The organism is Bradyrhizobium sp. WCU1 (genome assembly GCF_053474805.1).
The window spans coordinates 112,817-225,341 of record NZ_CM130280.1; the positions used below are offsets into that span (position 1 = coordinate 112,817).

General features: G+C 65.5%; 115 protein-coding genes (2 of these 115 cut by a window edge). 56 read left to right on the top strand and 59 right to left on the bottom strand.

The window, feature by feature from the left end; translation table 11 throughout:
* Both ACTUWL_RS00595 and ppx read left to right on the top strand, forming a co-directional pair.
* Positions 1–401, top strand: the 3' portion of a protein-coding gene (locus tag ACTUWL_RS00595; protein WP_021079872.1) for an RNA degradosome polyphosphate kinase. 1,804 nt of this gene lie to the left of the window's left edge; 401 of the gene's 2,205 nt are visible here — the last part of the coding sequence; the start codon falls outside the window, past its left edge; it ends in the stop codon at positions 399–401.
* Positions 402–413: 12 nt separating this feature from the next.
* Positions 414–1,916, top strand: a complete 1,503-nt coding sequence (gene ppx / locus ACTUWL_RS00600; RefSeq protein ID WP_021079871.1) for an exopolyphosphatase — start codon at positions 414–416, stop codon at positions 1,914–1,916.
* Between the two features lie 107 nt (positions 1,917–2,023).
* On the opposite strand, the gene ACTUWL_RS00605 is transcribed toward ppx, so the two are convergent.
* Positions 2,024–2,863: a TerC family protein gene (locus tag ACTUWL_RS00605; RefSeq protein WP_021079870.1), complete on the bottom strand. Its 840-nt coding sequence runs from the start codon at positions 2,861–2,863 to the stop codon at positions 2,024–2,026.
* Between the two features lie 94 nt (positions 2,864–2,957).
* The gene (gene ndk, locus ACTUWL_RS00610; RefSeq protein WP_021079869.1) at positions 2,958–3,380 is read right to left on the bottom strand and encodes a nucleoside-diphosphate kinase; all 423 of its coding nucleotides are present in this window, start codon (positions 3,378–3,380) and stop codon (positions 2,958–2,960) included.
* Between the two features lie 346 nt (positions 3,381–3,726).
* Here ndk and ACTUWL_RS00615 point away from each other — a divergent pair, with 346 nt between their 5' ends.
* From ACTUWL_RS00615 to ACTUWL_RS00625, 3 genes are all read left to right on the top strand, one after another.
* The gene (locus ACTUWL_RS00615) at positions 3,727–3,993 is read left to right on the top strand and encodes a hypothetical protein (protein WP_021079868.1); all 267 of its coding nucleotides are present in this window, start codon (positions 3,727–3,729) and stop codon (positions 3,991–3,993) included.
* Between the two features lie 246 nt (positions 3,994–4,239).
* Positions 4,240–4,410: a hypothetical protein gene (locus tag ACTUWL_RS00620; protein WP_291733004.1), complete on the top strand. Its 171-nt coding sequence runs from the start codon at positions 4,240–4,242 to the stop codon at positions 4,408–4,410.
* Positions 4,411–4,518: 108 nt separating this feature from the next.
* Positions 4,519–6,384 carry an ABC-F family ATP-binding cassette domain-containing protein gene (locus ACTUWL_RS00625; RefSeq protein ID WP_021079866.1) on the top strand — a complete coding sequence of 622 codons (1,866 nt, stop codon included), beginning with the start codon at positions 4,519–4,521 and terminating at the stop codon, positions 6,382–6,384.
* 19 nt (positions 6,385–6,403) lie between these two features.
* On the opposite strand, the gene ACTUWL_RS00630 is transcribed toward ACTUWL_RS00625, so the two are convergent.
* From ACTUWL_RS00630 to ACTUWL_RS00640, 3 genes are all read right to left on the bottom strand, one after another.
* On the bottom strand, positions 6,404–6,970 hold the full coding sequence (locus ACTUWL_RS00630; RefSeq protein ID WP_106939941.1) for a hypothetical protein: 567 nt from the start codon (positions 6,968–6,970) through the stop codon (positions 6,404–6,406).
* 103 nt (positions 6,971–7,073) lie between these two features.
* A complete protein-coding gene (locus ACTUWL_RS00635; protein ID WP_021079864.1) occupies positions 7,074–7,526 on the bottom strand; it encodes a DNA polymerase III subunit chi in 453 nt (150 codons plus the stop codon).
* Between the two features lie 18 nt (positions 7,527–7,544).
* Positions 7,545–9,047 (bottom strand): leucyl aminopeptidase, encoded by a 1,503-nt coding sequence (locus ACTUWL_RS00640; protein WP_021079863.1) that lies wholly within the window; start codon positions 9,045–9,047, stop codon positions 7,545–7,547.
* 370 nt (positions 9,048–9,417) lie between these two features.
* Between ACTUWL_RS00640 and lptF the strand changes: the two genes are divergently transcribed.
* From lptF to ACTUWL_RS00680, 8 genes are all read left to right on the top strand, one after another.
* Positions 9,418–10,584, top strand: a complete 1,167-nt coding sequence (gene lptF, locus ACTUWL_RS00645; protein WP_021079862.1) for an LPS export ABC transporter permease LptF — start codon at positions 9,418–9,420, stop codon at positions 10,582–10,584.
* The gene (lptG, locus tag ACTUWL_RS00650; RefSeq protein ID WP_021079861.1) at positions 10,581–11,678 is read left to right on the top strand and encodes an LPS export ABC transporter permease LptG; all 1,098 of its coding nucleotides are present in this window, start codon (positions 10,581–10,583) and stop codon (positions 11,676–11,678) included. Before lptF ends, lptG begins: the two co-directional genes overlap by 4 nt.
* Before the next feature lie 77 nt (positions 11,679–11,755).
* A complete protein-coding gene (locus ACTUWL_RS00655) occupies positions 11,756–14,173 on the top strand; it encodes an LPS-assembly protein LptD (RefSeq protein ID WP_035651906.1) in 2,418 nt (805 codons plus the stop codon).
* A gap of 77 nt (positions 14,174–14,250) precedes the next feature.
* Positions 14,251–15,207 carry a SurA N-terminal domain-containing protein gene (locus ACTUWL_RS00660; RefSeq protein WP_021079859.1) on the top strand — a complete coding sequence of 319 codons (957 nt, stop codon included), beginning with the start codon at positions 14,251–14,253 and terminating at the stop codon, positions 15,205–15,207.
* Between the two features lie 17 nt (positions 15,208–15,224).
* Positions 15,225–16,226: a 4-hydroxythreonine-4-phosphate dehydrogenase PdxA gene (gene pdxA, locus ACTUWL_RS00665; RefSeq protein WP_021079858.1), complete on the top strand. Its 1,002-nt coding sequence runs from the start codon at positions 15,225–15,227 to the stop codon at positions 16,224–16,226.
* Positions 16,227–17,081 (top strand): 16S rRNA (adenine(1518)-N(6)/adenine(1519)-N(6))-dimethyltransferase RsmA, encoded by an 855-nt coding sequence (rsmA, locus tag ACTUWL_RS00670; protein ID WP_021079857.1) that lies wholly within the window; start codon positions 16,227–16,229, stop codon positions 17,079–17,081.
* Positions 17,082–17,100: 19 nt separating this feature from the next.
* On the top strand, positions 17,101–18,159 hold the full coding sequence (locus tag ACTUWL_RS00675; protein WP_021079856.1) for an alcohol dehydrogenase: 1,059 nt from the start codon (positions 17,101–17,103) through the stop codon (positions 18,157–18,159).
* A gap of 333 nt (positions 18,160–18,492) precedes the next feature.
* Positions 18,493–19,533, top strand: coding sequence for a hypothetical protein (locus ACTUWL_RS00680; protein ID WP_021079855.1), 1,041 nt, complete (start codon positions 18,493–18,495; stop codon positions 19,531–19,533).
* A gap of 60 nt (positions 19,534–19,593) precedes the next feature.
* On the opposite strand, the gene gmk is transcribed toward ACTUWL_RS00680, so the two are convergent.
* The 9 genes from gmk to ACTUWL_RS00725 form a co-directional block, all read right to left on the bottom strand.
* Positions 19,594–20,247: a guanylate kinase gene (gmk, locus tag ACTUWL_RS00685; protein ID WP_021079854.1), complete on the bottom strand. Its 654-nt coding sequence runs from the start codon at positions 20,245–20,247 to the stop codon at positions 19,594–19,596.
* A gap of 3 nt (positions 20,248–20,250) precedes the next feature.
* A complete protein-coding gene (locus ACTUWL_RS00690) occupies positions 20,251–21,138 on the bottom strand; it encodes a YicC/YloC family endoribonuclease (protein ID WP_021079853.1) in 888 nt (295 codons plus the stop codon).
* Positions 21,139–21,264: 126 nt separating this feature from the next.
* Complete coding sequence (gene mltG / locus ACTUWL_RS00695; protein WP_021079852.1) at positions 21,265–22,524, bottom strand: endolytic transglycosylase MltG; 1,260 nt, start codon at positions 22,522–22,524, stop codon at positions 21,265–21,267.
* Between the two features lie 225 nt (positions 22,525–22,749).
* On the bottom strand, positions 22,750–24,015 hold the full coding sequence (gene fabF / locus ACTUWL_RS00700) for a beta-ketoacyl-ACP synthase II (protein ID WP_021079851.1): 1,266 nt from the start codon (positions 24,013–24,015) through the stop codon (positions 22,750–22,752).
* Positions 24,016–24,111: 96 nt separating this feature from the next.
* On the bottom strand, positions 24,112–24,351 hold the full coding sequence (locus tag ACTUWL_RS00705; protein ID WP_002716125.1) for an acyl carrier protein: 240 nt from the start codon (positions 24,349–24,351) through the stop codon (positions 24,112–24,114).
* A 289-nt stretch (positions 24,352–24,640) separates the two neighbouring features.
* Positions 24,641–25,378 (bottom strand): 3-oxoacyl-[acyl-carrier-protein] reductase, encoded by a 738-nt coding sequence (gene fabG, locus ACTUWL_RS00710; RefSeq protein WP_021079850.1) that lies wholly within the window; start codon positions 25,376–25,378, stop codon positions 24,641–24,643.
* 18 nt (positions 25,379–25,396) lie between these two features.
* Complete coding sequence (gene fabD, locus ACTUWL_RS00715; protein WP_021079849.1) at positions 25,397–26,350, bottom strand: ACP S-malonyltransferase; 954 nt, start codon at positions 26,348–26,350, stop codon at positions 25,397–25,399.
* A 223-nt stretch (positions 26,351–26,573) separates the two neighbouring features.
* Positions 26,574–27,599 (bottom strand): fatty acid desaturase family protein, encoded by a 1,026-nt coding sequence (locus tag ACTUWL_RS00720; protein WP_021079848.1) that lies wholly within the window; start codon positions 27,597–27,599, stop codon positions 26,574–26,576.
* Positions 27,596–28,312 (bottom strand): TetR/AcrR family transcriptional regulator C-terminal domain-containing protein, encoded by a 717-nt coding sequence (locus tag ACTUWL_RS00725; protein ID WP_021079847.1) that lies wholly within the window; start codon positions 28,310–28,312, stop codon positions 27,596–27,598. The genes ACTUWL_RS00720 and ACTUWL_RS00725 overlap by 4 nt, the downstream gene beginning before the upstream one ends.
* Positions 28,313–28,662: 350 nt before the next feature.
* On the opposite strand from ACTUWL_RS00725, the gene rpsF reads away from it, so the two are divergent.
* From rpsF to rplI, 4 genes are all read left to right on the top strand, one after another.
* Positions 28,663–29,130 (top strand): 30S ribosomal protein S6, encoded by a 468-nt coding sequence (gene rpsF, locus ACTUWL_RS00730; protein ID WP_021079846.1) that lies wholly within the window; start codon positions 28,663–28,665, stop codon positions 29,128–29,130.
* 6 nt (positions 29,131–29,136) lie between these two features.
* Positions 29,137–29,376 carry a 30S ribosomal protein S18 gene (gene rpsR / locus ACTUWL_RS00735; protein ID WP_016844287.1) on the top strand — a complete coding sequence of 80 codons (240 nt, stop codon included), beginning with the start codon at positions 29,137–29,139 and terminating at the stop codon, positions 29,374–29,376.
* 126 nt (positions 29,377–29,502) lie between these two features.
* Positions 29,503–30,471: a DUF2232 domain-containing protein gene (locus tag ACTUWL_RS00740; protein WP_021079845.1), complete on the top strand. Its 969-nt coding sequence runs from the start codon at positions 29,503–29,505 to the stop codon at positions 30,469–30,471.
* A 51-nt stretch (positions 30,472–30,522) separates the two neighbouring features.
* The gene (gene rplI, locus ACTUWL_RS00745) at positions 30,523–31,125 is read left to right on the top strand and encodes a 50S ribosomal protein L9 (protein ID WP_021079844.1); all 603 of its coding nucleotides are present in this window, start codon (positions 30,523–30,525) and stop codon (positions 31,123–31,125) included.
* 129 nt (positions 31,126–31,254) lie between these two features.
* Here the strand turns inward: rplI and ACTUWL_RS00750 are convergent, their stop codons facing one another.
* The 3 genes from ACTUWL_RS00750 to ACTUWL_RS00760 all read right to left on the bottom strand — a co-directional run bounded on the left by ACTUWL_RS00750 (position 31,255) and on the right by ACTUWL_RS00760 (position 33,352).
* Complete coding sequence (locus tag ACTUWL_RS00750; protein WP_021079843.1) at positions 31,255–31,716, bottom strand: PaaI family thioesterase; 462 nt, start codon at positions 31,714–31,716, stop codon at positions 31,255–31,257.
* Positions 31,713–32,318, bottom strand: coding sequence for a TetR/AcrR family transcriptional regulator (locus tag ACTUWL_RS00755; protein WP_021079842.1), 606 nt, complete (start codon positions 32,316–32,318; stop codon positions 31,713–31,715). Before ACTUWL_RS00755 ends, ACTUWL_RS00750 begins: the two co-directional genes overlap by 4 nt.
* 101 nt (positions 32,319–32,419) lie before the next feature.
* The gene (locus tag ACTUWL_RS00760) at positions 32,420–33,352 is read right to left on the bottom strand and encodes a hypothetical protein (protein ID WP_021079841.1); all 933 of its coding nucleotides are present in this window, start codon (positions 33,350–33,352) and stop codon (positions 32,420–32,422) included.
* Between the two features lie 258 nt (positions 33,353–33,610).
* On the opposite strand from ACTUWL_RS00760, the gene ACTUWL_RS00765 reads away from it, so the two are divergent.
* The gene (locus ACTUWL_RS00765; RefSeq protein WP_021079840.1) at positions 33,611–34,864 is read left to right on the top strand and encodes an SAM-dependent methyltransferase; all 1,254 of its coding nucleotides are present in this window, start codon (positions 33,611–33,613) and stop codon (positions 34,862–34,864) included.
* Positions 34,865–34,884: 20 nt separating this feature from the next.
* Here the strand turns inward: ACTUWL_RS00765 and ACTUWL_RS00770 are convergent, their stop codons facing one another.
* Positions 34,885–35,205: a hypothetical protein gene (locus ACTUWL_RS00770; RefSeq protein ID WP_291732842.1), complete on the bottom strand. Its 321-nt coding sequence runs from the start codon at positions 35,203–35,205 to the stop codon at positions 34,885–34,887.
* A gap of 444 nt (positions 35,206–35,649) precedes the next feature.
* Here ACTUWL_RS00770 and ACTUWL_RS00775 point away from each other — a divergent pair, with 444 nt between their 5' ends.
* The 12 genes from ACTUWL_RS00775 (at position 35,650) to ACTUWL_RS00830 (ending at position 48,598) form a co-directional block, all read left to right on the top strand.
* Positions 35,650–37,152, top strand: coding sequence for a replicative DNA helicase (locus tag ACTUWL_RS00775; RefSeq protein WP_021079838.1), 1,503 nt, complete (start codon positions 35,650–35,652; stop codon positions 37,150–37,152).
* A gap of 48 nt (positions 37,153–37,200) precedes the next feature.
* Positions 37,201–38,484, top strand: coding sequence for an alanine racemase (alr, locus tag ACTUWL_RS00780; protein WP_021079837.1), 1,284 nt, complete (start codon positions 37,201–37,203; stop codon positions 38,482–38,484).
* 30 nt (positions 38,485–38,514) lie between these two features.
* On the top strand, positions 38,515–39,285 hold the full coding sequence (xth, locus tag ACTUWL_RS00785; RefSeq protein WP_021079836.1) for an exodeoxyribonuclease III: 771 nt from the start codon (positions 38,515–38,517) through the stop codon (positions 39,283–39,285).
* Between the two features lie 278 nt (positions 39,286–39,563).
* Positions 39,564–40,289 carry a sulfite exporter TauE/SafE family protein gene (locus ACTUWL_RS00790; protein ID WP_021079835.1) on the top strand — a complete coding sequence of 242 codons (726 nt, stop codon included), beginning with the start codon at positions 39,564–39,566 and terminating at the stop codon, positions 40,287–40,289.
* A gap of 112 nt (positions 40,290–40,401) precedes the next feature.
* Positions 40,402–40,875, top strand: a complete 474-nt coding sequence (locus ACTUWL_RS00795; protein ID WP_021079834.1) for a hypothetical protein — start codon at positions 40,402–40,404, stop codon at positions 40,873–40,875.
* A gap of 99 nt (positions 40,876–40,974) precedes the next feature.
* A complete protein-coding gene (gene radA / locus ACTUWL_RS00800) occupies positions 40,975–42,456 on the top strand; it encodes a DNA repair protein RadA (RefSeq protein ID WP_021079833.1) in 1,482 nt (493 codons plus the stop codon).
* A gap of 187 nt (positions 42,457–42,643) precedes the next feature.
* Positions 42,644–43,279, top strand: coding sequence for a CvpA family protein (locus ACTUWL_RS00805; protein ID WP_021079832.1), 636 nt, complete (start codon positions 42,644–42,646; stop codon positions 43,277–43,279).
* Between the two features lie 25 nt (positions 43,280–43,304).
* Complete coding sequence (gene purF / locus ACTUWL_RS00810; RefSeq protein WP_021079831.1) at positions 43,305–44,855, top strand: amidophosphoribosyltransferase; 1,551 nt, start codon at positions 43,305–43,307, stop codon at positions 44,853–44,855.
* A gap of 12 nt (positions 44,856–44,867) precedes the next feature.
* On the top strand, positions 44,868–45,011 hold the full coding sequence (locus tag ACTUWL_RS00815) for a hypothetical protein (protein WP_021079830.1): 144 nt from the start codon (positions 44,868–44,870) through the stop codon (positions 45,009–45,011).
* Positions 45,012–45,100: 89 nt separating this feature from the next.
* Positions 45,101–45,841 (top strand): SDR family NAD(P)-dependent oxidoreductase, encoded by a 741-nt coding sequence (locus ACTUWL_RS00820; RefSeq protein ID WP_021079829.1) that lies wholly within the window; start codon positions 45,101–45,103, stop codon positions 45,839–45,841.
* Between the two features lie 243 nt (positions 45,842–46,084).
* Entirely contained in the window at positions 46,085–47,221 is a 1,137-nt protein-coding gene (locus ACTUWL_RS00825) for a hypothetical protein (RefSeq protein ID WP_021079828.1), read from the top strand.
* Positions 47,222–47,371: 150 nt separating this feature from the next.
* Positions 47,372–48,598: an ABC transporter substrate-binding protein gene (locus tag ACTUWL_RS00830; RefSeq protein WP_021079827.1), complete on the top strand. Its 1,227-nt coding sequence runs from the start codon at positions 47,372–47,374 to the stop codon at positions 48,596–48,598.
* 382 nt (positions 48,599–48,980) lie between these two features.
* Here the strand turns inward: ACTUWL_RS00830 and ACTUWL_RS00835 are convergent, their stop codons facing one another.
* Positions 48,981–49,325: a hypothetical protein gene (locus tag ACTUWL_RS00835; protein WP_373011752.1), complete on the bottom strand. Its 345-nt coding sequence runs from the start codon at positions 49,323–49,325 to the stop codon at positions 48,981–48,983.
* 104 nt (positions 49,326–49,429) lie between these two features.
* On the opposite strand from ACTUWL_RS00835, the gene ACTUWL_RS00840 reads away from it, so the two are divergent.
* Positions 49,430–49,822, top strand: coding sequence for a YybH family protein (locus tag ACTUWL_RS00840; protein ID WP_021079826.1), 393 nt, complete (start codon positions 49,430–49,432; stop codon positions 49,820–49,822).
* An 89-nt stretch (positions 49,823–49,911) separates the two neighbouring features.
* Entirely contained in the window at positions 49,912–50,553 is a 642-nt protein-coding gene (locus tag ACTUWL_RS00845; protein ID WP_021079825.1) for a glutathione S-transferase family protein, read from the top strand.
* A gap of 18 nt (positions 50,554–50,571) precedes the next feature.
* Here the strand turns inward: ACTUWL_RS00845 and ACTUWL_RS00850 are convergent, their stop codons facing one another.
* The 9 genes from ACTUWL_RS00850 to ACTUWL_RS00890 all read right to left on the bottom strand — a co-directional run bounded on the left by ACTUWL_RS00850 (position 50,572) and on the right by ACTUWL_RS00890 (position 60,549).
* The gene (locus tag ACTUWL_RS00850) at positions 50,572–51,810 is read right to left on the bottom strand and encodes a TCR/Tet family MFS transporter (RefSeq protein WP_106939944.1); all 1,239 of its coding nucleotides are present in this window, start codon (positions 51,808–51,810) and stop codon (positions 50,572–50,574) included.
* Positions 51,811–51,818: 8 nt separating this feature from the next.
* Positions 51,819–53,201 carry a ribosome biogenesis GTPase Der gene (der, locus tag ACTUWL_RS00855; protein WP_021079823.1) on the bottom strand — a complete coding sequence of 461 codons (1,383 nt, stop codon included), beginning with the start codon at positions 53,199–53,201 and terminating at the stop codon, positions 51,819–51,821.
* A 53-nt stretch (positions 53,202–53,254) separates the two neighbouring features.
* A complete protein-coding gene (locus tag ACTUWL_RS00860) occupies positions 53,255–53,809 on the bottom strand; it encodes a hypothetical protein (RefSeq protein ID WP_021079822.1) in 555 nt (184 codons plus the stop codon).
* Positions 53,810–53,846: 37 nt separating this feature from the next.
* Complete coding sequence (locus ACTUWL_RS00865; protein ID WP_021079821.1) at positions 53,847–54,503, bottom strand: tetratricopeptide repeat protein; 657 nt, start codon at positions 54,501–54,503, stop codon at positions 53,847–53,849.
* 319 nt (positions 54,504–54,822) lie between these two features.
* Positions 54,823–56,415, bottom strand: coding sequence for a class I adenylate-forming enzyme family protein (locus ACTUWL_RS00870; protein WP_021079820.1), 1,593 nt, complete (start codon positions 56,413–56,415; stop codon positions 54,823–54,825).
* A 10-nt stretch (positions 56,416–56,425) separates the two neighbouring features.
* Entirely contained in the window at positions 56,426–57,247 is an 822-nt protein-coding gene (panB, locus tag ACTUWL_RS00875) for a 3-methyl-2-oxobutanoate hydroxymethyltransferase (RefSeq protein ID WP_021079819.1), read from the bottom strand.
* 2 nt (positions 57,248–57,249) lie between these two features.
* Entirely contained in the window at positions 57,250–57,834 is a 585-nt protein-coding gene (locus ACTUWL_RS00880) for an NnrU family protein (protein ID WP_021079818.1), read from the bottom strand.
* 80 nt (positions 57,835–57,914) lie between these two features.
* Positions 57,915–58,547: a hypothetical protein gene (locus tag ACTUWL_RS00885; protein WP_021079817.1), complete on the bottom strand. Its 633-nt coding sequence runs from the start codon at positions 58,545–58,547 to the stop codon at positions 57,915–57,917.
* 382 nt (positions 58,548–58,929) lie between these two features.
* A complete protein-coding gene (locus ACTUWL_RS00890) occupies positions 58,930–60,549 on the bottom strand; it encodes a peptide chain release factor 3 (protein ID WP_035651900.1) in 1,620 nt (539 codons plus the stop codon).
* Positions 60,550–60,704: 155 nt separating this feature from the next.
* Here ACTUWL_RS00890 and sugE point away from each other — a divergent pair, with 155 nt between their 5' ends.
* The gene (sugE, locus tag ACTUWL_RS00895) at positions 60,705–61,019 is read left to right on the top strand and encodes a quaternary ammonium compound efflux SMR transporter SugE (RefSeq protein ID WP_021079815.1); all 315 of its coding nucleotides are present in this window, start codon (positions 60,705–60,707) and stop codon (positions 61,017–61,019) included.
* Here the strand turns inward: sugE and ACTUWL_RS00900 are convergent, their stop codons facing one another.
* The 7 genes from ACTUWL_RS00900 to ACTUWL_RS00930 all read right to left on the bottom strand — a co-directional run bounded on the left by ACTUWL_RS00900 (position 61,020) and on the right by ACTUWL_RS00930 (position 67,479).
* Positions 61,020–62,024 (bottom strand): inorganic phosphate transporter, encoded by a 1,005-nt coding sequence (locus tag ACTUWL_RS00900; protein ID WP_021079814.1) that lies wholly within the window; start codon positions 62,022–62,024, stop codon positions 61,020–61,022.
* A 13-nt stretch (positions 62,025–62,037) separates the two neighbouring features.
* Complete coding sequence (locus ACTUWL_RS00905; protein ID WP_021079813.1) at positions 62,038–62,682, bottom strand: DUF47 domain-containing protein; 645 nt, start codon at positions 62,680–62,682, stop codon at positions 62,038–62,040.
* Between the two features lie 144 nt (positions 62,683–62,826).
* Entirely contained in the window at positions 62,827–63,795 is a 969-nt protein-coding gene (locus ACTUWL_RS00910; RefSeq protein ID WP_021079812.1) for a branched-chain amino acid ABC transporter permease, read from the bottom strand.
* 1 nt (position 63,796) lies between these two features.
* Positions 63,797–64,660 (bottom strand): branched-chain amino acid ABC transporter permease, encoded by an 864-nt coding sequence (locus ACTUWL_RS00915; RefSeq protein ID WP_021079811.1) that lies wholly within the window; start codon positions 64,658–64,660, stop codon positions 63,797–63,799.
* Positions 64,661–64,726: 66 nt separating this feature from the next.
* Entirely contained in the window at positions 64,727–65,947 is a 1,221-nt protein-coding gene (locus ACTUWL_RS00920) for an ABC transporter substrate-binding protein (protein WP_106939945.1), read from the bottom strand.
* A gap of 40 nt (positions 65,948–65,987) precedes the next feature.
* The gene (locus ACTUWL_RS00925) at positions 65,988–66,731 is read right to left on the bottom strand and encodes an ABC transporter ATP-binding protein (protein ID WP_021079809.1); all 744 of its coding nucleotides are present in this window, start codon (positions 66,729–66,731) and stop codon (positions 65,988–65,990) included.
* On the bottom strand, positions 66,724–67,479 hold the full coding sequence (locus ACTUWL_RS00930; protein WP_035651914.1) for an ABC transporter ATP-binding protein: 756 nt from the start codon (positions 67,477–67,479) through the stop codon (positions 66,724–66,726). The genes ACTUWL_RS00925 and ACTUWL_RS00930 overlap by 8 nt, the downstream gene beginning before the upstream one ends.
* A gap of 507 nt (positions 67,480–67,986) precedes the next feature.
* Between ACTUWL_RS00930 and ACTUWL_RS00935 the strand changes: the two genes are divergently transcribed.
* Complete coding sequence (locus tag ACTUWL_RS00935; protein ID WP_021079807.1) at positions 67,987–68,577, top strand: hypothetical protein; 591 nt, start codon at positions 67,987–67,989, stop codon at positions 68,575–68,577.
* Positions 68,578–68,711: 134 nt separating this feature from the next.
* Here the strand turns inward: ACTUWL_RS00935 and ACTUWL_RS00940 are convergent, their stop codons facing one another.
* The 3 genes from ACTUWL_RS00940 to ACTUWL_RS00950 form a co-directional block, all read right to left on the bottom strand.
* A complete protein-coding gene (locus ACTUWL_RS00940) occupies positions 68,712–69,026 on the bottom strand; it encodes a YrhB domain-containing protein (RefSeq protein ID WP_021079806.1) in 315 nt (104 codons plus the stop codon).
* 31 nt (positions 69,027–69,057) lie between these two features.
* Positions 69,058–69,426: an ArsC family reductase gene (locus ACTUWL_RS00945; protein WP_106939946.1), complete on the bottom strand. Its 369-nt coding sequence runs from the start codon at positions 69,424–69,426 to the stop codon at positions 69,058–69,060.
* A 104-nt stretch (positions 69,427–69,530) separates the two neighbouring features.
* Positions 69,531–70,571 carry an alpha/beta fold hydrolase gene (locus ACTUWL_RS00950; RefSeq protein WP_021079804.1) on the bottom strand — a complete coding sequence of 347 codons (1,041 nt, stop codon included), beginning with the start codon at positions 70,569–70,571 and terminating at the stop codon, positions 69,531–69,533.
* Positions 70,572–70,735: 164 nt separating this feature from the next.
* Between ACTUWL_RS00950 and ACTUWL_RS00955 the strand changes: the two genes are divergently transcribed.
* Together ACTUWL_RS00955 and ACTUWL_RS00960 are read left to right on the top strand one after the other, a co-directional pair.
* Positions 70,736–72,289, top strand: a complete 1,554-nt coding sequence (locus tag ACTUWL_RS00955; RefSeq protein WP_021079803.1) for a winged helix-turn-helix domain-containing tetratricopeptide repeat protein — start codon at positions 70,736–70,738, stop codon at positions 72,287–72,289.
* Positions 72,290–72,475: 186 nt separating this feature from the next.
* Positions 72,476–72,604 (top strand): transposase, encoded by a 129-nt coding sequence (locus ACTUWL_RS00960; protein WP_081322902.1) that lies wholly within the window; start codon positions 72,476–72,478, stop codon positions 72,602–72,604.
* Between the two features lie 577 nt (positions 72,605–73,181).
* Here ACTUWL_RS00960 and ACTUWL_RS00965 read toward each other — a convergent pair.
* From ACTUWL_RS00965 to ACTUWL_RS00975, 3 genes are all read right to left on the bottom strand, one after another.
* Complete coding sequence (locus ACTUWL_RS00965) at positions 73,182–74,342, bottom strand: acyltransferase family protein (protein ID WP_021079802.1); 1,161 nt, start codon at positions 74,340–74,342, stop codon at positions 73,182–73,184.
* 117 nt (positions 74,343–74,459) lie between these two features.
* Positions 74,460–75,476 (bottom strand): AraC family transcriptional regulator, encoded by a 1,017-nt coding sequence (locus tag ACTUWL_RS00970; protein WP_021079801.1) that lies wholly within the window; start codon positions 75,474–75,476, stop codon positions 74,460–74,462.
* 232 nt (positions 75,477–75,708) lie between these two features.
* Positions 75,709–77,037 carry a dicarboxylate/amino acid:cation symporter gene (locus ACTUWL_RS00975; protein WP_106939948.1) on the bottom strand — a complete coding sequence of 443 codons (1,329 nt, stop codon included), beginning with the start codon at positions 77,035–77,037 and terminating at the stop codon, positions 75,709–75,711.
* Between the two features lie 145 nt (positions 77,038–77,182).
* Between ACTUWL_RS00975 and ACTUWL_RS00980 the strand changes: the two genes are divergently transcribed.
* Entirely contained in the window at positions 77,183–77,341 is a 159-nt protein-coding gene (locus tag ACTUWL_RS00980; RefSeq protein ID WP_021080068.1) for a DUF5993 family protein, read from the top strand.
* Positions 77,342–77,349: 8 nt separating this feature from the next.
* On the top strand, positions 77,350–77,895 hold the full coding sequence (locus ACTUWL_RS00985) for a disulfide bond formation protein B (protein ID WP_021080069.1): 546 nt from the start codon (positions 77,350–77,352) through the stop codon (positions 77,893–77,895).
* A gap of 4 nt (positions 77,896–77,899) precedes the next feature.
* Here the strand turns inward: ACTUWL_RS00985 and ACTUWL_RS00990 are convergent, their stop codons facing one another.
* A complete protein-coding gene (locus ACTUWL_RS00990; RefSeq protein ID WP_035652050.1) occupies positions 77,900–78,604 on the bottom strand; it encodes a glutathione S-transferase family protein in 705 nt (234 codons plus the stop codon).
* A gap of 79 nt (positions 78,605–78,683) precedes the next feature.
* Between ACTUWL_RS00990 and ACTUWL_RS00995 the strand changes: the two genes are divergently transcribed.
* The gene (locus ACTUWL_RS00995) at positions 78,684–79,547 is read left to right on the top strand and encodes an SDR family oxidoreductase (RefSeq protein WP_021080071.1); all 864 of its coding nucleotides are present in this window, start codon (positions 78,684–78,686) and stop codon (positions 79,545–79,547) included.
* Positions 79,548–79,576: 29 nt separating this feature from the next.
* On the opposite strand, the gene ACTUWL_RS01000 is transcribed toward ACTUWL_RS00995, so the two are convergent.
* Both ACTUWL_RS01000 and ACTUWL_RS01005 read right to left on the bottom strand, forming a co-directional pair.
* Positions 79,577–79,921 carry a Lin0512 family protein gene (locus tag ACTUWL_RS01000; RefSeq protein WP_021080072.1) on the bottom strand — a complete coding sequence of 115 codons (345 nt, stop codon included), beginning with the start codon at positions 79,919–79,921 and terminating at the stop codon, positions 79,577–79,579.
* A gap of 63 nt (positions 79,922–79,984) precedes the next feature.
* Positions 79,985–81,208, bottom strand: a complete 1,224-nt coding sequence (locus tag ACTUWL_RS01005) for an MFS transporter (RefSeq protein ID WP_021080073.1) — start codon at positions 81,206–81,208, stop codon at positions 79,985–79,987.
* A 96-nt stretch (positions 81,209–81,304) separates the two neighbouring features.
* On the opposite strand from ACTUWL_RS01005, the gene ACTUWL_RS01010 reads away from it, so the two are divergent.
* From ACTUWL_RS01010 to ACTUWL_RS01020, 3 genes are all read left to right on the top strand, one after another.
* Positions 81,305–82,246 carry a LysR family transcriptional regulator gene (locus ACTUWL_RS01010; RefSeq protein ID WP_021080074.1) on the top strand — a complete coding sequence of 314 codons (942 nt, stop codon included), beginning with the start codon at positions 81,305–81,307 and terminating at the stop codon, positions 82,244–82,246.
* 1,198 nt (positions 82,247–83,444) lie between these two features.
* Positions 83,445–84,770 (top strand): TROVE domain-containing protein, encoded by a 1,326-nt coding sequence (locus tag ACTUWL_RS01015; protein WP_021080075.1) that lies wholly within the window; start codon positions 83,445–83,447, stop codon positions 84,768–84,770.
* Positions 84,771–84,986: 216 nt separating this feature from the next.
* Entirely contained in the window at positions 84,987–86,900 is a 1,914-nt protein-coding gene (locus ACTUWL_RS01020; protein ID WP_021080076.1) for a right-handed parallel beta-helix repeat-containing protein, read from the top strand.
* Positions 86,901–86,918: 18 nt separating this feature from the next.
* On the opposite strand, the gene ACTUWL_RS01025 is transcribed toward ACTUWL_RS01020, so the two are convergent.
* The 4 genes from ACTUWL_RS01025 to ACTUWL_RS01040 all read right to left on the bottom strand — a co-directional run bounded on the left by ACTUWL_RS01025 (position 86,919) and on the right by ACTUWL_RS01040 (position 90,298).
* On the bottom strand, positions 86,919–88,145 hold the full coding sequence (locus ACTUWL_RS01025) for a serine hydrolase domain-containing protein (RefSeq protein WP_021080077.1): 1,227 nt from the start codon (positions 88,143–88,145) through the stop codon (positions 86,919–86,921).
* Between the two features lie 63 nt (positions 88,146–88,208).
* Complete coding sequence (locus ACTUWL_RS01030) at positions 88,209–88,904, bottom strand: GNAT family N-acetyltransferase (protein WP_021080078.1); 696 nt, start codon at positions 88,902–88,904, stop codon at positions 88,209–88,211.
* Between the two features lie 108 nt (positions 88,905–89,012).
* Complete coding sequence (locus ACTUWL_RS01035; protein ID WP_021080079.1) at positions 89,013–89,657, bottom strand: O-methyltransferase; 645 nt, start codon at positions 89,655–89,657, stop codon at positions 89,013–89,015.
* 23 nt (positions 89,658–89,680) lie between these two features.
* On the bottom strand, positions 89,681–90,298 hold the full coding sequence (locus ACTUWL_RS01040; RefSeq protein ID WP_035652055.1) for a PadR family transcriptional regulator: 618 nt from the start codon (positions 90,296–90,298) through the stop codon (positions 89,681–89,683).
* Between the two features lie 200 nt (positions 90,299–90,498).
* Between ACTUWL_RS01040 and ACTUWL_RS01045 the strand changes: the two genes are divergently transcribed.
* On the top strand, positions 90,499–90,852 hold the full coding sequence (locus tag ACTUWL_RS01045; protein ID WP_021080081.1) for an MmcQ/YjbR family DNA-binding protein: 354 nt from the start codon (positions 90,499–90,501) through the stop codon (positions 90,850–90,852).
* A 10-nt stretch (positions 90,853–90,862) separates the two neighbouring features.
* Here the strand turns inward: ACTUWL_RS01045 and ACTUWL_RS01050 are convergent, their stop codons facing one another.
* Both ACTUWL_RS01050 and ACTUWL_RS01055 read right to left on the bottom strand, forming a co-directional pair.
* Entirely contained in the window at positions 90,863–91,429 is a 567-nt protein-coding gene (locus tag ACTUWL_RS01050; protein WP_021080082.1) for a hypothetical protein, read from the bottom strand.
* A 212-nt stretch (positions 91,430–91,641) separates the two neighbouring features.
* On the bottom strand, positions 91,642–92,094 hold the full coding sequence (locus ACTUWL_RS01055; protein WP_021080084.1) for an SRPBCC family protein: 453 nt from the start codon (positions 92,092–92,094) through the stop codon (positions 91,642–91,644).
* A 76-nt stretch (positions 92,095–92,170) separates the two neighbouring features.
* On the opposite strand from ACTUWL_RS01055, the gene ACTUWL_RS01060 reads away from it, so the two are divergent.
* Positions 92,171–93,262, top strand: a complete 1,092-nt coding sequence (locus tag ACTUWL_RS01060) for an adenylate/guanylate cyclase domain-containing protein (protein WP_035652058.1) — start codon at positions 92,171–92,173, stop codon at positions 93,260–93,262.
* Between the two features lie 5 nt (positions 93,263–93,267).
* Here the strand turns inward: ACTUWL_RS01060 and ACTUWL_RS01065 are convergent, their stop codons facing one another.
* On the bottom strand, positions 93,268–93,516 hold the full coding sequence (locus ACTUWL_RS01065; RefSeq protein ID WP_291734666.1) for a hypothetical protein: 249 nt from the start codon (positions 93,514–93,516) through the stop codon (positions 93,268–93,270).
* 92 nt (positions 93,517–93,608) lie between these two features.
* Here ACTUWL_RS01065 and ACTUWL_RS01070 point away from each other — a divergent pair, with 92 nt between their 5' ends.
* Positions 93,609–94,829, top strand: a complete 1,221-nt coding sequence (locus ACTUWL_RS01070; protein WP_021080087.1) for a hypothetical protein — start codon at positions 93,609–93,611, stop codon at positions 94,827–94,829.
* Between the two features lie 33 nt (positions 94,830–94,862).
* Entirely contained in the window at positions 94,863–95,507 is a 645-nt protein-coding gene (locus ACTUWL_RS01075) for a Vgb family protein (RefSeq protein WP_021080088.1), read from the top strand.
* 31 nt (positions 95,508–95,538) lie between these two features.
* On the opposite strand, the gene ACTUWL_RS01080 is transcribed toward ACTUWL_RS01075, so the two are convergent.
* Positions 95,539–96,756, bottom strand: coding sequence for an MFS transporter (locus ACTUWL_RS01080; protein ID WP_021080089.1), 1,218 nt, complete (start codon positions 96,754–96,756; stop codon positions 95,539–95,541).
* A gap of 372 nt (positions 96,757–97,128) precedes the next feature.
* Entirely contained in the window at positions 97,129–97,596 is a 468-nt protein-coding gene (locus ACTUWL_RS01085) for a MarR family winged helix-turn-helix transcriptional regulator (protein ID WP_021080090.1), read from the bottom strand.
* Positions 97,597–97,743: 147 nt separating this feature from the next.
* On the opposite strand from ACTUWL_RS01085, the gene ACTUWL_RS01090 reads away from it, so the two are divergent.
* Both ACTUWL_RS01090 and ACTUWL_RS01095 read left to right on the top strand, forming a co-directional pair.
* Positions 97,744–98,145: an Ohr family peroxiredoxin gene (locus tag ACTUWL_RS01090; RefSeq protein WP_021080091.1), complete on the top strand. Its 402-nt coding sequence runs from the start codon at positions 97,744–97,746 to the stop codon at positions 98,143–98,145.
* A 100-nt stretch (positions 98,146–98,245) separates the two neighbouring features.
* Positions 98,246–98,650, top strand: a complete 405-nt coding sequence (locus ACTUWL_RS01095) for a cupin domain-containing protein (RefSeq protein WP_035652079.1) — start codon at positions 98,246–98,248, stop codon at positions 98,648–98,650.
* A 49-nt stretch (positions 98,651–98,699) separates the two neighbouring features.
* On the opposite strand, the gene ACTUWL_RS01100 is transcribed toward ACTUWL_RS01095, so the two are convergent.
* Entirely contained in the window at positions 98,700–100,217 is a 1,518-nt protein-coding gene (locus ACTUWL_RS01100) for an MFS transporter (protein ID WP_021080093.1), read from the bottom strand.
* A 214-nt stretch (positions 100,218–100,431) separates the two neighbouring features.
* Between ACTUWL_RS01100 and ACTUWL_RS01105 the strand changes: the two genes are divergently transcribed.
* On the top strand, positions 100,432–101,334 hold the full coding sequence (locus ACTUWL_RS01105) for a LysR family transcriptional regulator (protein ID WP_021080094.1): 903 nt from the start codon (positions 100,432–100,434) through the stop codon (positions 101,332–101,334).
* 31 nt (positions 101,335–101,365) lie between these two features.
* On the opposite strand, the gene ACTUWL_RS01110 is transcribed toward ACTUWL_RS01105, so the two are convergent.
* The gene (locus ACTUWL_RS01110; RefSeq protein ID WP_021080095.1) at positions 101,366–102,277 is read right to left on the bottom strand and encodes a LysR family transcriptional regulator; all 912 of its coding nucleotides are present in this window, start codon (positions 102,275–102,277) and stop codon (positions 101,366–101,368) included.
* A gap of 104 nt (positions 102,278–102,381) precedes the next feature.
* Here ACTUWL_RS01110 and ACTUWL_RS01115 point away from each other — a divergent pair, with 104 nt between their 5' ends.
* Together ACTUWL_RS01115 and ACTUWL_RS01120 are read left to right on the top strand one after the other, a co-directional pair.
* Entirely contained in the window at positions 102,382–103,818 is a 1,437-nt protein-coding gene (locus tag ACTUWL_RS01115) for an MFS transporter (protein ID WP_021080096.1), read from the top strand.
* A gap of 20 nt (positions 103,819–103,838) precedes the next feature.
* Positions 103,839–104,348 carry a DUF1993 domain-containing protein gene (locus tag ACTUWL_RS01120; protein WP_021080097.1) on the top strand — a complete coding sequence of 170 codons (510 nt, stop codon included), beginning with the start codon at positions 103,839–103,841 and terminating at the stop codon, positions 104,346–104,348.
* Between the two features lie 3 nt (positions 104,349–104,351).
* Here the strand turns inward: ACTUWL_RS01120 and ACTUWL_RS01125 are convergent, their stop codons facing one another.
* Both ACTUWL_RS01125 and ACTUWL_RS01130 read right to left on the bottom strand, forming a co-directional pair.
* Entirely contained in the window at positions 104,352–107,042 is a 2,691-nt protein-coding gene (locus ACTUWL_RS01125; RefSeq protein WP_448213071.1) for a M20/M25/M40 family metallo-hydrolase, read from the bottom strand.
* Positions 107,039–107,596: a GNAT family N-acetyltransferase gene (locus ACTUWL_RS01130; RefSeq protein WP_021080100.1), complete on the bottom strand. Its 558-nt coding sequence runs from the start codon at positions 107,594–107,596 to the stop codon at positions 107,039–107,041. Before ACTUWL_RS01130 ends, ACTUWL_RS01125 begins: the two co-directional genes overlap by 4 nt.
* A gap of 100 nt (positions 107,597–107,696) precedes the next feature.
* On the opposite strand from ACTUWL_RS01130, the gene ACTUWL_RS01135 reads away from it, so the two are divergent.
* Positions 107,697–108,590 carry a LysR family transcriptional regulator gene (locus ACTUWL_RS01135; protein WP_021080101.1) on the top strand — a complete coding sequence of 298 codons (894 nt, stop codon included), beginning with the start codon at positions 107,697–107,699 and terminating at the stop codon, positions 108,588–108,590.
* Positions 108,591–108,624: 34 nt separating this feature from the next.
* Here the strand turns inward: ACTUWL_RS01135 and ACTUWL_RS01140 are convergent, their stop codons facing one another.
* Positions 108,625–109,422, bottom strand: a complete 798-nt coding sequence (locus ACTUWL_RS01140; protein WP_021080102.1) for a DUF899 domain-containing protein — start codon at positions 109,420–109,422, stop codon at positions 108,625–108,627.
* Between the two features lie 215 nt (positions 109,423–109,637).
* Here ACTUWL_RS01140 and ACTUWL_RS01145 point away from each other — a divergent pair, with 215 nt between their 5' ends.
* The 4 genes from ACTUWL_RS01145 to ACTUWL_RS01160 all read left to right on the top strand — a co-directional run bounded on the left by ACTUWL_RS01145 (position 109,638) and on the right by ACTUWL_RS01160 (position 112,502).
* Positions 109,638–110,144: a MarR family winged helix-turn-helix transcriptional regulator gene (locus ACTUWL_RS01145; RefSeq protein ID WP_021080103.1), complete on the top strand. Its 507-nt coding sequence runs from the start codon at positions 109,638–109,640 to the stop codon at positions 110,142–110,144.
* Positions 110,141–111,001 (top strand): DMT family transporter, encoded by an 861-nt coding sequence (locus tag ACTUWL_RS01150; protein ID WP_021080104.1) that lies wholly within the window; start codon positions 110,141–110,143, stop codon positions 110,999–111,001. Before ACTUWL_RS01145 ends, ACTUWL_RS01150 begins: the two co-directional genes overlap by 4 nt.
* Before the next feature lie 67 nt (positions 111,002–111,068).
* A complete protein-coding gene (locus ACTUWL_RS01155; protein ID WP_021080105.1) occupies positions 111,069–111,941 on the top strand; it encodes a bifunctional helix-turn-helix transcriptional regulator/GNAT family N-acetyltransferase in 873 nt (290 codons plus the stop codon).
* A gap of 63 nt (positions 111,942–112,004) precedes the next feature.
* The gene (locus ACTUWL_RS01160) at positions 112,005–112,502 is read left to right on the top strand and encodes a peptide deformylase (RefSeq protein WP_021080106.1); all 498 of its coding nucleotides are present in this window, start codon (positions 112,005–112,007) and stop codon (positions 112,500–112,502) included.
* A 7-nt stretch (positions 112,503–112,509) separates the two neighbouring features.
* On the opposite strand, the gene ACTUWL_RS01165 is transcribed toward ACTUWL_RS01160, so the two are convergent.
* Positions 112,510–112,525 carry the final stretch of a serine hydrolase domain-containing protein gene (locus ACTUWL_RS01165; RefSeq protein WP_021080107.1) on the bottom strand. The gene runs 1,244 nt beyond the window's last position, so 16 of the gene's 1,260 nt are visible here — the last part of the coding sequence; the start codon falls outside the window, past its right edge; its stop codon occupies positions 112,510–112,512.

A 112,525-nucleotide genomic window follows, 5' to 3' on the forward strand; every position in this document is an offset into this window, starting at 1 on the left:
CGGTGATCGGCCGGTTCCTGGAACACGGCCGAATCTACTGCTTCGGCATGGGTCAGGGCCTGCCGAGCACAAAAGCTGCTGTGTATATCTCGTCCGCCGACATGATGCCGCGCAACCTCGACCGCCGCGTCGAGGTTCTCTGTCCGCTGCAAAATCCCACGGTGCATCAGCAGGTTCTCGAACAGATCATGGTCGCGAACCTGAAGGACACCGAGCAAAGCTGGCAATTGTTGCCGGACGGATCGTCAACGCGTATGAAGGCCGCGAAAGGCGAAGAGCCTTTCAACCTGCATGACTATTTTATGACAAATCCGAGTCTGTCCGGCCGTGGTAAGTCTCTCAAGGAATCTTCACCGCGCCGTCTCACGCGTCGCAACGAACGTCAGCAGCCATCCTCTTAAGGGGGCCTACCGGTGAAGCGGCCGCGGAAGCGCGCTTCCAGCGTCGCTGTGATCGACATCGGCTCGAACTCGGTTCGTCTCGTGGTTTACGAGTCGATGGCGCGCAGCCTCATCACCATCTTCAACGAGAAGGCGCTGTGCGGGCTCGGGCGCGAGGTGCAGAGCACCGGCCTGCTCGCGACCGATGCGGTCAACAAGGCGCTGACCGCGCTGCGCCGGTTCCGCGCGCTGTGCCGGATCCAGCAGGTCGGCCGCGTCTACGCGATCGCGACCGCGGCCTGCCGCGACGCCAAGAACGGTCCGGATTTCATCGCCCAGGCCGAGCGCATTTGCGGCGCTAAGATCGAGATTCTCACCGGACCGCGTGAAGCGAAGCTGTCTGCGCTCGGCGTCGTCTCGGGCGTGCACAATCCGAACGGCATCGTCGGCGATCTCGGCGGTGGCTCGCTCGAACTGATCGACGTCAAGGGCAGCCGCGTGCGCAGCGGCGTGACGCTGCCGCTCGGCAGCCTCGCGCTGCAGGACCTCTCGAACAAGTCGCTCAAGCGTGCCGAACGCATCGTCAAGAACGAGCTGCTCGGCGTCGCCCAGCTCAAGACCGGCCGCGGCCGCACCTTCTACGCGGTCGGCGGCACCTGGCGTGCGCTGGCGCGCATCCACATCATCCAGAGCGGCTACCCGCTCAAGGTGATGCACGGCTATTCGATCCCGGCCGCGGACGCGCTCGACTTCGCGCAGCGGCTGCGGCGGCTGGCAGCCACCAACATGCTCGCCAACATCGAATCGATCGCCGATGCGCGGCGGCCGCTATTGGCCTACGCCGCGCTCGTGCTCGAATACATCATCCGCGTGGCCCAGCCGAAGACCATCGTGTTCTCGACCTTCGGCGTGCGCGAAGGCCTGCTCTACGAGATGCTGCCGCCGGCCGAGCGGGTCAAGGACGGCCTCGCCTGCGCTGCACAGAACCTCAACGAATTGCTGTCGCGCTCCGCCCGCCATGCCCAGGAGCTGACCGCCTGGACCGACCGCCTGGTGCGCGTCGTCAGGCTGCGCGAGACCGAGGAAGACCGCAGGCTGCGGCACGTCGCCTGCCTGCTCTCGGATATCGGCTGGCGGGTGCATCCGGATCATCGCGGCGAGGAAACCCTCAGCCTGATCATGAACGGCAATTTCGGCTCGATCACGCATCAGGGCCGCGCCTTCGTCGCGCTGTCGGTGTTCTATCGCTACGCCGGCCTCAGCGAGGAGAACGAACCGCCGCCGCAGATCCGCGCGCTGGTGACGCCCGCAATGGACGAGCGCGCGCGCGTGCTCGGCGCTGCGTTCCGCGTCGCGCATCTGATCACGGCGGCACGCACCGGCGTGCTGCCGCTGACCCATTTCCGCACCCAGGGCCGCAAGCTGATGCTGGTGTTCGAACATCGGATGGTGGATCTGGTCGCCGACCGGGTCGGCAGCCGCTTCAGGCAGTTGGCCCGGCTGGTCGGCCGCGTCGGCTCGATCGTGCGGCGTTAGAGCATGATCCGGAAAAGTGCGAAGCGGTTTTTCGAAAAGATCATGCTCAAACAAAGAGCTGAAGCGCGATGACGATTCGACCCAATCTCATCGCGCTTTAGGAAGAATCACGCCGCCTTGGCGGCGTGCTTGGCCTTGCGGAGCGCGTGACGGCGCCAGAGCGATCCGACGACCAGCACCACGACGATGCCGAGCACCGCGAGCGTGATCTCGCCGCCATTGCCGCCATGCGCGAATTGCGGCGACATCCCGATCGACGTCAGCCAGGAATCGAGTTTGGCGCCGAGCGATCCGGCGAACAGCGCATCGAGCTTCGGATGCACGGCCGGATCGGTCGCGATGACGTCGCCCGCGATCCAGCCGAGCAGCGCGGCGCCGGCCCAGACCAGGACCGGCAGCTTGGTGAGCAGCGCCATGATCAGCGCCGCACCGGCAACGATCAGGGGAACGCTGATCGCGAGCCCAAGCACCAGCAGCGGCACGCTGCCATTGGCGGCCGCGGCCACCGCGATCACATTGTCGAGGCTCATCACGATGTCGGCGACGACGACGATCTGCACCGCGGCCCACAGATGCGAGGCCGTCTGCACGCCGTCCTCGTCCTCCTGCTCCGGCACCAGCAGCTTGGCGGCGATCACGATCAGCGCCAGTCCGCCGACCAGCTTCAGGTAGGGCAGCTCCATCAGGCTGGCGACGATGCCGGTGAAGATGACGCGCAGCAGCACTGCCGCGGCGGCGCCGAGAATCATGCCCCACAGGCGCTGGCGCGGCGCCAGCCCGCGGCAGGCGAGCGCGATCACGAGCGCGTTGTCGCCCGACAGCAGGACGTTGATCCAGATGATCTTGCCGACGGCGACCCAGAAGGTCGGTGTCGCCATCTCGTTCTTGAATTGGGTGAAGAACGCGCCGATGTACGCCGGATCAAAGATCTGCCACAGCCAGTCCACAGCGCGTCCTATTCGGCCTTGCGGCCGCCCCTGCTCCCCAGTTATTCCGGCACGGTCTCCTGAAGGAGACCGTGTCACTTTCAGTTGTACGTCGTTAGCCGACGATTTCGTTGCCGGCGAAGAACTGCGCGATCTCGATCGCCGCGGTCTCCGGCGCATCCGAACCATGCACCGAGTTCTCGCCGATCGACTTCGCATAGAGCTTGCGGATGGTGCCCTCGGCGGCCTTCGATGGATCGGTCGCGCCCATCACGTCGCGATACCTGGGGATGGCGCCCTCGCCTTCCAGCACCTGGACCACCACGGGGCCCGAGGTCATGAAGTCGACCAGCTCGCCGAAGAACGGGCGCGCCTTGTGGACCGCGTAGAAGGTCTCGGCCTGGCCGCGGGTCATCTGGATGCGCTTCTGCGCCACGATCCGCAGGCCCGCCTTCTCGATCACCGCATTAACTGCGCCGGTCAGGTTGCGCTCGGTGGCATCGGGCTTGATGATCGAAAAGGTGCGTTCAATCGCCATGATTTCGTCCTTGTAAACGGTGGCTGGGAGTTGCCGGGGCTTATATCGACGCGATGGGACAACGGCAAGCGACCCTGTGACGCGTTAGCCTTTAGTTTTGATGGATTTTCACGACGAAAACCGTCATCCGGGCGGTCTCGCGAGCGCCACCGGCTCGGCTGGCTTACCGCGATTTCACCTAGGTGAACCCATTCTGTCAGCGCCGTGCCGCCGCCGTTCAGCTGTCGCCGCCTAGGCTCTGCATCGATCGGACGCCTTGCTGACCCATCCGCAAGCTTCACAGGACGTCTCGGGAAACGATGTCACCGCGGCGCGCCACGCGCGCCCATAGCTCGAGGAGACGATCATGTTACGCAAAATTTCGCTCGCCGCCGTTGCCGCGATTTCGCTCGGTGCCGCCGCTCTCGCCCCGACCTCTGCCTCTGCGTGGGGCGGTTGGCACGGCGGCTGGCACGGTGGATGGCACCACGGCTGGTGGGGTGGCCCGCGCGTCATCGTCGGTGGTCCGGCCTATTACGGCGGGTACGGATATGGCTATGGCGGCTGCTACGTGCGCCGCGTGGTGCCGACCCCTTGGGGTCCGCGCTGGCGCCTGGTCAACCGCTGCTACTGATCCATCTGGTCTCTATCGCCTGCTCCCCTGACTGACTCAGCCCCGGCCTCGCGCCGGGGCTTTTTTCATGCCCACCCGGGAACCCGGCGGCGCGATGCGCCCCACCACCTGAAGGCGAGAGTAAGGCGGAACCGAACCAAATTCGGGGTCGCGACTTGTCATGGCAACGATTGACCGAAGACGCGAGGTGGAACTCGCCAAGAAACATCCAAGAGGTTTGCCAAGAGATCAGCCATGACGATGACAATGACCAAGATCGACAACGACGCCGATCAGATCGACCACAAGACCTGCCGTTACATCTGCGATGCGGTGGGTGAACGGCTTCAGAAAGACATGCGGCCGGAGCCCGCGCTGTCGTCCCGCCTGCAGCAACTCCTCGACGAGATGCATCGACGGGAAGGCGATCGCCACTAGATGTTTTGGGCTGACCGGCAGCCCAAAACGCGTTTCCGGGGCCGTCGCCCGGACAGATTTTACCAACAGACGGGTTGCGTTTGGCAGCGGGTCCGGTGACAACGCTGCATGCTCTCCATCACTGACATCTCGGTCCGGATCGCCGGACGGCTGCTGATTGATCACAGTTCTGTGCAGATTGTGCCCGGAGCCCGCGTCGGATTTGTCGGCCGCAACGGCGTCGGCAAATCGACGCTGTTTCATGCCATCCGCGGCGACATCCCGACCGAAAGCGGCAGCATCGCGCTGCCGCCGCGCTGGCGGATCGGCAGCCTCGCGCAGGAAGCGCCCGACGGGCCGGAAAGCCTGATCAACGTCGTGTTGAAGGCCGACCTCGAGCGCGACGCGCTGCTGCGCGAGGCCGAGACCGCGCACGATCCGCACCGGATCGCCGAGATTCAGACCCGACTGGTCGACATCGACGCCCACTCCGCTCCTGCCCGGGCGGCGGCGATCCTCTCCGGCCTCGGCTTCTCGACATCAGACCAGGCGCGGCCATGTGCGGAATTTTCCGGCGGCTGGCGGATGCGCGTCGCCCTGGCCGCGACGCTGTTCTCCGCTCCCGACCTGCTGCTGCTGGACGAGCCGACCAACTATCTCGATCTCGAAGGCACGTTGTGGCTCGAGAACCACCTCGCCAACTACCCGCGCACGGTGATCGTGATCAGCCACGACCGCGATCTCTTAGACACGTCGGTCGACCAGATCCTGCACCTCGATCGCGGCAGGTTGACGCTCTACAAGGGCACCTACTCCTCCTTCGAGGAACAGCGCGCCGCGCGCGAATTGCTCGACGCCAAGCACGCCAAGCGGCAGGCCGATGAGCGCAAGCGCCTGCAGGACTTCGTCGACCGCTTCAAGGCCAAGGCGTCCAAGGCACGGCAGGCGCAGTCGCGCGTCAAGATGCTGGAGCGGATGAAGCCGGTCACCGCATTGGTGACCCAGGACGTTCACGAGATCTCCTTTCCGGCACCGGAGAAGCTGCTGTCGCCGCCGATCATCGCGGTCGACGACGTCTCGGTCGGCTACGAGCCGGGCAAGCCCGTGCTCAACCGCGTGACGCTGCGCGTCGATCCCGACGACCGCATCGCGCTGCTCGGCTCCAACGGCAACGGCAAGTCGACGCTGGTCAAGCTGCTGGCGGGCAAGCTCGCGCCGTTCGCGGGCAGGATCACCAAAGCCGACAAATTGTCGGTCGGCTATTTTGCCCAGCACCAGGTCGACGAGCTCAATCTCGACGGTTCGCCCTATGATCACATCCGCAAGCTGATGCCCGAGGCGCCGGAGAGCAAGGTGCGCGGCCGCGTCGGCGCGATCGGCTTCTCCGGCAAGGCGGGCGACACGCTGGTGAAGAGCCTGTCGGGCGGCGAGAAGGCGCGGCTGCTGCTCGGGCTTGCGACGTTCTACGGCCCCAACATGATCATCCTGGACGAGCCGACCAACCATCTCGACATCGACAGCCGCGCGGCGCTCGCGGAGGCGATCAACGAATTCCCCGGCGCCATCATCATGGTCTCGCACGATCGCTATCTGATCGAGGCCTGCGCCGACCGGTTGTGGGTCGTGGTGAACCAGACCGTCACGGCCTATGACGGCGATCTCGACGAATATCGCCGCATGATCCTGTCGGCGAATGACGGCCGCGCGGCCGCGCGCGAGCGCGCCAAGGAGGTCGCCGCAAAGCCCGAGCGAATCCGCAACGAAAGGCGCGTTTCACCGCGGCAGCGGATCGCCCAAGCCGAGTCCGAGATCGAGCGCATCAACGGCATCATTGCCAAAATCGATACCGCGCTCGCCCTGCCCGATATTTTCACGCGCGATCCCAAGCAGGCCGCGCAGTTGACGAAAGCGCGCGCCGGCGCCGAGGCCGCGCTGCAACGCGCCGAGGAAGAATGGCTGGAAGCCAGCGCCGAACTTGACGAGGCCGCGAACTAGAGCTCTGCGGACTTACAACTCAACCGTTCGAGGTTGTCGCCGGCTTCTTCGGCTTCTTCTTCGGCTTTGCGGGCTTCGGCTCCGGCGCAGCATCCGGGCCGCGCTCGACCGACGTCAGGCGCCCTGAACTGAAGGTATAGATGCCGGCGCGCGCTCCGCGCGACCAGGTCACGACCGCAACGCGCTCGCCGCCCGGCCCGCTGGACAGGTTCACACTGTCGGGGGCGCCGATGCCGCGCACGACGTCGCATTCGGTGTGCCCGAGTGCGACACTGCCGCCGGTCGGCTGCGGCGGCGGTGCACCGGTCGCCTGCGCATTCGCATCGGCGGCGCCCGGTGGCGGCGCCATGCCCGGACAGCTGCCGTCAGCACTGACGAGATCGTCGTTGGTGACCGGCTTGTCCGGCGTCAGCGGCGGCGATTCGATCGAGATGTTGCGGATGAACACGCGCCCCGGACGCGAGAACCAGTCTGCATCGCGCGAAAAAATGTCGGATGCGCCCGAGCAACCGGCAAGGCCAGGTGCAAGCACCAGCAAGGCCAGCAGCGAATTCCGACTGAATGTTCCGTCTCGCACGATCGACAAGGCTCCTAACCCCTTTACCTAAGGGGTTGTCCGAACATCACTTTGCGGCATGACCGTGACCCGCCCCGGGAAAGGTCGAATTATCATTAATTAGTCGATATCGCTATTGGCGCCGCTGCCAGCGTCCCCGCTCGTCGGCCTGCCAATAGGTGACCTCGAAGCCGCGGGCTTTGCAAGCGGTCCAGTTCTCCCGGGCCGCGGCGACCGCATCGGGGTCGTCACCGTTGAACACGAGGACCAGGCGCTCGTAGCTGTCGCAATCGGCCGGGAGCGCCGCGTTGTCGACCAGGAAGCGGACATTGGCCCGGTTCGGATTGCTCTCCTCGATCGACAGGACGATCGGCTGGTCCTGGGCGTCGGCTACGCGCGCGCTCGCGTGCGGCAGGAACGAATCGTCGCTGTAGGTCCACAGATGCGCGTCGAGCGTCTCGGCACGCTCCTGCGACGTCGATTGCACGACCACGCGCCAGCCGCGCTCGAGAGACTTCTCGAGCAGCGGCGGTAACACGCTCTCCAGCGTCATGTTCTGCAAATGGTAGAACAGAACCTCGGTCATGCGCGCGCCGACACTCTCTTACTTCCTGGCTTCATAATACTCTGAAACCAGCCGATCGAGCAGCCGGACGCCGTAACCCGAACCCCAGCTCTGGTTGATCTCGGTCTTCGGAGCGCCCATCGCGGTGCCGGCGATGTCGAGATGGGCCCAGGGCGTGCCGTCGACGAAACGCTGAAGGAACTGCGCTGCCGTGATCGAACCGCCGTTGCGTCCGCCGGTATTCTTCATGTCGGCGAATTGCGAGTCGATCTGCTTGTCGTATTCGGGACCGAGCGGCATGCGCCAGACTTTCTCGCCGGTCTCGACGCCGACTTTGGCGAGGCGCTCGGCAAGCTCGTCATTGTTGGAGAACAGGCCGGCGTGATCGGTGCCGAGCGCGACCATGATCGCGCCGGTCAGCGTCGCGAGATCGACCATGAATTTCGGCTTACACTTCTTGGCGACGTACCAGAGCACGTCGGCGAGCACGAGCCGCCCCTCGGCGTCGGTGTTGATGATTTCGATGGTCTGGCCCGACATCGAGGTGACGATGTCGCCGGGACGCTGTGCGTTGCCATCGGGCATGTTCTCGACAAGGCCGATGGCGCCGACCGCGTTGACGCGTGCCTTGCGCGCCGCGAGCGCGTGCATCAGGCCGACGACGCAGGCTGCACCGCCCATATCACCCTTCATGTCCTCCATGCCGCCCGCCGACTTGATCGAGATACCGCCGGTATCGAAGCAGACGCCCTTGCCGACGAACGCGACCGGCGCCTCGCTCTTCTTGCCGCCGTTCCAGCGCATGATCACGGTGCGACTCGGCCGCGCCGAGCCCTGCCCGACACCGAGCAGCGCGCCCATGCCGAGCTTGGTCATCGCCTTGACGTCGAGCACCTCGACGGTGACGCCGAGCTTACGGAGCTGGCTGGCGCGGCGTGCGAACTCTTCGGGGTACAGCACGTTCGGCGGCTCGTTGACGAGTTCACGCGCCAGATTCACGCCGTCGACGATCGACGATTCCGGCGCAAAGGCCTTTCTGGCGGCAGCGACGTCGTCGACGGCGATCGAGACGTCGGCCCGCACGGCGCCGTCCTCGCCGTCCTTCTTCTTGGTCTTGTAGCGGTCGAACTTGTAGGCGCGCAGGCGGATGCCGGTGGCGATTGAAGCTGCCTGCCCCGCGGTCATCGCCGCATCGGGCAGTTCCGCAAGGACGGTCATCGCAGCACTGCCGGCGTTGAGCTTGCCGGCCACCACGCCGCCGAATTTGAGCAGATCCTTCTCCTTGAGGTCGGCCGCCTTGCCGGTGCCGATCACGATCAGCCGCTCGACCTTGATTCCCTCCGGAGCCAGGATATCCAGCGCTCCCCCACTCTTGCCCTTGAACTGGTTGGCGGCAGCAGCCCGCTTGACCGTCTCCGCGGCAGCTCCCAGCGCCTTCCTTGTGGCAGCCCCCAGCTTCAATTGCTCGTCGCAAAAGGCGACCAGGATGCCGCGAGCGGACGCGGAGAATGGGACAAAGCCGACCTTGACGGCGTCGGACATAGGAAAATCCTCCAGAACTCAGGGTGTTGCTCGGACCTGAGGCGGTCCTTCCGGCACGCGGGGTGAGCATTGCGATGGCGGTCCGGAACACCCCGGACCGGGCTTGTGACCACACTATGACCTGCCGGCTGCGCCGCTGCCAAGCGCCGGAGTGGCCGGAAGGCCACAAAAGCGATTAATTAACCATAAATTTAGCGTGCCTTGGCTCGGCCATTTTGTTGACGGATCAAAGGGATGGTAGTGAGAGTGTGAAGCGAGAGTGAGCCGGACGGGTCCGCGGCTCGACCATAGGGGAACCCGGGTTGACGGGATTGGTCGAAAGCCGCGCGCTTGGTTGCGCCAGGGGGGTCGTGGGGGTCGTGCGGTAGCGATGGGGTCGATCGACAAGTACATCTTCAAAACGACGCTGTCGTCGTTTGCGCTTGTCCTGGTCAGCCTCACCGGGGTGATCTGGATTACCCAGGCGTTGCGCGGCATCGACCTGATGACCAGCCAGGGTCAGACCATCCTCACCTTCCTCGGCATCACTGGCCTCGTGATCCCGGCCCTGGTCCTGATCATCGCCCCGATCGCACTGATGATCGCGATCTCCCACACGCTGAACAAGCTCGCGACCGATTCCGAGATCATCGTGATGAACGCAGCCGGCTTCTCGCCGTTCCGGCTGTTCTACCCATTCTTCTATGCCACCTGCGTGGTCGCCGCGCTGGTCGCCTTCATCGGCGCCTATCTCGCCCCCGACGGCATGCGCCGGATCAAGCAATGGGATGCCGAGATCACCGCCGACGTCCTCACCAACATCCTGCAACCCGGCCGCTTCGCCCAACTCGATCAGAACCTGACGATTCGGATCCGCGAACGGCTGCCCGGCGGCGTGCTCGGCGGCGTTTTCGTCGACGATCGCCGCGATCCGCAGCAGCGCGTTACCATCGTCGCCGACCACGGCACCGTGCTGAAGAACGAGAGCGGCTCATATCTCGTGCTGGAGGACGGCAATCTCGAGCGATTCGAAGCCGGCAAGCGCGATCCGACGCTGGTGGTGTTTCAGCGCTACGCCTTCGACATGTCGAAATTCTCGCAAGGGCGCGACGTCACGCTCGGAATTCGCGAGCGTTATCTCTGGGAGCTGATGTGGCCGGACGAGAACGATCAGACCTATCAGCAGCTGTCAGGCCAGTTCTTCGCGGAGCTGCATGATCGCTTCATGGCGCCGATCTATCCGTTTGCGTTCGCGGCCCTCACCTTTGCCTTTCTCGGCGCGCCGCGCACCACGCGCCAGAGCCGCAATTTCTCGATCGGCGGCTCGGTGTTTGCGGTGTTCGGCCTGCGCATGGTCGGATTCGCCTGCTCGGTGATGGCGGTGAAAACGCCGATCGCGGCCCTCGTGCAATATCTGATGCTGTTCGCCGGCATCGGCGTCGGCCTCTGGATGATCATCGGCGGCGTCGTCGTCGAGCCGCCGCCGCGGCTGATGGAAGCCATCAACAGAAACAACGAGCGCATTGCGCGGCTGTTCCGGAGGCAGGCAACCGCATGAGCATGGTCACAAATACGCTCGGGCGCTATTTCGCCGGCCGATTCGTGATCGCGGCGGTCGGCGTGTTCGCGGGCATCTTCGTGCTGCTCGTGCTGGTCGATTACATCGAGATGGTGCGCAAGACATCCAGCCTGGTCGGCGCATCCGCCATCACCGTCGCCGAGACTTCGCTGTTTCGCGTGCCGCAACTGCTTGAAAAGCTGATGCCGTTCTGCGTGCTGATCGGCGCGATGACCTGCTATCTCGCTCTGTCGCGGCGGCTGGAGCTCGTCGTGGCGCGCGCCGCCGGCGTCTCGGCCTGGCAATTCATCTCGCCGGCGCTGGCCAGCGCGATCGTACTCGGCATCTTTGCGACCACCGCCTACAATCCGGTGTCGGCCAATCTGCGCGAACTCTCGAAACGGATGGAGGCCGAACTGTTCGGCTCGGCGCCGGGCGGCGGCATTCAGGACGCGTCGGGCTTCTGGCTCAACCAGATCAATGACGAGGGTCAGGCGATCATCAATGCGGCCCGCAGCGAGCAGCAGGGCGTCCGGCTGACCGGCCTGACGGTGTTCCGATTCGATACGGCGCTGCAGTTCAAGGAGCGAATCGAAGCGCGCGAAGCGACGCTCGAAGAAGGCCGCTGGGTGTTCACGGGAGTACGTCGATACACCCTCGACAAGGCGCCGGTGGACCAGGACACCTTCTATTTGACCACCACTCTCACCCCGGCACAGGTGCGCAACAGTTTCTCCACCCCCGAAACTGTGTCCTTTTGGCAACTGCCGAACTACATCCGCTCGTCGGAGAGCTCAGGGTTCGCGACGGCTGGCTATCGCTTGCAGTATCACAAGCTGATCGCACAGCCGTTTTTGCTGGCTGCGATGGTGATGTTGGCGGCTTCTGTGAGCCTCCGCTTCTTTCGGATGGGCGGCGTGCAGAAGATGGTTTTGAGTGGCGTGGGCGCAGGCTTTCTGCTCTACGTGCTGTCGAAAGTAACTGAAGATTTGAGCAAGGCTGAGTTGATGCATCCCATCGCTGCGGCGTGGTTGCCTGTCGTTGTGGGTAGCCTCACCGGCTTCTTAGCCTTGCTGTACCAGGAGGACGGGTAGTGGCTACCGTCGCCGCCCGCCAGTTGATGTCGCCTGCATTCGGGCGGCGCAGTGCCCTGCGCCGTCAACGGAGCCGCATGGCCGCGTTTGGCGTTTCGATTTCCGCTCTGCTTGCCGCGTTCGTCGTGGTCAGCGCGCTCGACGTGGTCGTGTCGACGCCGGCTGCTGCGCAGGCGTTCACCTACAATCCGCGTCCGCCGAAGCCGGTCCGTCCGCCGGCCAAGAATGACGGGCAGATGCTCGTTCAGGCGACCGAGGTCGATTACGACTACAACAACTCGCGCATCTCGGCGGTCGGCAACGTCCAGATGTTCTACAACGGCACCAGCGTCGAGGCCGACAAGGTCATCTACGACCAGAAGACCAAGCGTCTTCATGCCGAAGGCAACATCCGCATGACCGATGCGGAAGGCAAGATCACCTACGCCAACATCATGGACCTTAGCGACGACTACCGCGACGGGTTCGTCGATTCGCTGCGCGTCGACACCGAAGACCAGACCCGCATGGCGGCGACCCGCGCCGATCGGTCGAGCGGCAATTACACGGTGTTCGACAACGGCGTTTATACCGCCTGCGCACCCTGTAAGGATGATCCGAAGAAGCCACCGCTCTGGCAGGTCAAGGGCGCGCGCATCATCCATAACCAGACCGAGAAGATGCTCTATTTCGAGAACGCCCAGCTCGAATTCTTCGGCGTTCCGATGGCGTATCTGCCCTACTTCTCGACGCCCGACCCGACCGTGAAGCGCAAGAGCGGCTTCCTGATGCCGGGCTTCACCAGCTACACGGCATTCGGCTACGGCGTCGAAATGCCCTATTACTGGGCGATCGCGCCTGACATGGATGCGACCTTCACTCCGCGCATCACGTCCAAGCAGGGCGTGCTGCTGCAGACCGAATTCCGCCAACGCTTTAATGACGGCGCCTATCAGATCCGGCTTTACGGCATCGACCAGCTCGACCAGAAGCAGTTTACCGGCCAGCCGGGTGACCGCCAGTTCCGCTGGGGCGTCGACACCAAGGGCCAGTTCGCGCTGAACGACAAATGGGTCTGGGGTTGGGACGGCGTGCTGCTGTCCGACTACTTCTTCATGTCCGATTACCGGCTCGCCCAGTACAAGGACCCGTTCGGATCGTTCCTGTCGCTGCCGACGGAAGCGATCTCGCAGCTCTATCTGACCGGGGTCGGCAACCGCAGCTTCTTCGATGCGCGCGCGATCTATTATCTCAGCTACTCGGGTAACCAGAACCAGGTTCCGGTGGTCGCGCCGGTCATCGACTACAACAACGTGATCAACCAGAATATCCTGGGCGGCGAGTTCAGCTACAAGACGAACTTCGTCAACCTGACCCGCGAGACCGCGGTATTCGATCCGATCACGACGACCGCCAACACCAACAGCCTGTGCTTGACCACGTCGGCCGATCCGATGGCGCGAACGCCGTCGCAGTGCCTGCTGCGTGGCATGCCGGGCACCTACACCCGCCTGACCGCCGAGGCGCAGTGGCGCAAGTCCTACACCGACCCGTTCGGCCAGATCTGGACGCCGTTCGCCAGCGTCCGCGCTGATGCGATCAACGCCGACGTCTCGAACCAGCCGGGCGTTTCCAGCTATCTGCCGGTCGGCGACACCCAGACGGTCCGCCTGATGCCGACCGTCGGCCTCGAATACCGCTACCCGTTCATCAATGTGCAGCCGTGGGGCACGACCACGGTCGAGCCGATCGCGCAGGTCATCATCCGGCCCAACGAGCCCAATGCCGGCAAGCTTCCGAACGAGGACGCGCAGAGCCTGGTGTTCGATACCTCGAACCTGTTCTCGGTCGACAAGTTCTCCGGCTATGACCGCGTCGAAGGCGGCAGCCGCGCCAATGTCGGCGTGCAGGCCACCACGCAGTTCGACCATGGCGGCAGCATCAAGGGGATGTTCGGACAGTCCTACCAGATGTTCGGCCTGAACTCGTTCGCGGTCGCCGACGTCACCAACACAGGCATCGACTCCGGCTTGCAGAACCCGCGCTCGGATTATGTCGCAAGCCTCGCCTATTCGCCCAACCGCACCTATACGTTCAGCGTCCGGACGCGGATGGATGAGGCGACCTGGAACATCAACCGGTTCGAGGCGACGGCAAGCGCGAACTTCGACCGCTGGTCGGTCGCCGTGACGTACGGCGATTATGCGGCGCAGCCGGAACTCGGCTATCTGACGCGCCGCGAGGGCATCCTCACCAGCGGTTCGATCAAGGTGGCGTCGAACTGGGTGGTTCAGGGTGCGGCGCGCTGGGACCTTGAAGCGAACAAGATCAACCAGTATGCCTTGGGCGCGGGCTATGTGGACGACTGCTTCGTGCTGGCTGCCAACTATGTCACGTCCTATACCTACCAAGCCGGTTCGCAGCCGCCCGTCCTCAGCCACGCGTTCATGTTCCAGATCGGGCTGCGGACGATCGCCCAGACCTCCACGACCAGCAGTTCGGCTGGCATGCAGTAGTGCGTGAGGGGCCTATCAGGGGGGCTTGTATTGCCCGCGGGCCTTGGCCCCGGCTTGAATTGGTTTAAACGGCTGACATGACCACACCAACGACCGCTAGCCCGCCGACGCGCCGCCACTCGCTCCTGTTGAGTTTCTTGCTGGCTCTTTTCCTCCTGCTGGGGGGCGGCGCGCGCCTGCATGCCCAGACCATCGCCGTGATGGTCAATGGCGAACCCATCACCAATTTCGACATCGAGCAGCGCGCGAAGCTGAACGCACTGACCGGCGGCAAGTCCCCCGATCGAAAGGCCATCCTCGACGAGCTGATCGACGAGAAGCTGAAGATCAAGGAAGCTAAGAAATTCGGCGTCGATCCCACTGCCAACGACATCGAACAGTCCTATGGCGGCATGGCGCAGCGGATGCGACTGAACAACGATCAGCTGACCAAGGTGCTGGAGAGCAAGGGCATCAGGCCCGATACGCTGAAGCAGCGCATCCGGGCCGACATGGTCTGGACCAGCCTGGTCCGCGGCCGTTTCAAGGAGAGCCTTCAGGTCGGAGAAAAGGATGTCGACACCGCGGTCAAGGGGACCGGCGAGGCCCCCGACGCCGAAGCTTTCGAATACAGGATGCAGCCGGTCGTGCTGATCGTGCCCCGCGGCTCGCCGCAATCCGAGTTCGAGGCTCGCCGCAAGGAAGCGGACTCCCTGCGCGAGCGCGTGACCAGTTGCGAGGAAGCCAACACCTTCTTCAAGTCGATGCGCAACGCAGCGATCCGCGAGATCGTCGTGAAGACGTCGGCGGACCTGCCGCAGTCGCTGCGCGACATCCTGGACAAGACCCCGGTCGGCCACCTTACCCCGCCCGAACTCACCAAGCAGGGCATCGAGATGGTCGCCCTTTGTGGTCGGAAGGCAACCACGGTGGACACGCCGAAGAAGCGTGAAATGCGGGACAAGATGTACGTGCAGAAGTACGAGGCGAAGTCGAAGGCCTACCTGCAGGAAGTGCGAAAAGCCGCGATGATCGAATATCCAGGCGGGCGGTGATCGACTATCGTTGACGCATGGCTCAACCTCTTGCACTGACATCCGGCGAGCCCGCAGGCATCGGCCCCGACATCACGCTCGCCGCATGGTTGCGCCGCCGCGAACTCGATCTGCCGCCGTTCTATCTGCTTGGGGACCTCGCATCCCTGGCCGAGCGCGCCAAGACGCTCGGGCTTGCCGTGGAGCTGGCCGAGGTCAGCGCCGAAGAGGCCTCCGCGGCATTTGAACGGGCCCTGCCCGTCGTTCCGACCGGCAACGCGGCGACGGCACGACCGGGCAAGCCAGACGGGAGCAGCGCAGATGCCGCGCTGGCGTCGATCCGTCAGGCCGTCGCCGACGTCACCGCCGGCAAGGCCAGCGCCGTCGTCACCAATCCGATCGCCAAGAACGTGCTGTACCGCGCCGGCTTCCGTCATCCCGGCCACACCGAATTCCTCGCCGAGCTCGCCGCCCGCGGCGGAGCCGCGCCGCAGCCGGTGATGATGCTGTGGTCGCCGGCGCTCGCCGTCGTGCCGGTGACGATCCATGTGTCGGTCCGCGAGGCGCTGGCGCAATTGTCGACCGACCTGATCGTGTCGACCGCGCGGATCGTGGTTGCGGACCTGAAGGCGCGGTTTGGCCTCGCCTCGCCGCGGCTCGCCGTCGCCGGCCTCAACCCGCATGCCGGTGAAGACGGCACGCTCGGCATGGAAGATGTCGAGATCGTTGCGCCCGCGGTCGAGATCCTGCGCCGCGAAGGCATCGCCGCCCGTGGCCCGCTGCCGGCCGACACCATGTTCCACGCCGCGGCGCGAAAAACCTATGACTGCGCGCTCTGCATGTATCACGACCAGGCGCTGATCCCGATCAAGACCGTCGCGTTCGAGGACGCCGTCAACGTCACGCTGGGCCTGCCGTTCGTCCGGACGTCGCCCGATCACGGCACTGCATTCGACATCGCCGGCACCGGCAAGGCCAATCCCTCGAGCCTGATCGCCGCGCTGCGGCTCGCCGCGCGGATGGCCGCGGCGTCAAGCTGAGTGAGCGCGATCGACGATCTGCCGCCGTTGCGCGACATCATCCGCGAGCACTCGCTGTCGGCGCGCAAATCGCTCGGCCAGAATTTCCTGCTCGATCTCAATCTCACCGCGCGGATCGCCCGCGCCGCGGGCCCGCTGGAAGACTGCACCGTGATCGAGGTCGGGCCCGGCCCCGGCGGACTGACGCGCGCGTTGCTTGCGATGGGCGCCAGGCGCGTGATCGCGGTCGAGCGCGACGAGCGTGCGATCGACGCACTGGGCTATATCGTCAAGCGCTACCCCGGCCGCATCGAGATCGTGCATGGCGATGCGCAGCATTTCGATCCTCGTCCCCTGCTTGACGGCGGCAAGGCCAAGATCGTCGCCAACCTGCCCTACAACATCGCAACCCAGCTTCTGGTCGACTGGCTGTCGATCGAGCCATGGCCGCCCTGGTACGACACCATGGTGCTGATGTTTCAGCGCGAGGTCGCCGAGCGCATCACAGCCCACGAGGACGAGGAGGCGTATGGCCGGCTCGCGGTGCTCGCCAACTGGCGCGCCGAGACCAAGATCCTGTTCGACATTTCGCCCGCGGCCTTCGTGCCGCAACCGAAAGTCACGTCCTCGGTGGTCCGCCTGATCCCGCGCGCTGCGCCCGAGCCGTGCGACCGCCGCATGCTCGAACAGGTTGCGGCCGCCGCCTTCGGCCAGCGCCGCAAGATGCTGCGCCAGAGCCTGAAATCGCTGTCGGTCGATCCGGCGCGGCTTGCGGCCGCAGCCGGTATCGACGCGACGCGGCGCGCCGAGACCATTCCGGTCACAGGCTTTGTTGCCATGGCACGTGAATTGGCCGATATACGGTCCACAAAATAGAACAACAGGAGAAAACGTAATGGCGCGTATGGTTCGCCAATCCCTCGTCAAGTTCGATGCACCGCTGTGCGAAACCATCGTGGACACGCCGAAGCCGCAGGGACGCGAAGTGCTCGTGCGTATCGAGCGCTGCGGCCTGTGCCATTCCGATCTCCACATCCAGGACGGCTACGCCGATCTCGGCGGGGGCAAGAAGCTCGACACCACCCGCGGCATGACGCTGCCCTTCACGCTCGGCCATGAGATCGCAGGCGTTGTCGACGAGGTCGGCCCCGATGCGGCGAAGGATCTGGTCGGGACCAATAAGGCGGTCTTCCCCTGGATCGGCTGCGGCCAGTGCCGCGACTGTCTCGCCGGCGACGAGAATCTCTGCGTCAAGCAGCGCTTCCTCGGCGTCTCCATCGACGGCGGCTTTGCGACCCACGTGCTGGTGCCCGACGCAAAGTACCTGCTCGACTACGATCCGCTGCCGGTCAACCAGGCCGCCACGCTGATGTGCTCCGGCGTCACCGCCTATGGCGCGCTGAAGCGCCTGGTGGATCGTCCGCGCCAGCGCAACCTGCTGCTGATCGGCCTCGGCGGCGTCGGCATGATGGGCCTGTCGTTCGCGCAGGCGATGTTCAAGCAGCCGATCACGGTTGCCGATCTCAGCCCCGCGGCGCGTGAGACCGCGCTGAAGAACGGCGCGGCCGCCGCCTACGATCCCGCAGAGCCCGACGTCGTCAAGCGCATGCTGAAGGAGAGCGACGGCGGCTTCGACGGCGTCGTCGACTTTGCCGGCAACGAGAAGTCGATGGCGTTTGCGGTGTCGACGGTGGCACGCGGCGGCAAGATCGTGGTGTCCGGACTGATGGGCGGCAACTTCTCGCTGCCGATGGTGCAGTGGGTCTACAAGCGCATGACCATCGAGGGCTTCATGGTCGGGACGCTGGCCGAAGGCCAGGAGCTGATGGCACTCGCCCGCGCCGGCAAGATCAAGCCGACGCCGATGAAGGAAGAGCCGATGGCCGACGTCCAGAAATGGATCGACGAGTTGCGCGCCGGAAAAGTCGTGGGACGCATCGTACTGAAGAACTAGGCATGATCGGGGAACGTGGGCCGCGGTTTGCCCACGACCGACACGCAGCGCTTCCACGAAGATCATGTACAGACAAGACGTCCCGCCGGCGTTGCCATCGCCGCCGGGACGTAACGTTTTAAAAGCCCCAACGCAATGATCGTCCCGCGGAACCCGACCGTGGACGGCGCAATCATCAAGCGCGCGCTCCTGCCACCGGCTCGCCGCAATTGCGGCACGCCGCGAGCCTCAATTAAGCCCTACCCGTTCCGGATTTGCGGCGCATTGCCACCCAACTCTTTACCGAGATTGGCGTCACCAGCGTTTGCGTAAAAAAGAATACCGGGGACGCGTATGTCAAATCGTTCAGCGAAATTCGCTGCGGCGCTTGCCGTCAGCCTGCTGGCTGGTGCCAACTTCGGCGCCGTAGCCCAGAACGCCGCCGCTCCGGCGGCAACCGATACGGCGAATACCAAGACGGCCGACGCCTGTCAGTCCGCGCCGAAGGGAATCGCGCCAGCGGGAAGCCACTGGTTCTACCACCTCGACCGCAGCACCCAGAAGAAGTGCTGGTACCTCGGTGACGCCAGGAACAAGGTCGTCGCCAAGACCACCGCGGCGCAGCAGCAGCCCGCAGCCGCGCCCGACACCGCGACAGCCGACGCAGCGCTGCCGCAGAGCCAGCCGGCGCCGGCGCCGCAGCCGGCGATGCGCAAATCGGTTGCCAATGCCCATGCCGAGTGGCCATCGCCGCAACCCGCCGCGGCGCCCGTCGTCGCAAGCCCCGATGCCGGTCAGGCCGGCGCGGCCACGACAAATCCGGTGGGGTCTGCCGCGCCCGCCGGCGCCAACGCCCAGCCGTCGGACGTGAACGCCAGGTGGCTGGACGCATCGAGCATGGCCGGAACCAACGGAACTCGGCATGCCGCAGACCAGCCGACCGCGGTCGCGCAGGCGGACACGACACCGCAGCAAGCCGCCGCACCGGCACCAGCCGCCCCTGCCGCGGCCGAGGCGGGCACGGACAAGACATCGTCCTCGACGCAGATGCTGCTGATCGTGATGGTCGGCGCGCTCGCACTGGCTGGCCTCGTCAGCGCGCTGGTGTTCCGCCTGACGCGCACGCGGACGCCGCCCTACGAGATCAAGGACGAGTGGCAGGCGCCCTGGGATTCGCTGCACACCGAGCCGGCGCCGCCGATGGCGGTCGTCAGCCGCGACCGCCCGCTGCGCCTGTCGGAGGCAGCGCCGCGCCGATCAGAGACACCGGTTCCTCGCCGCGCCGAGACACCTGTCGCTCGCCGCGAGATGCCGCGTGAGCCTGATCAAACGGAGCAGGACAACAAGCAGATCGCGGCGATGTTGCAGCGGCTGGCGCGCAGCGCGGCGAATTAAACGGCGCTCAGAAACGCAGAAGTCATGATGCGCTCGGCGGATCGCATCATGACTCCGGGACTACTTCTCCAGCTGACGCTGCAAGCCGCGCACGAATTCGGTGAGGCCGGTGCGGCGCTCGCGCTTCAGCCGCTCAGCCTTCAGGATCGACTGCACCTCGGCAAAGGCGTCGTCGACGTTCTGGTTGACGACGATGTAGTCGTATTCCGCCCAGTGGCTGAGTTCGTGGCTGGCGCGGTTCATCCGTCCGCGGATGACCTCTTCCGAATCCTGCGCCCGCGTATGTAGCCGCTTCTCCAGATCGGCGGCCGACGGCGGCAGGATGAAGACCCGCACCACGTCGACGCTGGCCTTCTGGTGCAACTGCTGCGTGCCCTGCCAATCGATGTCGAACAGAACGTCCTGTCCCACCGATAGCGCCGCCTCGACCGGCGCACGCGGCGTGCCGTAGAGATTGTCGAACACCGTCGCCCATTCGAGCAGCTCACCCTGCTCGACCATGGTCTCGAACTTCTTTTTGTCGACAAAGAAATAGTCACGGGCTTCGACTTCGCCCGGCCGCTTCGGACGCGTCGTCGCCGACACCGACATTTTCAGGCCCGGCTCGCGCTCGAGCAGCATGCGCGACAGCGTCGTCTTGCCGGCGCCCGAGGGCGACGACAGGACGAACATCAGTCCGCGCCGCTCGACGCCGTCAAAACCCTGCGCCGTCATCATTCACTCCAGATTCTGGACCTGTTCGCGGAACTGCTCGACCACGTTCTTCATCTCGAGCCCGGTGTTGGTCAACTCGACATCGTTCGATTTCGAGCAGCAGGTGTTGACCTCGCGATTGAACTCCTGGGCGAGGAAGTCGAGCCGCCGCCCGACCGGGCCGCCCTTGCCGATCATCTCGCGCGCCTGGCCGATGTGGGAAGCGATGCGATCGAGCTCCTCGCGGATATCGGCCTTGGTGGCGATCAGGATCGCCTCCTGGCTGAGCCGGTCTGCATCGAAGCGATCGGAAGTCTCCAGCAGCGCGGCGATCTGCTCGGCGAGCCGCGCCTTGATCGCCTCGGGCTTGCGGCCGGGCGCCGTCTCGGCGCGCTTGGCGAGCCGCTCGATCTCGTCCATCCGCTGCATCAGGATCTGGCCGAGCGCATCGCCCTCGCGGCGGCGCATCTCGACGAGGCTCGTCAGCGCCTGCTCGAAGGCCTTCGCGGCGGCCTCGCGTGCCGCCTTGTCCTCGTCCTCGTTGCTCTCGGGCTCGACCACCTCGATGACGCCCTTGATGCCGAGCAGCCCGTCGATGCTCGGGGCCACCGCGTCGATCCGCTGCGCGAGTTCACCCGCGACCTTCACGACGGCCGCGAGCACGTCCTCGTTGATGCGGATGGTCTGCGCCGCATCGCTGCGCTTGACGGTGAGATTGGCGTAGACCGTGCCACGCGACAGCAGCTCGCCGGCGCGCTTCTTGGCCAGGGCTTCCAGTTCGTCCCAGCCGGGCGGCAGCCGCAACCGCAAGTCAAAGCCCTTGGCGTTGACCGATTTCAGCTCCCACTCGAACGTATAGGGACCGCTCGCGCCATGGCTCCGGGCAAAGCCAGTCATGCTCGACAGCGCCATCGCGTGAACTCTCCAACAGAATGATTTGAGGCTCACCCCGAGCCTGCGGGACTCGTGAGGGGCCGATGCGATCTTAAAACGGATTCCGTGAAAGTGGAATTACGTCCACCTCCGGGAAACGAGAAGCTAGCGCTGCACGACGGGCGGCGAGATGGTCTGCTGGGCTGCGCCCTGGCGACCGCTGCGCGGCGGCTTCTTCTGATTGGTGGGCTTCGGCGGCGTGGTCGCCGTCGGATTGGTGTCCGCCGTCCCGGGTGCCGCGGCGGCAGGCGCCGGATCGTCCACGGGCTCGACGGTGTCGTTCTGGATCTGCTTTTCCGACGCGCGCAGCTTGGCGACATTCTTGGCGTGCTGGTCGTAGGTTTCGGTGAAGGCGTGGCCGCCGGTTCCGTCGGCAACGAAGAACAGGTCGCGCGTGCGCGCCGGATTGGCGGTCGCCTCCAGCGAGGCGCGGCCGGGATTGGCGATCGGTCCGGGCGGCAGGCCGTCGATCACATAGGTGTTGTAGGGCGACGGCTGCGTGATCTCGCTGCGCTTGATCGGACGCCCCAGCGTTCCCTTGCCGCCCACCAGCCCATAGATGATGGTCGGATCGGATTGCAGCTTCATCCGCTGCCGCAGGCGGTTGACGAACACGGCGGCGACGCGGCTGCGCTCGTCGGCGCGGCCGGTTTCCTTCTCGACGATCGAGGCCAGCGTCACCAGCTGGTCCGGCGACTTCAGCGGCGTATCGGTGTTGCGGCGTTCCCAGATCTCGGCAAGCACGCGCTTCTGCGCCTGCTGGAGGCGCTGGATCACCTGGTCGCGCGTAGTGCCGCGCGGGAATTTATAGGTCTCCGGCAGCAGCGTGCCCTCGCGCGGAATCTCGCGCACCGAGCCGGTGAAGATGTCATTGTCGGAGAGCCGCGACACGATCTGCTCGGAGGTCAGCCCCTCCGGAATCGTGATCGCGTGCTGCACCACCTTGCCGTCGACGATGGTGGCGATGACGTCGCGCAGGCTGGCGTTCTTCTGGAACGAGTATTCGCCGGGTTTCAGGTCGGAACTCGCCTTCAGCGCAAACACGCTGCCGATGAAGATCCACGGATTGACGTTGATCACGCCCTCACGCGACAGCACGTCGGCGATGTCGCGCTTGCCGGCGCGCGCGGGGATGTTGACGATCTTATCTTCCTGCAGCGGCCCCGGCGCTTCCAGCGTCTGCTTGCCGTAATAGTAAGTCGCGCCGGCGCCGATCATCAGGATGATCAGGATGGTGAAGATGGCATTGCCGACGATCACGAATGGATTGCGGGCGCGATCCGAGCGCTTGGGCGGCGGCGGAACCTGTTCGGGCTCCAGCGCGGCACGTGGACTCCTCGGTGAAATGGGCGGCCTCTCACTCATCGATGCAAACCAATATCCTGCCGGTTGAATCGTGGCCGGACAAACCCCTGCCCTGCCAATAGCATACGCCCGCTATTAGGAGTCACCGCGGAATACGGCAAAACGGTGGACTAGTTCTAAAGTCACGTTCCGATCGCATCGGAACGCGACTTTGGATTCTTATTCTGACGCGTTTTCTTCACGCGAACCGGTCCCCGCTTCGCTCGAAAACGCTCCAAAGACCTACTAATTGATCACGCGTTGCACGATCACGGAGGCGTTGGTGCCGCCGAAACCGAAGGAATTGGACAGCGCCACGTTTACGTCACGCTTGCGCGACGTGTGCGGCACGAGATCGATCGCGGTTTGCACCGACGGGTTGTCGAGATTGATGGTCGGCGGCACGACGTTATCGCGAATCGCCAGGATCGCGAAGATCGCCTCGATCGCACCGGCGGCGCCGAGCAGATGTCCGGTCGCGGACTTGGTCGACGACATCGAGACCTTCGAGGCTGCATTGCCGAGCAGGCGCTCGACGGCACCGAGCTCGATCTCGTCGCCGACCAGCGTCGAGGTGCCGTGCGCGTTGATGTAGTCGAGATCGGACGCCGCAAGGCCGGCGCGCTTCAGCGCCATGCTCATGCTGCGGAAGCCGCCATTGCCGTCCGGCGGCGGCGAGGTGATATGGAAGGCGTCGCCCGACAGGCCGTAGCCGGTGACCTCGGCGTAGATCTTCGCACCACGCCGCTTGGCGTGCTCATACTCCTCGAGCACGAGAACGCCGGCGCCCTCGCCCATCACGAAGCCGTCGCGATCCTTGTCGTAGGGCCGCGATGCCTTTTCCGGAGTGTCGTTGAAGCCGGTGGACAGCGCGCGCGCCGCGCAGAAGCCGGCAATGCCGATGCGGGAGATCGGCGATTCGGCGCCGCCCGCGACCATCACGTCGGCATCGCCGAGCGCGATCAGCCGCGCCGCGTCGCCGACCGCATGCGCGCCGGTCGAGCACGCCGTGACGACCGAATGATTGGGGCCCTTCAGGCCGTGCTCGATCGAGACGTAACCGGACGCCAGATTGATCAGGCGGCCCGGAATGAAGAACGGAGAAACCCTGCGCGGTCCACGCTCCTTCAGCAGCACGGCGGTGTCGGCGATGCCGGTGAGACCGCCGATGCCGGAACCGATCATGGTGCCGGTGGCGAACTGGTCCTCGTCCGACTTCGGATGCCAGTCGGCGTCGTCGAGCGCCTGCTTGGCCGCACACATCGCATAGAGGATGAAATCGTCGACCTTGCGCTGGTCCTTCGGCTCCATCCACTGATCGGGATTGAAGGTGCCATTGGAGCCGTCGCCGCGCGGAATGTAGCAGGCGACCTGGCTCGGCAGGTCCGACACCTCGAAGGTGTCGATCTTCTTGCCGCCGCTGTCGCCGGCGAGAATGCGCGCCCAGGTTGCGTCAACGCCGCAGCCGAGCGGTGTAAGCATGCCCAGCCCCGTGACGACAACCCGTCTCATTTCCACGTCTCCGGCCAACAATGCGCGGCTAATAGTAAGAAGCCGGGGGACCGCTCGATCGCGGTCCGTCCGGCCCCGTCAACTTCGCGATCGGCGTCAGCTCTTCGCGTTCTTCTCAAGAAACTTGGTCGCGTCGCCGACGGTCAGAATCGTCTCCGCCGCGTCGTCCGGAATCTCGCAACCGAATTCTTCTTCGAAGGCCATCACGAGCTCGACCGTGTCGAGGCTGTCGGCGCCGAGGTCATCGATGAAGCTCGCGCTATCGACCACCTTCTCGGGTTCGACACCAAGGTGCTCGACCACAATCTTCTTAACCCGCTCGCCAATCTCACTCATCGTTCAACCTCGTTGTTCCATTGGACCCGACCCCAAGACGATACGAGCCATCGTGGTCGTCTCGATTACTCAATCGCGCATAGTCTTGATTCGGCCCGGTCGTAGCCGACTAAAGCCCCGGCGAACGGCAGGCGTCGCCACGCCAATATACAGGGTTTCAAAATCCTGCAATGGCGTTCTTCGCCCATCCACGGGGGGTTCAGCTACCATACTTCCAAAGCCTTGACTACACGCCTGAACCGGCTCCCGAAAACGGCCTTTCGCCGCATTGCGAGAACCGGCAAATAGCTCAAATCATCGCCATCCCGCCGTTGACGTGAATCGTCTGTCCGGTGACGTAGGCGGCCTCGTTCGAGGCCAGATAGACCGCTGCCGCAGCGATATCCTCGGGCGTTCCGAGCCGCGCCGCCGGAACCTTCGCCAGGATGGCTTCACGCTGCTTGTCGTTCAGCGCGTCGGTCATCGGCGTCTTGATGAAGCCCGGCGCGATGCAGTTGGCGGTCACGCCGCGCTTGGCGTATTCGGCGCCCAGCGTCTTGATCAGCCCGATGATGCCGGCCTTCGACGCGGTGTAATTGCCCTGCCCCGGATTGCCAGTGACGCCGACGATCGAGGTGATCGCGATGATGCGGCCGAAGCGCTTGCGCATCATCAACTTGGTCGCCGCGCGCGCCAGGCGGAACGTCGCGGTCAGGTTGACCGCGATCACGTCGTCCCAATCCTCGTCGCGCAGCTGCACGAACAGATTGTCGCGGGTGATGCCGGCGTTCGCGATCAGAATGTCGACCTGGCCCATCGCAGCTTCCGCCGCCGGCACCAGCGCCTCGACATCCTCCTTGCTGGAGAGATTGCACGGCAGCACGTGAACGCGCTCGCCGAGCCTGGCGGCGAAGCCGTCCAGCACCTCGCGCCGGGTCCCCGAGATCGCCACCGTCGCGCCCTGCGCATGCAGCGCCTGCGCGATCGCGCCGCCGATGCCGCCGGTTGCGCCCGTCACGAGCGCGGTCTTGCCAGTCAGATCAAACATCGAATTCCCCTCCCGGCTTCAAGCCGACGCTGCCAGCGCATCCTTGGCCGCAGCAATATCGTTCGGACCGCCGACGGACACGCCGACCGCGCCGTCCGCAATGCGTTTGACGAGGCCGCTCAGCACCTTGCCGGCGCCGATCTCGAAGAACCGCATCACGCCCTGCCCGGCCATATAGGCAACCGACTCGCGCCAGCGAACGGTGCCGGTGACCTGTTCGATCAGGCGGCGGCGGATCTCGTCGGGATCGGTGATGGCGGAAGCGAGCACGTTGGAGACCAGCGGCGCCGCCGGCGCCTTGATGGTGACGCCGGACAACGCCTCTGCCATCGCATCGGCCGCCGGCTGCATCAGCTTGCAGTGAAACGGGGCGGACACCGGCAGCAGCATGGCGCGCTTGGCGCCCTTGGTCTTGGCGATCTCGACGGCGCGATCGACCGCGGCCTTGTCGCCGGAGACCACCACCTGTCCGCCGCCATTGTCATTGGCCGCCTGGCAGACCTGGCCCTGCGCCGCCTCATTGGCGACCGCCACCGCCGCCTCGTAATCGAGGCCGAGCAGCGCGGCCATCGCACCGGCGCCGACCGGCACCGCCTTCTGCATCGCAAGCCCGCGGGTGCGCAGCAGCCGCGCGGTGTCGCTGACGGTCAGGCTGCCCGCGGCGGCCAACGCCGAATATTCGCCGAGCGAGTGCCCGGCCACGAAAGCCGCATTGCGGCCGACCGAGAAGCCGGCCTCGCTCTCCAGCACGCGCAAAGTGGCGATCGAGACCGCCATCAGGGCCGGCTGGGCATTCTCGGTGAGCTGCAGCGTCTCCGCCGGACCATCCCAGATGATCGCGGTCAGCTTCTCGCCCAGTGCGGCATCGACCTCGTCGAACACCGCCTTCGCGGCCGGAAAGGCGTCGGCCAGCGCCTTGCCCATGCCAACCGCCTGCGAGCCCTGCCCGGGAAACGTAAATGCTGCCGTCATCGGCGATCCCTACCTTGTTGAGCGTGATCTCCGCGCAAGCGCTTCGCGCCTGCCGCAGGGGAAAACGGTATCCGCGTTGCGCCAAACGCGCCACAGCGGGTCCGGGCCAATCGCCTGCACCAAGTCGTGCAAACGGCCTCAGACCGGGCCGTAAGACACCGTTGGGGGGCGCGATGTCAAGCCGCGCGGGCGGAACCCCTGGGGATGCCGAACCGGTTCGGCCCTAGAATCCACCGGCATTCTGGTCGGCGTTAACCCTGGCGCCGGCCTGCGCCCGGCGGGCGCTGTTGACCAATTGCCCCGGGCGGTCCTCGTGGGCGGGCCTGGCCGTCGCCAGCCGCAGCACGGCGGCGTAGCCCGGCTGCACCTCCATCCGCTCGGCATAACGGCTTCCGCAGAGGATACGGTGGACGCGCGGCAGGTTGTAGCACGGCACGTAGAACAGCAGATGATGCTCGAGGTGATAGTTCACGTAGTACGGCGCGATGAACAGCCGCTCGAGGACGTTGGCCCGCGTGGTGCGGGTGTTGCGCAGCGGATCGGCGCTGTCGGGCACGACGGCGTGCTCAGCAATGTTGCGGATCCGCGTAATCACCATCATCCAGGTCAGCAAGGGCACCAGCCACAGCAGCGGATAGGCCCACCACACGCCGGCGGCGGCGAGGCCCGCGAACAGCAGCGCATTGGTGACGCATTGCGGCCCGAGCTTCTGCCAGAAATTGGCGGCACGCCGCGACAGCGACCACTCCTTCGGCCCGATCGCATTGAGCAGTTGCGCCTTGCGCTGCTGGTAGCCGGTCTGCCCGGTGATGTCGCGGAGGAATTTCCGGCGGTAGCTCAGCCTCGTGATCGGGAACGGCGCCGACAGCACGAGATCCGGATCGTCCTCCTGCTGCGTGCGGGCATGATGTTGCAGATGATAGCGGCGATAGCCGCGGGTTTCGGCGAAGATCGGGTAGGCACAGAACCACTGGCTCAGCGCCAGATTGGTCTTCTCGTCGGCCGACAGACAGCCATGCGCACCGTCATGCATCAGGATGGCAAGGCCGAGCTGGCGCGAGCCGATGATCGCAACCGCCAGCAGGTAGGTCAGCGGATTGGGCCACCACGCCACCAGCGCGATCGCGCCCAGGATCAGCGCCCAGGCGTGCACGATCAGGGCCACGCCCTTCCACGTCGTGCGCTCGCGCACCGCCACCAGTTCGTCTTCGGTGAGGAAATCGCGGGCACGCATGCGCAGCGTGGTCATGAGCTTGTCTCCCCGTCCGTTGAGGGTGAAATATCGCGGTCGCCGACCAGGCGCAGGCGCGATCCATCATTGGCCGACGCCGTTGTCGCGGTGGCCTGCTCGCCGAGCGCGCGCAGCAATTCGCGGCACATCTCCTCGGCGCCGCGGCCCATCGCAAAACCTTCGACGATCACGCCGATCGCGATCGCCCAGAACCGCCGCGAGCTCTCTTCGGGCGCGCGCAGCGAGCGCCAGCCGTGCCGCTCGACCTGGCCGGCATAGGCGCGCGCGCCTTCGCTGTGCAGACGCTCGATGGTGCGTTCGACCAATGGCGCGAGATCCTGCCGGCGCCGCGTCAGGGTCAGGGCCTCGGCGAAGAAGGCGACCGTGTCGGTCGCGGTCACGGTCTCGGCCAAAGCATGGCTGTATTCGCGCGGCGTGTGGGCCTTCAGGGCAGCCTGCTCGGTCGCGCGCGCGAGATAAAGCATGTCGCGGCTGGCGGCTTCGACGAACAGCGCTTCCTTGGTGCGGAAGTAATAGGTGATCTGGCTCGGAAAGGCGTCCGCAGCGGCCGCGATGTCGGAGATCGAGGTGCCGGAGAGCCCACGCTCCTTGAACAGGCGGCTTGCGGCATCAAGCAGCAGCGAGCGCATCTTGCGCCCCGCCGACCGCGTCGCGCGCACCGCGTGCTTCGGATCGGGCGCAGACATGCCGCCGGCGGTCTCCGAACCCATCTGGTGTCCTCCCTGAGATATTTGTATGACATACAAACAAAGAAAACAACCGAAAACGGCCGGAACTTGCGTTGATAGCGCTGACAGGCTACGCCGCCTTGCAAATCCCCGGGGTCCAGACCTGCCTGGACCCTTGCCTTCGCGGCCAAAATCCGTATAAAGCGCGCCATTCGTGGGCTCCGGCCGGGAGCTGAACGGACGGTCTCAGCAAACTCACCCGCTGATTTTGATGTGGCAGGGCCAGTCGGCCCGTCGTCCCGTGCTCCCGCCTTCTGAGCAGCTCGAGTCCTTTCCGAAGGTCTCGAAGGGCTTGTCGCCGGAAACCCGCGCCAACACAGGAAAGGACAACCATGCCTCTTTATGAGCATGTTTTTCTCGCGCGTCAGGATGCGAGCACCCAGCAGGTGGATGAACTGACGGCCCAGATGACGGGTATCGTCGAACAGGGCGGCGGCAAGGTCACCAAGACCGAGAGCTGGGGCGTGCGCTCCCTCACCTACCGCATGAACAAGAACCGCAAGGCGCATTTCGTGCTGATGAACATCGACGCTCCGTCGGCTGTCGTCACCGAGATCGAGCGCCAGGAGCGGATCAACGAAGACGTCATCCGCTACCTCACCGTGCGCGTCGAAGAGCACGAGGAAGGCCCGTCCGCGATGATGCGCAAGGCCGACCGTGATCGCGAGCGCGACGATCGTGGCGGTGGCTTCCGTGGCGACCGCGAAGGCGGTGGCTTCCGTGGCGATCGCGAAGGTGGCTTCCGTGGCGACCGTGGTCCGCGCCGTCCGCGCGACGAAGAAGCTGCGACCGAGGAGTAATGAATCATGGCTGATGCTGGTGCCCGCCGTCCGTTTTTCCGTCGTCGCAAGTCCTGCCCGTTCACGGGCGCGAATGCGCCGAAGATCGACTACAAGGATTCCAAGCTGCTGATGCGTTACGTCTCCGAGCGCGGCAAGATCGTGCCGAGCCGCATCACGGCCGTGTCCGCCAAGAAGCAGCGTGAGCTCGCCCGCGCCATCAAGCGCGCGCGCTTCCTCGGCCTGCTGCCCTACGTCATTCGCTAAGCGTTTCCGGCCGGCGGGATACCCCGCCGGCCGCTCATTCTCATAAGGCTTCCGGGTCGTCCGGTCGCCGATGGTTGGGGTTCTCGATTGAGGACCCCTAACCGCTCAAAGGGGGCGGGACAGCTGATGATCGCGATCCTCATTGTTGCACTTGCAGCCGGCGCCGCGTCGGCGCTGATGTTCGCCTCGATCAGTTCGGGCGCGCTGATCTCGATATTGCTGTTCTATCTCTCCCCGCTGCCGATCATGGTGGCGGCGTTCGGCTGGGGCCCCCTCGCCGCCGCGATTGGTGGCGTCGGTGCGGCATCCGTGCTCGGGGCGATCTTCGGGCTTCCCTACAGCATCGCGTTTGCCATGATGGTGGCCGTTCCCGGCTGGTGGCTCGGCCACCTCGCCCTGCTCGGACGGCCGATCGAGGGCGCAGCCGGCGATGGCGCCACCCAGCAGCCGCCTGCGCTCGAATGGTATCCCGTCGGCAGGATCCTGCTCTGGATCGCGGCCTTTGCGGTGATCACCACCACGGCAACGCTGCTCACGCTCGGCGCGGACACCGACACCATCACCGCAGCTTTGCGACGCGGCCTGCTGAAGGTGCTCAGCGCCGGCGACGGCCAAGGCAGCGTCGAGATTGAACGGCTGGTCGACATGCTGGTGATCCTCGCGCCGCTGGCCGCGACGATCCTCTCGATGGTCACGCTGACACTGAACCTATGGCTGGCCGGCAAGATCACGCAGACCTCCGGGCGGCTCAACCGACCCTGGCCGGAATTGCGCAGCACCGCGCTTCCCTCCATGACGCTGGTCGCGCTGCTGGTGGCGGCGGCGCTCAGCTTCGTCGGCGGCATGCTTGCGCTGCTCGCCCAGATCGTCACCGCAGCGCTCGTGATCGGTTATGCCCTGGTCGGCTTTGCGGTCCTCCACACGCTGACCCTGTCGCTCAACAGCCGCGGCTTCTGGCTCGGCGGCATCTACGCCGTCGTCGTCATGTTCGGCTGGCCGATCGTCGCCATCTTCGCGCTTGGCATTGCCGACGCCGTATTCGGACTGCGCCAGCGCTATCTGCAAACACGACCGCCGCCTCTGCCCGCGGCCTGACATTCGATCCAACCACTCAAACCGATACTTAGCCTCTAAAGGAGAACGAAAATGGAAGTCATTCTGCTGGAACGCGTTGCCAAGCTTGGCCAGATGGGCGAAGTCGTGCGCGTCAAGGACGGGTTCGCCCGCAATTTCCTGCTCAAGCGCGGCAAGGCGCTGCGCGCCACCGAGGCGAACCGCGCCAAGTATGACGGCATGAAGGCCGAGCTCGAGGCCAACAACATCAAGGCCAAGGGCGAAGCCGCCGTGGTCGCCGAGAAGATCGACGGCCGCGACGTCGTCATCATCCGCCAGGCCTCCGAATCCGGCCAGCTGTTCGGCTCGGTCACGGTGCGCGACATCGTCACCGCGCTCGCCGCCGACGGCGTGACCGTTGCCCGTCCGCAGGTCTGGCTCGACTCGCCGATCAAGGTGATCGGCCAGCAGAAGGTGACGATCGCGGTTCACCCCGAGGTCGAGACCAGCGTCACCGTGACGGTCGCCCGTTCCGCCGAAGAGGCCGAGCGGATCAAGCGCGGCGAGGACATCTCGACCCGCCAGGAAGACCAGGACGCGGCCGCCGAGGCGCTCGCCGCCGCAGGCGAGTTCTTCGATCCGGAAGCCCAGCACGACGACGAAGCCGCGCCGGCTCCGGCCGCCGAAGAGAAGTAAGCTTCTCGCGATCGTCCGACCGACGAGAGCATCGGTTCAGAACCGATGCTTTCGATTCTGGTTTTGACGCGCTTTCTTCACGCGAACCGGTATCCACTTCGCTCGAAAACGCTACGAAGCCCGGCCCCATCAGGCCGGGCTTTGGATTCGTGCCGCGGCCTGATCGTCGAGCATCGCGATCGACGCCAGCGCGGTCGCGGTGTGCTTCTCCTTGCCGTCGATGATGCAAAACACATCGGCGGCCACGACGGCGACCTGACGGCCCGGCTTGATCACCCGCGCCCGGCAGATCAGCCGATCACCCGACGCCGGCGACAGCAGGTTGAGTTTGTACTCGGCCGTCAGCGCAGGCTGGCCGCGCGACGTCGCCGCCGCAATCGTGGTGGCGTTGTCGACCAGGAACGCCGTCACCCCGCCGTGAAACAGGCCGTGCTGCTGCAACAATTCGGGCCGGCGATCGACCGCGAGCGTGCATGTTCCGCGCGACAGTTCGGCCACTTCAGCGCCGACAAGGCCCATGAAGCCCTGACGGCCGACATTGTCGCGTATCCGCGTTTCGATCGGCGTAAAGTCCGGATCGGTCTCGCTCATGACGTCCCTCCTGTTCGCTCCGGCGCCCCCGGCGCCACCACCGCGCGGATCGCGCAGGCGATCAGCGTTTCGACCTGTTCACGCGGATCGCCGTGCTCGCGGCCCGACAGATAGGCGCGGCAGAAGATCTGCGCCGGCCCGATCACCTGGCTGAAGAACAGCACCGCGCTCATCGGCAGCAACTCGCCGCGCGCGAGCAGCGGCGCGCGCCAGCGCTCGATACCGTCGGCAAGCCGCGCATTCTCGGCGCGCTGAGCGCCGCGCACCTCCGCGCTCCACTCGCTGCGTGAAATCTCGAACAGGAAGCGCGCCTCGCGCCTGGAGGTCACGACCCAGTCGAGATGGGCGTGGATCAGCCGCGCCACGCCCTCAGCCGCGCCGCGGGTCTCGTCGACCGAAGTGATGATCGCCGCGTGATAGGCCTGCAGGATCTCCAGGAACAGGGTTCCGGCGAGCTCCTTCTTCGAGGCGAAGAAATGGAAGAAGCTGCCGTTGGACGCACGGGCGCGGGAGCGGATCTCGGCCACCGTCGCGCCTTCGAAGCCGTCGCGGTCGAACACCGCCAATCCCGCCGCCAGCAGATCTTCGCGCGCCGTGCTCACTGCGCCTGCCTGACATTTCGTTGACTAGATCATTACTCTAGAGTTTTACTCTAGAGGCAGTCAAATGAATACGCCGGACCTCACTGGCCCGGCGTCGGCAGTTACTTCGAGCTTGGAGCGTCAGGCGTACCGGAGCCTGACGTCGTCGGGGGTGGCGGTGCGGTCGCGGTCACCGGCGCGCCGGGCGCTGGTGCGGGAGACGCCGCAGCGGCCGGCTCGGACGCGGCTGGCGCCGGACTGACCTGCGGAACCGGATCGGAACGCACAGCGGAAGGCTCGCTGCTGCTGTTCGGCGCATCGACCTTGGCCGTGTCGGGCTGGCCGGCAGGCTTCGCCGGCTTCACGGCCTCGCCCCTGTCGTCGCGCCTCGTCTCGGCCTTGGGCTCATCGCCTGCCGCCTCGCCCTTGGGCGTCTCCTGTTGCTCGACCGGCTTGCCGCGACGGCCGTGCTTCTGCCGCGACGGCTTGGCTTCACCGGCGGCCTGCGGGATCTGACCATCGTCCGGCTTGGCACCTTCCGGCGTCTCGCTCGGGCGCGCCATGCGCTTGCCGCGGTGGGCGGGACGTCCTTCGGGATTCAAACCGTCGGCGTCGGGCTTCGATCCGTCCTTGGCCCCATCCTTGGCGCCTTCCTGCGGCGCCGCACCCTGGTGCTGCCGGCGAGACGGACGTTCGGCCGGCTGCTCCGGAGACTGGTTCGCCTCCTGGCGGCCGTCCCTCGCGCCCTGCTTGGCGCCCTTGGGCTGATCCTTGGCCTGGTAGCGCGGGTCGTTGGCGCCGTTCGAAATCAGATAGGAAGCCAGCACGCCGGCCATGTCGCTCGACGTCGTATAGTGCTGGCGCAGGAAGCCCGGCAGCGAACCGGCCGGCACCGTCTTCAAGAGGCCGCGCGGGCTCTTGTGGCAGGCCGTACAGGTGCTCCCGAAAATCTGGGAGGGGCTCTTGCCGGCCTCGAGGTTTTGCGCACGCGCCAATCCGGCCGACAGGCCGATCAGAAGCGCGACCGTCGCCAGACTGAGGGCTCGGCTCAACATTCCTTAAGTCTCCAGATTCCGGAAAAATCGCCGCCTGCGCCTCATGGATCGGCCGCGGCGGTCACCTTTTAGACGATTATCGCGCGAATGGAAGCGCGCCCGTGACGCATCCACGCAATTGTCACATTTTGGAATATCGGCTTTGAGCACAACGCAATAGCGCGATCCAATTCCTTGCCTATGTTTTGTTTGGGGACACATCGGAGTGATCAGCTCCGGTGGTGTCGGTGTGCAGCTCGCCGTTCCGTTGGTGTTTCGATGGACCGATTGTTGCGATATTTCCTGGGGCGCTTCATCCGCCGCGGTTCGATCACGTTCACGACCGCGAGCGGCGCTCAATTCACTTGTGGTGACGGCACCGGTGTTCCGGTCGCCGCGCGCTTCATGTCCAGGGCGGCCGAAGTCCGCGTCCTGGTCGATCCCGAACTTTATCTCGGCGAAGCCTTCATGGACGGCACGTTCGTGGTGGAGCAAGGCAGCATCGCCGATGTGCTGGCTGTCCTGATGGGCCAGGCGGCGATGTTGCCGAACTTCGCCAGGCTGCAGGCCTGGCTGCGCTTCCTCGGACGGCGCGCCCAGCAGATCAATGTGCGCGGCCGGTCCAGAAGCAATGTCGCCCGGCACTACGATCTCGATGGCCGCCTCTATTCCCTCTTCCTCGACGCGGACAAGCAATACAGCTGCGCCTATTTCGAGACGCCGGACGCGACCCTGGACGATGCCCAACTCGCCAAGAAGCGCCATCTTGCCGCAAAACTCCTGCTCGAGCCTGGCCACCGGGTCCTCGACATCGGTTCCGGCTGGGGCGGTCTTGGGCTCTATCTCGCCGAGATGGGCGGCGCCGACGTCACTGGCGTCACGTTGTCGACCGAGCAGCTGCAGATTTCCAACGCCCGGGCGGCCGAGCGGAACCTGACGCAGTCGGCGCGCTTTGTGCTGCAGGACTACCGCGATATCCCCGGCCCGTTCGACCGCATCGTCTCGGTCGGCATGTTCGAGCACGTCGGCGTCGCCTATTACGAAACCTTTTTCAAGCGCTGCGCCGAGTTGCTGAGCGATGACGGCATCATGATGCTGCACTCGATCGGGCGCTCGACCGGTCCCGACGTCACCAGCCCCTGGATCCGGAAATACATCTTCCCCGGCGGGTACATCCCGGCGCTCTCCGAAGTCATGCCAGCAATCGAGAAGGCCGGATTGCTGATCTGCGACATGGAGATCCTGCGCCTGCACTACGCCGAGACCCTGAAGGCGTGGCGCGACCGCTTCATGGCGCGGCGCGAGGAGGCTGTCCGGCTCTACGACGAGGCCTTCGCCCGGATGTGGGAGTTCTATCTGGCGGCCTCCGAGATGTCGTTCCGCGTCCAGAACATGATGAACTTCCAGCTGCAACTCACCAAGCGCCAGGGCATCGTGCCGATGACCCGCGATTATATCGGGCGCGAGGAAGGCCGGCTGCGGCTCAAGGAAGCCGGCGCCGCGAAACCCCGGCTGCAACTCGCCGGCGAGTGAATGCGCGACAGATGGTGCTGCTAGTTGCGCAGGCTGTAAGCCGACCCGCAATGGGCAAAGCTTGGGGCTGGACGCGCCAGATGGGCCGCGGCGGCGGAAACCAGGCCGACATCGCAGGGAACGTTCCGGATCTCCGGACGCGCCGCCTGCTCCATCGTGTCGACAAGCGCCGCCAGCCAGCGGCGGTCGATGCCGCCCGCCCGGCCAAGTCCTGATCGCGCAGTCCGAAACTCTTGAGCCATCGACGCCGTATCTTCCGTGGGCGAAGACAACCCGGAATCCGCCGGGTCGTTCCCGCGAAGCCGCCGCAAAGAAAATGCGGCAGATGTGATCTGCTTCACAGAGGTCCGTTCCGGGCTGTCGTAGTGGTCCGGAATGACCCCAGAAACGCATCAGACGATGTTGGATCCGCAGCGCGACCTCGTGACCGACTACGCCTTGATCGCAACGGGCGTCGCGGCCGCCTTGATCGCGCTGGCCTTTCTCATCCTCATCTGAGCAAGGCCAGCACCGACCTCGCTGCTGGTTGGGCGCGGCAGCCCGGAAAAAGGTTCAGGCCGCGCCGGATTTTTGCCAATCACATCGTTGACCGGCCCGGCTTCGCCCGGTTGCGGGCAAAACCGCGTCAAGCGGAATGCACCCGGCCGTCGCGGATTCACACCTCGCGTTGTGTGAATCGTGCATAAGAAACATCCGTCCTTTCGCTTCGTGCGGGGCTGGCGCTTGATCGCCGCCCCACAGCCGAAAATCTCAGTAACGACGAAATCAGAAGAATAAGCTCGTCCATGGCCTTGATTGATTCGAACGTCCACAAGCTCGCGCCCGATGCCGCGTCCCCGGCCTACCGGAGTGCGCCGCACAACATCGAAGCGGAACAGGGCCTCCTGGGTGCGATCCTGGTCAACAACGACGCGTTCTATCGCGTCTCGGATTTCCTCGAGCCGAAGCATTTCTTCGAGCCGCTGCACCAGACCATCTACGAGACCGCGAGCTCCCTGATCCGGATGGGCAAGGTCGCGACCCCCGTCACCCTGAAGACGTTCCTGCCGGCCGATACCGACATTGGCGGCATGACGATCAGTCAATACCTCGCCCGTCTCGCTGCCGAAGCAACCACCATCATCAACGCGCAGGACTACGGCCGTACCGTTTACGACCTGAGCCTGCGGCGCAACCTGATCCAGATCGGCGAGGAGATCGTCAACGTCGCCTACGATGCGCCGGTCGACTTTGCCCCGCGCGCGCAGATCGAGGATGCCGAGCGGCAGCTCTACAGCCTCGCCGAAACCGGCCGCTATGACGGCGGCTTCCAGCGCTTTTCGCAGGCCCTCACGATTGCCGTCGACATGGCGGCAAAGGCGTTCCAGCGCGACGGCAAGCTGTCCGGCATCTCGACCGGCCTGCGCGACCTCGACGCCCGGATGGGCGGCCTGCAACCGTCCGACCTCATCGTGCTCGCCGGTCGTCCCGGCATGGGCAAGACCTCGCTCGCCACCAACATCGCCTACAACATTGCCAAGGCCTATCAGGGCGAGGTCCAGCCGGACGGCACCACAAAGGCGATCCACGGCGGCTGTGTCGGCTTCTTCTCCTGCGAAATGAGCGGCGAGCAGCTCGCCACCCGTATTCTCGCCGAACGCACCGGCATCCCGTCGAGCCATATCCGCCGCGGCGGCATTTCCGAACTCGATTTCGAGAAGATCCGTGACTGTTCGATCGAGTTGCAGTCGCTGCCGTTCTATGTCGACGAAACCGGCGGCCTCTCGATCTCGCAGCTCACCGCCCGCGCCCGCCGCCTCAAGCGGCAGAAGGGCCTCGACCTGATCGTGATCGACTACATCCAGCTGCTGCAGGGCTCGGGCAAGAAGGGCAATGACAACCGCGTCCAGGAAATCACCGAGATCACCACAAATCTGAAGGCGCTGGCGAAGGAACTGAACGTACCCGTGATCGCGCTGTCGCAGCTCTCGCGACAGGTCGAAAACCGCGACGACAAGCGCCCCCAGCTTTCCGACCTGCGTGAATCCGGCTCGATCGAGCAGGACGCCGACGTCGTGATGTTCGTGTATCGCGAGGAATACTACCTCGCCAACAAGGAGCCGCGCCCCGGCACCCCCGAGCACGAAAAATGGCAGATGGAGCTGGAACTGGCCCATGGCAAGGCCGAAGTCATCATCGGCAAGCAGCGCCACGGCCCGACCGGCACCGTCGAACTGCACTTCGAGGCCAGCGTCACCAGGTTCGGCGATCTCGCACCCGACGGTCAAATTCCGGATCACTCTCATTGATTCCGCAGCGCGGTTGAACGCCGCAAGCGCGACGCGTACAACTGCGCCATGAACATCGTGACCGACGCGAAATCGCAGCTGACGCCTGAAGCCAATCTGCTGGCGGCCTATCCGACCGCCACCGGCATCCTGACCGTCGACCTCGACGCCATCATCGCCAACTGGCGCAAACTCGAGAAGACCGCGGTACCGGCGGAATGCGCCGCCGTGGTCAAGGCCAACGCCTATGGCTGCGGCGCCGAGCAGGTGTCGCGGGCGCTGGCCAAGGCCGGCTGCAAGACCTTCTTCGTCGCCACCGTCGAGGAGGCCGCCGTGGTGCGCGCGGCCGTTCCACAGGCAACCGTGTATGCGCTCGGCGGCTTCTTCCAGCAGACCGGCGACGCCTACGCCAAGATCGACTGCAAGCCGGTGATCGGCGATCTCAACGAGCTCGCCGAATGGGACGTGTTCTGCCGCCGCTCCGGCTGGTCCGGCGGCGCCGCCATCCATATCGACACCGGCATGAACCGCCTCGGCCTCACGGTCAGCGAGGCGCAGGGCATCATCCCTCGCATCAATGCCGGCGACCACGGCATCACCCTGGTCATGAGCCACCTCGCCTCCGCCGAGCTTCTCAACAATCCCGCCAATGCAAAGCAGTTGGCGAGCTTCCGCGAGATCGCGAGCCTGTTCACCGGCGTGCCGGCCTCGCTGGCGAACTCCTCCGGCGTGTTTCTCGGCGCCCAGTTCCAGTTCGAGATGGTGCGGCCGGGCTGCGCGCTCTACGGCGTCAATCCGACGCCGGAGGCCGACAACCCGATGCAGCCTGTGGTCGACCTCAAGGCCCGCATCGTGCAGATCCGCAACATCGATCGCGGCGAGACCGTCGGCTATGGCGGCACCTGGACCGCGCGGCGGCCGACCCGGCTTGCGATCATTGCGGCCGGCTATGCCGACGGCTATTTCCGCGCCGCCAGCGCCAATGACGGCACCCGTGGTGCCGAGGTTGTGGTCGCCGGCAAGCGTTGCCCGATCGCCGGCCGGGTCTCGATGGACCTGATCGCGGTCGACGTCACCGACCTCGACAAGAATGCGGTCCGGCGCGGCCACATGGTGACGCTGATCGGCGAAGGCATCACTGTCGACGAGCTCGCGCATCATTTCGGCACCATCGGCTACGAGGTGCTGACCAGCCTCGGCCGCCGCTTCGTGCGCATCTACAAGGGCGGCGACGCGGTCGCGGCGAGCGACAGCGTCGCCGAGAAGAACGAGCCGGCCGCGGCCCAAGCCGCACCGCCGACCTTGCCGACAGCCGCGCCCGCGGCGGCACCGCCGCCACTTCCGTCCACCTGACGACATGGCCGGTCGCGACTGCAAGTGCGCATGAAGATCGCGACATTCAACATCAACAACGTCAACCGCCGGCTGCCGAACCTGCTGCGCTGGCTGAAATCGGCCAAGCCCGACGTCGTCAGCCTGCAGGAGCTCAAGGCCAGCGACGCCGAGTTTCCCCAAGCCGCGATCGAGCAAGCCGGCTACGGCGCGGTGTGGCAAGGCCAGAAGACCTGGAACGGCGTCGCCATCCTCGCGCGCAAGGCGGATCCCGTGCTGATCCGCACCGCCCTGCCCGGCGACGCCGCCGATCACGAGGCGCGCTACATCGAGGCCGCGGTCCGCGGGATCGTCGTGACCAGCCTCTATCTGCCGAACGGCAATCCGCAGCCCGGACCGAAATTCGATTACAAGCTCGCCTGGTTCAAGCGGCTGCGTGCGCATGCCGCCAAGCTGCTCAAGCAGGACGTGCCGGTGGTGCTCGCCGGCGACTACAATGTCGCGCCGACGCCGTTCGACATCTATCCGACCCGCTCCTGGGACAAGGACGCGCTGATCCAGCCGCAGAGCCGCACCGCGTTCAAGGCGCTGGTCGACCAGGGCTGGTGCGATGCGATCCGCACGCTGCATCCGGATGATCCGATGTTCACCTTCTGGGACTACAAGCGCCAGCGCTGGCCGCGCGATGCCGGCCTGCGGCTCGATCATCTCCTGCTCAGTCCACAGGTCGCGGCGCGGCTTCAGAAAGCCGGCGTCGACCGCGACATCCGCGGCGAGGAAGGTGCCAGCGATCATGCGCCGGCGTGGGTGATGTTGAAGTGATCGGTGGTTGCCAAGCCTCGTAACAATCAGCGTTCGGGGTCACGGTGCACACACCATCGTCGTCCTGGCGAAAGCCAGGACCCATAACCACCGCATTTGATTGTAAATGGGATCGTGGCTCCAGCGTCGTACAACGCCTAATGTTTGGGGTAATGGGTCCTGGCTTTTCGCCAGGACGACAGCGAGTATGTTGCGCAACCGCGGGACAAAAATCCGCAATCGCGCGCGATGCGCCCGAGTTTTACATTTCGTCTATCGCACCTCACCGGAGCGCGCAGGTGGGCTTCCTCTTCGTCCTCGTCGTCGGCCTGGTCGCCGGCACCATCTCAGGCATCGTCGGCACCGGCTCGTCGATCATGCTGATGCCGGTGCTGGTGTATCAGTACGGGCCGAAGCAGGCGGTGCCGATCATGGCGGTCGCCGCCGTGATGGCCAATCTGTCGCGCATCCTGGCGTGGTGGCGCGAGGTCGACTGGCGCGCCTGCCTCGCCTACTCGATCACCGGCATTCCGGCCGCCGCCCTCGGCGCGCGCACCCTGCTCGCATTGCCCTCGCGCGCGGTCGATATCGCGATCGGCGTGTTCCTGATCGCAATGGTGCCGGTGCGGCACTGGCTGGCCAAACACAAACTCAAGGCCAGTCTCTGGCATCTGATGATCGGCGGCGCGCTCATCGGCTATCTCACCGGCATCGTCGCCTCGACCGGCCCGCTCAGCGTGCCGCTATTCTTGTTTTACGGCCTCGACAAGGGCGCCTTCCTCGCCACCGAAGCGGCAAGCTCGCTCGGGCTCTATGTCAGCAAGTCGGTGACGTTCGAACGCTTCGGCGCGCTGACGCCTGATATCGCGCTGAAAGGCCTGATCGCCGGCGCCTCGTTGATGGCCGGCGCCTTCATCGCCAAGCGTTTCGTGCTGCAGATGAAGCCGGAGGCGTTCCGCCTGATCATGGACGGCATCATGCTGGCGGCGGGCACTGCGCTGCTGTGGTCGGCGGCCGCGCATTAGAGGACTGCCCCACGAACGCCACGTCCGGCTGAACCAAGGAAGCGGCAACACGCGAACCATTGTCACTTTTCAACGCTACCGATAGACTGTTCCACCAAGGCGCAACTGAATCATGAAATCTCTCGAACTCTCGCTGTTCGCCGACTACTCCCAATTCTACATCCAGGATGAATCCACAGCCGACGAGCTTTCAGCGGAGTGGACGCCGGAGACGACCGACCGGATGCTTGCAGCAGGATCGGGCATCGTCAGGATCGGTACCGCGCGGAACATGCATGTCCCGGTCTCCGTGCAGATCCTCGAACGCGAGCCGGACGATGACTCCGCCGGCTGGGATCACATCGTCGAAGCCAGCCTGGACGTCGCATCGGGGCGCATCGCGATTGCCGGTTGCACCGACTACTTCCCCGATGCCGCGCGCATCGACGTCGCTCCGGGGACCTACCGGCTGCGGGTCTCGTACGGCGCGCTCGATACGCTGTCGGAGGACGGACTGGAGGGAGACGATCACTACCGGCTGCAACTCTGGCCTGCCCCCTCGATCGCGGTGCGGGTCTTGAAGCAGCGACCGGCGCCGGCCGACTGACTCGATTTTGACCGAACATGCCAGGGCACGGCTGCGCCGTCGCACGTTGCGCCCTGTTGATCCGTGCTATGGAGGAGACACGGAATCGAGCTCTCCCCCATGGCCAAATCCACCCTCTCCTTCGTCTGCCAGAACTGCGGCGCGGCGTATAATCGCTGGCAGGGCAAATGCGACTCCTGCGGCGAGTGGAACACGCTGGCCGAGGAGGACACCACGGGCTCGGTGCCGGTCTCGATCCGCAGCAAGCGCAAGGGACGGACGTTTGCGCTGGAATCGCTGTCCGGCAAGACCCAGGACGCGCCGCGGCTGTCGTCCGGCATGACCGAGCTCGACCGCGTCACCGGCGGCGGCTTTGTCCGCGGCTCGGTGCTGCTGGTTGGCGGCGATCCCGGCATCGGCAAATCGACGCTCCTTACACAAGCGACCTCCATGATGGCGCGCGCCGGCCATCGCGCGGTCTACATCTCGGGCGAGGAGGCGGTCGCGCAGGTGCGGCTGCGCGCCGAGCGGCTCGGGCTCGCCGATGCGCCGGTGCAGCTGGCGTCCGAGACCTCGGTCGAGGACATCGTCTCGACGCTGTCGGAAGGCGCGGTGCCGCGGCTGATCGTGATCGATTCGATCCAGACCATGTGGACCGACACGGTGGAATCAGCGCCGGGCACCGTGACCCAGGTCCGCGCCTCGGCGCAGGCGCTCATTCGTTTCGCCAAGAAGACGGGGGCAACGATCATCCTGGTCGGCCATGTCACCAAGGACGGCCAGATCGCCGGCCCCCGCGTGGTCGAGCACATGGTTGACGCGGTGCTGTCGTTCGAGGGTGAAGGCTCGCAGCAGTTCCGCATCCTGCGCTCGGCGAAGAACCGCTTTGGCGCGACCGATGAGATCGGGGTGTTCGAGATGACCGGGCTCGGCCTGCGCGAGGTCACCAACCCCTCCGAACTGTTCCTCAGTGAACGCGAGCTCGGCAGTCCCGGCACGGCGGTTTTCGCCGGCATCGAGGGCACCCGCCCGGTGCTGGTCGAGCTGCAGGCGCTGGTGGCGCCGACCTCGCTCGGCACGCCGCGCCGCGCCGTGGTCGGCTGGGACCCGAGCCGGCTATCGATGGTGCTGGCGGTGCTGGAAGCGCATTGCGGCGTCAAATTGTCCGGACATGACGTCTATCTCAACGTCGCCGGCGGCCTGCGCATCCAGGAGCCGGCTGCGGACCTCGCCGCTGCCGCCGCGCTGGTGTCCTCGTTGGTGAATGCGCCGCTGCCGACCGACGCGGTCTATTTCGGCGAGATTTCGCTGTCCGGCGCGATCCGCCCGGTGGCGCAGACCCCGGCCCGGCTCAAGGAGGCGCTCAAGCTCGGCTTCGGCCGCGCCATTCTGCCCGAATCGGCCCGCGGCGATGGCGGCGGCGACGCCGCCCTCACGCTCAACACCGTCGGCAATCTGACCACGCTGGTGGCCGAAATTGCCGCGCGCGGGACGCCTCGCGGCGGCCGGGCTACGCCGAGAGGCGACCAAGGTGCCTCGGGGGGCACTGATGCCGTTGAGAAAAATGCCACACCGGCCCGATTCCGTCGCGAGACCAGCTAAAGCGGGCGTGACGTAACAGCGCCCCGCCGCTATACATCCGCCGCGCGGGACAGGCGGCGCTCCGGCCTTGCCGGATGCCCCCGATGCGCCTCAGTTAGGACGGCACCGAGACGCCGATTCGCGAGAGCCCTTAACAGCGTAAGCCCTTAACAGCGTACCGAAACGCACCAGCGGACCTGACCAGCCGATGCCCATAACGATACTCGATCTCGTCCTGCTCGGCGTGATGCTGATTTCGGGCCTGCTTGCCATGGTGCGTGGCTTCATGCGCGAGATCCTGTCGATCGCGGCCTGGGGCGCCGCCGCGCTGGTCACGCTGTATGCTTTCTCGAAGCTGCTGCCCACCGCCAAGACTTACTTCAATAACGACACGGTCGCCGCCGTGGTCGTGGTCGCCGGCGTGTTCATCGGCACGCTGATCGTGGTCTCGATCATCACGGTGCGGATCTCGGACATGATCCTGGATTCCCGGATCGGCGCGCTCGACCGCACCCTCGGCTTCCTGTTCGGCCTCGCCCGCGGCCTGCTGATCGTGGTCGTGGCGTTCATGTTCTTCACCTGGCTGGTTCCCGACAAGCAGCGGCCCGACTGGGTCACGGGGGCGAAGTCCCGGGTGGTGCTGCAGGGAACCGGGGATTGGCTGATGTCGCTCTTGCCTGACGACCCCGAGAACACCATCTTAAAGAAGTTCAAGAAGAATAAGCCAGACGACGATTCTGCGGCCGATACCAACGATCAGGCGACGCCGGCGTCGGGTGATGGCTATAGCAAACCTGCGCGTGACAGCTTGAAAAAGCTGATCGAGAAACCCGCGGGCCGATAACTTATTTGGGCCCTTACGAGAGGCGATGAACGAGATGCAAACCCCTTCCGATCATGCCGACCAGATGGATCTCGACCTCGGCCCGACGGAATTGCAGGAACATCTCCGGGACAACGATTTCCGTTACCACCCCGATCTCGATGGCGACACGCTCCGCGAGGAATGCGGCGTGTTCGGCATCTTCGGCCACTCCGAGGCCGCCGCGATCACCGCGCTCGGCCTGCACGCTCTGCAACACCGCGGCCAGGAAGCCGCCGGCATCGTCTCGTTCGACGGCAGCCGCTTCCACAGTGAACGCCGCCTCGGCCTGGTCGGCGACGCCTTCTCCCGCCGTGAGGTGATCGATCGTCTGCCCGGCAGCGCCGCGGTCGGCCACGTCCGCTATCCCACGACCGGCGGCACGGGCCTGCGCAACGTGCAGCCGTTGTTCGCCGAGCTCAATGCCGGCGGGTTCGCGGTCGGCCACAACGGCAACCTGACCAACGGCCTGACCTTGCGCAGCGAGCTGGTGAAGGGCGGCGCGTTGATGCAGTCGACCACCGACACCGAAGTGATCCTGCATCTGGTCGCGCAGTCCAAGCGCACCCGCTTCATCGATCGTTTCATTGAGGCGCTGCGCGCCATCGAGGGCGCCTATGCGCTGGTGGCGCTGACCAACAAGAAGCTGGTCGGCGCGCGCGACCCGCTCGGCATCCGACCGCTCGTGCTCGGCGATCTCGACGGCCATCCGATCCTGACCTCGGAGACCTGCGCGCTCGACATGATCGGCGCCAAATACGTCCGCGACATCGAGCCCGGCGAGATCATCGTGTTCGACGAGAAAGGCGCGCACAGCCACAAGCCGTTCCCGCCGAAGCCGGCGCGGCCCTGCATCTTCGAATACATCTATTTCGCGCGGCCGGATTCGATCGTCGGCGGCCGCTCGGTCTACGACGTGCGCAAGGCGTTCGGCGCCCAGCTTGCGCGCGAGAGCCATCCCGAGGTCGACGTCGTGGTGCCGGTGCCGGATTCCGGCGTGCCCGCCGCGGTCGGCTACAGCCAGTATTCCGGCGTGCCGTTCGAGCTCGGCATCATCCGCAACCACTATGTCGGCCGCACCTTCATCCAGCCGACCCAGACCGTGCGCGAGCTCGGCGTGCGCATGAAGCATTCGGCCAACCGCGCCGCGATCGAGGGCAAGCGCATCATCCTGATCGACGACAGCCTGGTGCGCGGCACCACCTCGAAGAAGATCGTGCGCATGATGCGCGACGCCGGTGCCCGCGAGGTGCATTTCCGCCTCGCCTCGCCGCCGATCCTCTATCCCGACTATTACGGCATCGACCTCCCCGATCGCGGTGGCCTGCTGGCTGCGACCCATTCGCTCGAGGAAATGCGCGACATCATCGGCGCCGACTCGCTCGCCTTCCTGTCGATCGACGGCATGTACCGCGCGATGGGCTATGAGGGACGCGATCCCGCCAGCCCGAAGTTCGCCGACCATTGCTTCACCGGCGCCTATCCGACCCATCTCACCGACCAGAGCGAGACCGAGCCCTCGCCGCGCCAGCTCTCGCTGCTGGCGGAGGCCAGCTGACGGAACAAGGCCATGCAACCGATCATCGGCATTCTCTGTGGGGTGCTGCTGGTTGGCTTCATCGTATTTGCCTTCCGCCAGGGCATGAAGGTGACACCCGACAGCTCGGGCAACGGGACCAACAGCGCCAATATGGATCAAGGCGGCGGTTTGTGAGCTTCGGTGGTGTTGGAATTCATCATGGCCGGGCTTGTCCCGGCCATTTCTGTCTGTAATACCCCCGGCAAAGACGCGGACAGACAGACATGACAAAACCCCTCGCCTCCCGGATTGCCCTCGTGACCGGCGCATCGCGCGGCATCGGCTATGCGACATCAGTCGCCCTTGCAAAAGCCGGCGCGCATGTGGTGGCGGTGGCGCGCACGCAGGGCGGGCTGGAAGAGCTCGACGACGAGATCCGCAAGGACGGCGGCAGCGCCACGCTGGTGCCGCTGTCGCTGACCGATTACGAGGGCATCGCGCGGCTCGGGCTCGCGCTGCATGAGCGCCACGGCAAGCTCGACATCCTGGTCGGCAATGCCGGCACGGCCGGACCGTCGTCGCCGCTCGGCCATATCGAGCTGAAGCCGTGGAACGACGTGATGGCGATCAACGTCACCGCCAACTTCCAGCTGATCCGCTGCATGGACCCGCTGCTGCGCCAGTCCGACGCCGGCCGCGCGGTGTTCGTGACCTCGGGCGTGGCGCACAAGGCCAGCGCCTATCTTGGGCCCTATGCCGCCTCGAAGGCCGCCCTGGACGCGCTGGTGCGCTCCTGGGCCAACGAGACCGCCAACACGGCGCTGCGCGTCAATCTGTTCAGCCCCGGCCCGATCCGCACCCGGATGCGCGCGCAGGTATTTCCCGGCGAAGACCCGATGACGCTCGATACGCCCGACATGGCCGCCGAATTCATCGTCCCGATGTGCTCGCCGGAGTGGACCGAAACCGGCAAGCTCTACGACTACAAGGCACGCACGCTGCGGACATTTCAGCCGCCGGCGTGAGTCGGTTACAGCGAGCGCGCCTTCGACTGTCATCACCCGCGCATGCGAAAGCGGGTGATCCAGTATTCCAGAGACGTCCGTGCTTGAGCCGATGGGCCACGGCGTACTGGATCGCCCGGTCGAGCGGGCGATGACACCTGTGACGCGTCGGCTTGCCTCTGCCATGCAATTGACTCCGTCCCCGCCCCGCGATTGACTGCCCTCCCAGCGGCACCACCGCCAAGAAAAATCTCGGGAGGCATCATGACGCCGACGTTCAATCGCGCGCGCTCCATTCTCACTGGATTGTTTCTCTCCGCCGGCATCGCATCATCAGCGCTTCTCATGCCGCCCGCGCCCGCCCGGGCGGGCGACGTCCCGACCTTCGCGGTCGACCCGTCATGGCCGAAGCAACTGCCCAACAACTGGATCATCGGCCAGGTCGGCGGCATCACCGTCGACTGGCAGGGCCACATCTGGGTGGTGCACCGGCCACGCTCGCTGACCGACGGCGAGAAGGCGGCGAGCCTCACGCCGCCGCGCGCGAAATGCTGCGTAGCGGCGCCGCCGGTGCTGGAGTTCGACGTCGACGGCAACCTGCTGCGATCGTGGGGCGGCCCCGGCGACGGCTATCAATGGGTCGGCCGCGAGCACGGCATCGAGGTCGACGAGCGCGGCTTCGTGTGGATCGGCGGCAATGCCGATGACGACAGCGAAATCCTGAAGTTCACGCTCGACGGCAAATATCTCGGTCAGATCGGCAAGATCGCAACCCGCACCAACAGCAACGACACCACGCAGCTCGGCCGCCCCGCCGAGATGGCGATCGACAAGGATGCCAACGAACTCTACATCGCCGACGGCTACGGCAACCGCCGCGTCATCGTGTTCGACGCCACCACGCTCGCCTACAAGCGGCACTGGGGCGGCTATGGCAAGCTGCCCACCGACGACAAGCAGCCGCCATACGATCCGAGCGCCGCGGTGCAGGAGCAGTTCGGCAATCCCGTGCATTGCATCAAGATCGCCAATGACGGGCTGGTCTATGTCTGTGACCGCAGCCAGGACCGCATCCAGGTGTTCCAGAAGAACGGCACCTTTGTCAGGGAATGGTTCTACGAGAAGAACACCCGCGGCGACGGCGCGGTGTTCGATCTCGCGCTGTGGCCCGATCCGAAGCAGACCTATCTGCTCAACGCCGACGGCGCCAACAACGAGATCCGCGTGCTCAAGCGCGACGACGGCAGTGTGGTCGGCACTTTCGGCCATAGCGGCCGCAATGCCGGGCAATTCGCCCTGCTCCATGTCATGGCGGTCGACCAGAAGGGCAATGTCTACACCGGCGAGGTCGAGGGCAAGCGGATCCAGAAGTTCAAGCTGACCTCGGACGCGCTGAAGTAGAGATGACCAAAGGATGACGCTTGGACGCAGTTCATCCGGCTTTATGCGGATTGCCGCGTCCGCCCGGACAGGGTAAGCGGGAACTCGAACGACCGGCGCGAGGCCCCGCAAGAGGGCCGTCCGGAAAAATCACAGTGGAGGGAATGTCTGATGACGACGACGCTCGCGCGGCGCCACGCCGTGCTTTTTGCTTGCGCTGCACTCGGCCTTACAACCCCTGCCTTCGCCCAGGACAAGAACGTCAAGATCGGCGTGCTGAACGACATGTCGGGCCTCTATGCCGACATCGGCGGCCCGAACTCGGTGGCTGCGGCCAACATGGCGGTGGAGGATTCCGGCCTCCGCGCCAAGGGCTGGAAGATCGAGGTGGTCAGCGGCGATCACCAGAACAAGCCCGACGTCGGCGTCAACATCGCGCGCAACTGGATCGACAACGAGAAGGTCGACATCATCACTGATACGCCGAACTCCGGCGTTGCGCTGGCGGTGAGCAACCTCGCCAAGGAGAAGAACTCGATCGTGCTCAACTCGGGCGCCGCCACTGCCGATCTCACCGGCAAGGCCTGCAACGCCAACACGATCTCCTACACGTTCGACACCTATATGCTGGCCCACGGCACCGGCCAGGCCCTGACCAAGGCCGGCGGCGATACCTGGTTCTTCCTCACCGCCGACTACGCCTTCGGCCATGCGCTGGAGCGCGACACCACGGCGGTCGTCACTGCCAACGGCGGCAAGTCGCTCGGCGGCGTCAAGCACCCGCTCAACACCGCCGACTTCTCCTCGTTCCTGCTGCAGGCGCAGGCCTCCAAGGCCAAGGTCATCGGCCTCGCCAATGCCGGCGGCGACACCACCAATGCGATCAAGCAGGCGTCCGAATTCGGCATCACCACCGGCGGACAGAAGCTCGCGGCGCTGCTGCTGTTCGTCAACGACGTGCACGCGCTGGGCCTCAAGATCGCCCAGGGCCTGACCTTCACCGAGTCGTTCTACTGGGACGCGAACGACCAGACCCGCGCCTGGTCGAAGCGCTTCCAGAAGGTCTCGCCGAAGGGCTCGATGCCGTCGATGACGGTGGCCGGCGTCTATGCCGGCGTGCTGCATTATTTGAAGGCGCTCGACGCGATGGGCGTCAATCCCCATGACGGCGCCAAGGTCGTCGCCAAGATGAAGGAGATCCCGACCGACGACCCGCTGTTCGGCAAGGGTCCCTTGCGGATCGACGGCCGCCGCATCATCCCGGCCTACCTGTTCGAGGTGAAGAAGCCGGAAGAGTCGAAATATCCGTGGGACTATTACAAATTGATCGCCACCATCTCGCCGGAAGACGCCGCCAAGCCGCTCGAGGCCAGCGACTGTCCGCTGGTGAAGAAGTAAGCGAGCTATCGTAACTATCGTAGGGTGGGCAAAGGCGCGCCAGCCCCGTGCCCACCATTTGCGGCGTGCTCGCGATGGTGGGCACGCTTGCTCTTTGCCCACCCGACTCTCTCACTTCGCCGCCGACTTCGCTTTCGCCTGCGCGGGCAACGCCGCCCATTCCTTGTCGCCAGGCGGTTTGTAAAGTTGGGCCATCGCTGGGAAACTCGTCAGAAAATTCGGGGGCCGAAACGCCGGGGAAAGGCGCGCCGGGGGAAGCCTGTCGGGGCGGCCTCGCGAATGACGGCCCCGCGCTGTCACAAACCCGAGATATCTCTTGTGATACCGGACCGATTGCCGGGGGATTTCAGGGGCCCGGTGCCGATCCAACGCCGCCAAGCGATCATATTCCGCTTGGACGGCGTTGCGTTTTCCAGGTCGAGAAGTTCGGCTCCGCATGCGCGCCGAGGCCGACTTTGCGGCGCGTGCGCGCACCTTCTCGAGGTAGCGGTTCGAGAACGCCTCGAAATGCGTCATCCGCTGTTCGAGAAGAGGCGCGCCGCACCGCTTCCTTGATGCGGAGCTGATGCATCACGCCGCCCTTGCTGAGCCCGCTTTCGCGCGCGATCGCATCCGGCGTCAGGCATCCCGACCCGTCGCGCGTCACGATGGTGATGGCAGCATCGAGCGCGGCCTTGCGGGAGCGTTCCAAGCGGGAAGGATTATCGGATGGTTTGTAAATAGCCAAGATAACGCAATCGTCATCGAGGCGGCCTGTCCGCTTGTGTCGGACCGGCGCAGTCGCATTCGTCCTCGAAGCATCGATCCACATCAACTTGGAACCCGCAAGCGATGACACAGCAGAAACCGACGGCGGAAACCGAAATCAGGTCACTCATCGACGCCTGGGCGGCCGCGGTCCGCCGACAGGACTATCCGGGCATTCTCGCCCATCACGATCAGGATATCGTGATGTTCGACGTTCCGCCGCCGTTGCAGTCGCGCGGATTGGACGCGTACAGGAAGACGTGGGACCTGTTCTACAGCTGTTACCGCCCGTCCCACGCCTTCAATATCGAGGAGATCGCGATCACGGCCGGCGATGACGTGGCGTTCGCGGTGATGGTGATGCGGTGCGGCCCGCCCGACGCCACGTTCCAGTTCAGGCTGACGATCGGATTGCGCAAGGTCGGCGGCGAATGGCGCATCACGCATGAGCACCATTCGGTGCCGGCGACGGATTAGATCGCGAACCCATCAAACGGGAAGCACCCGCTTCGACGGGCTGACCCCTACGAGTTGGTATATCTAACCCAATCCAGGAATACTCAACGATGCTCACCGTCTATGGCGAAGGTCGCGGCTTCCGTGTTGTCTGGCTGCTCGAGGAATTGGGATTGGTTTACCGGCTGCGCCCAGTCGATCTGTTTGCGGTCGAGCATGATCGCGATTTCCTCGCAATCAACCCCGCCGGCTTCATTCCCGTCCTGCAGGACGGCGAGACGATCATGGTCGAGTCGGTCGCGATTCTTCAGTACCTGCTCGCCCGCCACGACTCAGCTTCGCTTGCGGTCGCACCGGACGAGCCCGCCTTCGCTTCCTATCTGCAATTTCTCCATTTGGGCGAGGCCGGGCTCGCTGGGCCGATGAACGGCGTCATTGTCGGTCGCAACCTGGCGCCCGAGGCCGAGCGAGACGTCCGGGTGACCCGCTGGGCCCTCGAGACCTTCGAGAGCCGGCTGGGTCTGGTGACCCGCCGCCTCGCCGATTGCCCTTATCTCGCTGGCAATCGCTTCACGGCCGCCGATATCTCGGTGAGCTACGCCTTGCTGCTCGGCCTGCGCACTGGCCATTACGTCCCTGGTCCTGCCGAACGGGACTATCTCGCCCGCACGACGGCGCGCCCTGCCTATGTCAGGGCGATGGAAAGCTGCCAGGCCACCAAGGCTTGGGCGGCGCGATCGCCGGGATTGTAGCGGGGGTGCACCACCTAGCTAAGTGGTCGTCCTCGTCGCCCGCGCAGCAATGGCGAGCGCCAGCAGCAGCAGCGCGCCGGCCAGATAGAACGGCGCGCCGGGCAGCTTGAGCGGCGCGTCGTCGCCGATGAAATAGGCAAACGTCAGCGTGAATAAAAACGGGCCGAGCAACTCCGACATGCTCTGCACGCTCGAGGTCGCGCCCTGCAACTGGCCTTGCTGGTCGGCGGCGACGAGCTGCGTCGTCAGCGCCTGGGTCGCGGCGCCGGAAATCCCCCACAGCGCCATCACGGGAATGCCGATCCAGAACAGCTGGCCCGACGGCGCCGCGCCGAAGATCACGAAGCCCAGGGCGCCGCAAACGAGCCCGAGGAACAGCGCGTTGCGCTCGCCGAGCCGCCGCACGATCGGGCCGATCGCCGCGCCCTGCACGATCATGCCGCAGAGGCCGACCAGCGCCAGCGTCGCGCCGACCGTGCCGGTGTCCCAGCCGTAGCGATAGGTGGCGTAGAGCACGAACACCGACGGCAGCACGACATGGGCGAGCTGGCCGAAGAACGTCGCCAGCGACAGCCCGGCGAGCGTCCGGTTCGAACGCAGGAAACGCAGCGCACCGATCGGATTGGCGCTCTTCCATTTGAACGGCGCGCGCCGCTCCACCGGCAACGATTCCGGCAGGATGAACAGGCCATAGAGTCCGTTGACGAAGCTCAGGCCCGCCGCCGCCCAGAACGGCAGCCGCGGATCGATCTCGCCGAGCAGGCCGCCCAGCGCCGGCCCCATGATGAAGCCGGCGCCGAACGCGACGCCGATCTTGCCGAACATCGCGGCGCGCTGCTCCGGCGCGGTGACGTCGGCGATGTAGGCGAATACGGTCGAGATGCTCGACGAGGTGATGCCCGAGATCGCCCGCCCGATGAACAGCCAGATCAGGTTCGGCGCCAGCGCCATCAGCACATAGTCGGCGGCGAGGCCGAAATTCGACAGCAGCACCACCGGCCGGCGGCCGAAGCGATCCGACAGCGCGCCCAGGATCGGCGAGCAGACGAACTGCATCAGCGCCCAGATCGAGCCGAACAGGCCGAAGATGCGCGCCGCGTTGGCGGTGTCGTTGCTGACGAAGCCTTCGATCAGCTTGGGCAGGATCGGCACGATGATCCCGAGCGCCAGCATGTCGAGCAGCAGAGTGATGAAGATGAAGACCACCGCGCCGCGGCGCGGTTGCGGACCGGCGGCGGTGGCCGTTTCAGCCCCCACGTCTCCGTTCACGACGGACGCTTGCGCTTGTGGGCGAACGGGTTGGCCTTCTCACGCAGCGTGATCCGGATCGGCGTGCCTGGCAGGTCGAAGGTCTCGCGCAGCGAATTGATGAGATAGCGCAGATAGGATCGCGGGATCGCATCCGCACGCGAGCAGAACAGCACGAAGCTCGGCGGGCGCGCCTTCACCTGCGTGATGTAGTTCAGCTTCAGCCGGCGCCCCGAGACCGCCGGCGGCGGGTTGGCCTGGATCGCCTGCTCGAACCAGCGATTGAGCGCCGAGGTCGGCAGGCGCCGGTTCCAGACCGCATAGGCCTCCTGGATCGCAATCATCAGGCGGTCGATGCCCTCGCCCATCAGGCCGGAGACGGCAACGATCGGCGCGCCCTTGACCTGCGGCAGCCAGTGGTCGGCATCGGTGCGCAGCTGCGAAATCTGGTTGGGCTTGCGCTCGACGAGGTCCCATTTGTTGACCGCGAGCACGATGGCGCGGCCTTCTCGCTCGATCAGGTCGGCGATGCGCAGGTCCTGCTCCTCGAACTTGTTCTGCGCATCCATCATCATGACGACGACTTCGGCGAAGCGCACCGCGCGCAGCGCGTCGGCGACCGAGAGCTTCTCCAGCTTCTCCTCGATCCGCGAGCGGCGGCGCAGGCCGGCGGTGTCGAACACCCGGAACTGCCGGCCCTGCCAGGTGATCTCGACCGCGATGGAATCGCGCGTGGTGCCGGCCTCGGGGCTGGTCAACAACCGCTCCTCGCCGAGCAGATGGTTGATCAGCGTCGACTTGCCGGCATTGGGCCGGCCGACGATGGCAACGCGGATCGGGCGCTGCGCGGCCTCCTCCTCGGAGATGTCCTCGTCGTCCTCGACCTCGTCGTCTTCCCCTGGTGTCTCGGGCACCAGCGCACTCAGCGCCTCGTGCAAATCGCCCATGCCCTCGCCGTGCTCGGCCGAGATCTGCACGGGATCGCCGAGCCCGAGCGCGTAGGACTCCATCGCGCCGATCTCGCCATGCTTGCCTTCGGCCTTGTTGGCGACCAGCACCACCGGCTTGTTGGCCTTGCGGGCGAAGTCGGCGAAGGCGCGGTCGGTCGGGGTCAGGCCGACGCGGGCGTCGATCACGAACATCAGCGCGTCGGCGAGCTCGATCGCGGTTTCAGTCTGCTCCTGCATCCGCGCCGTCAGCGAGCCCTTGGCGCCCTCGTCGAGGCCTGCGGTGTCGATGATGGTGAAGTCGAGGTCGTAGAGTTTGGCCTGGCCCTCGCGTCGGTCGCGCGTCACGCCGGGCTCGTCGTCGACCAGCGCTAGCTTCTGGCCGACCAGCCGGTTGAACAGCGTCGACTTTCCGACATTGGGCCGGCCGATGATGGCGATGGTAAAAGACATGGATGATCCAGGCGCCGCGGCGCGGCGCACGTCAATGAAAATGAGGCAAGAGACTAGCGGCTAAATCCGCCGCTCGGTAGCGGCGCGGGGAACGCGCCGCCGGATTGTTGCGTGGTCTGGGTCTGCTGCTGGGCCGGTGCCGCAGGCTGCGCCTGCTGGTCGTCGGCGGGCGGCGCGGTGGTGCGGCGGCGGACGATCTTCTTCGGCTTCGGGTCCGGCGGCACCGCGGCGGGCGCGCCCTCTTCGGTCGCGGCGTCGGGAGCGGCCGCCTGATCCGCTGCCGGCGCGGCCCGCTTGGTGTGCTTCTTGGCGCCCTTCGGCGGCTCCGGCGGCGGAGCCGGCTGGGCGGCGGCTGCCGCGGCGTTCTGCTGGTCGAGCTGCTCCTGCTGCGAGCCCTTGTACAATTCCTTCGGCACACCCTGCTCGAGGCCGGGCACGCCTTCGGGGAATACCGGCTTGCGGTCGCCAGCCAGCTTCTTCTTGGTGTCGAGGAAGTCGAGCATGTCGCTCGGATCGAAATTGGCCATACCGCCACCGCCGCAGCCGGCCAACGCGCTGCAAAGCGCGGTGAGAACTGCGGCTGCGATCAGGCGTTGCGAGCGGCGCATGGTCGATCTCTCACTCAAACTCGGGTTTCGCGCCAGCTCAGCTTTTCGCAACTGGCGGCAACAAGGCCTGCAGCGCTTCGGCGCGAGAACGCAGGCTCGGCGGCGTCTCGCCGTCATTGGCAATCTGGTCCAGCCACTGCCGCGCGGCGGTGGCATCGTTGGCGTGCCACGCCGACAGCGCCAGCAACTCGCGCGCGGAATGGCGGAACGTCGAGTCCTTCGACGTCGCCATTCCCTCGAGCCGTTGCTGCATGTTCGGATAGGTCGTGGTGTCCATCAGAATCTGCGCGGCGCGGATCCGCGCCAGGTCCTGCCCGGGACCGCCGACGCTGCGGTCGGCTGCGATCTCGTCATAGAGCTTCGCAGCGGCCGGCTGATCGCGGGTCGCGACCTCGGCGGCCATGCGCAGCCGTGCCAAATTGCGGTAGCCGGACGGCGCCTTGGTGATCAGATCGGCAAAGGCGGCCTCGGCCTCGGTATGCTTGTTCTGGTCCGACAGTTCGACGGCGCGGTCGAACGCCGCACCGGCCTCGGCGGCCTTCTTGGCCTCGAGATATTGGTAGCCGCGCCAGCCACCGACGCCGGCGACCACCAGGAGCGCCAGCGCGATGATAAAGATCGAGTACTTGTCCCACAGCTTCTTGAGCTGATCGCGACGGACTTCCTCGTCTACTTCGTCAAATAATTCAGACACTTAAAGCTATCCCATCCCCTCGGGACCGCGAATCTCGGTGGAGCCTGGCCCCTACCCGATCCCCACGTCGCGGCGGCGTTACCCTAACGGTGTGGCAGAGGCAAGGCAAAGCAAGGCGGATCAAAGCGTTAACCGGGGACGTTTGACGTAGCTGCGACGGGACTGCGTGGGCTCCCTCTCCCGCTTGCGGGGGAGGGTTGGGGTGGGGGTAGCTCCGCACATGGGATTGCTGAGAGAGCCACGATGTTGAGAGAGCCCCCACCCGGATCGCATCTGGCGATGCGATCCGACCTCCCCCGCAAGCGGGAGAGGTGAAAGACTAGGACACAGACAAGCCCTCCCGCAGCTGCCGCTTGATCACCTTGCCGTTGGCGTTGCGCGGCAGCGGCTCCGCCGTCAGCGCCACGGTCTCCGGCACCTTGTAGTCCGACAGGCGTTCGGCGCACCAGGCGCGCAGGCTCTCGGCATTCACCTCAGCGCGCGTCACGATCACGGCGTGCACGCGCTCGCCGAGCACCGGGCAGGGTTTTGCGATGATCGCGCTCTCGACCACGGCCGGATGGCCCGCCAGCACCGACTCGACCTCGGCGGAATAGATCTTCAGCCCGCCGCGGTTGATCATGTCCTTCTGGCGATCGAACACGCGGACGAAATTGTCGGCATCGACCGAGCCGAGATCGCCGGAATGCCAGAAGCCGGCGGTGAAGCTCTCCGCGGTCGCCTTCGGATTATTCCAATAGCCCTTGATCACGGAGGCGCTGCGGATCCAGAGCTCGCCGATCTCGCCGCGCGGCACCTCGCGGCCGTCGGGTCCCATGACAACGATCTCGGCGCCGGGACACGGCAGGCCGACGCTGTCGATATGGGCGGCGGTGAGTTCGCCCGGCATCAACGTCGAGGGCGAAGTGGTCTCGGTCGCGCCGTAGCAATTGGCGAGCTTCAGCCCGGGGATCTTGGCGTCGAGCTTTTCGATGGTTGCAATCGGCATCGGCGCGCCGCCGAAGCCGCCGATGCGCCAGCTCGACAGATCGTAGCTGTCGAAATCCGGCTGCATCAGGCAGAGATTGTACATCGCCGGCACCATCACCGTGTAGCTGACGCGCTCGCGTGCCGCGACCTTCAGGTATTCCGCCGCCTTGAACTCCGGCATGATGATCAGCGCGCCGGCGCAGCGCGCCATCGTGGTGACGTTGGCGACCGCGCCGGTGACATGCGCAAGCGGCACCGCGGCGATCGAGCGATCGGCCTTGGTCAGCTTCAGGCAGGAAACGAACACCATCGAGGAGTGGATGATGTTGCAGTGAGCGAGCATCGCGCCCTTCGGCCGGCCCGTGGTGCCCGAGGTGTAGAGGATCATCGCGGTGTCCTCTTCCCTCACCTCCGCCGGCGCCTGCGCCTTTGCACTGTCGCGCAGACGAGCGAATTGCGACGCGCCGTCGTCGCTGACCGCGATGCGATGCGCAAGGCCGGGAACGCCGGCGGCATCGGGGATGCGATCGGCAAGCGTGGCCTCATGGACCAGACACCTTGCGCCGCAATCGTTCAGCACATAGGCGATCTCGGGCTTCTGTTGACGCGTCGAGAGCAGCACCGTCACCAGCCCGGCATGGGCGGCGGCGAACATCGTCAGCACGAATTCGATGCGGTTGCCGAGCAGGATCGCGACGCGGTCGCCGGGCGCAAGGCCGAGTTTTGAAAAACCCGCCGCGACCTTCGCTGACTGCTCGGCGACCTCGCGCCAGGATAGCCGCGTCGTGCCGCAGACCAGCGCCTCGCCGTCACCGTTCTCTGCGACCGCGTCCGCGATCATCGCCCACAGGCTGCCGGGCCGCTCGGCGAATGCCGGCACGACGCGATCGCCGAAGCGCGGCTCGGGCCGCATCGGCGGCAGTGCGTGTTGCGACCAGTCCATGCGCCCCTCGTCAGCTCTTCTTCATTCCGTAGACGTGCTCCGGCCCCGGGAAGGCGCGGCTCTTGACGTCGCGCGCATAGCCCGCGATGGCTTCCTCGATCGCCGGGCCGAGATTGCCGTAGCGGCGGACGAATTTCGGCGCGCGCGGCGACAGGCCGAGCATGTCTTCCAGCACCAGCACCTGGCCGTCGCAGGCAGCACTTGCGCCGATGCCGATGGTGGGGACGGCGATCGATTGCGTGATCTTGCGCGCGAGCGGCTCGGCGACCGCCTCGACCACGATCGAGAAGGCGCCGGCTTCCGCGATCGCCCTAGCGTCGTTCTCGATCGGCGCCCAGGTCTCCTCCTCGCGGCCCTGCGCGCGGAACGAGCCGAGCGTGTTGATCGACTGCGGCGTCAGCCCGATATGCCCCATCACCGGAATGCCGCGCTCGGACAGGAACGCCACGGTCTCCGCCATCCGCGCGCCGCCCTCGAGCTTGACCGCGCCGCACAGCGTTTCCTTCATGATCCGCACCGCGGACTGGAACGCCTGCTCCTTCGAGCCCTCATAGGAGCCGAACGGCATATCCACGACCACGAGCGCGGCCTGCGAGCCGCGCATCACGGCGCGGCCCTGCAGGATCATCATGTCGAGCGTGACCGGCACGGTGGTCTCGAAACCGTGCATGACGTTGCCGAGGGAATCGCCGACCAGGATCGCGTCGCAGTGACGGTCGACCAACGCCGCGGTGTGCGCGTGGTATGAGGTCAGCATCACGATCGGCTCGCCATTTTTGCGGGCGCGCAGATCCGGCGCGGTCTTGCGCTTGATGGCGGATTGAACAGACATCGTCAGGCTCCCATGACAGGCACGCCGATCACGACCGGGTGGAACGCAAACGCCAGCGCCAGATATGCGATGATACCGACCGCAATCGCGATCAGGTCGTTGGTCGGGCCGCCCACCGGGATCGGCGGGCCGCCGGCATCCGTGCGGCGCTTCAGCGAGATGCGGTCATAGACCGCCCAGGCGAGGAATGAGCCGAACAGGATGATCGAGCCGAGGTCGCCGTTGGCGAGCAGATGCGCGAACGCCCACAGCTTCACGGCCGTCAGCATCGGATGCTTCACGATGGTGTAGATGCGGCCGCGGATATAGGCGGCGACGAGGAGAATGACGGCGGGCAGCATCAGCGCCACCGTGATGTGCTTGAACGCGGTTGGCGGCGTCCAGACGTCGATCCAGCCGGTCGCGCGGTAGTGGCCGAAGCCCCAGATGATCAGGGCGAGGCCGGCGAACGATACCAGCGAATAGACGCCCTTGTAGGCCCCCTCGCCCATCGCATTGACGATGCTGCCGCGCAGGTCGCGCAGGCTGCTCAGCACGTGGATGCCGAGGAACAGCACGAGACCCAGGATCATGACGAGCAGTCCCACGATGTTCCTCCCTGATTGATTAATGCCTTCGCGTAACATCTTCGCCGGGCGGTACGCAATGCGTCACGCCGGGTCGCGGTTCACGGGTTGCCGGCAGGCTTGGAGGGATCGGCGGCCGGCTTGGCAAGCTCCCGATTGTCGACATAGCGGATCATGATCGGCCGGCCGGCCAGCGCGCCGCCGAGCCCGCCGGTGAATTTGAGCGGCAGGCAGGCGTCAAGCGAGGCGTTGATGGCGTTGAGGTACGTCGTTCGGGTGCCTGCCGAGATGCCCCGCGTTGAGAAGGTCAGCCGCGGCGCGCCGATCATCTCGCCCGATCGCTTGAAGCTGAAGCGCACCGACATCTGCATGCCCTCGCGCGCGTCGTCCGACGGCGGCGGCGCCCAGCAGGCGCGCAGCGCGGCAAACAGATCGCCGATGGTATCGAGATCATGATCCGGCTTGCGGTACTTCTCGGCCTGCCCCTCGGGCGGCACAGTCAGGATCGTGAGCTGAAGATTTTCGCCGTACGGATAATCCATCTCGGGAAAGCAGGGCCCGTGATTGAGCACGCTGCAAGTGGACGGCGTGCAGGGCCCTTCGTCGAGCACGCTGCAAGGCGTGTGCGCGAACGGCGCCGGGTTGGTCTGCTGCCGTTGCTGGGCGCCGGCGGTGCCCGCGAGGCCGAAGACCAACACGGCAAAAGCGAGGCAGATGACGACGCGTCGGAACATGCGGCCAAAACCCGGGATGCGTTCCGGGGAAAATGGTACCGCAGCCGAACCGGAGCAAGCGGGGCCGTGTTCAATTCCCTGCGCGCGTCAGCCCCATCCTCAACTGTCTTCGCCCGGCTCGACCGGGCGATCCAGTATTCCAGAGACGGCGGTGATTGAAGGGAGAAGCCGAGGCGTACTGGGTCCCCCGGTCGAGCCGGGGCCGACGAGTGGATTGTGCGCAAGTGCACGGCTTGTTCCACGCGTCGTCCCGCGAAAGCCGGGACCCATACGCCGCGGCCGATGCTGTTGAAGGGACTCGTCGTCCCACCATCGCGCAACAATGACCATCGGTGGCTATGGGTCCCCGGCTTTCGCCGGGACGACGGCGGTGAATGTGGACTCACGCCTTCTTCTTCACGTCCTTGACGTTGGAGAAGGTGATGCCCTCGGCGCGCTCGCGGGTGTAGCCGAGATAGAACTCGTTCTTGGCCATGAACACCGGATCGCCGTCGACGTCGTCGGCGATGCCGGAATTGTTGGCGGAGATGAAAGCGTCGAGCGCCTTGCGGTCGTCAGATGAGATCCAGCGCGCCAGCGAGAATTCAGAGACCTCGAACTCGACCGGCAGCGAATATTCCGCATCGAGCCGCGCCTTCAGCACGTCGAGCTGCAGCGGACCGACCACGCCGACCAGCGCCGGCGCGCCGTCGCGCGGGCGGAACACCTGCACGACGCCCTCCTCCGACATCTGCTGCAAGGCTTCCTTGAGCTTCTTCGCCTTCATCGCATCAGTGAGGCGAACACGGCGGACGATTTCCGGCGCAAAGCTCGGCACGCCGACGAAGGTCAGATCCTCGCCTTCGGTCAGGGTGTCGCCGATCCGCAAGGTGCCGTGATTGGGAATGCCGACGACGTCGCCGGCGAACGCCTCGTCCGCCACCGAGCGGTCCTGCGCGAAGAAGAATTGCGGGCTCGACAGGCTCATGTTCTTGCCGGTGCGCACCAGCTTGGCCTTCATGCCGCGACTGAGCTTACCCGAGCACAGCCGGGCGAACGCGATGCGGTCGCGGTGGTTCGGATCCATGTTGGCCTGGATCTTGAACACGAACGCGCTCATGCGCGGCTCGGCCGCCTCGACCTTGCGCAGATCGGAATCCTGCGCGCGCGGCGCGGGCGCGAACTTACCGAGCCCCTCAAGCAGGTCGCCGACGCCGAAATTGCGCAGCGCGCTGCCGAAATAGACCGGCGTCAGATGGCCTTCGCGGAACGCCGCGAGCTCGAACGGCTTGCAGGCCTCCGACGCCAGCGCGAGCTCGTCCTTGACTTCGGCAACGTCGAGATTGGGGTTGCGCTTGCCGAGATCGGCGATGTCGATCTGCTCGGTGGCGCCGGTCTTGGCGCCGCCGCCCTCGAGCAGCCGGACGCCGCCGTTGACGACGTCGTAGGTGCCGAGGAAGTCGCGGCCGCGGCCGACCGGCCAGGTCATCGGCGTGGTGTCGAGCGCCAGCGTCTTCTCGATCTCGTCCAAAAGCTCGAACGTGTCGCGGCTCTCGCGGTCCATCTTGTTGATGAAGGTGATGATCGGGATGTCGCGCAGCCGGCACACCTCGAACAGCTTTCGGGTGCGCGCCTCGATGCCCTTGGCGGCGTCGATCACCATGACCGCGGAGTCGACCGCGGTCAGCGTGCGGTAGGTGTCTTCCGAAAAGTCCTCGTGGCCCGGCGTGTCCAGCAGGTTGAACACCAGCTCGTTGAATTCGAAGGTCATCACCGAGGTGACGACTGAGATGCCGCGCTCGCGCTCGATCTTCATCCAGTCCGAACGCGTGTTGCGCCGCTCGCCCTTGGCCTTGACCTGGCCCGCGAGGTTGATGGCGCCGCCGAACAGCAGCAGCTTTTCCGTCAGCGTGGTCTTGCCGGCGTCCGGGTGCGAGATGATCGCAAAGGTGCGCCGTCGCGCTACTTCTTCTGACAGCGGCGAGCGGGACGGCGATTCGGTGGTTGCAGCGGTATCGGACATGGCGGGGCAGCGTTTGACAGGGAAAACGGGCGCAATCAAGGGCGTTTTGTCGCAATGCGCCGTGGCCACACCACCCCATATAGGCATGAGAGGGACGACCTTCTCCTCACCATACCATCTGCGGGGACGACCCTGCCTAATCCGGAGGGTTTGTTATGGCTTGGGCCATTCTGTTCACCGCAGGCCTGCTCGAGATCGGCTGGGCGATCGGGCTGAAATACACCGAGGGGTTCTCTCGGCTGGTGCCGTCGGTGCTGACGCTGGCGGCGATGGCCGGCAGCATCCTCCTGCTCGGCATCGCGTTGAAGACGCTGCCGATCGGAACCGCCTATGCGGTCTGGACCGGCATCGGCGCGGTCGGCACCGCGGCGCTCGGCATCATCCTTCTCGGCGAACCCGCGACCGCGATGCGGCTCGCAAGCATCGGGCTGATCGTGTCCGGCATCGTCGGGCTGAAGCTGGTCAGCTGATCACTTCAATACCTGCACGGCCCAATAGCTCGCAGCCGCGACCGCGGCGGACGCCGGGATCGTGATCACCCAGGCATAGACGATCGAGCTCGCCACGTTCCAGCGCACGGCGGAGAGACGCCGTGCGGCGCCGACGCCGACGATGGCGCCGGTGATGGTGTGGGTGGTCGACACGGGAACCCCGAGATAGGTCGCGATGAACAGCGTCGCGGCGCCGCCGGTCTCGGCGCAAAACCCCTGCATCGGCGTCAGCTTGGTGATCCGCAGCCCCATGGTACGGACGATCCGCCAGCCGCCCATCAGGGTGCCCAGCGCCATCGCGCTCTGGCAGGCCAGCACCACCCAGAACGGGATTTCGAAGCTGTCGCCGAGATGGCCCTGCGAATAGAGCAACACGGCGATGATGCCCATGGTCTTCTGCGCGTCGTTGCCGCCATGGCCGAGCGAATAGAGCGAGGCCGAGGCGAATTGCAGGATGCGAAAGGCGCGATCGACCGCGAACGGCGTCGAGCGCACCGAGAGCCAGGACACGATCGCGACCAGCACCAGCGCCAGCAGGAAGCCGACCAGCGGCGACAGCACGATCGCGAGCAAGGTTTTGGAGAGCCCGCTCCACACCGCAGCCGAAATGCCCGCCTTGGCCATGCCGGCGCCGACCAGGCCGCCGATCAGGGCGTGCGAGCTCGATGACGGAATCCCCAAGCCCCAGGTGATCACGTTCCAGACGATGGCGCCGACCAGCGCCGCGAAGATCACGGTCGCGTCCACCACCGACGGGTCGATGATCCCGGTGCCGATCGTATTGGCGACGTGCAGGCCGAACACCGCGAAGGCGACGAAATTGAAAAAAGCCGCCCAGAACACCGCATATTGCGGCCGCAGCACCCTGGTCGAGACGATGGTCGCGATCGAGTTCGCAGCATCGTGCAGGCCGTTCAGGAAGTCGAACAGCAGCGCGACCGCGATCAGGATGGTCAGGACCGGAAGACCCAGCGTGGCGTCCACGTGATGGCCCGCCTTACACTTGCTCAATGACGATGGAGTTGATCTCGTTGGCGACGTCGTCGAACCGGTCGGCCACCTTCTCGAGGTGATCGTAGATCTCCGCGCCGACGATGAAGTCCATCGTGTTGGCGTCGCGGTGCTTCAGAAACAGTTCCTTGAGCCCGATGTCATGAAGATCGTCGACCCGGCCCTCGAGCTTGGTCAGCTCCTCGGTGATCTGGGTCAGCATCGAGACGTTGTGGCCGATCGACTGCAGCAGCGGCAGCGCGCGGACGACCAGATTGGCGCATTCCACGATAAGGGTGCCGATCTCTCGCATCGGCGGCTCGAACTCGCGCACCTCGAACAGCATGACCGCCTTCGCGGTCGCCTGCATCTGGTCGACCGCGTCATCCATTGAGGTGATCAGGTTCTTGATATCGCCGCGGTCGAACGGGGTGATGAAGGTGCGGCGGACCGCGGTCAGCACCTCGCGGGTCACGCTGTCGGCGTCGTTCTCGAACTGGTTGACGCGCTGGCAGAAGACCGGCGTCTCCTCGCCGCCCCGCAGCATGTCCTGCAGCGCCTTCGCGCACTGCACGGAAGTCTGGGCGTGGCGGGCGAACAGGTCGAAAAATCGCTCTTCCTTGGGCAGAAAGGCGCGAAACCAGCGCAGCATGACTCAAGTTCCATCATTCCGGGACAGCCCTTTTAGCGACTGTCACAGAACTGTCATAGAGCATCTGGCTGGGAAAACACCTGACACGACCGCCCGAACGGGCGGTCGTCCACCGCTATATCGGCCGAAATTCGCCCGCCCGTCCTACAGCGACCGCCGCAGCAGATGGGCCAGCTCGCCGACCAGGCCACGCCGGAACAGCAGCACGCAGGCCACGAAGATCACGCCCTGGATCACCGTCACCCACTGGCCGAAACCGGCGAGATATTGCTGCATGGCGATGATCACGAATGCGCCGACCACGGGACCGAAGATGGTGCCGAGGCCGCCGACCAGCGTCATCAGCACGATCTCGCCGGACATCGACCAGTGCACGTCGGTGAGCGAGGCATTCTGCGCCACGAACACTTTCAGCGAGCCGGCAAAGCCCGCCAGCGTGCCCGACAGGATGAAGGCGAGCAGCTTGTACTGGTCGGTCTTGTAGCCGAGCGAGATCGCGCGCGGCTCGTTCTCGCGGATCGACTTCAGCACTTCGCCGAACGGCGAGTTGATGGTCCGGTAGATCAGCAGGAAACCGGCCAGGAATCCGGCCAGCACGACATAATAGAGCACCATCGGCTTCGAGAGGTCGAAGATGCCGAGCAGGTGGCCCTGCGGGATGCCCTGGATGCCGTCCTCGCCATGGGTGAACGGCGCCTGCAGATAGAGGAAGTAAAGCAGCTGCGACAGCGCCAGCGTGATCATCGAGAAGTAGATGCCCTGCCGCTTGATCGAGATGTAGCCGGTGACGAGGCCGAGCAAGGCGGCGGCGGCGGTGCCGACCACGATGCCGAGTTCCGGCGGCAGGCCCCACACCTTCAGCGCATGCGCCGAGACGTAGCCGGCGGTGCCGAGGAACATGGCGTGGCCGAACGACAGCAGGCCGCCATAGCCGATCAGGAGGTTGAAGGCGCAGGCGAGCAGCGCAAAGCACAGCGCCTGCATCACGAAGAAAGGATAGATCCCGGTGAACGGCACGATTGCCAGCAGCACCGCCATCACGGCGAATACGATCATCTCGTCGCGCATCGCGCGCGGCGTCATCGGAAGTGTATCGTCGGTCAATGCTGACATATCAGGCCGCCCGTCCCGTCAGTCCCGTTGGCTTCACCAGCAACACCACCACCATCAGGACAAACACCACGGTGTTGGAGGCTTCGGGATAAAAAAACTTGGTCAGTCCCTCGATCACGCCGAGCGCGAAGCCGGTGATGATCGAGCCCATGATCGAGCCCATGCCGCCGATCACGACCACCGCGAACACCACGATGATGAGGTCGGCGCCCATCAGCGGACGGACCTGGTTGATCGGCGCCGACAAGACGCCGGCGAGCGCGGCAAGGCCGACGCCGAGCCCGTAGGTCAGCGTGATCATGCGCGGCACGTTGATGCCGAAGGCGCGCACCAGCGTCGGATTCTCGGTGGCGGCGCGCAGGTAGGCGCCGAGCTGCGTCTTCTCGATCAGGAACCAGGTGGCAAGGCACACCACCAGCGAGAAGATGACGACCCAGCCGCGATAGATCGGCAGGAACATAAAGCCGAGGTTGACGCCGCCCTTGAGCTGGTCGGGTATCGAGTAAGGCAGGCCCGAGGAGCCGAAATAGTTCTGGAACACGCCCTGCACGATCAGTGCGATGCCGAACGTCAGCAGCAGTCCGTAGAGATGGTCGAGCCCGGCGAGCCATTGCAGCATGGTGCGTTCGAGGATCATGCCGAAGATGCCGACGATGACGGGCGCGATGATCAGCGCCCACCAGTAGTTGATGCCGCCCAGATTGAGCAGGAAGTACGCCACGAAGGCGCCCATCATGTAGAGCGCGCCGTGCGCGAAATTGATGATGTTGAGCATGCCGAAGATGACGGCGAGCCCCAGACTGAGCAGCGCGTAGAACGAGCCGTTGATCAGTCCCACCAGAAGCTGTGCGTAGAGAGCCTGCATCGAATGAGCTTTCGCTTAAATAGATGAAGCCCGCCGGCCACGCGCATGGCCCGGCGGGCGTGATCGTCACTTCTTCAGAAGCGCACAGGTGCTCTTGTCGAGCGGCGTGAAGGCCTGGTTGCCCGGCACGGTGCCGACCAGCTTGTAGAAGTCCCACGGTCCCTTGGACTCCGAGGGCTTCTTGACTTCGAACAGATAGGCGTCGTGGGTGACGCGACCGTTGGCCTCGACCTCGCCCTTGCCGAACAGCGGATCGTCGGTCGGGATCGTCTTCATCTTCGCGACCACCTTGGCGCCGTCATGCGGATTGCCGCCGAGCGCTTCCAGCGCCTTGAAATAATGCAGCAGGCCCGCATAGACGCCGGCCTGCACCATGGTCGGGGGCGCGCCGCTCTTCAACTTCTCGGAGAAGCGCTTCGAGAACGCGCGGGTGTTGTCGTTGAGGTCCCAGTAGAACGTCTCGGTGAAGTTGAGGCCCTGCGCGGTCTCGAGCCCGATCGCCTTGACGTCGGTGAGGAACAGCAAGAGCGCGGCGAGCTTCTGGCCGCCCTTGACGATGCCGAACTCGGCGGCCTGCTTGATCGAGTTGGTGGTGTCGCCGCCGGCATTGGCGAGACCGATGATCTTGGCCTTGGAGGCCTGCGCCTGCAGCAGGAACGAGGAGAAATCCGCGGTGTTGAGCGGATGCTTGACGCCGCCGACCACCTTGCCGCCATTGGCGGTGATGACCGCGGTGGTGTCGCGCTCCAGCGCGGCGCCGAACGCATAGTCCGCGGTCAGGAAGAACCAGGTGTCGCCGCCCGCCTTCACCAGCGCCTGGCCGGTGGCATGCGCCAGCATGTAGGTGTCGTAGGTCCAGTGCACCGTGTTCGGCGTGCACTGCGCGTTGGTCAGATCCGAGGTCGCGGCACCCGAATTGATGTAGACGCCGTTCTTTTCCTTGACGACGTTGTTGACCGCGAGCGCGACGCCGGAATTCGGCACGTCGACGATGGTATCCACCTTGTCGACGTCGAACCACTGGCGCGCGATGGTGGTGCCGATGTCGGGCTTGTTCTGGTGATCGCCGGAGACCAGGTCGATGGTCCAGCCCTTGGCCTTGAGGCCGGAATCCTCGATCGCCATCTGGGCCGCCAGCGTCGAGCCGGGGCCGGCAAGGTCCGCATAGAGGCCGGACTGATCCGACAACACGCCGATCTTGACGACCTTGTCGTCGGCAGAGGCCACGCCGCCGACGCTGAGCGCGATCGCGGTGCCGAGCAGAAGCGCAGAAATCGTGTTCTTCATGGGTATTTCCTCAGTTCTAAATTTTCTGGCTCGAGCGAGTTCAGACGCCGAGATAGGTATGCAGCTTGTCCATATTGGCCGACAGCTCCGAATTGGCGAAGCCATCGATCACCTTGCCGTGCTCGACGATGTAGTAGCGGTCGGCCACCGTCGAGGCGAAACGGAAATTCTGCTCGACCAGCAGGATCGTGAAGCCCTGCGACTTCAGGCGCGCAATGGTGTGCCCGATCTGCTGGATGATGACCGGGGCCAGGCCTTCGGTCGGCTCGTCCAGCATCAAAAAGCGCGCGCCGGTGCGCAGGATGCGCGCAATCGCCAGCATCTGCTGCTCGCCGCCGGACAGCTTGGTGCCTTGGCTGTTGAGACGCTCCTTCAGGTTCGGAAACAGCGTGAAGATCTGGTCGAGCGGCAGGCCGCCCGGACGCACCACCGGCGGCAGCATCAGATTCTCGCGCACGTCGAGGCTCGAGAAGATGCCGCGCTCCTCGGGACAGAATGCAATTCCCATCCGCGCGATCTTGTCCGAGGTGGCGCGGATGATCTCCTTGTTGTCGAAGCGGATCGAGCCGGAGCGCTTGTTGATGACGCCCATGATCGACTTCAGCGTGGTGGTCTTGCCGGCGCCGTTGCGGCCAAGCAGGGTCACCACCTCGCCGGCCTTCACGTTGAAATTGATGCCGTGAAGGATGTGCGATTCGCCGTACCAGGCCTGCAGGTCCTGGATCGTCAGCACCTCGGCGCCGGTCGCAGCCACGGGCCTTTCCGCCAGTTTTGCCTCAGCCATGACCCGCTCCCAGATAGGCTTCCTTCACGCGCTCGTCCTTGGAGAGGTCGGCGTAATTGCCCTCCGCCAGCACCTGCCCGCGCGTCAGCACGGTGATGATGTCGGAGAGATTGGCCACCACCGAGAGGTTATGTTCGACCATCAGGATGGTGTATTTGGCCGAGATCCGCTTGATCAGCGCCGCGATCTTGTCGATGTCCTCGTGCCCCATGCCGGCCATCGGTTCGTCGAGCAGCATCATCTCGGGGTCGAGCGCCAGCGTCGTTGCAATTTCAAGTGCGCGCTTGCGGCCGTACGGCATCTCGACCGCCGGCGTGTTGGCGAATTCGCTCAAGCCGACGTCGTTCAAGAGCTCATGGGCGCGCGGATTGAAGCGGTCGAGCACGCTTTTCGAACGCCAGAAATCGAATGACGAGCCATGCTGGCGCTGCAGCGCGACGCGCACGTTTTCGAGCGCGGTCAGATGCGGAAATACCGCCGAAATCTGAAACGAGCGGACCAGCCCGAGCCGCGCCACGTCGGCCGGCGGCATCGCGGTGATGTCCTGGCCCTTGTAGCGAATCTGCCCGCCCGACGGCTTCAGGAATTTGGTCAGCAGATTGAAACAGGTGGTCTTGCCGGCGCCGTTCGGCCCGATCAACGCGTGGATACTGCCGCGACGCACCTTGAGCGCGACGTCGCGAACGGCAAAGAAACCGGCGAATTCCTTGGTCAATCCGCTGGTTTCGAGGATGAACTCATCGGCCAAATAGATTCCCCCATACGCCATCGCCGCGAAGCCCCTCGCCCGCGTGGCCAGCTTTTTTCATGTCCGACAGGTTGTCCGCACGTCTTGGAAACCGTCCGGGGCCTGTCGCCTCCGGGCCGGAATATGCCGTCATCTGCGGCGGTTACGCAAGGTGGAAAGCTGTGCGGTGCAGTATCGGCACAAGCGGTTCCTGTTGATCCTTAGTCGAATGGCATTCGAGCGCGCTTTGCGCCTCGGAAAGTCACCATTAAGCCTGTTTTGCTCCGGACTTTCCCTTTCATAGAATATTTCCGCCTCTCGCCGAAACTCCCGGCCATTGCATGATGAACGGCTAGAGCCTTGCATTTCGAAAGCACCAATTCCCCGGCCATCAAGTCGGTCCAACAACGTGACCTTCTGAGCACGCGGCTGCGGCTTTATGTCCGCAGCCAGGCCACCCCTCGCATCCCGCCCCGGGATGTGCGTCAGTTCGGTTAGCCAATGCCATTCGCGAGTGCCGATCCATCAGTGATCAAATCGATCACGCAGCGGGTGCTGCTGAACGCCTGGTTGCGCGCGCTGCGCATGCCGGACACCCTTCCTTTGCTGTGCGACTTCCACACTGACGGCAGCACCGAGGAGCGCGCCGACATGATGGGCTTCGACGTCGAGGGCAGCGGCGAGGACGCCCGCTTCATCATCACGCAGGAAGGCGCGCGGCTGACCACCGCCTATGGCAACGAGCATGTCGAGCCTCAGCTGCGCACCAACCGCTATCTCGATGATGCGATCGGCCCGGAGCGCTACGCCGGCGTCATCCTGTCCTATCGCGCCTGCCTGGCGCGCAAGCGTCCGACCTATACCGTCGCTGAAGTCACCGACGCCGACGGCAAGGACGTATCCTATGAACGGCTGCTGCTGCCGTTCGGACGCGGCGAGCGCGTCGAGCACATCATCGGCTCCTACAAGGCGATCAGCATCGAGGGCGGCTTCCGGCTGCACAACCTGATGGGCGTGAAGGCGAAATCGGTTCCGGTCGTCACCGTGCGGGCCGTGATCGACCGCAGGTTCGTGCCGGCGGATCGTCCGGCGAGCCGGGATTCGGTTGAGCTGATCTAGCTCCGGGACGCATACTCATAGCCGTTTGCTGGCTGGTTCGTCCCGACACCGACCGCCTTTGCGCAACCGCAGCAAATGTCGCGATCGACCAACGGCGCTGTGCCGCAATGCCGTTCGTCTGAATTCAGATGTGCCTACCAAGTTGGAAGCTGCGGCGTTCGTTGAAGTGAAATTGGCGGGAACGTTTTCTCATACTCAGCCAAATAGTGTTCAAGCGGCTTTGCCACTCCCGTTACGCGCAATTCACACGTGTCTCTGTTCACGATGATCGGAGCGTTGCCGACGAGTTGGGCTGAGGGATTGCCATCATCGAGAAATTCTGCGGATTGGTAGAAGAATATCCAGCCATATGGCTTCGCGATCGTGGCCTCACGCACGATGCGCGCCTCTCCCTCGAAAAGGATATCCACCCAAGCGGTTGCGAGTGCTGCCGCCTTATCGAAGTCCATGGTCAGTGTCTCATCAGTTTTGCAGCGAGCATCAGCCCTTCTGGCGCGCCTTCGCCGGCACTTCCTTGGCGTAGATGTCCGGCTTGAAGCCGACGACGCGCTTCGGTCCGAGATCCAGCACCGGGCGCTTGATCATCGAGGGCTGCTCGGCCATCAGCGCCAGCGCCTTGCGCTCGTTCAAGCCTTCCTTGTCGGAATCGGGCAGCTTCTTGAAGGTGGTGCCGGCGCGGTTGAGCAGCGTCTCCCAGCCGACCTCCTCGCTCCACTGCTTGAGCTTGTCCTTGGCGATCCCTGCGGTCTTGTAATCGTGGAAGTCGTAAGCGACGCCGTGATCGTCGAGCCAGGCGCGCGCCTTCTTCATGGTGTCGCAGTTCTTGATGCCATAGATGGTGATGGTCAAAGCCGTTCCCCGCATGCGATTGCAGCGGGCAAACTAGCCTCGCAGCCATCGCAGCGCCAGATCGGAGCGATCAGGTCTCCACACCGATCTCGGCATCGTCCGTGTCAGACCTTGCTGACGTCGATGATGGCCTGGACGAACGCCTGCGGCGCTTCCTGCGGCAGGTTGTGGCCGATGCCGCCGGCGAGCTGCCGATGCTCGTAATGCCCGGAGAACTTCTTGGCATAGGCGGCGGGCTCCGGATGCGGCGCGCCGTTGGCGTCGCCCTCCATGGTGATGGTCGGGATCGTGATCACGGGTGCCTGGGCCAGCGTCTTCTCGAACGCGTCGTACTTCGCCTCGCCCTCGGCGACACCAAGCCGCCAGCGGTAATTGTGGATCACGATATCGACATGGTCGGGGTTTTCGAAGGCGGCCGCGCTGCGGTCGTAGGTCGCGTCGTCGAACTTCCACTGCGGCGAGGCGAGCTGCCAGATCAGCTTGTTGAAGTCGTGCCGGTTCTTGGCATAGCCCTCGCGGCCGCGCTCGGTCGCGAAATAGAACTGGTACCACCATTGCAGCTCGGCCTTCGGCGGCAGCGGCACCTTGCCGGCCGCCTGGCTGCCGATCAGATAGCCGCTGACCGAGACCATGGCCTTGCAGCGCTCGGGCCAGAGCACTGCCATGATGTTGGCGGTGCGCGCACCCCAGTCGTAGCCGCCGAGCACGGCCTTCTCGATCTTCAGGGCGTCCATCAGCGCAATGATGTCGGCGGCGACCGCGACCGGCTGGCCGCTGCGCATCGTGTCGCTGGAGAGGAAGCGCGTGGTGCCATAGCCGCGCAGATGCGGCACGATCACGCGATAGCCAGCCTCGGCCAGCGCCGGCGCGACGTCGGCATAGCTGTGGATGTCGTAGGGCCAGCCGTGCAGCAGGATGACGGCGGGACCTGAGGCCGGCCCCATCTCGACATAACCGATGTCAAGCACGCCGGCATTGATCTGCTTGACCGGACCGATCGTCGTGTGGCCGCCCGCCTTGACCGCTGCTGGCGCCGGCTTGGATTGCGCACTGGCCGATCCGATCAAGCCGAACCGAGAAACGGCGAGGATCCCGCCGGCGATGCCGAGGAAGCGGCGGCGGTGCGGATTGATGGATTGGGACATGGCGATCTCCTTAAGTCTGGTGTCGGGATTGAATATTGCAGAGACCGAACCCGTCCGCTTTGAGAGGACGTGGATTTGTCCTTCAGACCGTCGTGATTTTGGCTCCGCCCGGCCTGTGCTAGGTTCCGCCGCGGATTCAGCCGCCGGCCGCCGGACTCTTCGATTTGACCTACCATTTCAACGACTTGACCCTCGATTCCGAGCGCCGGGAGCTGCGCCGCGGCGATGCCCTGGTGGCCGTCGAGCCGCAAGTCTTCGACCTCCTCGAATTCCTGATCCGGGCCCGCGACCGCGTGGTCAGCCGCGACGAGGTGCTGGCGGCGGTCTGGCACGGGCGGATCGTCTCGGAGGCGACCCTGAGCAGCCGGGTCAACGCCGCGCGAACCGCGATCGGCGACAATGGCGAGCAGCAGCGGCTGATCCGCACCCTGCCCCGCAAGGGTCTCCGCTTCGTCGGCGAAGTCAGGGAGGACGCCGCACCCGTTCGTCCGGTCGCGGACAGCGCCACGCCGGCACGGCCGAGCGAGGGTCCGTCGATCGCGGTGCTGCCCTTCACCAATATGAGCGGCGATCCCGAGCAGGATTATTTCGCCGACGGGATCGCCGAGGACATCACCACCGCGCTGGCGCGTTGCAGCCGCCTCACCGTGATCGCGCGCAACTCGGCCTTCACCTACAAGGGCAAGGCGGTCGATATCCGCCAGGTCGGACGCGAGCTCGGCGTCGGCTATGTGCTCGAGGGCAGTGTTCGCCGCGGCGGCGATCGCCTGCGCATCACCGGACAGTTGATCGACGCCAGCTCCGGCGCGCATCTGTGGGCCGACCGGTTCGACGGCGCGGCGACCGACGTGTTCGACCTGCAAGACCGCATCACCGAGAACGTGGTCGGCGCGATCGAACCGACCATGCTGGTCGCCGAGGCCGAGCGGGTGCGCGCAGCGCCGCCCGACAGACTAGATGCCTACGATCTGCTGCTGCGCGCCTACAGTCTGAGGTATGAGTTCACGCCCGAGAGCATGGAAGCTGCGCTCGACTGCCTCGACCAGGCGCTGACGCTCGATCCGAATTACGCGCCGGCGCTTGCAGCGTCGGCCTATTGCCATGCGATGCGCCATGTCCAGGGCTGGCTGAAGCCTGACGACGCCTACCGGGAGCGCGCGGTCGCGCAGGCCTGGCGCGCGGTCGAGCTTACGCCCGGTGATCCGCAGGTGCTGTGGATGGCGGCGTTCGCGATCTGGAACATGGCCGATGAGATCGAGCCCGCGCGCGAATTGTTCGAGCGCTCGCTTGCGATCAATCCGAACTCGGCGATGGCGCTGGTGCTCGGCGGCTGGGTCGAGGCGATGCGCGGCAACCAGAAGGCCGGCCGCGCCATGATTGAGCGCGCGCAGCGGCTCAACCCGCGTGACCCGCGCGGCTGGTTCGCTTCCGCCGCGCTCGCCATCTGCGCAATGCTCGACGGAGATTTTACTGAGGCGGTGATGTGGGCCGACAAGGCGCTGGCGCAGAACCGCCGCTTCGCAGTGGCGCTGCGCGTCCTGATCGTGGCGCTGGTCAAGACCGGCGAAACCGCGCGCGCGACCCAGATCGCACGCGAGCTGCTCAAGGTCGATCCGGAGTTTTCGATCTCCGGATTCCTGTCACGGATTCCGTTCCCGGTGCAATCGATGTCCGCGACCTATCGCGAGACGCTGAAGGCGGCCGGCGTCCCGGACTGACCGGCGCTTTGCACGTAACCAGCACTGCAAGCGCGAGGTCGTGTTGGTCGCAAGTCGGTCCTGGCCGTGTTTGGCTCCGAGAGCCAAGCCGTCGCATTCATCAAGGCGCGCATCGCCAAGGGGGACGGTCGTCAACGCCGACGAAGCCACCTCTTGGTATGGTCTGCATGAGCGTTTTCGAGATGGATCAACCATCAGGAGGAGGCATACAGCCTCGACGGCGCTTGCACCAATCAGGCTGAGGAGTATTTCAGCCACCTGCGCCGCGCAGAGATCGGCATCCACCAGCATATTGCTGGCGCGGACCTGTCGTGACCTCATGGCGTGAGGACAATCGCCGGGTCTCGAATGGGGATTAGGTGAATCGGATTGCGGCGCTGGCTTTGAAGCGCGGCAAAGCAGCGGCACGTCGAAAAGTAAATCGGACTAGCCGCCGCTTGATTGCATCTTCTTCTTTAAATTCGTCGGAGGCCCGTCTCGATCACCGTGACGGTTTTCGCGGTGCTTGAAGAACGCGTTTTTTTCTTGCTCGGCAGCTTCGGAAAACTTGTCTCATCGCCGTTGGTTTTGGTGGAGCTGTTATCAACCCATGCTTGCTTCATAGCTAGACTTGCTCCATGTCGATGACAGCTGAGTCGCCCGCTTTCTCGACGGCTAAAATACGAAACCTGCTGCGCGTGCCGAACAACGCTTCTCGTTCGGTAAGGGAAAGCCGAGAATGGTTCGACATCGCTACGCAGGGCTCTCATGAATACTGCTGGAGGAAAAGAAGTCGGCAAAATGCATGATTCCTAGGTGCACAAGAGCACCTACCTCAACCAATCATTGAGCAAAATCCCTACCCGCTTAATCTTTAGACATCATTCGTCACCGCGCATGCGCGCTGCAATGCTCACAGCACCGCGCGCAGCCCCGGAACGCGCCGGGCCAGCAATCCGACAACCAGAAAGCTGGCGACGACGCCTATGAGGCTTGCCAGCAGGAATTTCCATTGCGGGGCAACGGACCAATCGTGCATGACGCGCGTCACCGCGATCAGCACAGGGGCGTGCAGGACGTAAACGCCGAAGGCATTGCGGCTGAGGAATCCCGTCACCGGACCCTGCCAGTCGAACAGGTCGCGATACAGCACCACCAACCCCAGGCTGAGCGAGGCGCACGTCGCCGACCGCCAAAAGTCCATGCCAGCCGCCTGCCAATGCCAACCGCCGCCGTAGTCGGCCAGCCGACCTTCGAGGGCTCCCCCGAACACGACGATGGCGGCCCACAGCGCGATGCTCCCCGCCAGCCCGCAGAAAAGCCAGCGCCGCCCTGCACTGCTCGAAATCTGTCGCAGCCAATCGCCCCGCCATGCCGCGACTCCGGCGGCGAACATGAAGGGATATTGCGGCGCGTCGTGAATGGCGATGTTGAGGATGGTGCGGCCGTCCGGCGCCAGCAGCCCCACCGCGAACGTCACGGCGCTCATCGTCAGGACAAAGCCGAGCACAACGGCGAGGCCCGGTACCGGTACCGGTCCCGGGGAAGGCCGGCCGATCGGACGGAATCTGCACTGCAAGGCAAAGCAGCCGGAAAACAGCAACAGCACGAGGCAGAACCAGAGCGGGCCTGAGCCGTCCAGAAGCTGCCCGTCGGAGACGTGGCGCAACCAGTCCTCAATGAAACCCCGGCGCGGCTGCGACCACCATGATCCCGCCACGTAGTACTCGGTCAGCGGTCCGATAAGCCCGATATAAAGCAGCAGAGGTATGCCGAGCCGATACAGCCGTTCCTTCAAGAAGCCGACGACGCCGCGGCGGGCGACCATGCCGGCGGCAAAGTATCCGGCGATGCCGAACAGCAGCCCCATCGAGACGGCGTGCTGAAACGCCTGATAGGCCGCGAAGGCCACCCGGGTGCCCAGGCCCAATGGTGGATGTTCGCGATAGTACCAGCTTCCGAACGGCGAATAGGTGACGGCGGCATGCATGACCACGACCATGCTGATCGCCGACCAGCGCAGATTGTCGATATACAGGAGCCTGTGGGGCGTTGGGCGAACGGGCTGTTCCATGTGCGTCTCCTTTGCGGGACGACCAACATGGTGGCCAAGGCCGGACCGGTCGCGCCGAAAGTCGCAGTCAGGGTCGCCGAAACCCGCAAAGTCTGGCCGTTTGCGACAATCGGTGGCTCAGACCGGCCCGGCCAGGGTCCTTTTGCGGAATGTGCTCGGCGTTTCCCCAGTCACCGCCTTGAACGCGCGATTGAACGGGCCGATCGACTCGAAGCCCGCATCCAGTGCAATCGTCAGGATCGGGACACGCGCCTGGCCGGCATCGGCCAGGGCCGAGCGCGCTTCCGCCAGCCGGTAGGAATTGACGAAGCGGGCGAAGTTGCCGTAGCCGAGCCGCTGATTGATGAGCTGGCGGACGCGGTATTCCGGCGTGTCGAGCCGCTTGGCCAGGCTGGCCATCGTCATGCTGCCGTCGCGGTAGGCCCGCTCCACCTCCATGACCGTCAGCAAACGCCGATAGAGGGCCGCTTCCGCCTCGGTCATTTCAGACGTCGATGCGGTCGGGCTCGATGCCGGTGACGCGGCAGCGACCGCGGAGATCGGGCCTGCCCTCTGCATGCGCAGCAAGGCAGCGGCAAGCGCGATGGCCACCACACCGGGAAGCGCAGGTGTCATCCCGAGATTGCTCGACCCGATCAGCGTGCAGCCCGCGATCGCGAGGCCCAGACCCCATGCGAACACCACCCGATCGCGGCGGCGCATCTCGATCAGGTCGTCGGCCCGGCCCAGCAGCACGCGGCCGATCGCGATCACCACAAGCACGAGAGCGCAGACATGGGTCGCGAGCCAGGCCCATGAAGAGTCGGTGACCACGGACCAGGTGGCAAGCAACGCCATCGCACTCACCGCTGTCCAGCCGATCCATGGCGGCCTCGCCGTGTCGTCGAACACCTCCTCGCTCCAGAGCACGAAGACAGCAGCCGCCATATTGCTCGCCAGCCGCAGCAAGAGGACCCACACTGCCTGGCTGTCGCGAAATTGCGGAGCCGTCTCAATGAGAAACGCAATTCCGCACAGGTCGAAAACAAGGGTGATGCGGCCGAGCCGGCTGTTGCGCAACTGCAGCAGCGCGTCGAGCGCAAGAAGCACCAGCAAAGCGAGGGCCCCGCCGCGAAGACCTGTATCCAGGAGCATCTTCTTCACCAAACTGGTCGACGGGCTCGCCAGCGATGTGGGCGCCGCGGGGCGAACGGACACCCGCGCTATTTCGGAATATTAGAAAATAGCCCTGAGTTGCCCGACGTGTCAAGTCGCCTGGTCGAACAGTCGCCTGATCGAACATCGCCGCCGCCGGCGCCTTTGCATGGGGTTGTTTTTCATATTTTGGCAACGCCCCCCTGCGACAGCCCGACGACGTCATCCTGCCCTACCCGGTCCCGCCCGGTTCCAGCGCCTCGCCGAGCTCGAGCGGATGCGCCATGGTCTCGTGCAGCGCGTCCTTGTCGAGCTCGCCTTCGGAAAGGCTGATCACGATACAGGCGACGCCGTTGCCGATCAGGTTGGTCAGTGCGCGGCACTCGCTCATGAACTTGTCGATGCCGACCAGGATGGCGATCGACTGAATCGGAATATCGGGCACGATCGACAGCGTCGCGGCGAGCGTGATGAAGCCGGCGCCGGTGACGCCGGACGCGCCCTTCGAGGTGATCATGGCGATGCCGAGAATGCCGAGCTCCTGCCAAATCGTCAGATGGGTGTTGGTGGCCTGCGCCAGGAACAGCGTCGCCAGCGTCATGTAGATGTTGGTGCCGTCGAGATTGAAACTGTAGCCGGTCGGCACCACAAGGCCGACCACCGAGCGCGAGGCGCCAAGATGCTCCATCTTCTGGATCATCTGCGGCAGCACCGTCTCCGACGACGAGGTGCCGAGCACGATCAGGAGCTCGTCCTTGATATAGGCGATGAAGCGGATGATGGAAAAGCCCGCCAGCCGCGCGATCGCGCCGAGCACGATCAGCACGAACAGGATGCTGGTGAGATAGAAGGTCGCGATCAGCGCCGCCAGGTTGACCAGCGAGCCGAGGCCGTAGGCACCGACCGTGAAGGCCATCGCGCCGAACGCGCCGAGCGGCGCGACGCGGACGATCATCCGGATGATGCCGAAGAACATCTTGGACGCCTTGTCGATCGCCTCGGCGATCGGCTCGCCGGGCTTGCCCATCAAGGCGATGGCGAACCCCGACAGGATCGAGATCAGCAGCACCTGCAAGAGGTCGCCGCGCGCCAGCGCTCCGAAGAAAGAGTCGGGGATGATCGCCATCAGATGGGCGACGATGCCCTGCTCCTTCGCCTGGGTCACGTAAGTGGAAACGGCCTTCGGATCGATCGTCGAGGGATCGATGTTGAAGCCGCGGCCGGGCTGCAGCAGCTCGCCGATCAAAAGGCCGACCGCGAGCGCGACGGTCGACACCGCCTCGAAATAGATCAGCGCCTTCAGCCCGACCCGGCCGACGCGCTTGAGGTCGCCCATCGAGGAGATGCCGTGCACCACGGTGCAGAAGATCACCGGCGCGATCATCATCTTGATCAGCGCGATGAAGCCGTCGCCGAGCGGCTTCAACTGCTTGCCGAGGCCGGGATAGAAATGCCCGATCAAGACGCCCGCGAAGATCGCGATCAGCACCTGGATGTAGAGGATCTTGTACCAGGGCTGATGACGGGGATGGGCAACCGGCTTGATCGCGTCTGTGGTCATGAGATGTCCCGGGAGGCTAGGATTTGACACAACGAGTGGTGCCATCTTGGCGGAGCAACACGCAAGCGACAATGCCCATTCGCGCCGCCGCCAACACACACGAATCTGTCATAGACTGCGGCCGGCTCGCACCCGGAGGCTGAGGATGGAATTCACCGCACTGTTTCTCGCCATCACCATCGCCATGCTGGTGGCCTGGCGTGGTCCGCGTCCCCTGGCGATCGGCCTGTTCGCGGTGATCCTGGTCGCCTGCGTCGCGACCCTGCTGCATCACGCCACCGACCGTCTCACCTTGTCGTTCTGAGGCCGGCAATGACCGACACAAGGGCCGTGACCCTGAATGCGCTCGCGCTCTATGCCCTCTCGCTGCTGCTGACTGCTGCTTTTGCGGCGCAGCTGATGCTGCGCGAGCTGCCCTGCCCGCTGTGTTTGCTGCAGCGCATCCTTTTCGCGCTGCTGGCGATCGGGCCGATCCTGAACATCCGCTTCGGACCACGGCCGAGCCATTATGCCTTGTCGCTGCTGGCGGCTGTCGTCGGCGCCTCGGTCTCGACCCGGCAGGTGCTGCTGCATATCCTCCCCGGCGATGCCGGCTACGGCTCGGCGCTGCTCGGCTATCATTATTACACGTGGGCGCTGATCGCCTTCATCGCAGCGATCGTGCTGCTCGCCGCCATGCTGCTGTTCGACCGCCAGTTCGAACACCGCGCGGCACAAGCCACCGTGCCCGACGGATTCGCACTGGGCGCCGTCTGGCTCGTGATCGGGTTGACGGCGCTGAACGCGGTCTCGACCCTGCTCGAGTGCGGCTTTGGCGCCTGCGCCGACAATCCGGTCGTCTATGAGTTGCTGAAGTAGCTGCTCAGGGACGCTTCGGAATATTCAACCCGCGTTCCACGGCCGGGCGCTTCAGACCGCGCTCCAGCCACGCGGCGACGCTCTTGAACCGGTCGAACTCGACGAGCTCGCGCGCGCCGTAGAAGCCGATCAGATTGCGCACCCAGCCGAGCATCGAGATGTCGGCGATGGTGTATTCATCGTCCATGAACCATTGCCGTCCGTCGAGATGGCTCTCCATCACCCCGAGCAGACGCGCGGACTCCGCGACGTAGCGCTGCAACGGCCGCTTGTCCTCATAATCCTTGCCGGCGAATTTGTGGAAGAAGCCGACCTGGCCGAACATCGGGCCGATGCCGCCGATCTGGAAATGCACCCACTGGATCGCCTGGTAGCGGCGCGCTGCATCCGCCGGCAGCAACTTGCCGGTCTTCTCGGCAAGATATTGCAGGATGGCGCCGGACTCGAACAGCGGCAACGGCTTGCCGCCGGGGCCATTGGGATCGAGGATCGCCGGGATCTTGCCGTTCGGATTCAGCGACAGGAACTCGGGCGTCTTCTGGTCGTCCGTGTTGAAATCGATCAGGTGGACCTCGTAGGGCAGCCCGATCTCCTCGAGCATGATCGAGACCTTCACGCCGTTCGGCGTCGGAAGCGAATAGAGCTGCAGGCGGTCCGGATGCTGGGCGGGCCAGCGTTTTGTGACGGGAAAAGCTGTGAGGTCGGTCATGTCAGACATTCTTTGCAGGGTTGTTGTTGGGTGGCTAATGTACGGAGCTCATTGAAAGCCGCAAGGTCTGCAACCAGTCATGAAGGATCAACAGACAACGCTCGGCCTTTCCGACGACGAGCTCGCGGATCATCCGACCGTGTTCGCGGCCGATGCGCTGGCCGGTCAAGTTGTCGTCGTATCCGGCGGCGCCGGCGGCATCGGCCGCGCGATCGTCTGGCTGTTCGCCCGGCTCGGCGCACATGTCGTCGTCGCAGGACGCAATGCCGACAAGCTCGATGCCCTCGTCGATCATCTCGGCCGTCGCGGCCTGAAGGCATCCGCGCACGTCGCCGACATCAGGGATGCCGACGCGGTCGGTGCGATGTTCGACGCGCTGTGGGCTGCGCATGGCCGCATCGATCATGTCGTCAACAGCGCCGGCGGCCAGTTCCCGCAGGCCGCGATCGATGTCTCGATCAAGGGCTGGAATGCGGTCATCAACACCAACCTCAACGGCACCTGGTACATGATGCAGGCCGCGGCGCAGCGCTGGCGCGACCGCAAGCATCAAGGCAGCATCGTCAACATCGTCGTGGTCACGACGCACGGCCTCTACGGCATCGCGCACTCGATCGCGGCACGCTCCGGCGTGATCGGGCTGTCGCGCGCGCTCGCGGTCGAATGGGCGCCGCTGAACGTCCGCATCAACTGCATCGCGCCCGGCGCGATCGAGACCGATGGCTGGAACGTGTACAGCGAGGCGGCGCGCGCCGCCTATCCGCGCTCCAACCCGATGATGCGCCCGGGCACGCCCTGGGACATCGCGGAAGCCGCCGTCTATCTCGCCGCGCCCTCCGGCAAGTTCATCACCGGCGAGACGCTGACCGTCGACGGCGGCGGCCAGCATTGGGGCGAGACCTGGACCACCGGCAAGCCGGACTATTTCAAAGCCGGCGAGTAACGCAAACATACCGGTCGCCGCCTCCGCATTTACTTCCCGTCGTCGAAGCTGACGATGACGGCGGCATTCGCGATCAGGATCGGGTCGTTGCCGAGATCGGAGGGAATTTCGAGGCCGCCCGCAATCGCCCTCACGGTCTTGGTGCCATAGGGCAGTTCCTTGGCGACGGCTTCGGTATCGACCGCTTCGGGATTCGGCACGGCGATCGTGACATCGACGAACATGTCGTTGGCGGTCTTGCCGAGCATGCGGAAGAAGCCGAGGCTGGAATGGCGGATCGCATCCGAGACCGCCCGCTTGGCGGCCTTGGTGGCGTCGCGGCCGTGAACGTCGACGCCCATGCCCATTTCGGTGATACAGCGCACGCGTGTCATGAAACTTTCCTGTTGTCGTTGGCGTGAGAGAGCTTCACTCCTTCGCCCTCCGCGCAGGCGGCGTCAAGCCGGGTCCCTGGTCTCACTTGCGCCGTTGTGAGCGCCGCGCGCGAGCAGCCATGCCGCGAGACCGGCAAGGATCGCCGCCGCAACCACCATGACGCTGGCCGCACCCCAGCCCCATGCCGACACCACAGACCCAACCGCGATCGGACCGGTGACCTGGCCGAAATTGCTGCCGGTCATCAACAGTCCCATCATGACCGGAACCATCGCCGCCGAACCCGCTGCCGCCGGTGCGGTCGCGAGCAAGGTCGCCGGGATCAGGCCGCCGGTCGCGGAGAACAGCAGGCACAGAAAGAACGCCCCCCACCCGCCGAGCAGGGGCAGGAAGATGCCGAGCGCAGACGCGCCCATCACCAGGGCCGCTACCGCGATCAGCAACGGGCGGCTCACGCCGCGCGCCAGCAGATTGCCGGCGGCGAGATTGCCGACGACGTTGGCCGCCGCTGCCAACGCACTGAGCCCGCCGGCGCTCTGGCTTGAGACGCCGAGCCGCGCAGTGAGCAGGATCGGCAGAAAGCTGAACAGCGCAAAGAACATCAGGCTGTAGAGCGCAAACAGCACCATCAGCAGTGCCGGAGTACGGCGACGCGCCAGCGCCGTGGCCTCCTGCATCAGGCCGGCACGCGCCGGGCCGCTCCGCGACGCGACTTCAGGGACGAAGACGCTGGCGAGAACGAACAGCAACGCGACAAACGCGGCACTGGCCCACCAGATCGCGCGCCAGCCACCGAAGATCGGCCCGGCAACCAGCGCCAGCGCGATCCCGAACGGCATCACGCAACTCCACACCGCCATGGTGACGTCGCGCGCACCGACATCGACGGCACGATCGAGCAACGCGGGGGCCGCGACCATCACCAGCAGGAAGCCGAGCCCTTCCAGCATGCGCGACGCCAGCAGCGCCACAAGTGACGGCGCGAGCGCGCCGGAGACCGCACCGAGCGTGATGGCGGCGAGGCCGCACAGCATCACCCGGCGCGCGCCGACCGCTGCGATCACGACGCCTGCCGGCACGCTGCCGGCCAGCCCGAGCACCGCAAAGATGCCGCCGACCGAGCCGACCGCGGCGAGGTCGACGCCGAGGTTCTGCTGCAACATCGACGCGGCGATCGGCACCTTGCCGACCTGCAGCGCGGCACCGATCCCGCACCCCATCACGATCGCGACCGTCGCCCATCGCTTCGCCTCGCTTTGCCGCGCCACGGCCGTCTCGATCGTCATGCGTCCACCCACCCTGCTCACCTCACGACAAATAGCGTTTCCGGACCATCAACAGGAGTGATATGTTTTGCATTCATTTGATCGATTTCATAGATCATGCTCGATAACCTCACACTCGATCAGATCCGGGTCTTCGTCACCATCGCCGAGACCGGCAGTTTTCGCGCCGCTGCGGCGAAGCTGGCGCGGGTGCAGTCCGCGGTCAGCCACGCCATCGCCAACCTCGAGGCCGAGCTCGGCATCATGCTGTTCGACCGCTCCGGCCATCGCCCGGTGCTGACGGCCGAAGGCAAGGCGCTGCTCGGCAATGCGCGCGATCTCCTGCTCCGGGTCGACGCGATGCGGGCGCGGGCGCACGGCCTTGGCGACGGGGTGGAATCGGAACTCGCTGTTGTCGTCGACACGCTGTTTCCGATCGCCGCTGTCGGCGCGGCGCTGACGGAGATGCGGGCGGCCTATCCATCGGTGAGCGTGCGGCTCGCGGTCGAACCGATGGGCGGTCCGATCGCCGCCCTCACCGAACGGCGCAGCGCGCTCGCCGTCACGGTCGGGGAGGATTTTCGCGATCCCCGCCTCGCGCTCGACGCGATCTGCTCCGTGCAGATCATCGCTGTCGCCTCCGCAAGCCATCCGCTCGCGCGCCGCGGCCACAAGAGCGTCGCCGACCTCGCCGATCATCTGCAGATCGTGCTGTCGGACCCGACGCCGTTGTCGGAAGGCCGCAACTTCGGCGTCCTCTCGCCGCAGATTTGCAGGGTCAGCAACCAGGACACCAAGCACGCCATGATCATGGCCGGGCTCGGCTGGGGCCGGCTGCCGATCTGGCAGGTGGCGCGCGACTTGAGCGAACGCCGCCTGGTGAGGGTCGAGACCGGCGCACTCGGACGCAACGCATCGCTTGCAATGGAGGCCTATCTCGCGCGCCGGCTCGACGAGCCGCTCGGCCCCGCCGCACGCGTGTTTGCAGATGCGCTGACGCGGATCGCCGCGCATGGCGGCAAGCCCGCGAGCAAAGCGAAGCCGCGCAAGCGGCGCTGAATTTTCAGCCGTCATCATTTTCCGTTGTTGACATCGACATCGGCGAGGCGTATGTCCCGCAACCTTCGCGAGCACCACCGTTCGCGATCAAACATGAGCCAGATGATGCACTACGGATTTGAAAGATCCCGCCAACTGTCGAACGGCCTGCGGCCGATCGGTAGCGCGTGCCCGGCTCATCGGAGCGACCTCGCATAATGCGAGGTCGACAGTCCGCCTAAACGGACCCTCCCGAGCCAAGTGCTCCGGAGGGTTTTTTTGTTGTCCGCAGCACGGCTCATTCGAATTGCCCGGCGCAAGCCGGAACGGGAGACCCGGATCCCGGGGCTCGCGCGGAGACGCGCGTGCCCAAGTGCGCGGGGCCTGCCGGAGGGAACGAGGCGATGAGCCGGACACCGATGGCAGAGCGGACTCCGAGGAGTTCGCAATCGGCGGCGCATCGACAGCGCCGCGACGAAATTTTTCAAAACGGTTTGCCGCATCACTGCGGCTCAACCGACGCTGGTGGTGAAGATGTCGGATACTTCGCTCCACTGGAAAGAGCGGGTTCGAATCCCGCCTGTGACACACGCACCGGGATGCGGCCAGGCAAAGGTCCGCGTGCGGCCCGGCGCAGTCTCTCGTCCGCAAGGCGAGCGGCTGTGTTGTCGTCACTGACACCGATATCGCCAGTTCCCCAGCGTACCTATCGACGACCGGCGCAGATGCGCCGGTCAGGCGGTGGTGAAGATGACTGTTACTTCGTGGGAAGGCGCTACGGCGCCGAGCGGGTTCGAGGCCCGCACGCCGAAAGGCGGTTCGCCCGCAAGGGCAGCAACAGCATCGCTTGTTCCCCGCCGACCCCTTCCACGCCCCGTGGTGAAGATCGCTGTTACATCGTCTGTGAAACGAGAGGTCGCGGGTTCGAATCCCGCCCGGTGTCATGTGCACCGGTAGCTCAGTGGTAGAGCGCTTCCCGACTGGCAGGGTAAGCTGCCGAACGGGGTCTCAGCAATCGCCTGTTCCCGGGTCGTGGTCCGCCAATGCAGGTGGTGAAGAGTGCTGTTACTTCGGATCGCAAGGCAGAAGGTTCGATTCCTTCCGGATGATACATCCGTGGCTCGATGGAAGAGCGTGCGACGCCCTAAAAGGGCAGTCCAGCCTCGCCAGTTCCCCGGCTCCACTTTCCAATCCATACTCCCCCAGAAAGGAGGCCATCATGGCCACGATCAACAAGATCATGCGCGCCTTCACCCGCGAGGGCGCGCGCAGCAAGCGCTTCACGCCCGAGATGGAGCTGCGGCGCGCGCTGCTGAACTGCCTCCTGTGGGAGAACCAGTTCTACGAGGACGGCGTCGCGATCGCCGATCGCATCAAGGCGCTGGTGCCGCTGGTCGCGCCCGAGCGGACGGCCGAACTCGCCATCGCTGCGCGCGAGACCATGAAGCTGAGGCACGCGCCGCTGCTCGTGGTCCGCGAGATGGCGCGGCATCCGACCCATCGCGGCCTCGTTGCCGATACGCTGGCTCGCGTGATCCAGCGGCCCGACGAGATGACCGAGCTGCTTGCGATCTACTGGGCGGATGCGCTCGGCCCGCAGCAGCAGCGCAAGCGTCAGCCCGTCTCGGCGCAGATCAAGAAGGGCCTGGCGCGGGCGCTGACCAAGTTCGACGCCTACCAGCTCGCGAAGTACGATCGCGACGGCGCGGTGCGGATCAAGGACGTGCTGTTCCTGGTCCACGCCAAGCCGAAGGATGCCGCGCAGGAGAAGGTGTGGAAGCAGCTCGTCGACGGCGAGCTGGCCTCGCCCGACACCTGGGAGGTTTCGCTCTCGTCCGGCAAGGACAAGCGTGGAACCTTCGAGCGCCTGATCGCCAAGAACCGGCTCGGCGGGCTGGCGCTGCTCCGCAACCTGCGCCTGATGCAGAAGGCTGAGGTGCCGCGCCGAACCATCGCGGAGGCGATCGACGCAATGCGGACGGACCGCATCCTGCCCTACCGCTTCATCACGGTGGCGCGGTATGCGCCGGACTTCGAGCCGGAGCTCGAGGCAGCGATGCTGAAGTCGGTCAAGGACTACGCGCGGCTCGATGGCCGCACGCGGCTCCTGATCGACGTGTCGGGATCGATGTTCTCGCCGCTCTCGGCCCAGTCCGAGATGACGCGGGCGGAGGCGGCTTGCGGGCTTGCGATCCTCGCCCGCGAAGTCTGCGACGAGGTGGAGATCTTCACGTTCAGCAATGAGGTCGTGAAGCTGCCGCCGCGCCGCGGCTTCGCGCTGCGCGATGCGATCATCGGCTCGCAGCCGCATGGCGGGACGTATCTCGGCAAGGCGGTGACGGAGATCGACCGCAAGGGCGATCGCCTGATCGTCTTCACCGACGAGCAGAGCCACGACCAGGTGCCCGCCCCGAAGGGACGCGGATACATGGTCAACGTGGCGTCCTACCAGCACGGCGTCGGACACGGCCCGTGGACGCGGGTCGACGGCTTCTCCGAGGCCGTCATCGCCTGGATCGCGGCGTCGGAACAGACGATGCACTGACGCCTGCTCGACAACAATGGGCCCGGACGCGCATGCGCCCGGGCCTTTTTTTTGGTGCGACGGACGAGCGCTCCGCTCGCGCAGCGCACGAGCGGCGGCAACGTCATTCACAATGTCGCGAGCGGCCGCGCCGGCTCCACGCCGTTTGGCTCCAATTCATCTTCGCGAACCGACCATGCACGCGACCGATCCCGGTCTCGCAGGGAGCCGTGCACCATGCCGATTAGCCGCCGGCGGGCGCTGACGCTTGCCTCGTTTTTTGTAACGAGCCCGTTGCTTGGCAGGGAAAGCCGCGCCGAATCGTTGCCGGTCCCGGGCGCGGCCAGCTTCGACATGGCGACCTTCTCCGCCACTTCAGGCGGCGACGCCGACGCGGCCTTCGCCAAGGCGCTGGCCTCAATCGCCAAAGCGGCAGCGGACGCCAGCAAGGCGGGGCCGGTTCATATCGTGCTCAACCTGGAAAAGAACGCCAGCTACCGAATCAAGCGGCCGCTTGCGTTCCGGCAGTTGCACGGCTTCGAGCTCAACGGCAATGGCGCACAGCTGATCAACACGGCGCGCAGCGGCACCCTGACGATCTCCGGCTGCAACCGCCTCACCGTCCGCGATCTCACCATCGACTACGACCCGCTGCCCTTCACGCAAGGGACGATCACCGCGTTCGACAAGCAGGCGATCGAGATCACGGTCAAGGTCGATCCCGGCTATCCCGATGATGCCGCGCTGCTCGCCACTTTCACCGATGGCTTCTTCAAGGTGATGGATCGCCACAACCGGGCGCTGAAGACCGGTGCCAGGGATTTCCTCTCACCGGCCCATGCCACGCGCGTCAGCGACGGCCTGATCAAGGTGCGCCTGCACTGGAGCGCGAACGATCGCTTTCCCAGCCAACTGCCGATCGCAGTCGGTGACGTCGTCACCGTCGCGAATGGCGGCGCGAACGCCATCGCCGTGGACTCCAGCGTTGCGACGAGCCTGATCGACCTGAAGCTTCTGGCCTCGCCGGGCATGGGCATTGTCGAGAGCGGCGGCGAAGGCTCCATGATGCTGCAGAAGGTCTCCGTCGTTCCGGGACCCCGGCCGAAGGGCGCAACAACCGACCGCCTGATCTCGACCAACTCCGATGGTTCGCACTTCACCGCGGTCGCGAACGGTCCGACCATCGAGGACTGCAGTTTCGCCAACACCTCCGACGATGCCATCAACGTGCACGGCTTCTACTACTACGTCGTGGCGAAGACCGCGCCGCGGCGGTTCCTGCTCAGCCCCAAATGGGACGTCGGCCTTGTGGCCGGCGACGATATCGAGAGCTGCGATCACGCGACGTTTGGTTCACTCGGACGCAGCAAGGTCGCGCAATTGACCAAGCGTCACGCGCCGGAGCTGAAGGCCAAGATCGCCCCGCTCTGGAAGAACAGGAGCCCGACCACGCAGCCGGACCTGATCTACGACGTCGTCCTGCAACAGGACCTGCCGCTCAAGGTCGGCGATGCCATCACCTCGCTGACGCATATCGGATCCGGCGCCACCGTGCTGCGTTGCAATTTCCACGCCTGCGGCCGCGTGCTGATGAAGGCGCCGAACGCCATCGTCGAGAATTGCCAGTTCACCTTCTCGACCGGCGTCGCGCTGCAGGCAGGGAGCGACATCGGCTTCTGGTCGGAGTCCGGATTCGCCGACAACCTCGTGTTCCGCAACAACCGCTTCAGCCATTGCGTCAACGGCGCCAATGAACTGACCAGCGGCAGCGGAACGCTCGGCACGATCTATGTCGGCATGGTGCCGCCGGAAGGAGCAACGGGTTTCCAGAACAATTTCCAGAACCGGCGCGTCATCATCGAGGGCAATCACATCGACGATTCCTACATCTACGCGATCTTCGTCAGCAATGCCGACGGCGCCAGGATCGCCGGCAATGCGATCGGCCAGACATTTGTGCGCGGCAATTTGTTTGGGGCCGGCGAGTTCTTCCATATCAAGCCCGACAGCGCGATCTTCGTCGGCCGCGCCAGGAATATCGAGATCAGCAACAACGTCGTCGCTCGCGGGCACATCACGACGATTGCCGTCGCGATCGATCCGAGCTGCGACAAGCACACGGTGCACCTCGCCGGCAACAGGCTGGCCTGAGCGCGCGACGCTCTCCAATCAGGGCGTCATCCCGAGCGCCCGCCACATTGCGCGGATGATCCGGAACGAGCGGGCATCGCCGACCAACCCGCGATGCATCCGGTTCATCGCATAGGCAAACGTCATGCGCGCGTCGGTATCGATGAGCACGAACGCGCCGCCGCCGCCGGACCAGAACAGCGTGTTCGGATTGGGCGGCACCAGGCTGAGGATCGGGCTCGGCAAACCGTAGCCGAGGCCGAAGCGGACGGAGATGCCGCGCATCACCAGGTCAGGGCCATCGATCTGCACCTCCAGCGCCCTGCGGCAGCCCGCTTCCGACATGATACGTTGGCCATTCGCAACTCCGCCGGTCGCGAGGATGGTCTGGATCGCGGCGATCGAACGCGCGTTGCCGTGGCCGTTCACCGCCGGGATCTCGGCGCCGCGCCAGGCGCGGGTGCGGGTCGATGGCACGTCGGTACGGGTGTCGCTGAAGGTGATCTTCTGGATCGTCGTCATCTCGACGCCGGTCGCGGCCGATGACGGCAGGAACGGCACGAGGTCGGCAACACGATGATCCTCCGATGCCGGCAGGCCGATCCAGAAATCCACGTTCAAAGGCGACGCGATCTCCTCGCGAAACACCGTGCCGAGCGTCCTGCCGGTGATGCGCCTGATCACCTCGCCGATCAGGAAACCGAAGGTGTAGACGTGATAACCGGATGCGGTGCCTGGCTCCCACAGCGGCGCCTGCGCGGCCAGCGTCGAGGTCGCCTTGTCCCAGTCATAAAAATCCTCGCCGCTGATCGCGGGATGCCAGCCCGAGAGGCCCGCCGAATGGCTCATCAGTTGCGCCACGGTGATGCCGACCTTGCCGTTCGCGGCGAACTCCGGCCAGTAGCGCGCAACGGGTGCTGCAAAGTCGAGCTCGCCGCGATCGGCGAGCCACAACGCGGTCAGCGCGGTCATGGTCTTGGTGATCGAATAGACGTTGACGATGCTGTCGCGCGTCCACGGCCGCCGACACGCTTCGTCGGCGAAACCGCCCCACAGATCGACCACCGTCTCGCCGTCGATCGTGGCGCAGAACGACGCGCCGAGCTCCTCACCATCGGCGAAATTGGCCTCGAACGCTTCACGCGCCGCCGAAAACCGCGCGTCGGCGAATCCGTCTATCGTCGCAACTGCGATGGCTGTGCTCCCCGCTCCATCCCCAGGCTTTGAGGGAGGCGGGACATGCGCGGTGAGAGGGGCGCCTGACAATTCTTGAACTGAACTGTTTCGTCCCCATTTATCTGAGTAGAGATCTCCCCCTTCAGCCCGGCGCTAACCCTGCTTCTGCAACACCGTGATGTGCAGACGGCGGCGGATCTCCATGCCCTGGCGCCGATACAGTGCGATCGCCGAGGCGTTGCTGGTGAAGACGTGCAGGAACGGAATTTCGCCGCGCGCCACGATCTGGCGGCCGACCGCCGACAGCAACGCCTGCGCATAGCCCCGGCCGCGATGGTCCGGATGCACGCAGACGGCGGTCATCTCGGTATAGTTTCCCGACTTCATCCGTTCGCCGGTCATTGCGACCAGTTCGCCGCCGACGCGGATGCCGAAGAAATTGCCGAGCTCATGCGTCCGCGCGCTGAACGGTCCGGGTTTTGTCAGTGCCGTCAGCGCCATCATCGCGGAAACGTCGCCTTCGCCGAGCCTGACGATCTCGACGCCGGACAGAGAAAAGTCCGCCGGCGCACCGATCATCTGCTCACCGGTCTCGGCCAGCAGCACCTTGAACTCCGACGGCACGGCGAGCGGATCGGGCGTGAACAGCACCGCGATGTCCGGTCCCGACAACAGCGCGCCGAGCGCGGCAAAACTCTGCGGTGACATGTCGACCATGTCGGCAAATGGCGCGATCGCGAGCGGGAAGCGCCTTGCAGCGGTGTCGCTTTCCGCCAGCTCGCGCTGCCGTGTGGTCAGCGCGCTCCAGATCGGACGATCAAGCGGATGGCGTGGCGGAACTTCGGACATGCGGCGCTTCGCTCCTGATTTTTCCAAAGAAGAGCAAGAAGCGCCGGCAAAATCCAGCACGGCGTGACGTGATTGCGGCTCACAATCACGCCAGCTGGCAAAACCCGGCTACGCCACCTTCAGGCAAAGCTCGGTGCCGCCCTTCAGCGGCAGCGTGATCGACACGAAGCCGTTGTGGGGATCGCGGACGAACTCCAGAAAATCCGCCTCGGCATTGTCGTTCATGACGTAGCCGCCGACGCGAAGCTGGGGAGCTACGATCTCGATCACCTGGCGTGCCAGTGTCGGTCCCTTGTCGCCGGGCCAGCCGTCGATCAGGATGAAGTCGACGGGGCCGCCGAGATCGCGCAGCGTCTTCCGTGCATCGCCCTCGCGGATCTCGGCGTAATCCGCCAGGCCGGCCTCCGCCAAGTTGCGCTTCGCGGCCGCGACCTTGGCCGGCACGATCTCCGAGCCGATCACGGTGCCGCCGCCATTGTCGCGCAACGCCGCGGCGAAATAGAGCGTCGACATGCCGACCGAGGTCGCAAACTCGGCGACGCGCCTGGCGCCGAGGCCGCGGCACAGCAGGTAGATCAGCTCGCCCTGCTCCGGGTGGATCGAGAAACCCTGCTCGGCATAATCGTGTGGATCGCGGCTGCTGCTCTGCATCGGGTTGCCTCTCACCGGCGCCCGGCGCGTGGCCTGCAGGCGCTCGATGACGGCCATGACGCGGGCATCGGTAATCGCGCTGTGCGGTTCAGCATTGTACATGAAGGGCTTCCTTTGCGATTGCGTCATTGCTGCAGGATTTCAGCCGCAGCGCGGTCCAGGATCTTTGCGATCCGCCGCGCCTCGGCGGCATCGCAGCCGCGCTTCTGACGCAGCGCGCTCTTCAGCGCATGACGGGCGCGGTGAATATCGTCGGACGCTTCACCGTCGAGATCGCTGACGCCGGCGAAGGCTTCGCGCACCTCCTCCATGCGGCGGCCGATCCGCGACAGCGCTTCGAGAATGGTATCGGCGGTGGCACGGTTCTCGGCGAGATGCGCCTTGCCTTGCTCGGTGATGCTGTAGAGCTTGCGCGCCGCATCCTGGGTGACGCTGGCGTGGCCGATCTCTTCGAGGAAGGTCAGCGCCGGATAGATCACGCCCGGGCTCGGGCTGTAGAAGCCGTCCGACCGCTCCTCGATCTTCTTGATCAGCTCATAGCCGTGCGCCGGCTGCTCGCCGAGCAACGCCAGGATCACGAGTTGCAGGTCCTGCGATGAGAGTCGGCGCGATCCCGGAAAGTCGCCGCCGCCACCCCGCCCGAAGAAGCCGTGGCCGCCCCGGCCAAAGCGATGGCCGCCCCTGCCGTGCCGTCCCATGAAGAAGCCAAATCCGAAGCCCTCGTGGTCCCGGTCGCGAAACATCGATCGTCTCATTGTCTTTTTCCTTACTGAAAACATATCTTACGATATATCTACAGATAGGACGGCGACAACCCACGTTTTCGTGAGGCCGTGAGGATACAGCGGGGATCGGAACGAGCCTGGGATCGTCGGCCCTCACTGGGCTTGTCGACCGACGCGCGGCGGGCTTAAGGCTTTGAACCCTCCGGTCCGTTCGACTCATGCGCCCCAAAACCTTCGAAACCCATTGCCTGCGCCTGCCCGCCGCCACCAAGGTGGTGCAATGGGAGGGCACGTCAGTGTTCAAGGTCGGCGGCAAGATGTTCGCGCTGGCCGGCGGCTTCATCGAGCGGTCCGGCGGCTTCATGTTCAAGACCTCGCACATGGCCTATCAGCTCTTGATCGAGCAGCAGCTCGCACGGCCGGCGCCTTATCTGGCGCGCGGCAAATGGGTCCAGCTGCTCGGCAACGATGCCCTGCCCGACGCCGAGCTCAAGACCTATCTCGATCAGGCCCATGCGCTGATCGCGGCCAAGCTGACGCGGAAATCGCGCAAGGCGCTCGGGCTCGACTGATCGGCGCGGCTCAGCCGCCGAGTGGCTTGCTGGAATCGCCGAACAGCAATTTTGGAAACAGCTCCTTGAAGGCGAACTTGTCGTCGCCCTTGGCGCGCTCGAAGCGCAGCACGACGTCGAACCGGCTGCCCTCCCATTTGGTCGGCGGCGTGCCCTTGCTGACCGGGATCAGCGGCAGGATGTCGGAGATGATCGCCTTGTGCTCCCAGCACAACAGCACGACGCCCTTCGACGCGAGTATCGCCTTCATCAGCGCCGGCTCGTCACCCTTGCCGAATCCTTGGTTCGGCGTCAGGCCGCGACGCGCTGCGAGCGCCGAGATCGTCTCGGCCGGACGGCTCGACGGCGGCTGATTGGGCTCGTTTCCGGGTGTCGCGGCATAGATCGCGTCAGGCTTGGCATAATCGCCGCCGGTGAGGTCGGTGCCGAACAAGGCTGTCCACGCCCCGGCGCGCTGCCAGCCGCGGAGCACCAGCGACTCGGTGTCGGACGCCCCATCCGCGGTGAAGCCAGGCCCCGGCCAGGACTCGCCGGGCTTCTCGGCATGACGGATGATGAAGAGCGTGAGCGCGTCCATGGCGGCCTCTCGGAGAAGTTGCGTGAATGGTTACGACTTCAGTGAGGTTGACCCTATCCCCGATCAGGCCTCCGCTTCATGAACGGCGTCACAATTTGCGAAAACCGGATCGACCAGCGACGCGCTGGCGCTGAGGGACATGAACGACACGAGGATGAACTTCTGCTCGATCATGCTCCGCTCGAAATGACCGACGCAAGCCACGGCGACCATCAGGCGTGCGGACCGCGGTCAGGCCCTGGAGCTCGGCCCCCGGCGGCGAGCGCGAGCCTGGCAAGATAGTGCGCCCAACCCTTGCTATGGCTCGCGCACTGCTCCGCGTTGGGCAAGCCACTATGGGTCATGCGCAACAGCGTGCCGTTGTCCTGCGCCATCAGGTCGATCTCGATCAGGCTGGATCCCGGTGGGACCTCCGCGCCTCCCTCCCAGCCAAAGCTGTAGGCGAGACGATGCACCGGCACGACCTCGCGGAACGCGCCGCGTGCCGCCTTTGTGCGATCGCCGGCGACGCCCTTGAGCAGATAGAGCCCGCCCGGATGCAACTCGGTCTCGGCTTCCAGCCCCATCCAGCTCACGATCTTCTGCGGATCGGTCAGGAAGGCGAATACCGTCGCGGGCGGCGCTGCGATCTGCATCTCGCGTTGAACGATGAAAGCTTCGGTCATCGAACTCTCCTCCATGGACGATCGGATGTAGCGATAACGCGTGACAAGTCTGGTACGTCAACGCCATGATGGAGTGATGCATTTGCCCTCGACGCTGAGCTGGCTGGTCGACGCCGCCGCCGAGACCGCGGGCGCCAACCGATTGCTGGCAGACCTCGGCAGCCATCTTATCACGGATGGCTTGCCGCTTGCCGGCGGTGTCCTGACGCTCGAGGTTCCGCATCCCCTTATTGCCAGGCGCACCTGGCTGTGGCGCGCCGACAACGGCGAGGTCATCGAGGCGCTCGGATTCGCGCCGGAACAACCGTTTGCAATGCCCGATATGATCGGATCCGCCGATGCCGGCCGACGTTGGCTCGGCAGTCTCGCGCCCGGCCCGATCCACGAGGACATGATTGGAACGCGGCCGGACGGCCCGACCCTCGGCTGGATCGGAACACGCGCCTTCACGCCTGCGGAGACGGATCGATTGCGCGAGGCGGCGCGCTTCACGGCCGCGCCGCTCGCCGCGCTCGCGGCGCGTGCCACGCTGACCGCGGCGCTGGAGGCCTATCTCGGGCGGCGCAGCGCGGCGCGCGTCCTGGCATCGCCGTTGCGGCGCAACACCGGCGAAACCATCCGCGCGGCGCTGCTGTTTGCCGATCTGCGCGGCTTCACCGCGCTCTCCGAAAGCCATCCGCCCGCCGAGGTGATCGCCGCGCTCGACGCCTGGTTCGACCGCATCGCCGGCGCGATCCACGCCTTCGGCGGCGAGGTGCTGAAGTTCATCGGCGACGGGCTGCTCGCGATCTTTCCGGTCACGACGGGCGCTCGCAGCGCGTGCGAGGCGGCGTTGCGTGCGGTGTCGGCGGCGCGCGTCGGCATGGCGCATCTCGATACCGAGCGGCGCAAGCAGGGTTTGCCGGCACTGTCCTTCGGCGCGGCGCTGCATCTCGGCGAGGTGCATTGGGGCAATATCGGCGCCGCCGATCGCCTCGACTTCACCGCGATCGGCGCCGCGGTCAATCTGGTCAGCCGGCTGGAAGGCCTGTGCAAGCCGCTGCAGCAGACCGTGCTGGTCTCGGACGCCGTCGCCGCCGAGACCGAGATGCCGCTGGTCGCGCTCGGCACCCATGAGCTGCGCGGCATCGCGCGGCCCTGTGCGGTCTTCACTTTGCCGGAGAGATGAGCCGATCATCGGAACAGGCGCAACCACGGCGCCAGATGAAATGCGCTCATCAGCGCGTACATCGGGACCATCCCCTGCAATGAAAGCGGTCCCTGCATCGCGCCGCAGATCATGTCGGCCGGCGCCAGCGCGGCAGTCAGCGCCATCACCGCGAAGGTCGGCGCCGCCGCCAGCGACAGCCACCGCGCGGCGATCGCGCCACGGCCGCCAAGCCGGCCCTTCAACCAATCCTGATGTGTTTCTAAGCCGGTCATCATTCGATCTCGCTGGAGATGCGCCATGTCGTCATGTGCTAGATTAGGACCGGGCCTCGGAGGGCGAGAGTGACAAGTGTGTCGGGATTCGAATGGACTCGCTGATTGCGGCTGCGGCGCGCGCACTCGCGGCGGGTGATCCCCTCGGCGCACTGAAACGGGTGGCGCTGCGCGACGATGCGCCGGCGCTGGCGCTGCGCGGCATCGCGATGGCAAGGCTCGGCGATTTCACGCGCGCCAAGGAGCTGTTGCGCCGCGCCGGCCGGGCCTTCGGTCCACGGGAAGCCATCGCGCGGGCGCGCTGCGTGGTAGCCGAGGCCGAGATCGCGCTGGTGTCGCGCGACCTCTCCTTTCCCGGCAAGAGCCTCGCCGCTGCGCGCGCGACGCTCGCCGCGCGTGGCGATGCGCTGAACGCCGCGCACGCCGGCTATCTCGAAATCCGCCGCCTGCTGCTGATCGGCAGCCTCGACGCGGCCGAGCGCATGCTTGACGGCCTCGATCCATCGCCCTTCCCGCCGGCACTGCGGGTCGGCCATGAACTGGTCGTCGCCGGGATCGCGATGCGGCGGCTACGGACCAAGCCGGCACGCGCGGCGCTGGCACGGGCCAGGGATGCCGCGCACCGCGCCGGCATCGCCGGGCTTGCGGCCGAAGTGGAGAGCACCGCGAAGCTGCTCGCCACACCGGCGGCGCGCCTGATTGCGCGCGGCCAACAGCGGCCGTTGCTGCTCGATGAGGTCGAGGCCTTGATGGCATCGAAGGCGCTCGTCGTCGATGCCTGCCGCTACGTCGTGCGTGATTCCAGGACCACGGTCTCGCTGACGCGGCGTCCGGTGCTGTTCGCGCTCGCCCGCGCGCTGGGCGAAGCCTGGCCGCAGGACGCCTCCCGCGGCACGCTGATCGCGCGCGCGTTTCGCGGCAAGCACGCCGATGAATCGCATCGGGCGCGGCTGCGGGTCGAGATCGGACGGCTGCGCCGGGCCTTGCTGCCGCTTGCCGATCTCAACGCCACGCCCGACGGCTTCGTGCTGGCACCGCGGGGCCGCCGCGAGGTCAGCGTGCTGGCGCTGCCGGTCGAGGAGGAGCATGCGGCGGTCCTGGCTTTCCTCGCCGACGGCGAGGCCTGGTCGAGCTCGGCGCTGTCGGTCGCGCTCGGCGCCAGCCAGCGCACCGTCCAGCGCGCGCTCGACGCGCTGGCGGCCACCGGCAAGGTGCAGTCGGTCGGCCGCGCCCGCGCCCGGCGCTGGATGACGCCCCCGGTGCCGGGATTCACGACGACGTTGTTACTCCCTGCCCCGCTGCCGAACGGCTAGCATCGGGATGAAATCAGACAACTGGAGCGCCGCATGAAGACGTCCGAAGCCGAGATCATCCGGGAATATGCCTTCGAAGGCGTCGAGAGCGTCGGCGGCGTCAGCTTCGACGGCGAGCAGGTGTGGTTCGCGGCCGGCGGCCGGCTGGTCGCGTTCGATCCCGACAGCGGCAACACCACCCGCAGCCTCGACATCGCGGCCCATGCCGGCACCGCCTTCGACGGCAAGCACCTCTATCAGATCGCCGAGGACCGCATCCTGAAGATCGAGCCGAACAGCGGACGCGTGGTGTCGACGATCCCCTCGCCCGGCGGCGGCCGCGACTCGGGTCTCGCCTGGGCTGAAGGCTCGCTGTGGGTCGGCCAGTATCGCGACCGCACCATCGTTCAGGTCGATCCGGAAACCGGCAAGGTCATTCGCACCATCGAAAGCAACCGCTTCGTCACCGGCGTCTCCTGGGTCGATGGCGAACTCTGGCACGGCACCTGGGAAGAGGAGCAGAGCGACGTCAGGCGGATCGACCCGCAGACCGGCGAGGTCATGGAGCGGCTGGAAATGCCGAAGGGCGTGTTCGTCTCCGGGCTCGAGTCCGACGGCAAGGACCGCTTCTTCTGCGGCAGCGGCTCGACCAACAACAAGGTGCGCGCCATCAGGCGGCCGAAACGCAGCCGCGCGTAAAGCGATCAATCGCTCCACGCGCTGAGCGAGCTTACGCCGACGCCGGCACCGCAGTGGGCCGCGCCGATGCCATCGGCCGGAAGGTCATCATGATCAGGAACGCGCCGAGGCCCGTTGCCCAGGAGCCGACATAGAGCCACGTGTAGCTCGCAAAGGTATCGTAGATCAGGCCACCGGCGAGCGGTCCGGTCGCCATGCCGAGACTGCCCGCCATCGCGGTGCCGCCGATCACGGTGCCCATCATGCGCAGCGGGAAGTTCTCGCGGATCAGCACGGAATACAGCGGCATGGTGCCGGCATAGATGAAGCCGAAGATTGCCGCGACTGCGTAGAACGCGGCCAGTTCGCGCACGAAGACATAACCGAGCGCGCCGAATGCCTGCGCCAGCAGCCCGAGTACCAGCACGCGCTTGGCGCCGAAGCGGTCGCCGAGCAGGCCGAAGGCGATGCGGCCGCCCATGCCGGCAAGCCCTTCCACGCTGTAGATCGTCACCGCGGCGACCAGCGGAATGCCGCAGGTGACCGCGTAGCTCACCGTGTGGATGATCGGGCCGGAATGGGTGGCGCAGCAGAAGAAATTGGTGGTGATCAGGATGATGAATTGCGGCGAGCGCAGCGCCTGCGCCAGCGACATCGCCGGCTCCCCGTTCTCGGAAGCCACCGCCACGTGGTCATCTTGCAGCGCCGGCGGGCGGCGCACCAGCAACGACACCGGGATCATGATCGCGCCGACCACGCCCGAGACGATCAGCATCGCGGTCCGCCAGTCGTGGTGGGAGATCAACCAGGCCGCGAGCGGCGACATCGTCATCGGCGCCATGCCCATGCCGGCCGACACCAGCGAAACGGCGATGCTGCGATGGGTGTCGAACCAGCCGGCGACGCAGGCCATCATCGGGGCGAAGATTGCGGCCGTCGCAGCACCGACCAGCCCGCCGAACATGAACTGAAATGCCAGCAGCGATGGTGCCCGACTTGCCAGCGCAAGGCTCGCGGTGAGCACCACCGATCCGGTCAGCACGACCGGGAGCGGCCCGAAGCGGTCGGACAGCGTGCCCCAGGCCATGCTGGTGAAGGCCATTGCGAGGAAGCCGATCGTCATCGCGCTCGATATCCCGGTCACCGACCAGCCGGTCTCGCGCGCCATCGGCTGCAGGAATACGGGTAACGAGAACATGCCGCCGATCGCGACGCAGCCGAGCAGGCCGCCGGCCGCGACAATCACCCAACGATAGGTCGAATTGGCCATTCGGGAACTCCCATGCAGTTCGTTCTGGGTGGAAGACGAACGGACCAAGGCGGAACCGACAGCAGACGGTCGCCGTGACTCACTTTTTTTTGCGACCGTGGCGACCTCTGAGGGGCACGATCACGATAAGCGGGTTACCACGCTGATGAAAATCCGCACACGCATGCTCGCCGCCATCAGTCACGATTTGCGAATGCCCATCACCCGGCTACGGCTCAGATCCGAATACACGAGAACGATGCGCAGGCGTGGAGACCTTGCACGACCAGATGCAGGCCACGCTGGAATCAGTGCTTTCATTCCTGAGCGGCGGCAACACGGCAAATCCGAAGGCAGCACGTCATGGTGCACCGGCACGCCGCTGCCGCAGCATCAGCCCTTCTTCGGATCGCCGCGCGTGTGTTGCAGCAGATTGTCGCGCAGCCTGACCACGCTCTTCTGCACGATCGGAAATTCGTCGCCGAGCCCGGTGGCTTCGACCAGCGACGCGTTGATCTCCTTGTCGAGCAGACGCCGGCCCGCTGCCGTCAGGCTCACCCGCACCTGCCGCTCGTCGGCGGGATCGCGGGTGCGGCTAATGTAGCCGCTCTGCTCCAGCTTCTTCAGGATCGGCGTCAGCGTGTTGGATTCCAGGAACAGCTTCTCGCCGAGTTCGCTGACGGTCTGCTCGTCCGCTTCCGACAACGCGATCATGGCGATGTACTGGGTGTAAGTCAGGCCGTACGCATCGAGGATCGGCTTGTAGGCGCGGCCGAAGGCCAGATTGGCCGAATAGACCGCAAAGCACAGAAAACTCGATAGTTTTCGGCCCTTTGTGTCGGCCTTGGAGGAACGGGTCACGGGCGTCTCCGGAGTTTGTGAAGTCCGGCCAATATAAATCGTATCCGATTAAATCGGAAGAGCTTGACATCGCCCGGCGCGGGGTCTATTTCAACGCGCATCCGATTAAATCAGATACGATCTATCTTCAATCCAAAGGAGTCAGCCATGACCGCCAATGCAAAGGTTCTCGTCACCGGAAATACCCATGTCACCGCCGGCCCGAACGGCGCCGCCCGCTCGCGCGACGGCTTCCTCGACGTCAAGCTGCCGCAGCCGCACCCGGCCGCCGAAAACCTGTTCGCCGCCGCCTGGTCGGCCTGCTACATCGGCGCGATCCAGCTCGCCGCCGGACAGCGCAAGGTCAAGCTTGCGAGCGAGCCCGAGGTCGACGCCGAGATCGACCTGAATCAGGCCGGCAGCGCCTTCTTCCTGAGCGCGCGCCTCAACGTGCACGTCCCCGGCGTCGAGCGCGAGGTCGCGCAGCAGCTGATCGAAGCCGCGCACGGCATCTGCCCCTACTCCAAGGCGGTTCACGGCAACATCGACGTCACGACCACTCTCGTCTGAACGATCACGTGGCAACTCCCGACGCGGGCCGGCCGCTCGCGGGCCCGCGGTCGGAGAGGCCAGAACGAAAATCAAGGAGATCAAGATGACCGGCAATCTGTTGAAGACGACACGCCTCCTCGCAAGGGCGGCGTTGATCGCTGGAAGTTTCCTGACGATTCCTACCGCGCAGGCGCAACAACCGGCAGGGTTCACGCGAACCGACCTGCAGCGTCACGACCTCAGTGCTCCCGGCCGTGAAGCCGTCCAGGTGCGTGTCGACATCGAGCCGGGCAAGGCATTCGGCCGACACACCCATCCGGGGGAAGAGATCATCTATGTGCTAACAGGCACGCTCGAATACGAAGTCGACGGCAGACCGCCGGCAACACTGAAGGCCGGCGACGTCCTGTTCATTCCCGCGGGCACGATCCATGCGGCGAAGAACGTCGGCAGCGTCACGGCCAGCGAGCTTGCGACCTACATCGTCGAGAAGGACAAGCCGCTGCTGACGCTGGTGAAGTGATCGATCCCGCCTGCTCGCCCCTCTCCTTGGGGCGAGCGCGGCGACAGACTCATTTCGTGCTCTGGACTTCAGGCTGGCGCGCCAACCGTGCGTTGAAGATCAGGAAGCTGATCGCGGCCATGATCCAGACGCCGATACCGCCATAAAGCATCACCCAGCCGAAACCGCTCGCCAGCGCCTGATGCACGATCGGGCCGGTCAGTTCCGGCGCGGATGCGGCATCGCCGGACGCGATCCGCTCGGCGAGGACACGGAGTTGCACGCCATCGAGCCCCGGCAGCACGGCCTTCAGGTGCGCGAGCACGCCGCTCGCCAGAATGAAGCCCATCAGCGCGATATTGACCGACAGCGAGACCATGCGCGCGCTCATGTCGATGCCGGAAGCCATGCCGGCCCGATCGCTCGAGACCGAGCCGGTGGTCGTGTTGGTAACCGGCGTGTTGGTGATGCCGAGGCCGATCCCGGCAAGCAGGCAGCCCGGCAGCATCGTCAGCCAGTCGGGCTGCGCGGCTGCGCTGCCGAACTTCATCAGCATGAATCCGGTGCCGATGGTGAACAGCCCCGCCGGGATGATCAGGCCCGGCTGGTAGCGCAGCGACAGGCGCTCGGCAAACGGCGGCATCACCAAGGTCGGCAACGTGTAGGCGAGCAAGGCAAGTCCCGCGGATACGCTGTCATAGCCGAGGCCGGCGTGAAACCAGATCGGCAGATAGATCATGAACGGCCAGTAGCTGAGGTTCATCGCCGCCGAGCCGACGATCGAGCCGGAGAACGCGGATATCCGGAATACCGAGAAGTCGAACATCGGCCGCCGGCTGATTCTCTCGGCAACGAGGAACGCAATGAAGCTCACCGCGGAGACGCCGAGGATCGCGAGCCCCTTCGGGCTGGCAAAGCCGAGATCCGGCCCCTGCGTGATGTAGAAGGCGAGACAGAACACTGCGAGCGACATCGTCACGATGCCGCCGACGTCGAGGCTGCTGGCCTTCGGGTCCTTCGATTCATGCACGCCGCCGATGGTGAGCACGAATGCGACGGCTGCGAACAGCACGTGGACGAGGAACACCCATTCCCAGCTCAGCACCGCGACCACGGCACCGCCGATGATCGGCCCGAAGCCGAGACCGATGCCGAAGATGACGCCCCACCATCCCCAGGCGACCGCGCGCAGGCGGCCACCCTGGAATTCGTGCGACAACACGGCGATCTGGCAAATCAAGAGCGCACCGCCGCTCAGCCCTTGCAGGAAGCGGGCAACGATCAGCATTTCCACGCTCGAAGCGACGCCGCAGATCAGCGACGTGATGCCGAACGCCGCGATCGCGACCAGGAAGATGCGCTTGCGTCCGTAGCGGTCCGCCACCGTTCCGATCGCCATCAGCACCGTCGTCACCGCGATGGTGTAGGCGTTCATGATCCATTGCAGCGCCTTGAAGTCGGCATGCAGCACCTGCTCCAGCGTCGGCAGGATCGCGGGGATGCTGGAAATCTCCAATCCGAACATCAGGCAGGCAAGGCATACGGCGGAGAGGACAACAGCGCCGCGGCGGCTCAGTTCAGTAGACATGATCAGGCCTTTTGTTGTGGCAAGCCAACGGCATACCGCACGCTGTTGCCAGGGTGCTGGCAGCAGCGTCGGTCGATCGACTCACGATGGTTTGAGGCAGCAGCGGCAGGAATCGGGTGGCCACGGCGCTTCAGGGCTCAAAGCTAGTGACGTCTTGAGCATTGGTGAATTGGATGACTAGATATTTCAGAGACAACAATTCCGGATGACTGACATGACCACGCTCGACATCGACGCCGTGAAGACCTTCGTGACCATCGCCGAGTTCAGGAGCTTCACCCGCGCCGCCGAAGCGCTCGGCACCACGCAAGGCGCGATCAGCGTCAAGCTGAAGCGGCTGGAGCGCCAGGTCGGCCACAGGCTGATCGAGCGGACACCGCGGCTGGTGCGCCTGTCGGCCCAGGGGGCCGAATTCCTTGCACCCGCGCGCGAGCTGCTCGCCGCGCATGATCGCGCCGTCGCCGGACTGTCGTCAGCCCGCCGCCGCTTTTCACTGGGGATCGCCACCCACGTCGGCGCCCCCGAACTTCCTACCCTGCTCGCCCGATTGAATGCACATGATCCCATGCTCACGATCGAGGTGCGCCTCGATGATGCCCGTGACCTGCTCGACACCTTCGATCGCGGAATGATCGACGCCGTGATCATTTTCCGGGAGGACGATCGCCGCGACGGCGTCGTTCTCGGCCCCGATCACTTCGGCTGGTTTGCCACGCCGAACTTTCTTCATCGCGCCGGAGAGCCGTTTCGATTGGCAGCATCATCACCCGCCTGCGGCATCCTCAACACCGCCACGCGTGCACTCGACGCAGCGGCACTGCCGTGGACCGAAACCTTCCTCGGTTGCGGCGCTTTTGCCGTCGCCGATGCGGTCTCGGCGGGGCTAGCGATCTCGGTGTTCTCACGCCGGGTGGCGCCGCCCGGCACAATCGAAGTGACCGAGAAGTTCGGCCTCCCCGCTTTGCCCCCATCCGAGATCATGCTGCTGTCGGCGTTGTCGGACGCCAGGTCGCGCGCGGCCTTGAAGACATTGGCAAGCGCCTTTCGCGAGCACCATCGTCCGCCGGCGAGCGCAGCGGGGAACACCCGAACCATCGCTGTCGCTGCCGGGTCCTGAACAACCAGTGGCGCGCAAGATCGCTTGCCGGCTAACGCGGCGCCCGGTCGGCGCGCCTTCCCTCGAACAGCGCGCGTTCCGACGCGAGCGCCTTGGCGAGGAAATCCAGCACGGCGCGCATCCGCGCGGTGCGCCTGAGATCGTCATGGGTCAACAGCCATAGCGCCGATCGCGGCTCGGCGAGCGGCTTCGACGCAAGCCGGCGCAGCGCGGGCGCGAGATCGCCGACATAGCACGGCAGCAGAGCCAGCCCCATTCCCGCCGCCGCGGCGTCGCGCAGCGTCGGAAGCGCGTCGACGCGGCAGGCCAAGCGCGCCGAAGGCAGGTTGTCGCGCATCCAGCCGGCGATCACGGTTCCCGCCAGCGCGTCATCGAGTCCGATCCAGTCATGTGCAGACAGATCCTTGCCGTTACGCCGGGCAAGATAGGCACGCGATCCGTAGACCGCATGGGCGATGTCGGCGACGCGCCGCCCCACCAGCAGCTCTGACGGCGCCGGTGTCGGCCGGACCGCGATGTCGGCCTCGCGGCGCGTCAGGTTGGCCATCGCATTCGAGACGATGATCTCCGGCTCGATCTCCGGATGCGCGCGGCGCATCGCGGGCAGATGCCGCATCAGCACCGCGCCGAGCGTATCCGTGGTCGTGATGCGGACCGGGCCCGACGGCCTGAGGTCTTGTCCCGCCAGCCTGCGCTCGAGCGCGAGAACCTCGTCTTCGAGCCGGGCCGCCGCCGCCGCTGCCGTCTCTCCGGCCGGTGTCGGCGCGTAACCGTCGCGGAAACGCTCGAACAGCCGCGTCCCGATCGCCATTTCGATCGTGCCGAGGCGGCGAAACACCGTCGAATGCGTGACGCCCAGCTTGCGCGCGGCGCCCGAGAGGCTGCCCTCGCGCGCGACCGCGAGGACGAGGCGAAGGTCATTCCAGTCGAGAGCGCTGTGCATATTTGCAAACTCATTTGGCAGCTTTGGATAATACCTTATCACGAGCGAACAGGCCATCTTCCGGACGTTGGACCGGCGCGCCGACGATGCAGAGGAGCTGGCAGGTGACAAGCGAAACCACCGAGACGTTGCAATTGCACGATACGCGGCCGGCAACGGCGGACCCGCGGCGATGGCTGGCGCTGCCGGTGCTGCTGACCGGCGCCTTCCTGCCGATCCTCGACTTCAACGTCGTCAACCTCGCGCTGCCGGCCATTCGCGACGATCTTGGCGCCACCTCGAGCGAGGTGCAGTTCGTGATTTCGGCCTATGCCGCGACCTATGCGGTGTTCCTCATCACGGGCGGCCGGCTCGGCGATCTGCTCGGCCGGCGGCGCATGTTCCTGACCGGTGTCGCCGGCTTCACGGTTGCGTCCGTGCTGTGCGGCATTGCGTGGTCACCGACAGTGCTGGTCGCCGGACGGATCCTGCAAGGCCTCACCGCCACCGTGATGGCGCCGCAGGTGCTCGCTTCGATCCGCGTGCTTTTTCCCGCGGCCGAACAGGGCCGCGCGCTCGGCTTCTACGGCGCGACGTTCGGCCTTGCCAATATCTGCGGCCAGGTGCTCGGCGGCGTGCTGGTCTCGGCGCATCCGTTCGGCCTCGCCTGGCAAGCGATCTTCCTGATCAACGTGCCGATCGGCCTCATTGCGTTCATCGGTGGCCTGCTGTACCTCGCCGACTCGCGCGCCGATCGTGCACAGCGGCTTGATATCGGCGGCGTCGTCCTGCTGTCGCTCACGCTCGGCCTTCTGGTCTATCCGCTGATCGAGGGCCGCGAATCCGGCTGGCCGGTCTGGATCATCGCGATGCTGCTGGCGTCTCCGCTGATGCTTGCGGCTTTCGTCCGCTTCGAGGCGCGGCTGTCCGCGCGCGGCGGCGATCCGCTGGTTGCCCTGCATCTGCTGCGCAACAGCGACTTCGTGATCGGGCTGGTGATGGCGCTCGCCTTCTACATGCTGTCGTCGTTCTATTTGACCTTCGCGGTCTACCTGCAAAGCGGGCTGCATTTTTCACCGCTGGCGGCCGGCCTCGCCACCCTGCCCTTTGCGACCGGCTTCTTCGTGAGCTCGCTGGTGTCGTCGCTGGTGATGCAGTGGCTCGGCGCGCGCACGCTGACCCTTGGGTTCGCGCTTCAGGTCATCGGCTTCGGCATCGTGATGCTGTCGGTCGGCGGAGTGCTGCCGCAGAGCGCTGAATTCGGCCTGATCTGCGGCGGGCTCGGCTTCGGCACCGTGATGCCGTCGGTCATCAAGGCGGTGATCGGCAGCATCGATCCGCGCCATGCCGGATTGGCGTCGGGCATGATGATCTCGACCTTCCAGATCGGCGCCGCCCTCGGCGTCGCCATCATCGGCGGCGTCTTCTATAGCCTGCTCGGGCCGCATCCGCAGGCCGATGACTACGCACACGCCTTCACCATCGCGCTCGGCTGCAACGTCGCGCTGCTGGCGCTCGGCGGCTGGCTGTCGCTATGGCTGCCGCGCGAGCCGGCGGCTTGAACCGAGACGAGGATAATTCCATGAACGCCACGTTGTACGACGCCTCCGTCCCGGTGTTCCGGCAGATGCTCGACGCGCTCGCCGATCTGCTGCATAAGGGCGAGTCCCACGCCCGCGAGCGTGGTCTCGATCCCGACGCCATGCTCGCGGCGCGGCTGGCGCCCGACATGCTGACGCTGGTCGGTCAGGTGCAACGGGCCAGTGATCACGCCAAGGGCGCCGCCGGGCGCCTCGCCGGCCTCGAGCCCCCGCCATTTGCCGACATTGAGCAGAGCCTCGTCGAAGCCCATGCCCGCATTTCGCGAACGCTCGACTATATCGACACCGTTCCGCTGCAAGCATTCGACCAGGCGGCGGAACGCATCATCACGTTGCCGTTCGGCGTCCCGCCAATGCCGGCAGCGCGCTATCTGTACGGCTTCGCGCTGCCGAGCCTGTTCTTCCACATCACCACCGCCTACGCCATCCTGCGCCATCGCGGCGTGCCGCTCGGCAAGCGGGATTTCCTCGGCAACTACCTGTCGAACTGATCGCTACTTCCTGGCGACCTCGCGAAGGGTGGTGTAGACCCACTCGGCGCCCTGCTTGATGGCCTCGACGCCGATCTTTTCGTCGTTGCCGTGCATCCGGCTCAGGATGTCGTCGTCGAGCGGATAGGGATAGATGCCGTAGACGGGTACGTTGCGCTCACGCCAGGCGGTGGCGTCGGTCCCGGCCTCGAACATGGTCGGCACCAGGACGGCGTCCTTCCAGACGCGCTTGGCGTTGCGCTCCAGCGCGGCATAGAGTTCGGTATCGACCGGCGATCCCGGCATCTTGCTCCGCATCAGATAAGCATCCCGCGCCTCCTGCTGCGTCAGCGAGCTCACGAGGCTGACCTCGATGCCGGGATCGGCGACCACGTGCTTGATCTCCGCAATCATCTGGTCGGTCGTCGTTCCCGGCAGCAGCCGCGTGTTCACGACCGCCTTGGCGTCGCCGGGGATGACATTGGGCTTGATGCCGGCGTCGATCATCGTGATCACCATGGTGTCGCGCAGCAGGGCGTGCAGCAGCAGGCTGTCCTTGGGATTGTCGGCGACCAGCTTCTTGCCGGCCGCCTCCAGCTCGCCCTGGTCCTTTGCGGCCAACAGCTGCCTGATATCGGCTGCCGTCTGTTCCGAGCTGATCGGAAGCAGGGCCTTGAAATAGGCTTCGGTCGCCGGCACCAGCTTGACGGCCGGATCGTGCAGCGCCAGCTTGGCCAATGCCGCGATCAGGCGGTCGTTGGCCATCGCGCCCGCCGGAAACGGCCGCGACGAATGGCCGGAGGGACCGGTCGCCCTCAGGGCGAACGTCGCCGAGAGCTTTTCCGCCGTCGTGACATTGATCTGGCGCACCGTGCCGTCGCGCTCCTGCAGCAAATAACCGCCTTCGTTCAGCGCGAATTCCGCGTCGATCTTGTCCCAATGGTCCTTCGCCAGCCATACCGTGCTGTATTGCCCCTGCTCCTCGTCGGCCTCGGCCAGGAAGATCACGTCGCGCGCCAGCGGCGTCTTCTCCTCCGCCAGTCGCATCACCGCGCTGGCGAACACAGCGAGCCCGCCCTTGAAGTCCATCGCGCCGCGCCCGTAGACGAAACCGTCCTTTTCCACGCCGGCGAAGGGTTCCACGGTCCATTTCTCACGCTCGACCGGAACGACGTCGGCATGCGCGGCGAGCAACACCGGCTTCTTCGAGCCGTCACCGCGCAGCCGCGCGACGAAATGCGCGGCCTTGCCGTTCGGGGCGACGAAGATGTCCACCTCGGCGCCGAGCGGCGCGAACTGCGACTTCAGATACTCGGCGAGCGCCCGCGTATCGCCCGGGCCATTCGATGTGTCGAATGAGATCAGCTTCTTGAGCAACGCAACCGTCCGGTCCCCATTCGGGTCCGCGACGGCAAGTCCGGTTCCAAAGAGGAAGACACCAGTGGCGAGCATCAAGGCGGCGAGGTTATTCCTGGTCTGCGACGTCACGTTTTTCTTCCTCCCGTTTTGGTAGACCATATCCTGCACGGCCGGCGTCAGGGAACCCTTCCGAACAGCAGTTTCAGCATGGCTGCCGCGACAAGAGTTCGTCAGGGCGAGGCCGGTCGAGAGATAGAGCGCGCTCGCATCGCCGAACCGGTCGATCACGATCGCATAGGCCAACGGCGCTGCCGCCGGCAGGATGAAGCTCGGAACGATGAGCCGACCGACCAGCGTGCCGTAGCTGCGATGATCGAACAGGACCAGCGGCAGCGTTCCTCTTGTGATGGTCAGGATGCCGTTGCAGGCGCCGTAGAGCAGCGCGAAGGCGATCGCCATCTCCTTCGACGACCCGCTGAACAATCCTGCGATGAAAGAAAGCGGCATGATCAGGCAAGCCATCAGATTGAGCGCGAGCGGATCGAGCCGTGCGCCGAACAGCACCTCGCAGAGACGCGCTGCGGATTGCCCGATGCCGCGGAGCGTCGCGATCCAGACCGCCACAGTAACAGTGAGCCCGAGGCCCGAGAGCACCGCGATCATGTGCGCCGACATGCCGGCATTCAGGAAATTGGCGCCGGTCATAATCACGGCATAGAGTCCGCCCGCCGTCGCAAGCTGCCGGCGGCTGGCAGCGCGTGGTGGCTTATGTGCCGGCGCTGCGGAGCTCGGCACACCGGCAAACCGCTTGGTCGGAATCAGCAAGTGCAGCGGGATGGTCAGCAACACCAAGCCCGCATAGGCCAACACCGCGATGCGCCAGCCGAACTGCTCCGAGAGCGCATGGCCGAGCGGCCAGAACACGGTGGCCGCCAGACCGCCGAGCAGGGTGATCCCGGACATCGCGCGGCCCGCCTGCGGCCCACCGATCCGGGCCAACGCGGCGAACGCCGCATCGTACAGCGTCAGCCGCATGCCGAGCCCGAGAACGATCCAGGATGCGAAATAGGCGCCGATCTGATACGAGACCGCGAGACCGGCGCAGCCGAGCGCGTTGATCACGGCGCCTGCGACCATGACTTGACGGCCACCGCTTCTGTCCACCCACCTTCCCGCAAGGGGCGACGTCACCCCCATCACCAGCAGCGCCGCGGCGAATCCGCCATAGACGATGTCGCGCCCCCAACCGCGATCTGCTGATATCCGCTCGCCGAAGCCGCCGATCAGATAGTAGGTCGCTCCCCACGAGATCAGTTGAGCCAGCCCGAGGGCGGCCACGACGCGGCGGGCGATCACCGCGGCAGTTCTCGCTCCGCGGGAAGCGCCGATGCGCCCGGCCCCAGCGGCCGCTGCATCAACACAGTGTCGACCCATTGCCCGAGCTTGAAGCCGACCGACCTCAGCGTTCCGACCATCTCGAAGCCCATGCGACGGTGCAGCGCGATCGATCCGGCGTTGCCGCTGTTGCCGATCACGGCCAGCATCTGCCGCGACGGCCCGGCCTCGGTGCGCGCGATCAAAGCCCCGAGCAGCGCCACGCCGATGCCGCGACCGCGCAGCCCATCAGCCACATAGACCGAGTCCTCGATGGTGTGACGATAGGCTGGCCGTGGCCGATACGACGTCGCATAGCTGTAGCCAACCACGCGGCCTTCGAGCTCGGCGACGAGATACGGCAAGCCTGCCGCCAGCACGGCGGTCCGGCGGTCGCGCATCTCGTCGACCGTCGGCGGCACTTCCTCGAAGGTTGCCAATCCGTTGAGGACGTGATGGGCGTAGATACCCTGCACGTCGGTCATGTCGCCGTCCGCTGCGTCGCGGATCACGACGCCGTTGCTGCCTGCCGCCATCCTGTCTTCCTGCCTGAGCCGTCAATATTGCCCGAGCATGCGCCACGGCGCTATATAAGTGAAGCTTTGATTGGTTATACGATGCATAAGAGTTACTTTGATGAAGCGCCTTAACCTCGACTATCTTGAAAGCTTCGCTGTCGTGATCGACAGCGGCAGCTTCTCCGCCGCAGCCGAGCGGTTGCAGCTGACCCAGCCTGCGGTGAGCCTGCAGGTGCGCCAGCTCGAAAAGAGCCTGAACGCGACCTTGATCGAGCGGGTCGGACGACGGGCCAGGCCGACCGCCGCCGGCGCCGCCTTGCTCTCGCACGCGCATCAGATCAACGCCGCGGTGAGTTCGGCGGTCGACGCCGTCGCGCAGCAGACCACGGGAACGGCCGGCCGTGTACGGCTCGGCACTGGCGCGACCGCCTGCATCTTCTTGCTGCCGCCGATCCTGAAGGAGTTGCGCACTGCATTGCCGTCGCTCGAGATCACGGTGACGACCGGCAACACGGCAGAGATCGCGCGGGCGGTCGAGGACAACACGATCGACGTCGCGCTGGTGACGCTGCCGGTGTCGGGACGCAGCTTCGAGATCACGCCGATCATGGACGACGAGTTCGTGCTGATCGCGCCGCGCGACATGAAGCTGCCGGCGCGGATCACACCGCAGGTGCTCGCGAGCGGGCCGGTACTGCTGTTCGAGCCCGGTGGCAACACCAGGCGCACCGCCGACGAATGGCTGGCGCGCGGCGGCGTGTCGCTGAAGCCGCTGATGTCACTCGGCAGCGTCGAGGCGATCAAGGAGATGGTCCGCGCCGGCCTTGGCTGCGCAATTCTGCCCCGCATGGCAGTCCCCGCGAGGGCCGAGCAGCACGACCTGATCGTCCGGTCGCTGTCGCCCAAGCTCTACCGCCGGCTCGCGGTCGTGATCCGCCGCGACAAGCGCCTCGACCGCGGGCTGCGGCAGACGCTGTCGGCGCTGAAGGCGCTCTCTGCAAAGAGCAGCTAGGGAGGACGCGGCGTGTCCTCCCTGCTCGCCCCCATCACGTGGCGTTGCGCTCCTGCTCCGCGATCTTGCGGAACGCGGCCTCGCCGGCATCGGTGACCGCCGCCCACTTCGCATTCGGCGCGGCCTCGGCCTCGTAATTGTCGTGCCAGTTCCACCATTTGTAGGTCGGGCCCTGCGGATAGCCCTTCGGCGAGTCCTCCCAGAGCTCCTGGCGGCCGAACGGGGTGATGTCGAGATAGCTCCACACCGTGCCCATCGATTCATCGCCCCGGCTGTTGACGAGATACGTGCGGAAGATCCGTTCGCCGTCGCGGATGAAGACGTTATGGCCGTGCCACTCGGCAACGCCGAAATCAGCGTCGAAACTGTCGGTGATCGTGTACCACGGCATCTCCCACTCCATCCGCGCCTTCAGCCGCGCGATGTCGGCTTGCGGCGCGCGCGAGGCGTAGGCCAGCGTGGTGTCGCGCTGGTTGAGATGCGAGAGATGGCTGACCTGATCGGCGCCGAGCGAGCAGCCGCGGCAGCCGTGATCCGGCCAGCCGAACACGCCGGGCTCGAAGAACGCGCGGTAGACGATCAGCTGCCGGCGGCCTTCGAACAGGTCGAGCAGGCTCGCCTTGCCATTCGGTCCCTCGAACACATACGGCTTCTCGACCGCCATCCAGGGCATCCGCCGCCGCTCGGCGGCAAGCGCGTCGCGCGCGCGCACCTGCGCCTTTTCCTTCACCAGCAGTTCCAGGCGCGCCGCCTCCCATGCCTCGCGCGACACCACGGGCGGCGTCTGCATTGCCGCCAGCCCGCAGCGATCGTTTTCAGCCGATTTGCTCATGATGATCTCCATATTTCGAATTGGACGAACCCCGGCACCACTGCGCAGTTCCATTGCTGGCGGCCGTTCGTCATTGGCCATGCCGCAATCTGGCGCGGCGGCAGGCGATGGTGGGAGTGACAAGTGTGTCGGGATTCTCGCGCATGCGATCCGTCGATCGCCGATCTCGTTGCATAATGCTTGCACTATGCAATTATCTGTGAGAACCTGAGGCCATGAAACAGACGGCCCACGCTGCCGAAGATGGCCTGAAGCTGAGCAGCTGGCTGCCTTATCGCCTGTTCCTTGTCGCGGCCCAGGTCGCCCGTCCGCTCGAGAGTTTCTACAGCGAGACGTTCGGACTGAGCCAGGCCGGCTGGCGCATCCTCGCCGTCATCGCCGAACGCGAAGCCGCCAATGCCGCGGAGATCGGCCGCGCCTGCGCGCTCGATCCGTTCGCGACCAGCCGCGGTATCGGCCAGCTCAAGGAGCTCGGCTTTGCGGTCCGACGTGCCGGCAAATCCGATCGCCGCTTCGCCGCCGTCAGCATCACCCGCAGCGGCCGGACTGCCTTCAACCGCATCGCCTCACTCGGCAGCGCGATCGAGGCGCGGCTGCTGGCCCGCCTGTCGCAGAGCGAGCGAACGACACTCGATTCCGCACTCACCCGGCTCGAGGGCGAGAGCGCGCGGATCGACGCGGGTGGCTGGCGCGCGCTGCTCGACGACACCGGCGCACCATGACGGCCGCGTTGTTCGCGTTGACCGCACTGCTCTGGGGCGGCGGCGCGCTGGCAACCGCGATGCAAGCGGGCGTGACACCGGCGCCATGGTCGGTCGCCCTGCGCATGGTGCTGGCAGGTGCTATCCTGTTCGGCTACGGCCGGCTGCGCGGCGTGCCGCTCGCGATCCCGCGCCAGGACCGGCCGGCGGTCGCGTTGCAGGGCCTGCTGTTCTTCGCGATCGCCTTCATCTCCTTCTATGAAGCGGCCGCGCGCATGCCAAGCGGGCTGGCGGCCCTGGTGCTCTCGACATCGTCGCTGTTCGCAGCCGTGATCGCGCGCGCCGCGCTCGACGTCCCGATCTCCTCCGGCTTCGTCTGGGGCGCGCTGTGCGGCATCCTCGGACTTGCGATCATCTTCCTGCCAGGCGTCACCGCACAGGGAACTGCGTCGCTGGCGGGTTTCGCCTGGGCGCTCACCGCCGCGATCGCAACCGGCGCCGGGACGACGGTCGGTGCGCGCAACCAGCGCGCCGGACTTCCCGTGGTCTCCGTGCTGGCCTGGGGCGCCTTCGTCGGCGCCGCCGCGAGCGCGCTGTGGGCGATCGCGACGCGCGCGCCATTCGCGGCCGACTTCTCGCTCTCCTACGCAGCGAGCTTTCTCTATCTTGCCGTCGCCGCGTCCTGCATCACCTTCATGCTCTACTTCGAGCTGGTGAGCCGGCTCGGCCCCGGCCGCGCCGCCTACACGCTGGCCCTGGTGCCGCTGGTCGCGCTCGTACTGTCGGCGCTGTTCGAGCACCTCGCGCTGGGCTGGCCGGTGCTCGCCGGCGCCGCCGCGATCCTGGCCGGCAATGTGCTGGTGCTGGCGCGAGCGTAGATTGCGGCGCCCGGTCGCGCCGCCATCGCAATTGACGCGCGGCATATATCTGACTAAAGTCAGATATATGCTCGACCCCGTTGCCCGCGTCCGCCGCTTCAACCGTGCCGTCACACGCGCCGTCGGCGCGCTCGACAGCTCGTTCCTCGGCCGCGGCCGGCCGCTCGGGGCGGCGCGCGTGCTGAACGCGATCGGGCATGGGCGCACTGACGTGGGCGAGATCAGGGATTACCTCGGGCTCGATTCCGGCCTTATGAGCCGGTTGCTGCGCAGCCTCGAGGACGAGGACCTGATCACGACCGCGGCACATGGCGACGATGCGCGCCGCCGCATCGCAAAGCTCACTTCGGCCGGCAAGCGCGAGTTCAACGCCTACGAGGCGCTCTCCAACCGGCAGGCGACCGACTTCCTTGGCCACCACACCCAACGCGAGGCGCTACTGGCGGCGATGGATCTGATCGCCTCGGCGCTCGGACGCGACGGCACGTCGCTGGATGAGATCGACCCGCGGAGCGAGGAGGCGCGCTATTGCCTCGGCGAGTATTACGCCGAGTTGGCGCGGCGCTTCAAACAGGGCTTTGACGTCAAGCTGTCGCGCGACCCGGAGGCCAAGGACATGGTGCGCCCGCGCGGCAGCTTCATCGTGGCGATGTCGGACGGCCTGCCGCTCGGCTGCGTCGGGCTGAAAGGTGGTGGCCGCGAATACGCGGAGATCAAGCGGCTGTGGGTCGCACCCGCCGCGCGCGGCCTCGGCATCGGCCGCCGCCTGATGGACGCGGCCGAACATGCCGCGCGCGAGCTCGGCATCGCACTGCTGCGGCTCGACACCAACAGCGCGCTGGCGGAGGCCGGCCAGCTCTACCGCCGAACCGGCTGGACCGAGATCCCGCGCTTCAACGACGACCCCTACCCCGATCTGTTCTTCGAAAAACATCTCTGAGCAGGGCGCCGGGTGCGGGGTTGCCATGTTGTCCGGCGCGATGTGCTGGCCTAAGACACCGGGATGACCATTTGCCCCATCGTCCGCTATCCCGATCCACGGCTGGCGCTGCCCGCCGAGCCGGTGACCCTGTTCGACGACGCGCTGCGCGAGCTGGCGCAGGACCTGCTCGAGACCATGCGCGCCGCGCCCGGCATCGGCATCACCGCGCCGCATATCGGCGTGGCGCTGCGCGTCGTGGTGCTCGAGCTCGACGCGCGTGAGGGGCCGCGGACCTATGTCAATCCGGAGATCATCACCGCCTCGGACGCGATGATCCTGCACAAGGAGGGCAGCGTCTCGATGCCCGGCGTCACCGACGAGGTCGAACGCCATGCGCGAATCCGCATCCGTTATCAGGACACCGACGGCAACGCGCAGACCGAGGAGTCCGACGGCCTGCGCGCGGTCTGCCATCAGCACGAGATCGATCAGCTCGATGGCATGTTCTGGATCAGGCGGCTGTCGCGGTTGAAGCGGGAGCGCCTGATCAAGCGGTTCGAGAAGATGTCGCGCGGTTAAGCCGACTTCACCCTCCCGCCATC

Coding starts and splice junctions, on each gene's coding strand:
- ndk (WP_021079869.1), bottom strand. CDS start 3,380: ATGGCGATTGAACGCACCTTTTCGATCATCAAGCCCGATGCCACCGAG.
- ACTUWL_RS00615 (WP_021079868.1), top strand. CDS start 3,727: ATGTTACGCAAAATTTCGCTCGCCGCCGTTGCCGCGATTTCGCTCGGT.
- ACTUWL_RS00620 (WP_291733004.1), top strand. CDS start 4,240: ATGACCAAGATCGACAACGACGCCGATCAGATCGACCACAAGACCTGC.
- ACTUWL_RS00625 (WP_021079866.1), top strand. CDS start 4,519: ATGCTCTCCATCACTGACATCTCGGTCCGGATCGCCGGACGGCTGCTG.
- ACTUWL_RS00635 (WP_021079864.1), bottom strand. CDS start 7,526: ATGACCGAGGTTCTGTTCTACCATTTGCAGAACATGACGCTGGAGAGC.
- ACTUWL_RS00640 (WP_021079863.1), bottom strand. CDS start 9,047: ATGTCCGACGCCGTCAAGGTCGGCTTTGTCCCATTCTCCGCGTCCGCT.
- lptF (WP_021079862.1), top strand. CDS start 9,418: ATGGGGTCGATCGACAAGTACATCTTCAAAACGACGCTGTCGTCGTTT.
- lptG (WP_021079861.1), top strand. CDS start 10,581: ATGAGCATGGTCACAAATACGCTCGGGCGCTATTTCGCCGGCCGATTC.
- ACTUWL_RS00655 (WP_035651906.1), top strand. CDS start 11,756: ATGGCCGCGTTTGGCGTTTCGATTTCCGCTCTGCTTGCCGCGTTCGTC.
- ACTUWL_RS00660 (WP_021079859.1), top strand. CDS start 14,251: ATGACCACACCAACGACCGCTAGCCCGCCGACGCGCCGCCACTCGCTC.
- pdxA (WP_021079858.1), top strand. CDS start 15,225: ATGGCTCAACCTCTTGCACTGACATCCGGCGAGCCCGCAGGCATCGGC.
- ACTUWL_RS00675 (WP_021079856.1), top strand. CDS start 17,101: ATGGCGCGTATGGTTCGCCAATCCCTCGTCAAGTTCGATGCACCGCTG.
- ACTUWL_RS00680 (WP_021079855.1), top strand. CDS start 18,493: ATGTCAAATCGTTCAGCGAAATTCGCTGCGGCGCTTGCCGTCAGCCTG.
- gmk (WP_021079854.1), bottom strand. CDS start 20,247: ATGACGGCGCAGGGTTTTGACGGCGTCGAGCGGCGCGGACTGATGTTC.
- ACTUWL_RS00690 (WP_021079853.1), bottom strand. CDS start 21,138: ATGGCGCTGTCGAGCATGACTGGCTTTGCCCGGAGCCATGGCGCGAGC.
- mltG (WP_021079852.1), bottom strand. CDS start 22,524: ATGAGTGAGAGGCCGCCCATTTCACCGAGGAGTCCACGTGCCGCGCTG.
- fabF (WP_021079851.1), bottom strand. CDS start 24,015: ATGAGACGGGTTGTCGTCACGGGGCTGGGCATGCTTACACCGCTCGGC.
- ACTUWL_RS00705 (WP_002716125.1), bottom strand. CDS start 24,351: ATGAGTGAGATTGGCGAGCGGGTTAAGAAGATTGTGGTCGAGCACCTT.
- fabG (WP_021079850.1), bottom strand. CDS start 25,378: ATGTTTGATCTGACTGGCAAGACCGCGCTCGTGACGGGCGCAACCGGC.
- fabD (WP_021079849.1), bottom strand. CDS start 26,350: ATGACGGCAGCATTTACGTTTCCCGGGCAGGGCTCGCAGGCGGTTGGC.
- ACTUWL_RS00720 (WP_021079848.1), bottom strand. CDS start 27,599: ATGACCACGCTGCGCATGCGTGCCCGCGATTTCCTCACCGAAGACGAA.
- ACTUWL_RS00725 (WP_021079847.1), bottom strand. CDS start 28,312: ATGGGTTCGGAGACCGCCGGCGGCATGTCTGCGCCCGATCCGAAGCAC.
- rpsF (WP_021079846.1), top strand. CDS start 28,663: ATGCCTCTTTATGAGCATGTTTTTCTCGCGCGTCAGGATGCGAGCACC.
- rpsR (WP_016844287.1), top strand. CDS start 29,137: ATGGCTGATGCTGGTGCCCGCCGTCCGTTTTTCCGTCGTCGCAAGTCC.
- ACTUWL_RS00740 (WP_021079845.1), top strand. CDS start 29,503: ATGATCGCGATCCTCATTGTTGCACTTGCAGCCGGCGCCGCGTCGGCG.
- rplI (WP_021079844.1), top strand. CDS start 30,523: ATGGAAGTCATTCTGCTGGAACGCGTTGCCAAGCTTGGCCAGATGGGC.
- ACTUWL_RS00750 (WP_021079843.1), bottom strand. CDS start 31,716: ATGAGCGAGACCGATCCGGACTTTACGCCGATCGAAACGCGGATACGC.
- ACTUWL_RS00760 (WP_021079841.1), bottom strand. CDS start 33,352: ATGTTGAGCCGAGCCCTCAGTCTGGCGACGGTCGCGCTTCTGATCGGC.
- ACTUWL_RS00765 (WP_021079840.1), top strand. CDS start 33,611: ATGGACCGATTGTTGCGATATTTCCTGGGGCGCTTCATCCGCCGCGGT.
- ACTUWL_RS00775 (WP_021079838.1), top strand. CDS start 35,650: ATGGCCTTGATTGATTCGAACGTCCACAAGCTCGCGCCCGATGCCGCG.
- alr (WP_021079837.1), top strand. CDS start 37,201: ATGAACATCGTGACCGACGCGAAATCGCAGCTGACGCCTGAAGCCAAT.
- xth (WP_021079836.1), top strand. CDS start 38,515: ATGAAGATCGCGACATTCAACATCAACAACGTCAACCGCCGGCTGCCG.
- ACTUWL_RS00795 (WP_021079834.1), top strand. CDS start 40,402: ATGAAATCTCTCGAACTCTCGCTGTTCGCCGACTACTCCCAATTCTAC.
- radA (WP_021079833.1), top strand. CDS start 40,975: ATGGCCAAATCCACCCTCTCCTTCGTCTGCCAGAACTGCGGCGCGGCG.
- ACTUWL_RS00805 (WP_021079832.1), top strand. CDS start 42,644: ATGCCCATAACGATACTCGATCTCGTCCTGCTCGGCGTGATGCTGATT.
- purF (WP_021079831.1), top strand. CDS start 43,305: ATGAACGAGATGCAAACCCCTTCCGATCATGCCGACCAGATGGATCTC.
- ACTUWL_RS00815 (WP_021079830.1), top strand. CDS start 44,868: ATGCAACCGATCATCGGCATTCTCTGTGGGGTGCTGCTGGTTGGCTTC.
- ACTUWL_RS00820 (WP_021079829.1), top strand. CDS start 45,101: ATGACAAAACCCCTCGCCTCCCGGATTGCCCTCGTGACCGGCGCATCG.
- ACTUWL_RS00825 (WP_021079828.1), top strand. CDS start 46,085: ATGACGCCGACGTTCAATCGCGCGCGCTCCATTCTCACTGGATTGTTT.
- ACTUWL_RS00830 (WP_021079827.1), top strand. CDS start 47,372: ATGACGACGACGCTCGCGCGGCGCCACGCCGTGCTTTTTGCTTGCGCT.
- ACTUWL_RS00840 (WP_021079826.1), top strand. CDS start 49,430: ATGACACAGCAGAAACCGACGGCGGAAACCGAAATCAGGTCACTCATC.
- ACTUWL_RS00845 (WP_021079825.1), top strand. CDS start 49,912: ATGCTCACCGTCTATGGCGAAGGTCGCGGCTTCCGTGTTGTCTGGCTG.
- der (WP_021079823.1), bottom strand. CDS start 53,201: ATGTCTTTTACCATCGCCATCATCGGCCGGCCCAATGTCGGAAAGTCG.
- ACTUWL_RS00860 (WP_021079822.1), bottom strand. CDS start 53,809: ATGCGCCGCTCGCAACGCCTGATCGCAGCCGCAGTTCTCACCGCGCTT.
- ACTUWL_RS00870 (WP_021079820.1), bottom strand. CDS start 56,415: ATGGACTGGTCGCAACACGCACTGCCGCCGATGCGGCCCGAGCCGCGC.
- panB (WP_021079819.1), bottom strand. CDS start 57,247: ATGTCTGTTCAATCCGCCATCAAGCGCAAGACCGCGCCGGATCTGCGC.
- ACTUWL_RS00885 (WP_021079817.1), bottom strand. CDS start 58,547: ATGTTCCGACGCGTCGTCATCTGCCTCGCTTTTGCCGTGTTGGTCTTC.
- ACTUWL_RS00890 (WP_035651900.1), bottom strand. CDS start 60,549: ATGTCCGATACCGCTGCAACCACCGAATCGCCGTCCCGCTCGCCGCTG.
- sugE (WP_021079815.1), top strand. CDS start 60,705: ATGGCTTGGGCCATTCTGTTCACCGCAGGCCTGCTCGAGATCGGCTGG.
- ACTUWL_RS00905 (WP_021079813.1), bottom strand. CDS start 62,682: ATGCTGCGCTGGTTTCGCGCCTTTCTGCCCAAGGAAGAGCGATTTTTC.
- ACTUWL_RS00910 (WP_021079812.1), bottom strand. CDS start 63,795: ATGTCAGCATTGACCGACGATACACTTCCGATGACGCCGCGCGCGATG.
- ACTUWL_RS00915 (WP_021079811.1), bottom strand. CDS start 64,660: ATGCAGGCTCTCTACGCACAGCTTCTGGTGGGACTGATCAACGGCTCG.
- ACTUWL_RS00920 (WP_106939945.1), bottom strand. CDS start 65,947: ATGAAGAACACGATTTCTGCGCTTCTGCTCGGCACCGCGATCGCGCTC.
- ACTUWL_RS00925 (WP_021079809.1), bottom strand. CDS start 66,731: ATGGCTGAGGCAAAACTGGCGGAAAGGCCCGTGGCTGCGACCGGCGCC.
- ACTUWL_RS00940 (WP_021079806.1), bottom strand. CDS start 69,026: ATGGACTTCGATAAGGCGGCAGCACTCGCAACCGCTTGGGTGGATATC.
- ACTUWL_RS00950 (WP_021079804.1), bottom strand. CDS start 70,571: ATGTCCCAATCCATCAATCCGCACCGCCGCCGCTTCCTCGGCATCGCC.
- ACTUWL_RS00965 (WP_021079802.1), bottom strand. CDS start 74,342: ATGGAACAGCCCGTTCGCCCAACGCCCCACAGGCTCCTGTATATCGAC.
- ACTUWL_RS00970 (WP_021079801.1), bottom strand. CDS start 75,476: ATGCTCCTGGATACAGGTCTTCGCGGCGGGGCCCTCGCTTTGCTGGTG.
- ACTUWL_RS00975 (WP_106939948.1), bottom strand. CDS start 77,037: ATGACCACAGACGCGATCAAGCCGGTTGCCCATCCCCGTCATCAGCCC.
- ACTUWL_RS00980 (WP_021080068.1), top strand. CDS start 77,183: ATGGAATTCACCGCACTGTTTCTCGCCATCACCATCGCCATGCTGGTG.
- ACTUWL_RS00985 (WP_021080069.1), top strand. CDS start 77,350: ATGACCGACACAAGGGCCGTGACCCTGAATGCGCTCGCGCTCTATGCC.
- ACTUWL_RS00990 (WP_035652050.1), bottom strand. CDS start 78,604: ATGACCGACCTCACAGCTTTTCCCGTCACAAAACGCTGGCCCGCCCAG.
- ACTUWL_RS00995 (WP_021080071.1), top strand. CDS start 78,684: ATGAAGGATCAACAGACAACGCTCGGCCTTTCCGACGACGAGCTCGCG.
- ACTUWL_RS01000 (WP_021080072.1), bottom strand. CDS start 79,921: ATGACACGCGTGCGCTGTATCACCGAAATGGGCATGGGCGTCGACGTT.
- ACTUWL_RS01005 (WP_021080073.1), bottom strand. CDS start 81,208: ATGACGATCGAGACGGCCGTGGCGCGGCAAAGCGAGGCGAAGCGATGG.
- ACTUWL_RS01010 (WP_021080074.1), top strand. CDS start 81,305: ATGCTCGATAACCTCACACTCGATCAGATCCGGGTCTTCGTCACCATC.
- ACTUWL_RS01015 (WP_021080075.1), top strand. CDS start 83,445: ATGGCCACGATCAACAAGATCATGCGCGCCTTCACCCGCGAGGGCGCG.
- ACTUWL_RS01020 (WP_021080076.1), top strand. CDS start 84,987: ATGCCGATTAGCCGCCGGCGGGCGCTGACGCTTGCCTCGTTTTTTGTA.
- ACTUWL_RS01030 (WP_021080078.1), bottom strand. CDS start 88,904: ATGTCCGAAGTTCCGCCACGCCATCCGCTTGATCGTCCGATCTGGAGC.
- ACTUWL_RS01035 (WP_021080079.1), bottom strand. CDS start 89,657: ATGTACAATGCTGAACCGCACAGCGCGATTACCGATGCCCGCGTCATG.
- ACTUWL_RS01040 (WP_035652055.1), bottom strand. CDS start 90,298: ATGTTTCGCGACCGGGACCACGAGGGCTTCGGATTTGGCTTCTTCATG.
- ACTUWL_RS01045 (WP_021080081.1), top strand. CDS start 90,499: ATGCGCCCCAAAACCTTCGAAACCCATTGCCTGCGCCTGCCCGCCGCC.
- ACTUWL_RS01050 (WP_021080082.1), bottom strand. CDS start 91,429: ATGGACGCGCTCACGCTCTTCATCATCCGTCATGCCGAGAAGCCCGGC.
- ACTUWL_RS01055 (WP_021080084.1), bottom strand. CDS start 92,094: ATGACCGAAGCTTTCATCGTTCAACGCGAGATGCAGATCGCAGCGCCG.
- ACTUWL_RS01060 (WP_035652058.1), top strand. CDS start 92,171: ATGCATTTGCCCTCGACGCTGAGCTGGCTGGTCGACGCCGCCGCCGAG.
- ACTUWL_RS01065 (WP_291734666.1), bottom strand. CDS start 93,516: ATGACCGGCTTAGAAACACATCAGGATTGGTTGAAGGGCCGGCTTGGC.
- ACTUWL_RS01070 (WP_021080087.1), top strand. CDS start 93,609: ATGGACTCGCTGATTGCGGCTGCGGCGCGCGCACTCGCGGCGGGTGAT.
- ACTUWL_RS01075 (WP_021080088.1), top strand. CDS start 94,863: ATGAAGACGTCCGAAGCCGAGATCATCCGGGAATATGCCTTCGAAGGC.
- ACTUWL_RS01080 (WP_021080089.1), bottom strand. CDS start 96,756: ATGGCCAATTCGACCTATCGTTGGGTGATTGTCGCGGCCGGCGGCCTG.
- ACTUWL_RS01090 (WP_021080091.1), top strand. CDS start 97,744: ATGACCGCCAATGCAAAGGTTCTCGTCACCGGAAATACCCATGTCACC.
- ACTUWL_RS01100 (WP_021080093.1), bottom strand. CDS start 100,217: ATGTCTACTGAACTGAGCCGCCGCGGCGCTGTTGTCCTCTCCGCCGTA.
- ACTUWL_RS01105 (WP_021080094.1), top strand. CDS start 100,432: ATGACCACGCTCGACATCGACGCCGTGAAGACCTTCGTGACCATCGCC.
- ACTUWL_RS01110 (WP_021080095.1), bottom strand. CDS start 102,277: ATGCACAGCGCTCTCGACTGGAATGACCTTCGCCTCGTCCTCGCGGTC.
- ACTUWL_RS01120 (WP_021080097.1), top strand. CDS start 103,839: ATGAACGCCACGTTGTACGACGCCTCCGTCCCGGTGTTCCGGCAGATG.
- ACTUWL_RS01130 (WP_021080100.1), bottom strand. CDS start 107,596: ATGGCGGCAGGCAGCAACGGCGTCGTGATCCGCGACGCAGCGGACGGC.
- ACTUWL_RS01135 (WP_021080101.1), top strand. CDS start 107,697: ATGAAGCGCCTTAACCTCGACTATCTTGAAAGCTTCGCTGTCGTGATC.
- ACTUWL_RS01140 (WP_021080102.1), bottom strand. CDS start 109,422: ATGAGCAAATCGGCTGAAAACGATCGCTGCGGGCTGGCGGCAATGCAG.
- ACTUWL_RS01145 (WP_021080103.1), top strand. CDS start 109,638: ATGAAACAGACGGCCCACGCTGCCGAAGATGGCCTGAAGCTGAGCAGC.
- ACTUWL_RS01150 (WP_021080104.1), top strand. CDS start 110,141: ATGACGGCCGCGTTGTTCGCGTTGACCGCACTGCTCTGGGGCGGCGGC.
- ACTUWL_RS01155 (WP_021080105.1), top strand. CDS start 111,069: ATGCTCGACCCCGTTGCCCGCGTCCGCCGCTTCAACCGTGCCGTCACA.
- ACTUWL_RS01160 (WP_021080106.1), top strand. CDS start 112,005: ATGACCATTTGCCCCATCGTCCGCTATCCCGATCCACGGCTGGCGCTG.